The organism is Pigmentiphaga sp. GD03639 (assembly GCF_029845405.1).
Classification (GTDB): Bacteria; Pseudomonadota; Gammaproteobacteria; order Burkholderiales; family Burkholderiaceae_B; genus Pigmentiphaga; species Pigmentiphaga daeguensis.
In genome coordinates this window covers 220,647-334,620 of the sequence record NZ_JAOCLR010000002.1, presented here as the reverse complement: position 1 = coordinate 334,620, position 113,974 = coordinate 220,647, and the positions used below count along the sequence as shown (strand labels likewise).

Sequence of the window (113,974 nt, the reverse complement as noted above, 5' to 3'; positions counted from 1 at the left end):
GGTGCTGGATGCCGGAGATCACGAGTTCGTCCAGGCCGTAGCGGAAGCTGACGAACATGATGCGGATCAGGCGCAGGAAGGTGAACATGGCCTAGCCCTCCGCGCCCAGGCGGGCTTCCAGCCGGGCCAGCCGGGCCCGCAGGTGCTCGACCCGCTTGCCCGCGCGCTCGGCGTCGTCGCGCAGGCGCCGCACCTCGCCCCCCCAGGCTTGCAGGGCATGCGAGGACGCGACGGCGCCGCTTTCCTCGGTCAGGTACTCCGCCACGTTCTCGGCCAGCCGCCAGGCGCCGGCGCGCAGCCCGCCCGCCAGGCCGCGCGCCGTGCTGACCAGGCGGGCGGCGGGAATGTCGCCCACGATCCCGGCCAGGTCTTCCTCCACGTCCCACCGCAGGTCCCGCGCCAGGTCGCCCAGCACGTGGGCCAGCGCCGCGTCGCCCTCGATGCGCACCGCCCCCATCCTGCGGGCGGCATCGCCCGACAACAGTTCCGGCAGCCTGCCGCCATCGACGGTCAGGGTCACGTCGGGCATGGCATCCGCGACGGCGGCCTCGACCAGGCCTTGCGGGGTGATCGTCAGCGTCACGTTGAAGGCACCGGCGGCCAGGCGAGCCGTCTTGCCGGCATGCGGGCGCAGCCGCTCGCGGGCCCAGGGCTCGCGCAGCAGCAGCGTGTCGAGCGCCCGGATGGCGACGGCGGAAGGGTACGGCAGGGACACGGGCATAGGATGGAAGGCGGAAACCTGTAGGGAGAATCGACCGGCAATCCGGCCTGCCAATGAAAAACGCCCGTCCGAGGACGGGCGTTCCACGGGGTTCGACCCCGCAAGTTTACCGGGTGGCGCGCCGGCGCGTTACCGGTTGTGCTCCTGCACCGGGATCTGCTGCACGCCCGCGAGCAGCCAACCGCCGTCGTTGGGCTTGAACAGGTTCCAGACTTCCTCGAAGCGGAACGCCTCGGTGCCGGGGGCCTCGCGCAGCATGCCGGAGAAGCGGACGCTGGCGAGGTGGCCGTCGGAGACGGTCTCGATGCCGAGCAGTTCGGCGTTCAGCAGCACTACCTCGGTCACGTTCTGCCCCTGGCGCTGGCCGATCTGCTGGCTGAGTTCGGCCAGCAGGTCGTCGGTGACCAGGTCGCGCAGTTCGTTCACGTCGCCGCGGTCCCAGACACCTTGCAGCTTCACGAAGTAGCTCTTGGCGTGGCTGAGGAAATTCGCGGTGTCGAAATCGCTGGGAATGCCCCACTCGCCGGTAGGCGCGGCACCCGTGGCCGCCGCGGAGGCGGCAGGCGCGGCCGCCGGCGCGGCGTTCACCGGCGCCACCGATTCGCGCGCCATGGTGGCAGGCGGGTCGTTGCGCTGCTGGAAGCGGCTGTTGCCCGCGCCCTGGAGCGCCGGCTGCTGACCGACGCCGCGCAGCCGGCGAACGATGAACAGCACGGCAAAGACGGCCAGCGCGATGAGCAGCAGGCTGCCGATGAACTCGGCCGCGGCCGCGCCCAAGCCCAGGTGCGACAGCAGCGCCGCCAGGCCCAGGCCGGCGGCGATGCCGGCGATGGGGCCCAGCCAGCGCGACATGCCGCTGCGCGCGGCGGTGGCGCCGGCGGCGGCCCCCGCGGCGGCAGGCGCCGCCGACGGCGCGGCCTGCTGGTTCTGCTGGGGCGTACGCGCGGGCGGCGTGGCCTGCCGCTGCGTCACGTTGCTGGACTGGCGGCCCATGCTGCCGCCTCCGCCCAGGCGCTTGGCCAGGGCGTCATGCGAGACGCCCAGCATGGCCACGGTCGATACGGCGATGACCAGCGCCGGGATGAACCTGGAAAAAAATCGTCGGGACATTGTGTGGATTCTCCTGTAATCAATGTCGTGGCGCCGCCCTGCCGGCCCCGATGCCGGATTTGCCGGGCAGCGCGGACGCCATTGCTGCCAGGTCGGGATGCCCGGCGCCGCGACGTCCCCGCAGACGGGCGGTCGTAGCAGCCTTTCCTGACAATAAGCTGAAATTTAACGGACTATGGCGCAAATCGCCAGTCGGAACGCCCCGGATTCGTGAAGGAATTTGAAACAGCGGGCGCTACAGCCGCACGCCCTCGTGCAGGGCGACCACCCCGGCGGTCAGATTGAAATATTGGACACGCGCCAGGCCCGCCTGTTCCAGCATACCGGCCAGGGTGTCCTGGTCCGGGTGCATGCGTATGGATTCGGCCAGGTAGCGGTAGCTGGCCTCGTCCTGGGCCACCTTGCGCCCCAGCCAGGGCAGGATGTTGAACGAATACCAGTCGTAGGCCGCCCGCAGCGGCTTGGCGACCCGGGAGAACTCCAGCACCAGCAGCTTGCCGCCGGGGCGCAGCACCCGCGTCATCTCGGCCAGGGCCCGGTCCTTGTGGGTCATGTTGCGCAGCCCGAACGCCACCGAGACGCGGTCGAAATAACCGTCGGGGAAAGGGAGCTTCTCGGCGTCGCAGACGGCGGTCGGCAGCATCAGCCCCGCGTCCAGCATCCGGTCCCGGCCCACCCGCAGCATGGAATCGTTGATGTCGGTCAGCCAGACCTCGCCGGTGGGCCCGGCGCGCCGGGCGAAGGCCTTGGCCAGGTCGCCGGTGCCGCCCGCGATGTCCAGCACCTTCATGCCCGGGCGCACGCCGGCGCGGGCCACGGTGAAGACCTTCCAGGCCCGGTGCAGGCCGCCGGACATCAGGTCGTTCATGACGTCGTAGCGCGCGGCCACCGAATGGAAGACCTCGGCCACCTTGCGCGCCTTGTCCGCCTCGGCCACCTGCTGGAAGCCGAAATGGGTCGTGCCCGGCGGCGTGGTGCCGCCGGCCGGCGCGGGGGAGTGCTGCTTATCGCTCATTGCTTACCTTCACGGCGTACTTCGGTTGTTGCCATTCCGTCCCGGGGCTCGGGGTCCCGCGATGCGCCCGCCGCCTCCAGGGCGGCGAGGTACTCCGCCCACAGGCGGTCCTGGTCGCGGCCCAGCGCATAAAGGATGTCCCAAGAGTAGATCCCGGTCGAATGCCCGTCGGAGAACGTGGGCTGGACCGCGTAGTTGCCCACCGGCTCCAGGGACACGAGGTCCACGTCGCGCTTGCCCACCTGCAGCGTCTCCTGGCCCGGCCCGTGGCCCCGGACCTCGGCGGAGGGGCTGTAGACGCGCAGCAGTTCGAAGGGCAGGCGGAAGCTGCTGCCGTCGTCGAACGCGACCTCCAGCGTCCTGGACTGCCGATGCACGACGATGTTGGTGGGAAGAGGGGTATTCTTGTCCAGGCCGGCCATGTTGTTCTCGCGTAAGGACTCCATGGTAGCCGATGGGGGCCGCCGCCGCGCCGGGCCCCCGCCGGGAGCCGGATCATGTCACATACCTGAAACAATACCGCCATACTATGGACATGCTTCAGCAACCCAACCGGCATACCCATGTCCAGCACTATTTTAGTCGTCGAAGACGAACCGGCCATCCAGGAGCTGGTCTCGGTCAACCTGTCCTTCGCGGGCCACAAGGTCCTGCGCGCGGCCGATGCCGAACAGGCCCAGACCCTGATCCGGGCCGAACTCCCCGACCTGATCCTGCTCGATTGGATGCTGCCCGGCACCTCGGGCGTATCGCTGGCCCGCAAGCTGCGGACGGAAGAGCGTACCAAGGCCGTTCCGATCATCATGCTCACGGCCAAGGGCGCCGAGCAGGACAAGGTCGACGGCCTGGAGGCGGGCGCCGATGACTACATCACCAAGCCGTTCTCGCCCAAGGAGCTGATGGCCCGCATCAAGGCCGTCCTGCGGCGCCGCGCGCCCCAGCTCACCGACGACCTGATCGACGTCGCCGGGCTGCGCCTGGATCCGGTCACCCACCGGCTCAACGGCAACGGCGTGACCCTGAACATCGGTCCCACCGAGTTCCGCCTGCTGCACTTCTTCATGACCCACCCCGAGCGCGTGTTCTCGCGCTCGCAACTGCTGGACCAGGTGTGGGGCGACCACGTCTTCGTCGAAGAGCGCACGGTGGACGTGCACATCCGGCGCCTGCGCAAAGCACTGGAGCCCAGCAAGCACGACGGGCACGTGGAGACCGTGCGCGGCAGCGGCTACCGGTTCACGGCGCATCCTGTAGGCCAATAACCCTCTGCGCGTGACGCGCGCCCGGCATGGGGAGCCCCCCAGCCGCCATGCGGCGGCCCCCCGAGGGGGCCGGGGCCCGCGGGGCTCTACTTGCGGACCGGCAAGCCAGATCCGCCGTGCCCTGGCAAACTCATACGAAAAACATACAAGACGGCAGAGTCCGGGCTCCGGGCAATGCGACAATCCGCTCCATGGTCTGGATACGCAACCTCATCGTCGTCCTCTTGTGGGCCGGCCTGGCGGCCCTCACGCGGCCGATCACGGGCCGCTTCGGCTGGGCCGTCTTCAGTTTCGGCCTGGGCACGCTGCTGGTCTGGCACATCTGGCAGCTCTCGCGCGTCACGCGCTGGACCAATGACCTGCAGCGGCCACCGCCGCCCTCGGCCGGCTCGTGGGACGAGGCCCTGGCCCGCATCTACCGGCACCTGCGCAACCAGGAACGCCAGCTGGCGATGCTGGAAGGGAACGTGCAGGGCTTCTTCGCCGCTGCCCAGGCGCTGCCCGACGGACTGGTCACGCTGGACAAGGAATTCCACATCGACTGGTGCAACCGCATCGCGCGCCAGCACCTGGGCCTGCGCCTGCCGGCCGACCGCGGCCAGAACCTGCTCAACCTGGTGCGGGCCCCCGAGTTCGTGGACTACGCCCGTCAGGAGGACTGGCCCGCGCCGCGCCTGGTGCGCAGCCCCGGCGGCGGCGACCGCCTGCTGATGGTGCAGCTCATTTCCTACAACAAGCACCAGCGCATGCTGCTGACGCGCGACGTGACGCAGATCGAGCGGCTGGAGACCACCCGCCGCGACTTCGTCGCCAACGTCTCGCACGAGCTGCGCACGCCGCTGACGGTGCTGTCGGGCTTCCTGGAAACGCTGCGCGACATGCCCACCGAAGCGCTGAGCGACGAGCAGCGCGAACAGTACATGAAGCTGATGCTGGACCAGGCCCAGCGCATGCAGGCCATCGTGGCCGACCTGCTGACCCTGTCCACCCTGGAGTCGTCCCCCACCACCGATCCACAGCCGGTGAACATGCCCGCGCTGATCGAGACGGCCCTGAGCCAGGCCCGCGCCCTGTCGGGCGGCCGCCACGAGATCGTCGGCGAGATCGACGAAGGCCTGGACATCCTGGGCACCGGTACCGAAATCGCGTCGGCCATCTCCAACCTGCTGATCAATGCCGTGCGCTACACGCCCGAGGGCGGCCACATCACGGTGCGGTGGCGGCGCGACGCCGACGGCGATGCTCGCTATTCCGTGAAGGACACCGGCATAGGCATCGCCTCGCACCATCTGCCCCGCCTGACCGAGCGCTTCTACCGCGTGGATCGCAGCCGGTCGCGCGAATCGGGCGGCACGGGGCTGGGACTGGCGATCACCAAGCACATCGCCATGCGGCACGACGCCGAACTGGAGATCGCCAGCGAGCTTGGCCAGGGCAGCACCTTCGCGCTGCATTTCCCCGACAGCCGGGTGGCGTAGGGCCTGTTCCCGCTAAAAGGAGGCCCGCATGCCCACCCAGACGCGCGCCTGGCAAGGCGCGAAGCACAGTCGTGGCGGGACCACGACGAGCATTCGCAACGCAGTCAGGGGTGCGTTTGGGTGGGCACCCTACGGGCAGGCGGGGAATGCGAATCGGGAACGCGGCGGCTATTCGGCCAGCGTGGTCAGGCGCTTCTCCAGCGCGCGCATTTCTTCGTAGCCCATCAGCTTCATGATGTCCTCGATGCCCACCAGCAGGTCGGGACGATCGACGGGCTCGCCGCTTTCCATCACGCCGCGCATGGCCTGCAGCGCATGCTGCATGGCGTGGATGGCGGCGGCCGGCAGCATGCGCGGCAGGCTGATGCGCTTGACGCCCAGCGCCTTCAGGCGCGGCAGCGGGATCAGCGGCGTCGTGGGCCGGCTGCGTATGCCGAACCCCATGTTGACGGTGACCGGGATGCCGGCGGCATCGACGATGCGCTTGATGTCGTCCTCGGTGCGCACCGCGTCGGGAAACAGCATATCGGCACCGGCCGCCGCATACGCCTTGGCTCGGCGCACCGCGCCCTCGATGCCTTCGATGGCCAGCGCGTCGGTGCGGGCGATGATGACGAAATCATCGTCGCGGCGCGCCAGGCAGGCGGCCTCGATCTTCTTCAGCATCTCGGCCTGGCTGACCACGTCCTTGCCGGGCATGTGGCCACAGCGCTTGGGACTGACCTGGTCCTCGAGATTGACGCCGGCCACGCCGGCTTCCTCGAACATCCGCACCGTATGGAACACGTTCACCGGATTGCCGTAGCCGTTGTCGGCATCCGCCGTCAGCGGAATGGACACCGAGCGGGCCAGGTTGCGGCAATGGTTGACGTTCTCGGTCAATCCCATGACGCCGATGTCGGCGATGCCCAGCAGCGCGTTCGAGATGGCGGCCCCGCTGGTGCAGGCGGTCTTGAACCCGGCGGCCTCGACCAGCCGGATGCTGTACCCGTCGTACACCCCGGGCGAGACGATGAACGTCTCGTTCTTGAGCAACTCCCGGAACTTGCGGGGACTGTTCATGCGATGACTCCGAAATGGTCAGTGTTTCAGGTGCCCGTCCCGGCCGCCCGCCCTCCCCGCCTCCGGGCGGCGTCGGATTCGTCCCGGTCCGCGAGATGGGTGAACAGGTGCCGGGCCGCGCGTTCGATATGCGAGCGCATCAGCGACTCCGCCAGTTCCGCATCGCGCGACTTGATCGCGCGCAGGATCTGCCAGTGCTCGGCATAGGCGTCCTCCTTGCGTTCGAGCACGGTCCCGGAATGCCGGCGGTACACGCGCAGCAGGTGATAAAGGTCCTCGCACAGCGCGTGGATGATGCGGTTGTTGCCGCTGGCCCGCACGATGCGCTCGTGGAAATCGAATACCCGGGGGCCGGACGACTCGCCCCGCTCCTTGCGCAGCTGGCGCTGCCTGTCCTGCTCCAGTTCGGCCAGCAATTGCGCCACTTCCTCGTCGCTCATGCGCTGGGTGGCCAGGCTGCAGGCCACGCCTTCCAGCGCCATGCGCATCTGGAACAGCTCCAGCGCGGACTCGGCCGATAGCGAGACGACCCGCGCCTTCTGGTAGGGCTCGCGGGTGACCAGCTGGATGCCCTGCAGGCGGCGCACCGCTTCGCGCACCGGCCCGCGGCTCACGCCGAACTCCTGGGCCAGCGCCACTTCGTTGATGACGCTGCCGGGCGCCAGCCGGCCCTGGTAGATCGCGTCCAGCACCTGCTGGAACACCGCATCGGCCAGCGGCCCCTGGGCGTCCTCCCTGTTGATGAAGGTCTCGGCTGATTCGTCCATAGTGTCGACAGATTATCAAAACGGTTTTAAAAGTGTCAACTCTTTTGCATGGGCCGGGTTTGCATGGAGTATGCGTTCCACCCCGAACAGCGGCCCATCAATCAAGCCATATTTACAGAGAATATCAGCTGACTCCATGGTTTATCGCAAGGCGGCCACCGTACACCGCCAGCTTCCCATCGGCGCCAAAGTGTTGACATTTAACAAATGGTGCTCATAAGATTCATACCATAGCAAAGCCGCAAGCATTTTCGCCGCCCCGCCCATGATCCGTACGCTTTCCTTCCGATCCGCCACGCTGCACATCGCCGACCTCGCTGCCGTGGCGCAGGCGGCGGGCAAGCGGCTGGTCGACTATCCCTACGTCGTGCGCGTGCTGCTGGAGAATCTCGCGCGCAACCGCGCATGGGGCCGGCCCGTCGCCGAAGGCGACCTGCGCGCCCTGCTCGACTGGCAGGACCACATCGGCGCCGACCTGCCGCTGCACGTGGCGCGCGTGATCCTGCCCGACTCCAGCGGCCTGCCGGCGCTGCAGGACCTGGCGGCCCTGCGCGATGCCGTCGCGGCCCGGGGCGGCGACGTTTCCACCGTGGACGCGCGCGTGCCGGTGGACCTGATCGTCGACCACTCGCTGCAGGTCGACCACTGGGGCGGCAGCGACGCGGCCGAACGCAACCTCGCCCGCGAGTTCCAGCGCAACGCCGAACGCTACCGCTTCCTGAAGTGGGCCCAGCAGGCCTATGCCGGCCTGCGCGTATTCCCCCCGGGCACGGGCATCATTCACCAGGTCAACCTGGAACACATCGCCCCGGTGGTCTGCCGCGCCGAGCGTCCCGACGGCACCTGGGCGCATCCGGACTTCGTCATCGGCGGCGACTCCCACACACCCATGGTCAACGCGCTGGGCGTGCTGGGCTGGGGCGTGGGCGGCATCGACGTCGAAGCGGCGCTGCTCGGCCAGGCCTACACCTTCCCCGTGCCCCGCGTGGTGGGCGTGCGCCTGCACGGCCGCATCCCTCCCCCGGCGCTGACCACCGACGCCGCGCTGCTCATCACCGAAACGCTGCGTCGCGCCGGCGTCACCGCCTGCGCGGTCGAATTCTTCGGCCCCGCGGTGGCCGGGCTCACGGTGCCCGAACGCGCCACCATCGCCAACATGGCGCCGGAATACGGCGCGACCTGCGGCTACTTCCCCATCGACGACCAGACCCTGTCCTACCTGCGCGCCACCGGCCGCCCCGAGGAACAGGTCGCGCTGGTCGAGGCCTATGCGCGGGCCAACCACCTGTTCCGGGACGCCGATGCCGCCGTCCCGGCCTACAGCCAGGTCGTCGAGATCGACCTGGATAGCGTGCTGCCCGCCATGGCGGGACCGCGCCGGCCCCAGGACCGCCTGCCGCTGTCGCGCATCGCGGAAGACTTCCGGGCCCGCCTGCCGCGCGCGCTGGCCGATGGAGGCTTCGCCGCCGCACCGGCCTCCGGCGCCGGCACGATGGACCACGGCAGCCTCGCACTAGCCGCCATCACTTCGTGCACCAACACCTCCAATCCCGTCGTCATGCTGGCGGCCGGCATCGTCGCCCGCAAGGCGGTCGCGCGCGGACTCCAGCCTCCGGCATGGGTGAAGCGTTCGCTCGCGCCCGGTTCGCGCACCGTCACGCGCTACCTGGAAGAGGCGGGGCTGCTGGCGCCCCTGGCCGCACTCGGCTTCCACCTGATCGGCTACGGCTGCACCACCTGCGGCGGCAAATCCGGCCCGCTCGTTCCCGAAGCCGCGCGCGAAATCGAACAGCGCGGCCTGGTCGCGGCGGCGGTGCTGTCGGGCAATCGCAACTTCGAAGGCCGCATCCACAAGCTCATCCGCGCCAACTACATCGGCGCGCCGCCGCTGGTTGTCCTGTACGCGCTGGCCGGCCGCATCGACGTCGACCTGACGCGCGACCCCATCGCCACCGATCCGGCCGGCGTTCCCGTCTACCTGCGCGACCTGTGGCCGACCCCCGAGGAAATCGCGCAGGCCATGCCGGTCGCCACACGGCGCGAGATCTTCGTCGACACCTACGAGGCCCGCGCCGCCGGCGGCTCGCTGTGGGACACGCTGGAAGCGCCCACCGGCCCGCTCTTTCCCTGGGACCGCCAGTCGCACTACTTGGTCGAACCTCCTTTCTTCCGCCAGGCCGGCGCCGCGAAAGGCCTGGACCAGTTGGAACGCGAGCTGCAAGGCGCCCGCGTGCTGGCCGCCTTCGGCGATTCGCTCACCACCGACCACATTTCCCCCGGCGGCGAGATCCCCGCCGACACGCCCGCCGGCCGCTACCTGACCCAGGCCGGCGTGGCGCCGGCCGACTTCAACACCTACGTGGCGCGGCGCGGCAACCACGAGATCATGGCTCGCGCCACCTTCGCCAACATCCGCATCAAGAACCTGCTCGTGCCCGGCACCGAAGGCGGCGTCACCATCCACTTTCCCGGGCACACCCCCTGCACCATCTTCGACGCGGCCCGCGCCTACCGCCAGGACGGCATCGCCACCCTGATCCTGGCCGGCAAGGAATACGGCACCGGCAGCAGCCGCGACTGGGCCGCCAAGGGCTCCGCGCTGCTGGGCGTGAAGGCCGTGCTGGCCGAGTCCTTCGAACGCATTCACCGCGCCAATCTGGTGGGCATGGGCGTGCTGCCCCTGTCCTTCCTGCCCGGACAAGGATGGCGCCAGCTGGGCCTGACCGGCGCCGAAAGCTTCAGCTTCCAGGGGCTGGCCCGCGGCGTCATGGACGGCACCCCGATCACGGTGGAAGCCGTCGGCCCCGACGGCATCATCCGCTTCCAGGCGCAGGCCCAGGTCCTGACCCAGGCCGAACGCCAGCTGATGCAGGACGGCGGCATCCCGGCCAGCGTCCTCCGCGCCTGCCTGGCCCCCAAGGACACCACCCCGGACTTCAACGAGGAAACGCAACCATGAACCTGGACCTCGTCCTGGCCAACGCCAGGATCCTGCTGCCGCAGCGCGGCCTGACGCCCGGCCAGATCGGCATCAGCCAAGGGCGCATCGCCGTCATCGCCGAACCCGGCGCGCAGCTGGCGGCGGACGAGACCGTCGACTGCCAGGGCCTGTGCGTGCTGCCGGGCGTCATCGACCCGCACGTGCATTTCGGCTTCGGCTCGCCCGAGACCGACTTCGAGACCGAGTCGCGCACGGCGGCCCTGGGCGGCACCACCTCGGTCCTGTCGTTCCATCGCTCTCGCGACATCCGCGAGTCGTTCCAGGCGGCCCACGACCGGGCACTGGCGCAAAGCTGCATCGACTTCGGCTTCCACTTCGGGCTGACCAGCCACCTGCACGTCGAGACGCTGAAGGAAATCTCCGAGCGCTTCGGCGTCTCGTCCTACAAGCTCTACATGATGTACAAGGGCGCCGCCGGCCTGGCCCAGGGCTTCACCGACATCGACGACGGCCTGTTGTTCGCCGCGCTGCGCGAGACCGCGCGCATCCCGGGCGCGATCCTGGGCGTGCACTGCGAGAACGTGGAAGTGATTCCGCTGCTGCGCGATCCGCTGCGCGCCGCCGGGCGCGACGACCTGAGGGCGTGGAACGAGCAGAGCCCCGACTACCTGGAAGCCGAGAACGTGCACCGCGTGTGCTACTTCGCGTCCAAGACCGGCGCCGCCGTCAACATCGTCCACCTGAGCAGCGGCGAGGCCCTGGACGAAGTCCGGCGCCATCGGCGCAACCGCAATGCCCCGCCCATCCACGTCGAAACCTGCCCGCACTACCTGTTCCTGACGGACGAGAGTCCCGCCGGCACCTATGCCAAGGTCAACCCGCCCGTGCGTGGCCAGGCCGACGTCGACGCCATGTGGGAAGGCGTGCTGGACGGCTCGGTCACCACCATCGGCTCGGACCACGTGCCGCGCAAGCGCAGCACCAAGGACAAGGATATCTGGGCCGCCAGCAACGGCTTCCCGGGCACCGGCATGATCCTGCCCATCCTGCTGCACGAGGGCTACCACCGCCGCGGCGTGCCGCTGGAGCGGCTGATGGAAGTCGCCTCGGCCAACTCGGCCCGGCACTACAACATGCCGTCCAAGGGCGGCATCGAGGTCGGCAAGGACGCCGACCTGCTGGTGGTCGACCTGGACCTGGAGAAGACCGTGGACCCGGCCACGCTCGAATCCTATGCCGACTATTCGCCCTACGAGGGCATGACGCTCAAGGGCTGGCCGGTGCGCACGCTGGTGCGGGGCCGCACCGTGGCCCTGGACGGCAAGATCACCGATGAAGCGCGCACCCGGCCCGGCGGCCGCTACCTGCGGCGCCTTTGATACCCCAAGGAAACGACATGAGCCAAACCAAACGCATCTGGGACGACTTCCTGACCGAACGCGACCAGCAGGTCCTTGCCGTGGCCGGCTACGGCAAGCGCGGCGGCTTCGGCACGCGTCCCGCCCTGTTCATCATCGACGTCCAGTACAACTTCTGCGGCGATACCCCGCAGGACATCCTGGAAGGCCTCAAGCAGTACCGCACCCATTGCGGCAAGGAAGCCTGGGACGCCGTCGCGCACATGGTGCCGCTGCTGGAACTGGCGCGCGAGAAGAACATCCCCGTGTTCTACACGGAAAGCGCCCGCCGCCCCGACCTGCTCGACAGCGGCGTGCAGGTCGGCAAGAACCATCGCGGCGGGGAAAAGACCGTGCTGGCCGATACGCACGCCACCCGGACCGTCGAGGCGCTGGCCCCGCGCCCGCAGGACATCCGCATCACCAAGACCAAGCCGTCGTGCTTCTTCGGCACGACCTTCATGAGCCATCTGAACTTCCTGGACGTCGACACGCTGATCCTGGTCGGCTGCACCTCGTCGGGCTGCCTGCGCGCCACCGCCGTGGACGCCTACTCGTACAACTTCAAGGTGATCATTCCCGAAGAAACGGCGTTCGACCGCTTCCAGGCCAGCCACGCGATCAACCTGTTCGACCTGAACTGCAAGTACGCCGACGTGATTCCCTCGAGCGAGGTCCGCGACTACCTGGCCACGCTGCCGGTGCGCCAGGGCGGCGGCTCGGCCGGCTGAGCGGACCAGGCATGCCGTCCGCCACGTCCGCCGCCCCCATCCCGGTCTACCTGCTGACCGGGTTCCTGGGCAGCGGCAAGACCACCCTGCTCGCCCGGCTGGTGCACAGCCGCGAATTCGCCGACACCGCCGTGGTCATCAACGAGTTCGGCGAGGTCGGCCTGGACCACGTCCTGGTCGGCCAGTCCAGCGAGGACGACATCGTGCTGCTGGACTCGGGATGCCTGTGCTGCGCCAGCAACAACTCGCTGCAGGAAACGCTGGAGTCGCTGTACTACCGGCGGCTGCGCGGCGAGATTCCGGCGTTCTCGCGCATCGTGGTCGAGACCTCGGGGCTGGCCGAACCGGCCCCGCTCATCAACGCCCTGGCTTCCGACGCCTCCATCGCGCGCCACGTGCGGCTGGCCGGCGTGATCACCACCATCGATGCCGAGCACGGCGCGGCCACGCTGGACGAATACGAAACCGCCGCCACGCAGCTCGCGGTGGCCGACCTCGTGGTCCTGACCAAGACCGACAAGGTCGCGCCCGAGGCCGCCTCGGCCATGGCCGGGCAACTGCGCCGGCAGGCGCCCGGCGCCCCGGTCCTGCGCGCGGATCGCGACGGCCTGCAAGAGCGGACCGATCTCTTCCAGGCCGCGGACCGCCGGACCGTGGCGCCGGGCCAGTTCGGGCTGGAACGTCCGCGGGCCTGGACGCGGCTCGCCCACGTCCTGCGCTACGGCATCGCCTCTCACGTGATCCGGGCCGATGGCCCGGTCGACTGGGCACGCTACGCCGCCTGGGTCGACTACATGCAATCACGGCTGGGCGAACGGCTGCTGCGCGTCAAGGGCATCCTGCTCATGGAAGACGGCGCCCACTACGCCATCCACGGCGTGCGCTATGTCTTCAGCCCGCCGCGGCCGCTGGACGGCGAAGTACCCGGCGACCTGTCCGGCGTGCTGGTGCTCATCACCCGCGACGCCGACGAGGAGGAGCTCGCGCTTGCCGCCGCCGTGCTCGACGGCGGCGCCTGACCCCAACCCTCGCTTTCCACGACTTCGATTCCTTCCATGCAACGTCCCGACACCCAGGCCTACGCCCAGCAGTTCCCCAAGCTCCCGCCCACCGCCACCGACGCGCAGGGCCACCTGGTCTACACCCAATTCATCGACGGCGGTTTCACGGGCGCCGACGGCGCCCGCTTGGCCACCAGCGATCCGGTCACCGGACGCCAGTGGGCCAGCATCGCCCGCGGCACCGCGCAGGACGTGGACAAGGCCGTGCAGGCCGCGCACCGCGCCTTCACCCGGGGCGCGTGGCCGGCCATGAACGCCAGCCAGCGCGGCGCGCTGCTGCGCCGCATCGGCGACCTGGTCACCGAGCACGCGGAATGGCTGGCGCACGTGGAACAACGCGACAACGGCAAGCTCAGCGCGGAGCTGTCCATGCAGATGCGCTACATGGCCAACTACTACTATTACTACGGCGGCCTGGCCGACAAGATGGAAGGCACCGTCATCCCGACCGACAAGCCGGGCGTGTTCAACTACACCGTCTACGAGCCACTGGGCGTGGTCGCCTGCATCACGCCCTGGAACTCGCCGCTGCCGCTGGCCAGCATGAAGATCGCGCCCGCCCTGGCGGCCGGCAATACGGTCGTGCTCAAGCCCTCGGAATTCACGTCGGCCTCGCTGCTCGAACTCATGAAGCTGTTCCAGCTCGCCGGCGTGCCAGACGGCGTCGTCAACGTCGTGACCGGCCTGGGCGCCGAGGTCGGGGCCGCGCTGGTGGACCATCCGCTGGTCCAGCGCATCGCCTTCACCGGCGGCCCGGAGGCCGGCCAGCGCATCAACGAGCAGGCCGCCTCGCGCATGAAGCGCGTGACGCTGGAGCTGGGCGGCAAGTCGCCCAACATCGTGTTCGACGATGCCGACTTCGAACAGGCCTTGAAGGGTGCCGTGGCCGGCATCTTCGCCGCCTCGGGCCAGACCTGCGTGGCCGGCTCGCGCCTGCTGCTCCAGGACGGCATCCACGACCGCTTCCTGGAACGCCTGGTCGAGATCGCCGGCAACGCCCGCTTCGGCCACCCGGCCGATCCGCAGACCCAGGTGGCGCCCATCTCCACCGCTCCGCAGCTGGACAAGATCGAGTCCTACGTCCAGGTGGCGCTGGCCGATGGCGCGCGGCTGGTGGCGGGCGGCAAGCGCGCCCACGTGCCGGAGTGCCCGGACGGGCTGTTCTTCCAGCCCACCATCTTCGCGGACGTGGACAACCGCATGCGCATCGCGCAGGAAGAAGTCTTCGGCCCCATTCTGTCGGTCATCCGCTTCCAGGACGAAGACGAAGCCGTGGCCATCGCCAACGACGTCGACTTCGGCCTGGCGGCCGGCGTCTGGACCACCTCCATGCCGCGCGCGCTGCGCATGGCGGGCAAGGTGCGGGCCGGCACGGTCTGGGTCAACAACTACCGCTCGACCAGCGTCACCTCGCCGTTCGGCGGTTTCAAGATGAGCGGCGTCGGACGCGAATGCGGCATTGCCGGCATGCGCGAGTACATGGAGATCAAGAGCGTCTGGCTGTCCATGGAAACCGACATCCCCAACCCCTTCGTGCGGCGCTGAGCCGGCTCCCGGCGGCGGAAAGGCAAATTGGCTATGATGGCGCGAGTCCCCAGCGACCTACCCGGCATGACGGCGCGCGCCGCCGTGCCGCCCCACCGTGACCAGAACCGACCCCACCCGCTCCAGAAAGAGCGAGGACGCCGCCGCCTCGCATCGCATCGCCGACTACGTCCCGCTCTACTACCGGGTCTATACGCTGCTGCTCCAGCACATCCGGGACCACGGCTACGACGAGCACACGCCGCTGCCGACCGAGGCCGAGTTCGCCGAACGCTTCCAGGTCTCGCGCGTGACCCTGCGCAAGGCGATGAACATCCTGGAGGCCGACGGCCTGATCACGCGCCAGCGCGGCCGGGGGACCTTCGCCCGCAAGCCCGTCCGCCCGTCCGGCAAGACCGGCTTCAGCGGCCTGATCGAGAACATCGTCCACTTCCAGGAAACGACCAAGGTCAAGCTGCTGGCGTTCGAGCGCGTCGGGCTGCCGACCAACATCGCGCCGCTGCTCGACAGGCAGCAGGGCGAACCCGGCCTGCGCATCGTGCGCGTGCGCAGCGACGCCACGTCGCCCTTCTCGCACATTACCTGCTACCTGCCGGAACCCGAGGCCAGCCTGCTCAAGCGCAACGAACTGCGCAACACGCCGGTGTCCATCCTGCTCGAGCGCCAGGGCGTGAAGGCCACCCAGGCCGAGCAGTGGATCAGCGCCACGCTGGCCGACAAGGACACGGCCCAGGCCCTGCAGGTCGAGATGGGCAGCGCGCTGATCAGCCTGACGCGGATCTACCGGGATACCGCCGGGCGGCCCATCGAGATCCTGCACGAGCTCTATCGGCCCGATCGCTACGAATACCGCGTGAACCTGTCGCGCGTCGAGCAGGGCGACGCCCCGCGCTGGTCGGAAGTCCCGGACTGACCCGGGCGGCGCCGCCGCGCGCCCCGCCCCTCCCCTTGATCCCGCCGATACGCCCGTCGCCGGCCTGAGCCGTCGCGTCCTGATTCGCGTCCCCCATTCCACCCATAAAAGTATTATGTATGATACAAAATACTTTTAGACCGGCCCGATGCCAGCGCCGGCCGCCTCGTCGAGACAGAAGGATCCCATGCAGCAGCCTCACCACGTCATCGTTGCCGGCGCAGGGCCGGTGGGCCTGACCGCCGCGCTGATCATCGCGCGTGCCGGCGTGCGCGTCACGCTCCTGGAAAAGCGCGATCGGCTCAACGAAGCCTCGAAGGCCTCGACCTTCCATGCGCCCACCCTCGCGGTGCTGGACCACCTGGGCGTCCTGCCCGCCATGCTGGCACAGGGCCAGGACGTCACGCACATCCAGTACCGCAGCACCGAACAGGGCATCCTGGGCGAGATCGCCCTGGCCGAACTGAAGCACGACACCGACTACCCGTATCGCCTGCACCTGGAACAATCGCGCATCACGCCGCTGCTGCTGGCGCAACTGCGCGCGCATCCGCATGCCGACGTGCGGTTCGGCACCGCCTTCCTGGACGCCGCCCCGGATACCGGCGGCGTCACCGTGCGCGTGCAGGACCCCAAGGGCGTCCACACGCTGCGCGCCGACTACCTGCTCGGCACCGACGGCGCGCGCAGCCAGGTACGGGAATCCATGGGCCTGCCGTTCGATCCGACCCCCTATCCCGGCTGCGTGCTGCGGGTGCTGGCCGACGAAAGCCTCGAGCGCATCCTGCCCGGGCTGCGGCCCATCAGCTACCTCGTGAACGGCGACGCCTCGGCCAGCTTCCTGCGCATGCCCGACTGCTGGCGCATCATCCTGCGCGTGCCTCCCGACGTGGACCAGGCCCACGCCCAGTCGCGCGCCTGGATACTGGAACGGCTCCGGCAACTGGTGCCCGGCCTGGCGGAACTGCCCAACATCCTCGGCCAGGACGTGTACTCGGCCAGCAAGTTCGTGGCCGGCACGTACCGCGCGGGCCGCATCTACCTGGCCGGCGACGCCGCCCACCTCAGCAATACCCGCGGCGGCATGAACATGAACTGCGGGCTGCACGACGCCTACTTCATGGCCACCGCGCTGGTCGAGGGCCTGCGCCAAGGCGACCAGGCCATCGTCGACGCGGCCGCCGACCGGCGCCACCGGGTCGCCGCCGATTCCCTGCTGCCGCGCACCGATGCCATGGTGACCGGGCAGGCCACCTGGCTCGACAACGTCAAGAGACTGCTGGGCGACCCCGCCCAACGTCTCGCCTTCCTGCGCCGGACCGCCATGCTGGACATGGCGCCCGAACTGGCGCGCCGCATCGACCCCGTTTCCGCCGCCGCATGAGACCCGCCATGACCGACCTCCCTCTCGTCAGCCGCCCCCAATGGCGCGTCGGCGCCCTGGTGCCGCCCGCCAACCCCACCGTCGAAGTCGAATATCCGGCATTGCTGCCGGCCGCCGCCGCGCTGCACGCGATGCGCCTGCCCGTGGTGGCCGGCGATCTCGACACCCGCAACCTGGCCTACCTCGACAGCTACGTGTCCTGTCTGCAAGGCTTCGGCTCGCTCAAGCTCGACGGCGCCGTCATCGCCCTGACCGGCTCGCAATACCGCATCGGCCACCAGGAAGACCTGCGCCGCTGCGAGCAATTGTCCGAGCGGTTCGGCATGCCGGTGGAAACCGCCAGCTCCGCGCTGGCGCGGGCGCTGCGCCACCTGGGCATCACGCGCATCAGCATGGTGTCGCCCTACCCCGACTGGCTGACCGAACTGGCCATCGCCTACTGGCGCGGCGCGGGCGTGCAGGTCGACCACGTCGAACACTTCGCCGACGAACTGGTGGCCTACAAGGTCTCGCCGGCCGAGGTCGCCCAGCGGCTGGCCTCGGTACAGGCGCATCCCGACGGCGCCGTGCTGCTGTCGGGAACGGGCATGCCGACCATCGAATCGATCATGCAGGCGGGGACCGGCAAGCAGGTCCCCATCCTGTCCTCCAACCTGTGCAGCATCTGGAGCATCAGCCGGACGCTGGGGATCCCCCATCCGGAGTGGATGGCACGAGCCTTCCCCTGGCTGTGCACGGCCTGATCCGCACCGCCCGTCTTCGCCCCTTCATGTCACCGAGGATACCCGCCATGACCTCCGTTCGCCTCGTCGTCCTGCTGGCCGCCCTGGCCGGCGCCGCCAGCCTGCCGTCCGCCCCCGCCCTCGCACAGGGCGGTGCCTATCCCAACAAGCCGATCCGCGTCATCGTGCCGTTCCCGGCAGGCGGCACCACCGACGTCGTCGCCCGCCTGATCGGCGCGCAGGTCGGCGAGGCGTGGAGCCAGTCCGTGGTGGTCGACAACGTGGCCGGCGCCTCGGGCCTGATCGGCACGGCCGCGGGCGTGCGCGCCGCGCCCGACGGCTACGTCCTGACGCTGGGCAACAACCAGACTCATTCGACCAACGCGTCGCTGTTCCCCAAGATCCAGTTCGACCTGAACAAGGACGTCCAGCCCATCGCGCTGCTTACCCGCACCCGCCACGCCATCGTCGTGCCCGCCTCGTCGCCGTACAGGACGCTGTCCGAGCTCATCCAGGGCGGCCGCGGCAAGCCGGTGAACTACGCCTCCTCCAGCCCCGGCTCGTCCTCGCACCTGGTGTCCGAGACCCTGTGCTCCAGCATGAAGATGCGGTGCACGCACATTCCCTACAAGGGCGCCGCGCCGGCGGTGACCGACCTGATCGCCGGGCACGTGGACTTCATGACCGCGAGCTATGCCAGCGCCATCGCCTACATCAAGGCCGGCAAGCTGCGCGCGCTGGCCATCTCGGGCGACACCCGCGAGGCGCAGGCGCCCGACGTCCCCACGCTGCACGAACTCGGCTACGAGACGTTGTCGGCCGACAGCTGGATCGGACTGTACGCCCCCGCCGGCACGCCGCGCGCGATCTTGACCAAATGGAGTGACGAGCTGGCGCGTGTCATGGCCCAGCCCGACATCCAGCAGAAGCTGGCCGGCGCGGGTTTCGAACCCTGGTTCAAGCCCCTGGCGCAGTTCGAGGAGTTCCACCGCAACGAGATCGCCCGCTGGCGCAAGATGGTGCAGACGGCCGGCGTCACGCTGGAATAGCGCCATGGCCTCGCGCACCGGACCCACCCTGCCGCGGATGTCGCGCCTGTGCCTGGGCATGATGTCCTACGGCGACCCCGCCTGGGCGCCCTGGGTCGTCGGGCAGGACGCGGCGCGCGTCCTGTTCCACCAGGGCCTGGAGAACGGCATCACATGCTTCGATACCGCCAACTACTACTCGGACGGGGAAAGCGAGCGCATCCTGGGCCGGCTGGTGCGCGAGCACGGCGGCCGCCATGAGCTGACCCTCGCCACCAAGGTCGGACTGCCGGTGGCCGACGGCCGGGGCCTGTCGGCGGCGCAGATCGCCCGACAGGCCGAGGCCTCGCTCAGGCGCCTGGAGACGGACTACATCGATCTCTACCAGGTCCACAGCTGGGACGACGCCGTTCCCGTCGAGGAAACGCTGGGTGCCCTCGAAGCCCTGGTCGACGCGGGCAAGATCCGCGCGTACGGTTGCTCCAACCTGGACCATCTCCAGATCGGACAGGCCGCGCGGGCCGCCGCCGCCCTGGGCGCGCGCGGCTACGCCAGCGCGCAGTTGCAGTTGAACCTGCTCTATCAGGAAGAACTGCGCGCCACCGTGCCGGCCTGTGCCCGGCACGGCCTGCACATCATGGCCTACAGCCCGCTAGCGCGCGGCTACCTGGCCGGCCCGGCGGCCGGCGACGCCGAGGCCGCAGCGCGGCTGGCCTCCGACGCCAAGGGGCAGCGGCTGTACGGCGGGCCGCGCGGCGCCCGGGTCCGCGCCGAGCAGCTGCGCATCGCCGCGGAACTGGGCGCCGAGCCCGCTGCCGTCGCGCTGGCATGGGTGCTGGCCCAGCCCGGCGTGCGCTCGGTCATCGTCGGCGCCTCCCAGTCCTCGCACCTGGACGTCGCACTGCGCGGGCGCGACCTGCGCCTGCCCGCCCAGGCCCTGGACCGCCTGGCCGCGGCCTACGAACCGCGCGACTACCTGCGCGTGCGGCTGAACCCCTGACGACCGTAGGCTCAAGGCCGTCCGCCGGCGGACCTGGCGTTACCATAGGGACATCAGCGTTTCAGCCGGAGCTGCTTCCCATGGCACAAATCGTCTTGCTCGAGAACATCCATCCCAGCGCGGTCGAAGTCTTCGCCGCCGCGGGCTACAGCGACATCGCCACCCACGCCAGCGCCCTGCCGCCCGACGCGCTGCGCGATGCCCTGCGGGGCGCCAGCGTGGTCGGCATCCGTTCGCGCACCCACCTGGATGCGAGCATCATCGACAGCCTGCCCGACCTGCGCGTCATCGGCTGCTTCTGCATAGGCACCAACCAGGTCGACCTCGCCACCGCGATGGAACGGGGCGTGCCGGTCTTCAACGCGCCGTTCTCCAACACCCGCTCGGTGGCCGAACTGGTGCTGGCCGAGACCATCCTGCTGCTGCGCCGCATCCCCGAGAAGAACCTGCGCGTGCACCAGGGCCACTGGGACAAGAGCGCGACCGGCGCCTACGAGACCCGCGGCAAGACCCTGGGCATCATCGGCTACGGCAACATCGGCTCGCAGGTCGGCATCCTGGCCGAGGCCCTCGGCATGCGGGTCATCTTCCACGACGTCGAGGCCAAGCTGCCGCTGGGCAACGCCCGCGCCTACCCCGACCTGTCCGCGCTGCTGGCCGAGTCCGACGTGGTGACCCTGCACGTGCCCGGCGGCCGCTCCACGGAAAACATCATCAACGAGGCCACGCTGTCGCAAATGAAGCGCGGCGCCATCCTGATCAACGCCTCCCGCGGCACCGTGGTCGACATCGATGCGCTGCGGGCCGCGCTCGATGCCGGTCTGCTGCGCGGCGCGGCGCTGGACGTCTTCCCGGTCGAGCCCAAGAGCGTGGACGAACCGCTCAAGAGCCCGCTCATCGGGCTGCCCAACGTCATCCTGACGCCGCACATCGGCGGCAGCACGGTCGAATCGCAGGAAAACATCGGCAAGGAAGTGGCCGAGAAGCTGGTGCGCTTCATCCAGGGCGGCACGACCAAGGGCGCGGTGAACTTCCCCGAGCTGTCCCACCAGGACCTGGCGGGCACCTCGCGCATCCTGCACGTGCACCGCAACGAACCGGGCGCGCTGGCCCTGCTGAACGCCGTCTTCGCCGAACGCAAGATCAACATCTGCAGCCAGCAACTGCAGACCAAGGGTCCGATCGGCTACGTGCTGACCGACATCGGCAACCAGGCCGACGCGGCGCTGATGGACGCGCTGCGGGCGCTGCCGATGACGGTGCGCTGCGACCTGCTCTAGGCCGAAGGCAGGAAGCGCACCGCCAGGCGCTCTTGCAGGCGGCGGTGGAACTCGGGCACGCGCTGCGCCGCCGCCCGCGTCAATTCGCGGAACACCTCGGTCTCGGCGCCGGGCGCGACGCGCGGCGCGGCCCAGATCGCATCGGGAAAGTGGCGGTCGCCGCGCCAGCGCGGAATGACGTGCCAATGCAGGTGGGGCACCATGTTCCCCAGCGCGGCCAGGTTGACCTTGTCGGGCCGCATGTGGTCGCGCATAACGGCCTCCACCTCCAGCACCACCCGCATCACGTGCAGCCGGTCCTCGTCGGCCAGGTCGGTCATCTCCGCCGCGTGGGTGCGCCAGATCACGCGCACGTAGCCCGGATAGTCCGCGTCGTCGACGGCGATCACGCGCAGCCTGTCGTCGCGCCACAAGGCCGGCGAGCCATCGCTGGCGCACAGCGGGCAGGAATCGGCGGGGGAACTCATCTCGTGTGCACCTCGATGGCTATGACGCGCCCTGGCGCAACTGCACCTGGCTGATGAAGTGCTGCAGGACCTGCAGGCCGTCCTCGTCCAGGCCGTCCAGGGTACAGCCCATGTGATGCCCTTGCTCCGGCGCCCGGCGCGGCGTGACGTGCATCACCTTCAGGTCCACCGCCAGCCGGGTCGCCGGCCCCAGCGCCAGCGTGGCCCGCGGCAGCGGCGTGCCCACGGGGAAGGGCGGACTGCCGGGCGGCAGCAGCAGCCCGACCCCGGTCATGCTGATGTCGATCACTTCCAGCTCGACCGGCCCGCCGGCCTCGGGAGCGCGCGCCCGCACCACCGGAGCGGGGCGCATGACCGGCCGCACGCGGAAGTACGAACGCCGCTGGAAGCGGTACAGCTCCAGCGGCAACAGGCACGCCAGCCGGCTGCCCGCGTCGCCCGGCAGCCATTGCAGGTTCTGGACGCGGAACTGGATCTTGACGTGGTCCAGGTAGCCCACGGCCACCATCCACGGAGAAGCGAGCAGATGCTCCAGGCGCGCGTCGCCTGGGGTGCCGAACAGCCACAGCAGCCGCCGGCCGCGGTCCACACCGGCGATGGCCGACAGGCACGAGACGCCATCGGCGGCGACCAGGGCCACGATCTCGGCCTGCTCGACCATGCGCCCGAGCAGGGTCAGGATTTCCAGCGGCTGCGAGATCCGGAAATCCTCGAGCGAGGCGTCGTCGCCGGCAGGCTCGGGCGTCAGAGGCAGCAGCGGATGCTCCCTCATGGCTTGCCTCCCCGTGCGTGCGCGCCCGTTCCCAAGGCCGCGCCTACAGCAGGACCCGTTCGATACCGCCGTCGTTGGCCCGCCTGACGTAATCCTCCATCCATTGCTGCCCCAGCACGTGACGGGCGATCTCGACGACGATGTAGTCGGCGTCCAGGTTCGCGTCGTCGTTGTAGCGACTGAGCCCTTGCAGGCACGACGGACAGGAGGTCAGCACCTTGACGTCGCCCTGGAAGCCGTCGGCCCGCAGCTTGTCGGCCCCCTTGCGCAGCTCCTCCTCCTTGCGGAAACGGATCTGCGTGGAGATGTCGGGACGCGTCACCGCCAGCGTTCCGGACTCGCCGCAGCAGCGGTCGCTCTTGTCCACGCCCTCGCCCACCAGCGCCCGGACCGTCTTCATCGGATCCTGGAGCTTCATGGGCGTGTGGCAGGGATCATGGTACATGTACCGCGCGCCGGTCACGCCCTCGAGCTTGACGCCCTTCTCCAGCAGGTATTCGTGGATGTCGATCAGGCGGCAGCCCGGGAAGATCTTCTCGAACTCGTAGCCGGCCAGCTGGTCGTAGCACGTCCCGCAGCTGACCACCACGGTCTTGATGTCGAGGTAGTTGAGCGTGTTCGACATCCGGTGGAACAGCACCCGGTTGTCGGTGATGATCTTCTGCGCCTTGTCGTCCATGCCGTTGCCGCGCTGCGGGTAGCCGCAGCACAGGTAGCCCGGCGGCAGCACGGTCTGCACGCCGGCATGCCACAGCATGGCCTGGGTCGCCAGGCCCACCTGCGAGAACAGCCGCTCGGAACCGCAGCCCGGGAAATAGAACACCGCCTCGGTGTCGGCCGAGGTGGCGCGCGGGTTGCGGATGATGGGGATGTACTTGGCGTCCTCGATGTCCAGCAGCTTGCGCGCGCCCTGCTTGGGCAGGTTGCCGGGCATCTTCTTGTTGACGAAGTGCACCACCTGTTCCCGCATGGGCGGCTTGCCCACCGTGGCCGGCGGATGCTCGGTCTGCTTGCGCGCGAACTTGGCCAGCACGTCGTGGGCCAGCCGCTGGGCCTTGTAGCCGACGTCGACCATGGCCTTGCGCGTGGCATTGATGGTGCGCGGATCCTTGGCGTTCAGGAAGAACATCGCCGCGGCCGTGCCCGGGTTGAACGACTTGCGGCCCATGCGGCGCAGCAGGCTGCGCATGTTCATGGACACGTCGCCGAAGTCGATGTCCACCGGACAGGGCTTCTCGCACTTGTGGCACACCGTGCAGTGGTCGGCCACGTCCTCGAACTCTTCCCAGTGCTTGATGCTGATGCCGCGGCGCGTCTGCTCTTCGTACAGGAAGGCCTCGACCAGCAGCGAGGTCGCCAGGATCTTGTTGCGCGGGGAATAGAGCAGGTTGGCGCGCGGCACGTGGGTGGCGCACACCGGCTTGCACTTGCCGCAGCGCAGGCAGTCCTTGATGGCGTGCGAAATGGCGCCGATGTCGCTCTGCTGCATGATCAGCGACTCGTGGCCCAGCAGGTTGAAGCTGGGGGTATAGGCATGGCGCAGGTCGCCGCCGGGCATCAGCTTGCCGGCGTTGAAGCGGTTGTGCGGGTCGATGCGGCGCTTGTAGTCCTGGAACGGCGCCAGCTCGGCCTCGGACAGGAACTCATACTTGGTGATGCCGATGCCGTGCTCGCCCGAGATCACCCCGTCCAGGCTGCGCGCGACGTCCATGATGCGCGCGACGGCCTCGTTGGCCTCCTGCAGCATCTCGTAGTTGTCGGAGTTGACGGGGATGTTGGTGTGCACGTTGCCGTCGCCCGCGTGCATGTGCAGCGCGACGAACACCCGGCCCTTGAGCTCCTTGTCGTGGATCTCCTGGGCCCGGACCAGGATGGGCGCGCAGGCCTGGCCGGAGAAGATGCGCGACAGCGGCGCCTTCAGCTCCGCCTTCCAGGACACGCGCACCGTGCGGTCCTGCACCACGTCGAACACGCGGGCCGTGGGCTGCACCTGCAGCCGCTCCTGCAAGGCCGGCAGCAGCTGCCCCAGCCCGATGCGGGCGAACTCGCCCAGCGTGTCGGCCAGCGGCAGGTCCATGCTGCGCAGGATCCAGTTCCAGCGCTCGCGCACCGACTCCAGCAGTTCCAGCGCCTGCACGGCGCGGTCGCCCAGGATCTCCTCGCGCGACAGCTTCTCGCCCTCGCCGTCCTCGCTCTTGCCCACCGGCAGCTCGCCGTCGAAGAACTCGGCCAGCCGGTCGATCAGCCGCAGCTTGTTGCGGGTCGACAGCTCGATGTTGATGCGCTCGATCTCGTCCGTGTACTCGCCCATGCGCGGCAGCGGGATCACCACGTCTTCGTTGATCTTGAAGGCGTTGGTGTGGCGCGCGATGGCGGCCGTGCGCGAACGGTCGAGCCAGAATTTCTTGCGGGCCTCGGCGCTGACCGCCACGAAGCCTTCGCCATGGCGGGTGTTGGCCAGCCGCACGACCTCGCTGGCGGCAACGGCCACCGCATCCTCGTCGTCGCCGACGATGTCGCCGATCAGCACCATCTTGGGCAGCGTGCCGCGCTTGCTCTTGGTGGCATAGCCCACCGCGCGCAGATAGCGCTCGTCCAGGTGCTCCAGGCCAGCCAGGATCGCTCCGCGCGCGCGCCCCTCGCCATCCAGGTAGGCCTTGACTTCGACGATGGACGGAATCGCATCGCGCGCCTGCCCGAAGAACTCCATGCAGACCGTGCGCACGTGCTTGGGCATGCGGTGCAGCACCCAGCGCGCCGAGGTGATCAGGCCGTCGGTACCTTCCTTCTGCACGCCCGGCAGGCCGGCCAGGAACTTGTCGGTGACGTCCTTGCCCAGACCTTCCTTGCGAAAGACCCGGCCATTGATCTCGAGCGTCTCGGCGCGCAGCAGGCGCTCTCCCGGCTTGCCCATCCCGTCGAACCACTTGAGCTCGAACCGGGCCACCGGCACGTCGTGGATCTTGCCCAGGTTGTGCTCGAGACGCGTGACCTCCAGCCAGTTGCCCTCGGGGTCGACCATGCGCCACCAGGCCAGGTTGTCCAGCGCCGTGCCCCACAGCACCGCCTTCTTTCCGCCCGCGTTCATGGCGACGTTGCCGCCCACGCAGGAAGCCTCGGCCGAGGTGGGGTCCACCGCGAACACGTAGCCGGCCTTGTCGGCCGCGTCGGCCACCCGCTTGGTGACCACGCCGGCGCCGGTGAACACCGTCGCGACTTCGCGGTCCACGCCGGGCAGCGGCCCGACAGTGACGTCGCCCAGGGTCTCGAGCTTTTCAGTGTTGATGACGGCGGACTTCCACGTCAGCGGCACCGCGCCGCCGGTATAGCCCGTGCCGCCCCCGCGCGGGATGATGGTCAGGCCCAGCTCGATACAGCCGCGCACCAGCGCGGCGATCTCGTCCTCGCTGTCCGGCGTCAGCACCACGAACGGGAATTCCACGCGCCAGTCGGTGGCGTCGGTGACATGCGAGACACGGGACAGCCCGTCGAACTTGATGTTGTCGCGCGCCGTCGCGCGGCCCAGCACCTTCTGCACGCGGCGGCGCAGTTCGGCGGTCTCGTTGAACTCCTGCTCGAAGGCCCGCACGGCGCTGCGCGCCATGTCCAGCAGCCGCCCCACCTTGCCGTCGCGTTCCGCGTCGTCGGGCTCGCGCCGGCGCTCGACCTCGCGCAGCCGGTGGTTCAGCGCCTCGACCAGCAGGCCGCGGCGCTTGGGGTTGTCCAGCAGGTCGTCCTGCAGATAGGGATTGCGGCGCACCACCCAGATGTCGCCCAGCACTTCGTACAGCATGCGCGCCGACCGGCCGGTGCGGCGCTCGCCGCGCAGGTCGCACAGCATGTCCCAAGCCTGCGAGCCCAGCAGCCGCTGCACGATTTCCCGGTCGGAAAACGACGTGTAGTTGTACGGAATCTCCCGCAGGCGGGTCGGTGCGTGCGCAGGAGCGAGGGCGATGGGCAGAGGGGCGTTCATGGTGGGGGCTGTACTTCATCCCGAGGGTAGCCGACCATTCTAGCCGATTGCCCCACCCTCCCGCTGGAGCCGCCCGCCTTTTCCGACCCGCTAAAAGGGTCATATCTGGCGGGAAATGCATCCAACGCGGGGACATTCGCCCCGCCGGGGCGCCTAGGAAGCCACGCCCAGGCGCCGCGCCCAGCCCGTCTCCGAGAACCCCACGCTGGCCACGCCGTCCGCCGTCACCAGCACCGGCCGCTTCACCAGCGTCGGATGCTCGGCCACCAGCGCCAGCCACTGCGCCTCGCCGGCGGGCTGCTTGCGGTCCTCCGGCAGGTTGCGCCAGGTCGTGGACGACCGGTTCACCAGCTTCTCCCAGCCCCCTACCTGGGCCGCCCAGTCCTTCAGCGTGGCCGCGCCCACCGGATGCTCCCGGTAATCGACGAAATCGGCCTCCAGCCCCTGGGCGGCCAGCCATTTACGCGCCTTGCGGCAGGTATCGCAATTGTTCAGTCCGTAGACCCGCGTCGTCATGTTCCAGATCCTTTTCTTGCTACTTGTCGGGGAACACCCACAGCAGCGCGGCGGTCATCGTGGCGTAGCGCCCGAACTTGCCGATGGCCATGTAGACCACGCAGGCCCGGAAATCCAGCCGCAGCCACCCCGCCACCGCGCACAGCGGATCCCCCACCAGGGGCACCCACGACAGCAGCAGCGTCTTGGCGCCAAACCGCTCTATCCACGCGTGGGCATAGGCATGCCAGCGATCCTTCCGCGTGGGCGCGTGCGCCTCGCCGTCGTCCGGTTCCGCCTCGTGTTCGTGAGGATGCCGGGCCTCGCGCCGCGCCTTGATGCGCTCCACCGCCCGCTTGGCTCCCACCCCCATCCAGTAGCTGATCATCCCCCCCACGGTATTGCCCGCCGTCGCCACCAGCACCGCCACCCAGAACATCGGCGGCGCCAGCTTCACATAGCCGAACACCGCCGGCTCGGACCCCATGGGCAGCAGCGTGGCCGACACCAGGCTGACCAGGAAAACGGCCGACAGCCCCACCTCGGGCAAAGCCAGAGCGTGGAGCAGCCAGTGAACGGAGGATTCCAGCCATTGATGCATGGCGAGGAGTTTAGCCCACCCCCTGGCTCTTTCCAGGTGGCGAAGCGCCTCTTGAGCCATCTGTGTCAAACTTAAGGATTACGCTTTTTCCACCAACCCCTGACGCAGCATCATGGCCACCGACTATCTCAAGCGCATACTCACCGCCAAAGTCTATGACGTCGCTATCGAGTCCTCCCTCGACGCGGCTCCCCAGATTTCGGCGCGAATTGCGAACACGGTGCTGCTCAAGAGGGAAGACACCCAGCCCGTCTTCAGCTTCAAGCTGCGGGGTGCCTACAACAAGATGGCCAATCTGCCGCCCAAGGCGCTGGAACGCGGCGTCATCGCCGCCTCCGCGGGCAACCATGCCCAGGGCGTGGCGCTGGCCGCCCAGCGCATGGGCTGCCGGGCCGTCATCGTCATGCCGGTCACCACGCCCCAGCTCAAGATCGACGCGGTCAAGGCGCGCAACGCCGAAGTCGTCCTGCACGGCGAAAGCTTCACCGACGCCTACAACCACGCCAAGCAACTGGAGGCGAAGGAAAAACTCACCTTCGTCCACCCCTTCGACGACCCCGACGTCATCGCCGGCCAGGGCACCATAGGCATGGAGATCCTGCGCCAGCACCCCGGCCCCATCGACGCCATCTTCGTCGCCATCGGCGGCGGCGGCCTGATCTCCGGCGTGGCCGCCTACGTCAAGCAGTTGCGCCCCGAGATCCGCATCATCGGCGTGCAGACCGAAGACTCCGACGCCATGGTCCAGAGCGTGAAGAAAGGCCGCCGCGTCACCCTGCCCGACGTCGGCCTCTTCTCCGACGGCACCGCCGTCAAGCTCGTGGGCGAGGAAACCTACCGCCTTACCCGCAAATACGTGGACGACTTCGTCGTGGTCGACACCGACGCCATCTGCGCGGCGATCAAGGACGTGTTCGAGGAAACCCGCAACGTGCTGGAGCCCGCCGGCGCGCTGGCCCTGGCCGGCCTCAAGAAATACGCCGCCCAGCACCGCCTGAAGGGCAAGACCCTGGTGGCCATCGCCTGCGGCGCCAACATGAACTTCGACCGGCTGCGCTTCGTGGCCGACCGAGCCGACGTGGGCGAGTCCCGCGAAGCCGTGTTCGCGGTCACCATGCCCGAGGAACGCGGCAGCTTCCGCCGCTTCTGCGAACTGGTCGGCAACCGCAACGTGACCGAGTTCAACTACCGGATGGCCGATTCCGAACAAGCCCACGTCTTCGTGGGCCTGCAGACCGAGTCGGCCGGCGAATCCACCAAGATCGCCGCCAACTTCCGGCGCAACGGCTTCACCGCCATCGACCTCACTCACGACGAGCTGGCCAAGACCCACCTGCGCCACATGATCGGCGGCAGCGGCCCGCAGGCCAATCACGAACTGCTGTACCGCTTCGAATTCCCCGAGCGGCCCGGCGCGTTGATGCGCTTCCTGAACTCCATGTCGCCCAACTGGAACATCAGCCTGTTCCACTACCGCAACCAGGGCGGCGACTACGGGCAGATCGTGGTCGGCCTGCAGGTGCCGCCGTCCGACAAGAAGGAATTCGCGGCCTTCCTGGCGGAATTGGGCTACCGGCACTGGGACGAGTCCGAGAACCCGGCCTATAAGCTGTTCCTGCGATAGCCGCGGCTGCGGCCTCCGCGCGGCGTCCCCGCCGCCGGAGGCCCGCCCTTACGCCAGTTCGAAAACGATATCCTGCGCGCCTTCCCACAGCGTCTTCACGCCCAGCGCGCGCAGGTTTTCCTTGCCCTCGACCACCGTCAGGAAATGGTTGCCGGCCAGTTGGCCCATCTTGCTGGCGAACATGCAGCTGCCATAGGCCAGGATGATTTCGGTCTCGCTGTAGCCGCCCGGATAGAACAGGATGTCCCCCACCGAGGGATGGCTGGTGTGGTTCTCGAACCCCACGCCCAGCTTGAACTCGCCCAGCGGAATCCAGCAGCCCTCGCCGCTCCAGCGCACGTGGATGATCTTCTGCTTGTAGGGCAGCAACTTCAGGAAGGCGGCCACGGTCTCGGGAGCATCCGGATTGGTCTCGGCGATGAACTCGTATTCGGCGGCGCGTATGCGGATTCTTGTCATGGTGGTCTGCGAAGGATTGGGGCCCTGACGGGCCCCGGATGAAGGAAAAAAACCGGCCAGGCGCCTCAGTTTAATCAAATGGCTGTCCGGTTCAGGCGGCGGGAGCGGGGTCGGGATCGCCGATCCACTTCGTGACGGTCGGCGCCTTCCAGGCCGCCAGCCCATCGAGCAGCGCGCCCGGGTCGGCCTCGATCACGATCATGTCGCGGTGCTCGGCCTTCATGAAACCCTCCTGCACCGCGTGCGTCAGCATGGCCCGCATGGGCTCGTAGAAGCCGCGCACGTTCAGCACGCCGCACGCCTTGGTGTGGTCCCCCAGCTGCGTCAGCGTGGCCGCCTCGAACAGCTCCTCGTAGGTCCCCAGCCCGCCGGGCATCGCGATGAAGGCGTCCGCCAGGTCCGCCATGCGCGCCTTGCGCGCCCGCATGTCCGCCACGATCTCGTGCGAGGTCAACCCCGGATGCAGATGGCCGCGGTCGTGCAGCCGGCGATTGATGACGCCCACCGCCTGGCCGCCCGCCTCCAGCACCGTGTCGGCCATGATGCCCATCAGGCCCTTGTGGGTGCCGCCATAGACCAGCGTCAGGCCCCGGGCGGCGAACTGCGCGCCCAGTCGCCGCGCGGCCTGCGCGTACTCGTCCGAAAAACCGAAATTCGAGCCGCAGAAAACTGCGACCCGGCCAAGAGCAAGCGCTGTGCTGTCCATGAAAAAAATCCTCGGTACCGAAGCATGAAAGTGTAAACGCGCCGGGCCGCCCCGATGGCGTCAACACCCTGTAACGCGAGGCACGCAGGATGGCAGCGCTCCACGCCCGAGCATCTCCCCCCATCCGCACCCCGACAACGATGAGCGAACATACCTACCCCGTCATCCCCCTGGACCTCTCCCTGCGTCGCGCCTTCCTGCTCAAGACCTTCCGCACCGCCGGCGCGGTCAGCCTGACGGGCTTCCTGGCCGCCTGTGGCGGCGATGGCGACGACGCTTCCGCCAACCCCGCGCCGGTCGATCCCAAGCCCCCCGTCGACCCCGAACCACCGGTCGAGAAGTTCAACCCCTTCGCCAAATTCAGCGCCCTCCAGCCCGCCGACGCCAACGGCGTGATGTTGCCCAAGGGCTTCTCCTCGCGCATCGTCGCGCGCAGCGGCAAGGCCCCGGTCAGCGGCGGCAGCTTCCTGTGGCATGCCGCGCCCGACGGCGGAGCCTGCTATGCCACCGACGACGGCGGCTGGATCTACGTCAGCAACGCCGAAATGACCGCCCCGCTGGGCGGCGTCAGCGCGCTCAAGTTCGACAAGACCGGCAAAATCGTCGACGCCTACCCCATCCTGAAAGGCACCTCGGGCAACTGCGCCGGCGGCCCCACGCCCTGGAACACCTGGCTGTCGTGCGAGGAATTCGAACTCACCCAGCAGATCGCCGGCATGGTCTGGGAATGCGACCCCTACCGCCCCTGGTCCGACGCCAACCCGCCCCGCGCCTGGCCCGCCCTGGGCAAGTACGCGCATGAAGCGGTCTGTGTCGATCCGGCCAATCGCATGCTGTACCTGACCGAGGATGCCAGCGGCGGACGCATCTACCGCTACGTCTGCGACTCGACCGACTGGCCCACCGGCGCCGCACGCCCCGTCAAGTTCGAATCCGGCCAGCTGCAAGTGCTGCGCATCGACGCCCTGCCCCGCGACGCCGACGCCTCCGACGCCGCCTACGCCGACCTCATCGGCTTCGGCAAGACGCCGGCCTCCGTCACCTGGGAGCCCGTGGCCTTCCCCGACCAGGGCCAGAAGAACATCCGCGACACCCTGCGCAAGGGCGGCATCCTGCCCCCCGGCAACTACTTCCAGAAGGCCGAAGGCATCTGGTTCTTCAACGGCATCGTATTCTTCGTCACGTCCCGCAACAGCCGCATCTGGGCCTACGACACCGCCCACCGCACCCTCGAAGTCATCTTCGACGGCAAACTGGGCCCGGCCGACACCCACAGCATCGACGAACCGGACAACATCACCATCACCTCCTTCGGCGAAATGCTGGTGGCCGAGGACGCGGGCAACCTGGAGATCGGCGTGCTGCGCGACGACGGCACGTCGCAGGCCGTGATGCGGCTGGTCGGCCACGACGACAGCGAGATCACCGGCCCCGCCGTTTCGCCCGACGGCACCCGGCTCTACTTCAGCTCGCAGCGCGGTACGGCGGGCAAATCGGAGGAAGGGATCACGTTCGAGGTGCTGTTGCCGACGAAGCTGGTAGAGTAGCCAGGCAGTGGGGAGGCATGGACTCATGCCCAGCCTGAGCGGGAGCATTCGAACGAACCCATTCGACGGCTGATCTCGAATGGTTCAGCCCCCGCTCACGCGGGGAACAGGGGCGCCTGCGGCACCAACCGGCATCCGCAATGCGGTTCATCCCCGCTCACGCGGGGAACAGTGCGGCATCCCCACCAGCACTCTGAGCCGGGCCGGTTCATCCCCGCTCACGCGGGGAACAGATGCGAACTGGCTGGGGCGAGTGCTACGACGGCGGTTCATCCCCGCTCACGCGGGGAACAGGATGGCGCCCTCAACCGCCGGCAGGCACTCTCCGGTTCATCCCCGCTCACGCGGGGAACAGTGCGAATGCGGCGCATGTCAACCCGCCATGGTCGGTTCATCCCCGCTCACGCGGGGAACAGAGGTGCAATGTGATTCGTTCGATAACCATCCGCGGTTCATCCCCGCTCACGCGGGGAACAGTGCTCGAGTTCATCTTCTTTGTGACCGATGAACGGTTCATCCCCGCTCACGCGGGGAACAGGATCCCGCGCCCGTCCTCGCCCGCATCAGCAGCGGTTCATCCCCGCTCACGCGGGGAACAGAGAGCAGCCATGACCATCGACATCCCCCTGTACGGTTCATCCCCGCTCACGCGGGGAACAGCGCAAGGGCGAACGTGGAGTAATTCTTGTTTTCCGGTTCATCCCCGCTCACGCGGGGAACAGGCCAGGGTGACGAGTTTGTCGCTGAATCCCACCGGTTCATCCCCGCTCACGCGGGGAACAGAAGCGACGGAACAGCGCCGCTTGGTGGTGCGGCGGTTCATCCCCGCTCACGCGGGGAACAGTCGATGACATTCTCGGTCTCCTGCTGCGCCAGCGGTTCATCCCCGCTCACGCGGGGAACAGCGTAGGAACCTTCGCTGCCGGCCGTGGTGTAGCGGTTCATCCCCGCTCACGCGGGGAACAGCTGATCGAGTTGTTCCGCGACATGCAGGGTGCCGGTTCATCCCCGCTCACGCGGGGAACAGTCCTTGTGGGGTCCAAGCGCGGCCGCGGCGCTAGGTTCATCCCCGCTCACGCGGGGAACAGGTTGAATCTCATGGCAGGGAAGCGCCGGCGTGCGGTTCATCCCCGCTCACGCGGGGAACAGACTCTGAGATTCTTCATCTCATTGAGATCGGACGGTTCATCCCCGCTCACGCGGGGAACAGTCCACCCCAGATACCTCCGATGCCGCATAGCGCGGTTCATCCCCGCTCACGCGGGGAACAGCGCCGCCACGGCCGTGATGGCGGTCGAGAGAGCGGTTCATCCCCGCTCACGCGGGGAACAGCATCGTACTAGGTCTGATTTTGGTAGGGGGCGCGGTTCATCCCCGCTCACGCGGGGAACAGGCCGTGCGCGGGCTGCCGTCACCGACTACGGCCGGTTCATCCCCGCTCACGCGGGGAACAGTCCCGGATGAACCCTGGGCAGCGTTCGAGGAGCGGTTCATCCCCGCTCACGCGGGGAACAGGGCTGGAGACTGCCTTTCAGGCAGGACGTTGGCGGTTCATCCCCGCTCACGCGGGGAACAGCTGTCCAGGTGGCCGTCCGGCTGTTCCTTCACCGGTTCATCCCCGCTCACGCGGGGAACAGACATTGTAGGCCCACAACTCCTGCGTCAGTCCCGGTTCATCCCCGCTCACGCGGGGAACAGGTCTGCGCGGACTGGCCGGTTTCCTCGGACACCGGTTCATCCCCGCTCACGCGGGGAACAGGGTGCTTCCCCAAGCCCGCATCCTGCAAATTGCGGTTCATCCCCGCTCACGCGGGGAACAGTTGAGCACGTCGAGCACGATCGGCTGGCCGGCCGGTTCATCCCCGCTCACGCGGGGAACAGTTCTCCCGCAGTACGCGGTTCTGCTCGAGCCGCGGTTCATCCCCGCTCACGCGGGGAACAGGGCGAAGTGCGGAATGTCTCGTCGCCACAGGACGGTTCATCCCCGCTCACGCGGGGAACAGTTCTGCGAACCGTCGTCCAAGACGGACAGTACCGGTTCATCCCCGCTCACGCGGGGAACAGTAGTCCAGCGTCGCGGACACCGCGTTCACCGGCGGTTCATCCCCGCTCACGCGGGGAACAGTCCAAACATAACCGATTGTTTTCAAAGGGAAAAATCGGATGCCAAAAACCCACCAACTTTTCTGTTAAAGAGTTGACCCCTCTGGCAGAAGAAACGCAACCAGCCTCAACCCATCGTAGTCGTCCGGTTCCCGGCGATTCGCCCCAAGCGTTGGAAGTCATAGCCAGATTCGCTGTTGCTGGCCCAAGCCATCACGATGTTGCCGTCTTCATACCCTGAATCGAGCTGCTGCCAGATCATTTCCCGTGTACGGCGCGATACATCACCGGTATAGGCACCGGCTCGGACCTCGAGCAACCAGATGGCCGATCTCCCGCGCAATCTTGGCGGGACGTTCTCGGTGAGAACCACGAGCAAGCTCATCAGCGACTCCGATGCCCGACGTCGCCGTCGCTTTCTGGATTCGGAATGGCTGGAGGTACGGATTCAGGAGGGGCCTCGGGCGGCTGGATACCACCAGCGGCCAACACATCGTCGATCAGGGGAATGATCCGTCCAAGCAGCTTGCCAGATCGAAACAAATCCCGGCAGGCCAATCGCACTTCGCGCTCGGGCGCCTCCGGAGACTTTGCGGCTATGCGAAAAGCCAGGGGGACCGACGATGATGTGCGAAACGGCTGCTCAAGAAGAGATACGGAGCTATTCGGCCGCATGACCCGGATTTGACCTGGGTACCCAGACAACCAAATGAAGTTAAAGCGATTGAGCGCGTGCAGAGAGAAAAACTTAGAACAGCGAGCTAGCGTTCGGAGCAGGAGAGCTTTGTGCTGCCACTTGGAATACCGGTGCAAACGGACCTGGCTCCCGTATTCTGAATCATTGTCCGCCAGCTTCGTCGCGCAGGTTTCCTAGCTGCAGCAGTAGTGTGGGCAAGGCCAGCTTCACAGTGTCCCACACAATGCCGAGATCGATATCAAAGTAGCCATGAGCCATGCGATTACGCATCGCACGCATATTGCGCCAAGGCACCTCGGGATGGGCTGCGGCAAAGCTGGCATGGTGATCTATGATTTTCGTAACAGCCTCTCCGATGATGATGAGGCTCATTACAACCGCCTGCTGCGTCCGCCGGTCCGTCAGGAACTCGTCTTTGGACATGCCCTCGGTGAAGTGCACGCATTCACGGCGGCTTGGTGCATGTGATCGAGATAGTCAGGAAGGCGATTCATACGGGTTGGGCTTCCGCAAGAACCTTGGCCCGAAATTTCATGGGCAAATCGCCCGGGGTAAGCAAGTCGACATGCACCCCAAGCAGCGTTTCCAATTCGTCCTGGAGGCCGCCGAGGTCGAACAATGTAGCGCCGGGTAGAGCATCGACCAAGATGTCAAGATCGCTGCCGTCCTGATCGGTACCGTGTAGAACCGAACCAAAGACACGTGGATTCGCTGTCTTGAAACGAGCTGCCGCTTCGCGTACCGCGCTTCGTTTCAATGCAAGAATTTCGGATGGTCGCATGGTCGTCCTCCAGGATTCATTGCGAGGGCACTTATATTGTAGTTCCCGACAAGACGGAGGCCGGCTCGGCAGGTTACGCCGCTCACTTCGTTTGGCTCGCAGATGCTGGCGGCACTTCTGGTGTCGCGAAGCCGCTCAGTTGCGTGTTTGATTACACCACGCTTCCCATCTAGCCGACCGATTCATCCCCGCTCACGGGGGGAACACCCAGCGGTGGCAAGGCGACGAGGACATGACGCCCGGTTCATCCCCGCTCCCGCGGGGAACACGCGCAACCAGGTTGTCGCCGCGCTGGCGAAGTGGGTTCATCCCCGCTCCCGCGGGGAACACGGGGGCGGGGCGATTATTTCGGTTACCGCTTCCGGTTCATCCCCGCTCCCGCGGGGAACACGCGCGCCAAGCTGGGCGACGCGCGCCTGACCGACGGTTCATCCCCGCTCCCGCGGGGAACACGCCCTCCACATGCGGGCGCGCACGTTGTAGTTCGGTTCATCCCCGCTCCCGCGGGGAACACGACACCTCGAATACATCGGTAATTGGTCGCGCCGGTTCATCCCCGCTCCCGCGGGGAACACCGAGGCGGTGCGTCTGTTCACGCAGACCAACGCGGTTCATCCCCGCTCCCGCGGGGAACACTACTCGTAGCCGATGTTCAGGTGGTGCCGGGGCGGTTCATCCCCGCTCCCGCGGGGAACACTACTGGGCCACCGCGAACCGCGAGAATCATGCCGGTTCATCCCCGCTCCCGCGGGGAACACTCGTTGTCGTCCACGGGCCTGAAGCCGCGGCGCGGTTCATCCCCGCTCCCGCGGGGAACACATGTCCGGCCGCGGCCTCGCCAGCACGGCCGCCGGTTCATCCCCGCTCCCGCGGGGAACACGTGGGTCCGGGCCAGCCGGGGGTGAAGGACGGCGGTTCATCCCCGCTCCCGCGGGGAACACCCGGGCTGTAGGCCAGGCGGGCAAAGCGCGGACGGTTCATCCCCGCTCCCGCGGGGAACACGGCGCGGCGCTGGGGGTCCAGGTCGGCAAAGGCGGTTCATCCCCGCTCCCGCGGGGAACACTGCCATTTGTCCGGGTTCGCATTGCAAACCTCCGGTTCATCCCCGCTCCCGCGGGGAACACCTGTTGCCATCATGGCCCTCGTGGTCATTCCGCGGTTCATCCCCGCTCCCGCGGGGAACACGACATGGTTGCTGGCCGCGCATTCGTGGAAAGCGGTTCATCCCCGCTCCCGCGGGGAACACTTGGGCCTGGATCAGGCGGCGGAGGCTCTTTTCGGTTCATCCCCGCTCCCGCGGGGAACACGCCTCTTCGATGATGCGCATCGAGGCCTCCGCCGGTTCATCCCCGCTCCCGCGGGGAACACACCAAATATAAGCACTTGTTTTAAAAAGAGAAAATCGGCCTCTTTAAATCCACCAATTTTTTAAAGAACCAGACCCAGCTGAAAAATAAAAAAATCGTCCCCAAGCCATCATAGCCAATCAGCTCCCAGCCGCAACAAATGCGAGCTCTGGACGTCCCATATGGAATGAGAACCCAGGCTCCATCCGCAAGCACAGCCCGCTCACATCCTTAACTCAAGGTGGCTTTTTCCTCGATCATGCAACCGGCGGTTGATGACGCCCAACTCCAGCCGTGGTGCTCATGAGACGTCTAATCTCCGGCCGCATCACGCCATGGCCATGTCGTTCTTGCGCTGCGCCCACCCTGTCAGCCTGACTTCGATCAGGGCCGAGACCGCATACAACGCGACGCCCAGCACCGCCAGGATGAACAGGCCGGCGAACACCAGCGGCACGTCGAAGTTGCCGCTTGCGATCATCATCACGTTGCCGATGCCCTTGTTGGCGGCGACGGTCTCGGACAGCACGGTGCCAACGAACGAAAGCGTGATGGCGATCTTCAGGGATGCGAACAGATAGGGCAGCGCGCGCGGCAGGCCTACGTTCCAGAGCACGTCGCGCTTGCTGGCACCCAGCACTTTCAGGACGTCCTCCAGTTCGGGCTCGGTATTGGCGAGGCCCGTGGCCACGTTGACCACGACCGGGAAGATGCTGATGACGAGCGAGGTCAGGATCGCGGGCATCGTGCCGGCGCCGAACCAGACGACGAAGATCGGTACCACGGCCACCTTGGGAATGCTGGAGAAGCCGACCAGCAGCGGATAGGCCACGTCGTAGGCCAGGCGCGAGGAGCCGATGATCATGCCCAGCACGATGCCCACCAGCACGCCGAGCACGAACCCGGTCACGGTCGTGTACAGCGTCTGCACGGTATGCGGCCAGAGCAGCGGCATCTTCTCCACCAGCACGGCGGCGATCTGGCTGGGGCGCGGCAGGACCAGGTCGGACACGCCCGTTGCCAGGCAGATTACCTCCCATAGCAGGAAGAAACCGGCCAGTGCCAGGACGGACAGGATGTAGCGCTTCGTCTTGGGCGAAAGCAGCGGCTTTTTCTCATCGCTCATGCGACTCTCCTTGCGAGCGGTTCGATCTCGGCGGGAGCGGTATCGCTCTCCGTGCGCGCATGGGCGATGCGCATGCGCAGTTCCTGGACCAGGGTGGCGAATTCCGGCGCGTAGCTGTCCTCCAGCGTGCGCGGGCGCGGGAAACCGACCTCCCGGTCCTCGAGGATGCGGCCGGGGCGCGAGCTCATCACGCAGATGCGATTGGCCAGGTAGGCGGATTCGCGTAGGTCGTGCGTCACCAGCAGCACCGTCGGCCGCTTGGCGATCCACAGCTCCTGCATGATGGCCCACAGTTCTTCCCGGGTGAACTGGTCCAGCGCGCCGAACGGCTCGTCCAGCAGCAGCAGTTGCGGGTCATGCACCAGCGCGCGGCACAGCGACGCCCGCTGCAGCATGCCGCCGGACAATTGCCATGGGCGCTTGTCGCCGAAGCCTTTCAGGCCCACCTGTTCCAGCAGCGCCTCGGCCCGCTCGGCGAACTCGCCCCGCTTCTTGCGGGCGTAGTCGGCGCGGAACGGCTGGACGATCTTGAGCGGGACCATGACGTTCTCGCGGATGGTCAGCCAGGGCAGCATGGTGGGGTTCTGGAACGCCAGGCCGATGCGTACGCGCGGCGTATGCGGATCGACCGGTCCGCCGCCCTTGGCGCCGGCCTCGCGCCCGCCGACGATGACGCCGCCGGAACTGGGATTGAGCAGCCCCGCCACCAGTTTCAGGATGGTGGATTTGCCGCAGCCGCTGGGGCCGACCAGCGCGACGAAGTCGCCCTGGTCGATGTCCAGGTCGGTGTGGTCCAGCGCCAGCGTGCCGCCGCCGTAGCGCAGCGTCACGTCCGCCAGTTCGATGAAGGATCGGGTCATGGAGTCATTCCCTGAGGAGAGACGGCGCATCGATGCGCAGGATGGCGGCCACCGGCCCGCCGCCGGGTGGACCTTGATGCTCGGCGCCGCCGGACACGTACAGCGCGGTATGGCCGGCTACCGATGCCAGCACGCCGCCGACCGCCGCGCGCGCATGGCGGGTGGCGTTGATGTCGGAGTCGTTGAGCATGGTGTGGCGCTGCCCCCGCACGCCGCCGTCGGGACTGGCCTCGGCCTTGGCGAGCAGGTTCACCAGCCGCTGGCCGAGCGCCTCGGCATCGCGGTCGGGATCCAGGCCGAAGGACTCGCGCAGCATGGCGCGCACACTCGCGGCGTCCACGGCGTCCCGCATCAGCGTGTGCGCAATGCGATAGGGCGACAGGCTGCCCTGGGCCTCGCCCAGGACGATCACCACGTTGCCTTCGAGTTCGATGCCGGCCGACACCGATGCGCGGGCCGACCACAGCGACCAGTCGTCCAGCACCGAGTCATCGCCGACGCGTTCGCGCGCGATCTCGCCGGTCGCCACCGCCACGCCAAGCGCCGAGGCGCCACGCGAGTAGCCCATGGACTCGTAGGTGTCGCGCGTGACCGGATCTGCCGAGCGCGACAACGCATCGTTCACCTTGGCCGAGGTCAATAGCGGACACTTGACCTGCACGAAATGCACGTCGGCCGCCGACACGATGCCGGCGTCGGCCATGGCGGCCTTCACGGCCTCGGCCGTGGCGTCGATCTGCGCCACGCGGCCGATTTCCTCGGGCGCGAAATCGCGCGCGTGCGCAACGCCCACCACCAGCCGCTTGCCCACCGGCGGCGCGTCCGCGGCCGTGGCGAAACGGCGCGTGAATACGGTGAAATGCGGCGACAACACGCCTTCGGTCCCGCCCGACATCACAAGCGCCACGCGCGATTCGACCTCGGCCGGCGTGCAGCCCAGGTAGGGAGCGAGGAAATGGCACCAGCTCACCGCCGCATACTCGCGCGTGTGGTCGTTGACACAGCCATTGCCTTCGGTCTTGCCCATGACCGCCACGACGTGGCGCGGATCCAGTTCGCCCGTGTCCACCAGCGTCCCGACTCCGGACAGGTCGCCCGGCCCGCGGCAGGATACGCGATGCACGCCCACGACCTGCGCCCGGCGGCCCGCGGCTTCTGCTGTCCCGGTCATGTGGCCTCCCGGCTGGGTGCCGCCGTGGGCGGGACACCCGCCGGCGTCTCCAGGATGTTCGACGTGTAGCTCTCGACGTTGCGGGGCCTGGAAGCCGGCATGCGCTGCACGCCCTTGACCGACTGTCCCCACCCGGCGGCCTCCTCGACCAGCCGGCCGTCGCGCATGACGAAGCGGCCGCGCACCAGAGTATGCAGCGGATACCCCTTCACGACGCGGCCGTTCCATGGCGAGATCTTGCTGACGCTGTGCAGCTTGCCTTCCGACAGGACGCCTTCGCGCGCCAGGTCCACGATGGCGATGTCCGCATGCGCGCCGGCGGCGATCACGCCTTTCGTGCCATACAGGCCCCAGGCCTTGGCCGGGTTGACCGAGCTCCAGCGCACATAGTCCATCAGGCTTGCCCGCCCGCGGTTGATCTCGGTCAGCATCAGCGGCATCTGCGTTTCCACCCCGGGAAAGCCGCAGTCGCATTGCCAGATATTCGGCCGGTTTTTTTCTTCCGGCGTGTGCGGGGCGTGGTCGGTGGCGATCATGTCGATCACGCCTTCCACCAAGGCATCCCACAGCGGCTGGTTGTGATGGGCTTCCCGTATGGGCGGGTTCAGGCGCAGGATGCCGCCCAGGCGCGTCATGTCGCCGATGTTCAGCAGCAGGTACTGCGGGCAGGTCTCGACCGTGACGTCCACGCCGCGCCGCTTGGCGTCGCGCAGCAGGAACAGCGAATCGCGTGAACTGTGGTGGGCGATGTGCACGCGGGCCCCGGTCCATTCGGCCAGGGTCAATACCCGGCCGATGGCCTCGATCTCGCATACGGCGGGACGCGAGGCAAGATGGGCCATGGCGTCGATGCGTCCCGCCTCTTCCATGCGCTGCTGGCGGCGCGCCATGATGGACGAGTTCTCGGCATGCACGACCGTGCGTATGCCCAGGGGCGCCAGTTTCTCGAACCCCTCCAGCAGCGCGCCGTCGGTGGGCGCGGGCAAGTTGCCGAAGGTGTTGCCGACGAAGGCCTTGAAGCTGGTCACGCCCGCATCCAGCAATTCTTCCAGCCTGTCTATGGTGTCATCGCCCAGGAGGCCATGGATGCCGTAGTCCACATAGGACGATTCCGCCGCCTTCTGCTTGATGCGCAGCGCCTCGACCGTGCCGGTGGCGGGGTTGGTGTTGGGCATCTCGAACACGGTGGTGACACCGCCGCAGGCTGCTGCGGCCGACCCGCTCTTCCACGTTTCCTTGTTGGGATACCCTGGATCGCGGAAATGCACGTGGCTGTCGATCGCGCCCGGCAACAGGTACAGGCCGTCGGCCTGCAGCGTCTCTCGCGCGGAAGGCATCATGTCGTCATGGCCGACGGCGACGATCCGGCCGCCGTCGATGGCGACCGACGCCTCGATGATCTGGTCGGGCGACACGATCCTGCCGCCCCGGATGAGGAGATCTACCTGGCTCATGTGTCTTCTCCTTACAGTGCGGCCCAGCCGCCGTCGACCGGCAGATCGACGCCGGTGATCTGGCGCGACGCGTCGCTGGCAAGGAAGAGGCAGGCCATGGCCACGTCCTCGTCGGTGGAAACGCGGCGCAGCGCATAGTCGGCAGCATGGCGCGCCATGGCCTCTTCCAGCGGGATGCCGTGCTTGCGCGCCATGTCCGCGCAGACCTTCTCGCGAAAGCGGGGGCCGTCGACCATGCCCGGGGCAACGCAATTGACGTTGACGTTGTGCGGGCCGGCCTCCAGGGCAAAGCTCTTGGTAATGCCGCGCAGGCCCCATTTCGAGGCGGAGTACGCCATGCGACCGGCGCGCCCGCGCATGCCGAACGTGCCGCCGACGTTGACGATCTTGCCGTAGCGCCGGGCGATCATGCCGGGCAGCACGGCATGCATGGTGTTGAAGCAGCCTTTCATGTTGAGGCCGACGATCTCGTCGAACTCCTCGGCGGTGGTCTCCCAGCCCGTCTTGCCGATCGGGCCCGAGCCGCCGGCCACGTTGACCAGGATGTCGACCCGGCCGAAGGCCGCTTCGGCTTCCCGCCCCAGGGCCTCGGTCTGGCCGGCGTCGATCAGGTCGCACCGGATCACCTTGGCGCGCACGCCCAGCGCGCGCGCCTCGGCGGCGACCGGCTCGATGGCGACGACATCCCGCCCGGCCAGCACCAGCGCACACCCTTCACGGGCGAAGGCAAGGGTGATCGCCCGGCCCATGCCCTTGGCGGGGCCGGTGATGACGGCCACTTTGTCTTTCAGCTGCAATTCCATGTCTTATCTCTCGTTCAATGCGGTAGTACTCGATCCCGCCGCGCCTGCCGTCGCCGGCGGTGCGGGGGTTCAGAAATGCGTGGGCCGCTCGGCGCGCGCCGGCAGAAAGCCGCGGTCGAACACCGCTGATACGGCGGGCGTGCTGCCCAGCTGGTTGGCCTGCACCACGAGATCGATGGCCCGCTTCAGGCGGGCATCGTCCACGTCGCCGAGCCCGATCCTGGCAATCTCGGGGTGGCTCATGTCGCGCTTCATGGTCGACAGGAGCTTCTCTTTCTCCAGCTCGGCCTTGAGCAGCGGTTCGCGCTTGAGCACCGCGGCGATGCCGGCGTCGGGATCGGCCACGACGTCCTTGATCGCCTTGTTGAGCGCGCGCAGGAAACCCTTGACCGCCTCGGGGTTCTCCCTGGCGAACTTGCGCGAGAACATGATGGTGTTGGAGTACAGGTCCAGGCCGTAGTCGGCGTACTTGATGAAGCGCAGGTCCTTCTCGGGATCCATGCCGCTCAGCTTGGCGGCGAACCACACGGTGTTCACGTAGCCGAACACGCCGTCGACCTGGTCGCGCAACAGCATCTGCTCGCGCAGGTTGGGCGCCATGTTGTTGATCTTGACCTTGGCCAGGTCGAATCCCGCCGTCTTCGCCAGCGTGGGGAACAGCTTGAGGGCGCCGTCGCTGGCGGGCCCGCCCAGGGTGCGGCCCTCGAAATCCTTGGGCGTCTTGATGGGGCTGTCTTTTTTCACGACCACGGTGAACGGCGCGACGTTGTACAGCATGTAGACGGCCACCGGCGCATCGTCGGGCCGGCGCGCGGCAAAGTCGATCAGCGCATTCATGTCGCCGAACGCCGCGGTGTACGTACCGGCGGCGACCTTGGGCACGCCGGCTGCCGACCCCTCGCCCTGGTCGATCTGGACATCCAGTCCTTCGGCCTTGAAATAGCCGCGCTCCTGGGCCAGGAAGAACCAGGCCTGTGCTCCCTCGTACTTCCAGTTCAAGGTCAGCTTGATCCGGGGCTGGGCATCGGCCAGGGCCGGAAGCGCCGACAGGCACAGTCCGAGCGCGGCGGCGCCGGCCGAGGCGCGAACCAGCCGTTTCAGATGATCGATCATGGAGCGATTCCTATAGAACGAGGAGTGGAGGGAAGCTCCGGCGATTGCGGAGCGTTGGCTGCCAGCGCGCCAGCCAGGTCTTGCGCGCTGGCGACGAAGCCGTGCAGTTGTCTGACCAGGAAATGAATGGCCTGGGTGACGTAATCAGGCGATGGCGACCCGCAGGCATCGGCCAGGAGAATGTTGTCGTAGCCCAGAAACCCCGCATCCTGCAGCGTGGAGAACACGCAGCGGTCGGTATTCACGCCCGCGTAGAACAGTGTCGTGATGCCCTGCTGGCGCAGCAGGCTGTCCAGCTCGTTGTCCCAGAAGCCGCTAAGGCGATGCTTGTAGACGGTCACGTCGTCCGCCGCCACCGGCAGTTCCTCGACGACGCGCGCGCCCCACTCGCCGGCCACCACGCTGGGGCCGCGATCATCGGGCGAGCACTCGGCATAGCCCACGCCGTCGGCGCTGCGCTTGCCTTTGAAAAGGATGGTGGGGCTGAGATTGAGGCGATCGGCACGCACGCCCCAGTTGAGCCAGACCACCCGTCCGCCCGCGGCGCGCCATGCCGGCAACAGCGCGGCGATGGCCGGGATGGGTGCGCGCATGGGCGAGACGTCCACGCCTTTCTGGCCGAACCAGCCGTCGGCATGGCAGAAGTCATTCTGCATGTCGATCACGATCAGCGCGGAGCGAGCAAGATCGAACTCCAGCGCCTGTCCATCGGACGGCAGGCGCAGCGGCCGGGACGGGCGGGCCGGGCGGACGAGGCTCAGGCAGTCGTCTCGCTGGGTCCATGCGTTGTCCGGCGAGGGGCCGAAGGAATGGGTGGGAACAGTCGGTGCGGTCATGGTCTGGACGATGCGTGGATGCCGGCGAATCCCGGAACATGATTTGCTCTATGCAATGACCGTACCCGTCCACCTGATTCTGCGATCCAATTCAATGCCATTTGACGGACTACCCGTTGCCGTATCGGCAACGATGCGGAACACGCCCGCGCCGCCCCTGGCTGGTGGCCTTTCCGCACGGCTGCCGCGCTCGACGGGGCGGCGGGCCGGCCGCCGCCGATGCGCCTCGCACACGTACCGGCCCATGCACCAAACCGAAGCGGCATGCCCGCTATCGGGCGGCGCAGGCCACGAAGCAGTGCGTCCATCCCTTCCCCACTTCCAGGTCCTCCCCTCATGAATCACCTGCGCTTTCTCCGCTACGTCGACGAAGTCGCTCGCGTCGGCTCCATCCGCCAGGCTGCCGAGCGGCTCCACGTCGCGCCGTCGGCCGTCAACCGCCGCATCCAGGATCTGGAGGAAGAATTGGGCACGCCCATCTTCGAGCGCCTTCCCCGAGGCATGCGGCTGACCACCGCCGGCGAGCTTTTCGTGCGCTACATACGCAGCCGGAGCGCCGAACTCGACGGCGTCCGGTCACAAATCGAAGAATTGAAGGGAAAGCGCCGCGGCACCGTCCGGATCGTCGCCAGCCAGGCGCTCGCGCCGGTCTGCCTGCCCGGCGCGGTGTCCTCATTCCGCGCCGCCCATCCGCTGGTCTCGTTCGAGGTCACCTTCGGCGACCACCTGCAGGCGCTCGAGGCGCTGCGCGCTTTCGACGTTGACCTGGCCCTGGTCTTCAACCTCGCGCCGGAGGCCGACATCGAGTCCATCAGGCAGTTCGACCAGCCCCTGGTCGCGCTGATGCACCGCAGCCATCCCCTGGCCGGGCAGCCTCGCGTCTACTTGCGCGACTGTGCCGACTATCCCGTCGTACTGCCCGATCGCGACATAGGCGGCCGCCAGTTGCTGGAGCGCTTCATGACGCGCAGCTCGATCAAATTGCACCCGATGGTGGAAAGCAACTCGTTCGAATTCCTGCGCGGCTGCCTCTACTACCAGCAAGCCATTTCCTTCCAGATTGCCATCGGGGCGGTCACCGAAGGCGGGGAACTGGTCGCGCGGCAGTTGGAGGACCGGCATTTCCCCAGGGGCAAGCTGGTGCTGGCGAGTTTGCGGCACCGCCAGTTGCCGGTGATCGCGCATGCCTTCGTCGAACACATCCAGCAGACGCTGGCGGCGGCCGAAGCCTGATGCCCCGCCACCCGGCGCGGATCAGACCACGCGGAGCTGTCCCGCCACCTGCATGCCGCGCTTGAACACGGCAAGCCGGGCGGCCTGCCGCAATATCGCGTCGGACACGCAATGCGCGTCCAGCAACACCAGATCCGCATGACAGCCAGGCGCCATGCCATAGTCGCGCAATCGCAGCATGCGCGCCGCATTGCCGGTCATGGTCGTCCAGATCCGCTCCAGTCCGGCGTTGTGCAGCTGGCGCGTGATCTGCGCGAGCAGCAGCATGGCCTTGAGCGGATCGGCATCGCCATAGCGCACGAACGGATCGCGCATGTTGTCGGTGCCACAGGCCACGTTGACCCCGGCCTCCATCAGTTCGAGCACGCGCGTGAGCCGCATGCGGGTGGGCAGTACGCAAACGCTCACCTCGGCGCGCCTGACCGCATCGATCGCGTCGGCCGCCTCGGCATCGCCGACCGCGGCCAGCGAGGCAATGTGCGACACCGCCACGCGGCCTTGCCATCCCTGCGCCAGGGTCTTGTGCGCCACGTAGGGCAGGGTGAACGACTCGGGCGTATCCCAGTTGTCGAGGTGATAGTCGATGTCGCAGTCGTAGCGCGCGGCCAGCGCGAAGCTCTCGTCCACCTGGCGCTCGGGATCCGATGGCCACAACGCCCGGTTGACGTTGCCGCCGACGATGCGCACGCCGGCCTCCAGGGCCTGCTCGATGTACGGCGCCGCGCCGTCCTCGGCCGAGCCGGCGGTCTCGAACCAGCCTTCCTGGGGAAATGCGATGACCTGCACGTCCACCGCGCCCGCCAACGCCCGGGCTGCCGCACGCACGCCGGCCACGGCGCGCAAGCCGACATGGCGGTCAGCCTCGCAGTTGGTGCGTGCCACGGTCGTGCCGTGCGCCAGCCCCATACGCAGAGACGCCGCCGCCCGGGCGGCGACGTCCTCCTCGGTAAAGCCGGACTTGAGGCGGCGCACGGCCCGGATTGCCGCGTCCAGGTCGGACGCGGCCACGGCATCATCCACGCGGTCGCTGGTCAGCGCCTTGTCCACATGGACGTGAGGGTCGACGAAGGCCGTCGAGAGCAGCCGTCCGTCCGCGTCCCAGGCGTCGGCATACCGGCCGCCGTCGCCCTCGGGCGCGATCTCGGCAATGCGCCCCCCGGCCACGATCACGCGCCACCGCCCTTCGCGCCCGGGGAGAGCCGCATTGCGGATGCCCCAGGCATCCGTTGCCGCCTGCGCGGCCGTCATAGCGGCAGCCTGGCCGTGCGGTCGGCCTTGGGCGGCAGGAAACTCCGGTTGAACACCTCGCCCGGCGACGGCTTGCGCGGCAGGCCGTAACTGTCGGCGATCTGGTCGATGGCGCGCGCCATGCGCTCGTCGCGCACGTCCCCCAATCCGATCTCGGCCACCTCGGATGTCAGGATGGAATGCTTGAGGACGTACAACATGCGGCGCTTCTCGATACTCTTGTCGATCAGCGGCTCGTTGCGCGCCAGGTTGTCGATGCAGGCGTCCGCTGCGGCGATGCATTCCTTCATCGCCCGGTTGACCGCCTTCACCAGGCCGCCCACCGCGCGCGGTTGCTCGGCCAGCAGCTTGGGAGATACCAGCACGCCATTGCTGTACAGATCGAGGCCGTTGTCGTTGTAGAAAATCCAACGGATGTCCTTGTCCGGATCCACGTGCTGCGCGACCAGATTCATGTAGCTGGTGGCGGCGAATACCGCCGAGGCATCCACCTGCCCGCGCAGCAGCATCTGCTCCTGCAGGTTCGGGGCCATGTTGGTCCAGCTCACCTTCTTCTCGTCGATGCCGTTGCGCTTGGCGAGCGCGGTGAAGACCTTCAGCGCCGCCGCCCCGGCGGGCGACCCCAGCGTCTTGCCCTCGATGTCCTTGAGCGTCTTGATCGGTCCGTCGGCCTTGGTAATCAGCGCAAACGGCGCCTGGTTGTAGATCATGTAAACCATGACAGGCGCCTCGCCGGGCTTGGTCGCGGCATTCTGGATGATGGCGTTCACGTCGCCCACGCCCGCCTGGTAGCCTCCGGACATGACCCGTGTCACCGCCGCCGCCGACCCGTCGCCCTGGTCGATGGTCACGTCCAGGTTCTCATCCTTGAAATAGCCCTTGTCCTTGGCCCAATAGAACCAGGCGTGGACGCCCTGGATCTTCCAGTCCAGCATGAATCTGATCTTGGCGGGCGATTGCGCGGCGGCGGGCAAGGCGCACGCCAGGGCGGCCAGGCCGGCGGCCCGGATAATCCAGCGGAAAATAGACATGTCGGATCGTTCCTTCGATAAGGTTGCGACCCGGAAGGCAATCCGCCTCGCTGCTCCGAGCGGCGGGATGCCCACTGATGGTGCATGCGGGCGCCCCGTTCCAGGCCACGCCCGACTCATGCATACCTTGTGCCAGTTGGCGTACTCGAACCTTGCCTTTTCACGGCCTGTCCGTTGCCGTATTGGCAACGGATGGGCGGGCTGGAGCGCTCAGTGTCCGGATTTGCGCTTGCGGCCCGGTTCCAGCAGCCGCGGATCGAGCGCGTTCAGGTGTTCGTAGATGTCGAGCATGGCCGACTTCAGCCGCGCCACTTCGCTCCGGCCGAAACTGTGGATGGCCACCTCCTCGAATTCGACAGCCAGCGGAATCAGTTCTTCCGCCAGCCGTCTTCCTTCCGCGGTGAGATTGATCGCCACGGCGCGCGCATTGTCCTCCAGCCGGTTCCGGACCACCAGGCCGCGCTCCTCCATGGTGCCGATCAGCCGCGACAGCGACGACACCTCCAGCGTGGTCGCCTTGCCCAATTCGTTCAGTCTCTGGTCGCCCCTTTCCCATAGCGACACCAGCACGCGATACATCGGCAGCGTGAGGTCATAAGGCTTGAGCCGCTTGCTGAACAACTCGCCTATGCGCACGCCCACGCGGTTGAGCAAGTAGGGAAAGGAATCGGTCAATCGATACATGGTCAAGGCTGCGCTCAGGAACCGGGGCAGAGAAAACCCCTATCTGATTTGGACTTTACAATAGTTGTATTTTCAATTGTTGTATGTGAAACTGTTCAAACAGTACGAAGAACATGGAGGAAGACACATGGCCGCCACGCCTTCCGGCGACGTGCAAGTCGCGTTTCGCCAGGCCATGCGCAGCATCGCCGCCACCGTCTCCATCATCACCGCTGGCGACCGCGAGCGCGGCCACGGCATGACCGCCACCGCGGTCACCTCTGTATCGCTCGATCCCGCGGCGCTGCTGGTCTGCATCAATAACCGCACGCTGCTGCATCACATCATGTCCTCGACCGAGCGGTTCTGCGTCAACGTATTGGCGCAGGAACACCAGGACCTCTCCGCCGCCTTCAGCGGCGCGGTCGCGCCCGGCGAACGGTTTGCCCTGGGCGACTGGGCCGAAACCGAAGAAGGCATCAAGCACCTGGCCTCGGCGCAGGCCCGCATCTTCTGCGTCAAGAAGCTCGCCGTTCCGTTCGGCACGCATACCGTCTTCATCGGCGAGGTCGACGACGTACAGCTGTCAGACCGCAGTGCCCCGCTGCTTTACCAGAACGCGACCTATTGCCGCTCGATCCCCATGGCGTCGGGCTAGCGCATTTCCACTCCCTTGCACCGCGCGCCGGCAGGCCGGCCATTCATGCACATAACTCGGAGACCATCATGAGCAGTTTCGCGGAACACGCCATTCTGTCGCCGCCCGGCGGCACGGACGCGCCCTCCCCGCCCCTCGTCGCCGCATTGCGCGAGCTGGCTCCCGGCTTGCGCGCCGCTGCGCGAGAAGTGGAGGCCGCGCGCCGCATACCCGCTGCCCACATGGAACGGGTGCGCGCCACCGGCTTCTTCGACCTGGTCAAGCCGGCTGCATACGGCGGCGCGGAGCAGAGCTTCGCAGCACTGGTCGAGGCCAATCTGCTCCTTGCGCAGCACTGCGCATCGACCGCCTGGGTGTGCGGCCTGCTGGCCGCGCATCAATGGCTGCTGGCGGGTTTTCCGGCCGAAGCGCAGCACGACGTCTGGGGCGCCGACCCCGATGCGCTGCTATGCGGGTCGTATGCGCCGGCAAGCCGGGCGCAGCCGGCGCCAGGCGGCCTGCGGCTGAGCGGAAGCTGGAGTTTTGCCAGTGGCTGCGAGAACGCCCGGTGGGCGCTCTGCGCCGCCATGGTGCCGTGCGCCGACGATCCGTCTCGCCTGGAGCCCGCCTTCCTGCTGGTACCCGCGACGGACTATCGCATCGTCGACACATGGGACGTGGTCGGGCTGGCGGGCACAGGCAGCAAGACACTGGTGCTCGACGATGTGTACGTACCCGCCCATCGTCTGCTGACCTTCGCCCAGACCACGTCGGGCGACACTCCAGGGGCCGCGCATTACCGGCAAGTCCCCGGCTACCGCATTCCCATGCTGACCGTCATTCCCTCGTGCCTGGCCTCGGTCGCGGTAGGCGCCGCGCAGGGGGCACTCGACGAGTACGTAGCGGTCACCAGCGGCCGCGTCACCCGCGGCGCGGTGGCCGGCGCGCATCAGAAGATGGCCGAGTTCGCCACGGTCCAGTTGCGCGTGGCGGAAGCGGCCGCCAGCGCGGACGCGGCACGGGAGATCCTTCTGCGCGACCTGCGCTGGGTCACCGCCAGGGTCGGCGGCGGCCATGCCGTGACCGAGGAAGACCGCATCGTTTGCCGGCGCGGCCAGTCGTTCGCGGTATCGCTGGCGCTGCGGGCGGTCGAGGCCCTCAACGCGTCCACCGGCGGCGCGGGCCTGCAGATGGACAACCCGGTGCAGCGGGCCTGGCGCGACATCAACGCGGTCGGCCGCCACATCAGCATGAACTGGGATGCGGTGGGCACGATGTACGGGCAGATGGCGCTGGGGTTGGCGCCGCGCGGGCAATATTGACCCCCCCTACGCCCTTCGGGCGCCCCCCAGGGGGCGATGCGGGTGGACCGGCGGAGCCGGATCCACCGCATCCTGGGTCTAAGGCCGCTTTTTTGGGTTGGGGCACCGGTGCTTCGCTGGCTGCCAGCGGTAGCAGTGGCGTGACACCTCAAGAAGCTCGTACTAGATCCCGGGCACCGCGTGCTGCGTGAATTGGGATCTTGCATTTTCTGACTGCATGTACAGGAGAAAGAGATGAAAGGAAAAATCGCGCTGGAAGAGCATTTCGCCACGGAAGAGACCCTGATGGATTCGGCGGGCTTCGTGCCGGAGAAGGACTGGCCGGAGCTGAAGTCGCGGCTGCTCGATATCCAGGACAGGCGGCTGCGCCTGATGGACGAGCATGGCATCGAGGTCATGATCCTGTCGCTGAACGCGCCGGCGGTGCAGGCCATCGGGGACCACCGCAAGGCGCATGAGACGGCCCGCAGGGCCAACGACTTCCTGGCGGAGGAAGTGGCCAAGCGGCCGGACCGGTTCCGCGGCTTTGCCGCGCTGGCCATGCAGGAGCCGGAACTCGCGGCGGCCGAACTGGAGCGCTGCGTGAAGGACCTGGGTTTCGTCGGCGCGCTGGTCAACGGATTCTCCGAAGACGTGCGGCATTCCAAGCCGCTGTACTACGACATGCCGCAGTACCTGCCGTTCTGGGCAACCGTCCAGACGCTCGACGTCCCGTTCTACCTGCATCCGCGCAATCCGTTGCCACCCGACGCCGGCATCTACGACGGACACGGCTGGCTGCTCGGACCGACGTGGGCATTCGGGCAGGAAACGGCGGTGCATGCCCTGCGGCTGATGGGCTCGGGCCTATTCGACCAGTTTCCGGCGCTGCGCATCATCCTGGGCCACATGGGAGAAGGCCTGCCCTACAGCATGTGGCGCATCGACCACCGCAACGCCTGGCTCAAGGCCAAGCCGAAGTATCCGGCCAAGAGGAAGATCGTCGACTACTTCAACGAGAACTTCTACCTGACCACCTCGGGCAACTTCCGCACGCAGACGCTGATCGATGCCATCCTCGAGATCGGCGCCGACCGCATCCTGTTCTCCACCGACTGGCCGTTCGAGAACATCGACCATGCGGCCGAATGGTTCGACTCAACCAGCATCAGCGAAGCCGACCGGCTCAAGATAGGCAGCGCCAATGCGGCGCGGCTGTTCAAGCTGGACCGGTAATCGCCCCCCCCGGCCGGACATCGCATCCGGCCGGCGATCCCATCCCATAGATGGCCCGAGCCATCAGGAGGAAGACAATGAAGACGATCAATCGATGGTGGATCGTGGTCGGATCCGTGTTCGGCCTGTTGGTCGGCAACGGTCCTATCATGCAATTCACCTTCGGCGTGTTTCTGCTGCCGGTCACCAGCGAGTTCGGCTGGTCGCGTTCCACCACATCGCTGGCCCTGGTGATCGGGCTATGCGTGACCGCGCTATGCGTGCCACTGGCCGGAAGGCTCGCCGACCGCCACGGCGTGCGCGCCGTCACCCTGCCGGCCATCACGCTGTTCGCGCTCGCGATGGTCGCGCTGGCCTTCCTGGCCGATACGCCGGCGAAGTTCATGATCATCTATGCGCTGATGGGCATCGCCGCGGCGGGCCAGACGCCCCTGCCCTACGCCAAGGCCATTGCCGCCTGGTTCGACGACAAGCGCGGGCTGGCGCTGGGCGTGGCCATGTCCGGCGTCGGCCTGGGAGCGGCGCTGGTTCCCCAGTTCGCCCAGGCGCTGGTCGCGCACGTGGGCTGGCGCGGCGCATACGTCGGGCTGGCGGCGCTCACCTTCGTGGTCGGGTTTACCGCAGTCGGCCTGGCGGTGCGCGAACCGCCCCATCGCGCCGCGGCCGACGGCCTGCCGGCGTTGCCCGGACTGACCGGTCGACAGGCGCTGCGCAGCCCCCTGTTCTGGAAACTGGCCATCGCCTTTGCGGGCGTCGCCCTGGCCACGAACGGCGTCATCGCCCACGTGGTTCCGCTGCTGGTCGACCGCGGCATTGCCGCCACGCTCGCCACCTCGGCGCTGGGCTTCGCCGGCCTCGCGCTCATCGGAGGCAGGCTGCTGGCTGGCTTCCTGCTCGACCGCATCTTCGCGCCCTACGTGGCGGCCTTCTTCTTCCTGGTCCCGGTAGCCGGCATCGCCCTGCTGCTCGCCAACCCGTCGCCCGCCTATGCGGCCGTCGCGGTCGTGCTGATAGGGCTGGGCCTGGGCGCGGAAGTAGACCTGATCGCCTTCCTGCTGTCGCGCTACCTGGGCTTGAAGAGCTTCGGCGAGATCTATGGCTATCTGTTCGCAGCCTTTATGGCGGGGTCCGGCGGAGGCCCCTATGTCATGGGGCTCGTGTTCGACGCGACGGGAAGCTATTCGTCGGCATTGGCCGGATTGAGCCTGGTCCTGCTGGCTTCGGCGATGCTGGTGTTGCGGCTCGGCGCCTATACCTACCCTCGCCAGAATGGCGGCGGCAATCGGTCGGAGGTGTTGCAGGCGGCGCATTGACCAGCACGGCGCCACCGCAATGCATCGGGAAGCGGGGCGGATGGCCGCCCCCCCCCGCCGCTACTCGTCGCTCACCAGGAACAACCGCCGGTGCTCCTTGATCGCATACCGGTCGGTCATCCCCGCGATGTAGTCGGCAATGGCCCGCGGCTGATCCACGTTGGCCCGTGCCTGGTACTGCGGCGGCAACAGGCGCGGGTCGTCCAGGAAGGCGATGAAGAGGTCGCGCAGCACGCGCTTGGCCTTGGTGGTCATGCGCAGCACCCGATAGTGGCGATACAGGTTGTCGCGCAGGAAGATCTTGAGTTCCTCGGCCTCGGCCTTCACTTCGGGGCTGAAGCCCGCCAGCGGCGGCGCGCGGCGCACGTCGTCGATGGAGGCCGGCTGGTGCCGGGCGATGCGGGCCGCCGTGGTCTCGGTCAGGTCGATGATCAGGGTGTTGATCATGCGCCGCACCGTTTCGGTGATGGCACGCCGCTCGGGCAGGTCCGGGTAGCGCTGCACGACCTCGGCATGATGGCGGTTGAAGATGCCGACCTGCCGCATCTGCTCCAGCGAGACGAGGCCGGAGCGCAGGCCGTCGTCGATGTCGTGGTTGTTGTAGGCGATCTCGTCCGACAGGTTGGTCAGTTGCGCTTCCAGCGAAGGCTGGGTGCGGTTCAGGAAGCGCTCGCCCACGTCGCCCAGGCGCGCCGCCCGGGTCAGCGAGCAGTGCTTGAGGATGCCCTCGCGGGTCTCGAAGCACAGGTTCAGGCCATTGAAGTCGCCGTAGCGTTCCTCGAGTTCGTCCACCACGCGCAGGCTTTGCAGGTTGTGCTCGAAGCCGCCGGCCTCGGGTGCGAACTCCTGCATGCAGGCGTGCAGCACATCCTGTCCGGCATGCCCGAACGGGGTGTGGCCCAGGTCATGGGCCAGGGAAATGGCTTCGACGAGGTCTTCGTTCAGGCCCAGGTTGCGCGCGATGGACCGCGCGATCTGCGCCACTTCCAGGCTGTGCGTGAGCCGGGTGCGGAACAGGTCGCCCTCGTGGTTCACGAAGACCTGGGTCTTGTACTCCAGCCGCCGGAAGGCGTTGGAATGGATGATGCGATCGCGGTCGCGCTGGAATTCGGAACGCCCCTGGGGCGGGGCTTCGGGGTGGCGCCGGCCGCGGGTGGCGGCCGGGTCGGCGGCGTAGGGAGCGAGGACTTGGGGCATGACGTCGGGGCTCCTCCGGAGTGGGCGGGGTCAGGCGAGCGTGGCTGGCTGCTCGCCCGCTGTCTTGGCGACGGTCCGGTCCAGGACCTGCCGGACCAGTCCGGCCTCGGCCGGGGTCCGTACCGCTTCCCCCAGCCTGGGCAAGAGGATGAAGCGGATCTGGCCGCCTTCGGTTTTCTTGTCGCCCTGCATCAGGTCGAACCAGCGGTCGGGCCCCAGGTCGGGCGCGTACACCGGGCAGCCGATGGCCAGCACCAGGCCGCGGATGCGTTCGGCGTCGGCCGGCGGCAGCCCGGCGGCCAGCGCCGAGAGCTCCGCCGCCTGCACCATGCCGCAGCCGACGGCCTCGCCGTGCAGCCAGGCGCCGAAGCCCAGCCCGGCCTCGATGGCGTGGGCGAAGGTATGGCCGAAGTTCAGGATGGCGCGCAAGCCGGTTTCCCGTTCGTCCTGCGAGACGACGTAGGCCTTGAGTTCGCACGAACGGGCGATGGCCACGGCCAGCGCGCCCGGTTCGAGCGCGCGCAGGTCCCGGGCGTGGGCCTCGCACCAGGCGAAGAAGTCGGCATCCAGGATGGCACCGTACTTGATGACCTCGGCCAGCCCGGCGGAGACCTCGCGCGCGGGCAGCGTGGACAGCACGTCGGTGTCGATTTCCACGGCGATCGGCTGGTAGAACGCGCCTATCATGTTCTTGCCGATGGGGTGGTTGACGGCGGTCTTGCCGCCCACCGACGAATCGACCTGCGACAGCAGCGTGGTGGGCACCTGGATGAAGCGGATGCCGCGCATGTAGACCGCGGCGGCGAAGCCGGCGATGTCGCCGATCACGCCGCCGCCCAGCGCGACGATCACGGCCTTGCGGTCGCAGTGCCGGGCCAGCATGGCGTCGAAGATCAGGTTCAGGGTCTGCCAATCCTTGTATTGCTCGCCGTCGGGCAGCTCGATGCGCAGGATGGGCCGGCCGGTGGCCGCCAGGGCCTGCTCGGCGCGCTCGGCGTACAGCGCCGCCACGGTGGGATTGGTGACCACGACCAGGGTGGTGGCGTCGGCCGGCACGGCCTCGGCCAGGCGATCGAGGCGGCCGGGGGCGATCCGTATGGGATAGCTCCCGCCCGGGGTCTCGACACGGACTTCTTTCATAGACACTCCAGCGGGGGCAGGTCGGCGGCGGGCGGCCGGACCTGCTTGTTGCAGGTTGCGAGCATGGGCAGGATGCGGCCGACCAGCCGCGCCACCGACACCTTGCCGGTATCGACGACGAGGTCGGCGATTTCCTCGTACAGGGGTTCGCGCTGGCGCAGCAGCTCGGTGATGCGGCCCAGCGGATCGGCCGTCTGCAGCAGCGGCCGGTTGCGGTCGTAGCGGGTACGCTGGTAGAGCTCCTCGGCCTTGGCCCTGAGGTAGACGACCGTGCCGCGCTGCTGCAGCATGCGGCGGTTTTCCTCGGCCAGCACGGCGCCGCCGCCGGTGGCCAGGACTACCCCGGAAATCCGGCTGCATTCGTCCAGCGCATGGGTTTCGCGGCGCCGGAAGCCGGCCTCGCCTTCCAGTTCGAAAATGGTGGGCACCCGGACCCCGCAGCGCGCTTCCAGCACCAGGTCCACGTCCAGGAACTGGCGCGACAACGCCCGGGCCAGGCCGCGGCCGATCGTGGTTTTGCCCGCCCCCATCATGCCGACGAGAAAAACGGGCGGCACGAACACCGTGCCTGCCGGCCCCGTGGCGGCGGCCGCGCATGAATCGTAAGAGACCTGATCCACTAGCTCGTGAGGCCGAAGCCACAGAAAGATATCGATATAAGATGCATTATCCCGCAAGAGGGCCGGAAGCGGAAAATCGGCCCCCGGGACCCGGCACACCAACTGTTACAGGAACGCCCGGGCCGCCGGGCGGTCTATAAGCCGATCCGTTTCGATGTTCCTATAATGGGTCTCGTCCTCGCACGAGAAGCTGCTTCCTCATGTCCCGTATTCTCCTGAAGGTCGCCGGCGTTCTGGCCGGGCTGGCCGTTTGTGGCGCCCTCCTGGTGGGGCTGGCGCTGGCCCTCGCCTACCCGAACCTGCCCGACCTCGACGCCCTGACCGACTACCATCCGAAGATGCCGCTGCGGATCTACACCGCGGACAATGCCCTGATCGGCGAATTCGGCGAGGAAAGGCGCAACGTCGTGCGCATCCGCGACGTACCCGATGTACTCAAATCGGCGATCTTGTCGGCAGAAGACGACCGTTTCTACCAACATGGCGGCATAGACTGGTCCGGCGTCATGCGCGCGGCCCTCACCAACATGGTGAACCTGTCCAAGAGCCAGGGCGCCAGCACGATCACCATGCAGGTGGCCCGGAATTTCTACCTGTCGTCGGAAAAGACCTGGACCCGCAAGCTCTACGAAATCCTGCTGACCTTCAAGATCGAGGCCAACCTGACCAAGGACCAGATCCTGGAGCTCTACATCAACCAGATCTACCTGGGCCAGCGCGCCTACGGCTTCGCCTCGGCGGCCCGCATCTATTACGGCAAGCCGCTGTCGGAGATCACCGCCGCCGAGGCCGCGATGCTGGCCGGCATTCCCAAGGCCCCGTCGCGCTACAACCCGGTGGTCAACCCGACCCGCGCCAAGCTGCGCCAGCAATACGTGCTGCAGCGCATGCTGAGCCTGGGCTATCTGACCGAGCCCGAATACCGCGCCGCCCTGGACGAAAAGCAGCAGGTCCGGCAACTGGGCGGAGAATTCGGCGTGCGCGCCGAATACGTGGCCGAGCTGGCTCGCCAGCTGGTCTACGACATCTATAAGGAAGAGACCTACACCCGCGGCCTGAACGTCTATACGACCGTGAACCGGGACATGCAGGATGCCGCCTACGATTCGCTGCGCGACGGCGTGCTGGACTACGAGCGCCGCCACGGCTACCGCGGCCCCGAGGCCTTCGTCGACCTGCCCAATGGCATCGACAACAACCCCGAGAAGCTGAACGAGGCGGTCGACGACGCCCTGAACGACTATCCCGACAGCGATACCCTGCTGTCCGCCGTGGTCCTGGCCGCCGATGCCAACAAGGTCCGCGTGGCCCGCAGCTCGGGCGAGATCATCGACATCACCGGCAAGGGGCTCAAGTTCGTGCAGCCGGCGCTGTCGGCCAAGGCCCAGCCTTCGGTGCGCATCCGCCGCGGCGCCATCGTCCGCATCCTGAAGACCGGAAACGAGTGGGAAATCCTGCAAACGCCCCAGGTCCAGGCGGCCTTCGTCTCCACCGACCCGCAAAACGGCGCCATCCGCGCCATGGTCGGCGGCTTCGATTTCCACAGCGGCAAGTTCAACCGCGTCACCCAGGCCTGGCGCCAGCCCGGCTCCAGCTTCAAGCCCTTCATCTACGCGGCTTCGCTGGAACGGGGCCTGACTCCCGCCACCATCATTTCCGACGATCCGTTCGTGCTCGAAGCCTCGGCCACCGGCTCGCAGCGCTGGGAACCGAAGAACTACGACGGCAAGAACGAGCCCCCCATGACCATGCGCCAGGGGCTGGCCAAGTCCAAGAACATGGTGTCGATCCGCGTGCTGCAAAGCATCGGTCCGCAGTACGCCCAGGACTACATCACCCGTTTCGGCTTCGACGCCGCCCGCCACCCCGCCTACCTGACCATGGCGCTGGGAGCGGGTTCGGTCACGCCGCTGCAGATGGCCGGCGCCTATTCCGTCTTCGCCAACGGCGGCTACCGCGTCACCCCCTACCTGATCGACAAGGTCACCGACAGCACCGGCCGCGTCCTGATGCAGGCTCGCCCGACCAAGGCGGGCGACGAATCGCTGCGCGCCATCGACGCCCGCACGGCCTACATCGCCGACTCCATGCTGCGCGACGTCGTCCGCACCGGCACCGCCCGCGCCGCCCTGTCGCTCAAGCGCCAGGACGTGGCGGGCAAGACCGGCACCACCAACAACTCGGTGGACGCCTGGTTCGCCGGCTACACCCCCGGCCTCGTGGGCGTCGCCTGGCTGGGCTACGACCAGCCCCGCTCGCTGGGCGTGCGCGAAACCGGCGGCGGCGCCGCCATGCCGATCTGGCTGAAATACATGCAGCGCGCGCTCAAGGACATCCCCCAGCGCGAACAGCCCATGCCCCCCGGCATCATCGTGCAGAACGGCGACTACTATTTCGCCGAATTCCCGCCCGGCCAGGCCGTCGCCACCGTAGGACTGCCGCCCCCCTCGACCGATCCCATGTCGCGGCTGATCGACAGCCTGGGCAACCTGATCAATGGCAATGGCGGCAGCTCGGGCAGCACCAGCGGCGGCGGCAACACCCGCCCGGAATACCTGCCCTGACCGCCCCTACGCCCGCCCGCCATACCCCCACGGGCGGCCACCACCACAAGACGCCGCAGGCTGGGTCCGGGGCGCCGAGAGGCCGGACGGCGCATTCGGTGCCCCGGACCAGCCGTGTTTAGAACTCACCGAACCGGCAGTTCCTCTACCACAATCTCCTCCCCCGACTGCTCGGAACAAATCCGCGACAACGCCCGCGCCAGTTCCTCGCCAGACCGCGTATCCAGCCACTTCCCGTCCTTCAGGCGATAATGGAACCCGCCGCTGCGCGCCGCCACCCACATTTCCTGCATGGGCGCCTGGCTGTTGATGACCGCCTGGCTGCGATCGGCGAAGGTCAGCGTCAGCACGTTGCCGCTGCGCGTCGCCTCGATATCGATGTCGCGCTGCTCGAACCACACGTCGGCCTGCCGCTCGATGGAATCCAGGATGGCGTCGGCCAAGGCAAGAAACTCGCTTTCGTTCATAATTTCGACTATGTCCGACATGAAACCCACGCGCCCTGCGCGCGCCGCATGCCCAGACCCCTCGTTGGTTGCTGATACCGGCATTGTAGCCATCGGCGCCCGGCCGGCCGGGCGCCGCCTGGCTCCCCTGCTGGCGGTCCTGCCGCTCGCGCTGCTGGCCGCCTGCGGCATCAAGGGCCCGCTCTACCTGCCTGCCCAGCCGGCCCCCACGGCGCCCGCGCCGGCCGTGCAGCCCGCCCCCGCGCCGGTGTCCAAGACCACGGGCGACGTCGACGACATCTCCCGGCGCAACGAATCCATCTCGCATACCCCCCTGACACAATGACCACCCCCGCTTCCCTGCCCACTCCGGTCGGCAGCCCCCACTTTGCCTATCGCGACGGCGTGCTCCACGCCGAAGGCGTATCCGTGGCCCGGCTGGCCGACCAGCTGGGCACGCCGCTGTACGTCTATTCGCGCGCCGCGCTGCACGCCGCCTACGACGCCTACCGGCGCGGCATCGGCTCGCGCGACGTGCTGGTCTGCTACGGCATGAAGGCCAACTCCAACCTGGCGGTGCTGCGGGAATTCGCGCGCATGGGAGCCGGATTCGACATCGTGTCCGCGGGCGAGCTGCAGCGCGTGCTGGCGGTGGGCGGCGATCCGGCCAAGGTGGTCTTCTCGGGCGTAGGCAAGCAGGCCGCCGAAATGCGCCTGGCGCTGGAAGCGGGCGTCAAGTGCTTCAACGTCGAATCCGTGCCCGAACTGCACCGCCTGTCCGAGGTCGCGCAGGCGATGGGCAAGCGCGCGCCGGTATCGCTGCGCGTGAACCCCGACGTCGACCCCAAGACCCATCCCTACATCTCGACCGGCCTGAAGGAAAACAAGTTCGGCATCGCCATCGACGACGCCCCCGCGGCCTACCGGACCGCGGCCTCGCTGCCGGGGATCGAGATCGTGGGCGTCGACTGCCACATCGGCTCGCAGATCACCGAGACCGCCCCCTTCCTGGACGCGCTGGACAAGCTGCTCGACCTGCTCGACAAGCTGGCGGCCGACGGCATCCGGGTCGAGCACCTGGACCTGGGCGGCGGCCTGGGCATCCGCTACGCCGACGAGACCGCGCTGGCCCCCGCCGACCTGCTGTCCCGCGTGTTCGAACGCATCGACGCACGCGGCTACGGCTCGCGCCAGATCGTGCTGGAACCCGGCCGTTCCCTGGTCGGCAACGCCGGCCTGCTGGTGACGCGCGTGGAGTACCTCAAGCCCACGGAAGCGAAGAATTTCCTGATCGTCGACGCGGCCATGAACGACCTGATCCGCCCGACGCTGTACGAGGCCTACCACGGCGTGCTGGCCGTGGCGCCGCGCGCGGACGAGGCCACCGGACGCTACGATGTGGTCGGGCCGGTGTGCGAGAGCGGCGACTGGCTGGCCAAGGACCGCGACCTGGCCGTGCGCGAAGGCGACTACCTGGCCGTGGAATCGGCGGGCGCCTACGGCATGGTCATGGCCAGCAACTACAACACCCGCCCGCGCGCCGCCGAAGTCATGGTGGACGGCGACCACTACCATGTCGTGCGGGCGCGCGAAACCGTCGAGCAGTTGCTGGCGCTGGAATCTACCCTGGGCTGACCGGGTCCGCGCGGCCCAGTCCTCGCCAACCCGCGCAGGCCGCGCGCAGCGCATCGGCGACCTGGCGGGCCTGCGGCGTGGGCGAACGGTGGACGTGCAGCAGCACCTGGGTGCGGGCATCGCACTCGGCCAACGCCACCAGGCGCACCTCGGCGCGCGCGTCGGCCGCCATGTCCGCCGGCACCAGCGCGACGCCGAACCCCAGCTCCACCAGCCGCAGCAGGGTCGCCTTGCGGGACACCGCCTGCGCGGCCAGGGGAAAGAACCCGGCCTGCCGGCACAGTTCCACCACCCGATAGCTCAACCCGCCCCGATGGGCATGCGGCAGCGACACGAAGCGTTCGCCGCGCAGGGCATGCAGCGGCACCGCGTCCCGCCCCGCCAGCGGATGTTCCGCCGGCACGGCCAGCACCAGCGCTTCCTCGTACAGGACCTCCGTCAGCACGTCGGGCAGCTGCCGTAGCACCGGCGCGCGGGCCAGGCCCAGGTCCGCGCGTCCGTCCTGGATGTCCTGCGCCTGCTGCTCGGACGATGCGGACGAGATCGACAGGCTGACACCGGGCTGGCGCGACAGGTGGCGCCGCAGCGGCGCCAGCAGCGACCGGCCCAGCGGCACGGAACTGGAATGCAGCAGCGCCACGCTGCCCTGCACGCCGCGCTCGGCCTGGCGCGCGCGGCCCGCCATCTCGCCCAGCCCCGCCAGCATGCGCACCGCGTCCTCGTGGAAGGCCCTTCCCGCCGCCGTCATTTCCACCTGTCGCGTGGTGCGCGCCAGCAGCGCCACGCCCACCTCTTCCTCCAGCAGCTTGATCTGCCGGCTCAGCGCCGACTGTGCCACGTGCAGCCGCTCGGCCGCCTCGCTGAAGCTGCCGGCCTCGACGATCGCCACGTAGTATCCAAGCTGCCTGACCGAGAACATTTATCGCGCGATGAGATGGATGAGGCCTGATTTTAGAATTGGACCGCCACGCGCGCAGGGCTCAGACTGCTGCCGTTGCCCCGATCGAGCCCAGCCGTGGATGCCCTTCTCTTCCTGCTTCCCGTTCCGCTTTCCCAGTTCGCGCTGATGTTCGCCGGCGTGGCAGCGGCCTACGTCATCTTCGGCATGGCGGGCTTCGGCACCGCGCTGGTCGCCGGCCCGCTGCTGGCCAACTTCGTGCCGGTGGCCACCATCGTACCGCTCCTGGCCTTGCTGGACTTCGCCGCGGCCACCACCAGCGTGGCGCGCGACGTGCGCCACGCGTCGATGGGCGAGCTGCGTCGGCTGGTACCGGCGATGGTGCTCGGCAGCCTGGTGGGCGCCGTCGTCCTGCTGCGCAGCCGGCCGGACGCCCTGCTCCTGTTGCTGGGCGTGTTCGCCATCGCCTACTCGCTGTATTCCCTGAGCGGCTTTCGTCCGCACCGGACGCTGCCGCCAGGGTCGGCCTATGCCTTCGGTACGGTGGGTGGCGTGTTCTCCGCGCTGTTCGGCAGCGGCGGTTTCATCTATGCCATCTACCTGGCCGGCCGCCTGCGGGACAAGAACGACATTCGCGTCACGCAAAGCACCCTGATCGGCCTGGCCACCTTCACGCGCGCCGTGTTCTTCCTGGCGGCCGGCGTCTATGCCGACACCGGACTGCTGGCCACCGCGCTGATGCTGGCGCCGGCCATGCTGCTGGGCACCTGGGCAGGGCGGCGGATCACGCTGGCGCTGAGCCGCGAGGCCTTCCTGCGCCTGGTGGCGCTGGTCGTGCTGGCCTCGGGCGCGGTCCTGGTCTTGCGCTACTTCGCATCATGACCGCCGGCGGCATCAGCCCAGCGCACCGGCGATCTTGCGCTCCTGCTCCTCGCGCACGGCCGAGCCGAAAGTCTGCTCGAACCATCCGTCCTTGACCAGCTTGAGCACCAGGCTGTTGTCCACGACCTTGCCCAGGTCCAGCTTGCGCACCGCCGGCGTCTGCTCCGCCAGCCGGTCGATGGTGGCCTGGATGGCGGCCTTGGAAATCAGAGGTACGCGGTCGAGCACGTTGCGCTTGACGTAGATGTCGTAGACCCGGCTTATGTCGGCCTCGCTCTCGGGCTGGTCAAACGCCTTGAAGGTCGCCACGGCGAAGGCCTTGTCATCGTAGAAACGCTTGATCGCCTCGGCGTGGGCGCGGATCAGGCCCTCGGCCCGGCCTCGCTGCTCGGCCAGGTAGCTGCGTTTGTGGAGGAAGGCCGTGCTGACGTAGATGTCCTCGTGGTCGGGCAGCTCGGTCAGCACCTTCAGGCCCTGGGTTTCCAGCTTGAAGTACGACGGCGCCGTCAGCAGCCCGGCATCCACCTGACCGCCCAGCAGCATGCTGGCGCGCGACGCGGCATCGGTGCCGGTCGACACCCATTGCACGTCGTTGGGCGCGAGGCCGTACTTGCGCAGCAGCTCGACGGTATAGAAATACGGCGGGCTCGGTGCGCTTCGTCGATGCCACCGACATGGTCGACCACATCAAGGCCATCAAGAGCGCCGACGAGATCGAGGCCATCGGCCGCATGGCGGCCATGCAGGACGAGGTACTGCAGGCCCTGGCCCGCCACATCCGCCCCGGCATGATGGATTTCGAGGTCGCCGCCTACGCCCAGTACGCGGGCCAGCTGCGCGGCAGCGAACAGGGGCTGTTCATCGGCTCGTCCTCGCCCGCCGGCCGAGCCGCGATGTACAAGCCCCGCCACCAGCAAGGCAGGGAGATGCGCGAAGGCGACGCCTTCACGCTGCTGATCGAGAACAACGGCCCGGGCGGCTACTACGGCGAACTGGCCCGTACCTTCGTGCTGGGCAAGGCCTCGCAGGAACTGCTGGACACCATGGCCCTGCTGGTCGAGGCCCAGCGCCACACGCTGGACCACCTCAAGCCCGGCGCGATGCCCGCCGACATCCTGGCCGCCCACAACGCCTTCATGCGTGCCCGCGGCATGCGCGAGGAAACGCGCCTGTATGCCCACGGCCAGGGCTACGACATGGTCGAGCGTCCGCTGATACGCGAGGACGAGACCATGCCCATCGCCGCCGGCATGAACATCGTGGTCCACCCCGGCCATGCCACCGCCAGCGTCTTCACCACCGTCTGCGACAACTACATCATCGGCCCCGACGGGCCGGGGGAATGCCTGCACAAGACCCCCAAGACCGTCATCGAGCTCTGAGCCCGCCCGCCGCGCCCCGGCGCGGCGCTTCGCCGCATCACCCCTGCCCTTCCCCTTCTGGAGGCACGCCATGCAACGCAACGGATCGACCCCCTACCGCCTTCCCGCGCGATACGCCCTCGCGTCCACCCTGGCCGCCGCGACCGCGCTTGCCGCCCCCGCGGCCCACGCGCAACGCTACCCGGACCGCCCGGTACAGGTCATCGTGCCCTACGCGCCCGGCGGCAGCGTCGACGTGATCGCGCGCTCGCTGGCGCAGAAGCTGACCGAACGCATGGGCCAGACAGTGTTCATCGAGAACCGTGCCGGCGCCGGCGGCACGATAGGCGTGGGCGCGGTCACGCGCGCCAAGCCCGACGGCTACACGCTGCTGCTGACCTCGCTGGGCGCGGTGACGGTGACCGTGCACCTGACCAAGGCCGGCTACGACCCGCTCAAGGACCTCGCCCCCATCTCGCTGCTGGCGACCAGCGGCCTGGTGGTGTCGGTCAAGGAAGACTCGCCCATCCGGTCGGTGCGCGACCTGATCGCCGCCGCCAAGGCCAAGCCGGGCGCCCTGAGCTATGCCGTGACCGGCGTCGGCAGCCAGACCTTCCTGGCGGGCGAATTGCTGAAGCGTTCGCTGGACCTGGACATGGTTCCGGTGCAGTACAAGGGAGGCGGCCCCGCCGCGGCCGCCGTGGCGGCGGGCGAGGTGCAGGCCGGCATCACCGATTCCGGTCCGATCCAGCCGCTGCTCCAGTCCAAGCGGGTGCGCGTGCTGGCCGTGACCGGCAGCCAGCGGGCCTCGGCCATGCCCGACGTGCCGACGATGGAAGAAGCCGGCGTGCCGGGCTTCAAGATCGACTCGGCCATCGCGCTGTTCGCGCCGGCGGGCACCCCGCCCGAGATCGTCGACAAGCTCAATGCCGAAGTCGCCGCCGCGCTGAAATCGCCGGACCTGATCGACCGCATCCATGCCGCCTCGCACGATCCCAAGCCCAACAGCCCGGCCGAGATGAAGACCATGCTCAAGTCGGAATTCGACCGCTGGGGCGCGATGGTGCGCGAAGCCGGCGTCAAGCTGGAATAGCGCCATGAGCGGACTCGAGCTCAGCTTCGCGGCGGGTCCGTACGACCGCCTGCAAGGGCTGTACGACGGCAGCGTGGCGATCGACGGCGTGCGCATCGTCCCGCACGTGCGCCAGCGGCCGGTGGACATCTTCAGTCCCATGATCGAACACGGCGCCTTCGACGTCGCCGAGATGTCGCTCACGCACTGCTACGCGCTGACCGCGCAGCGCCGCGCCAACTTCGTCACGCTGCCGGTGTTCCCGTCGCGCATGTTCCGCCACGGCTTCATCTTCGTGAACGAGGACGCGGGCATCCGGTCGCCCGCCGATCTCGCCGGCAAGCGCATCGGCGTGCAAGGCCACCAGATGACGGCCGCGGTCTGGATCCGCGGCCTGCTGCGCGACGGCTACGGCGTCGACCTGGCGAACGCCGAATGGTACGAAGGCGGCGTGAACGAATATGGCGTCGCCGGCGGCGACATCATGGAGCTGCGCCCCAGCCGCCCGTTGCAATGGCAACGCATCCCGGCCACCACATGTCTGTCGGACATGCTGGCCCAGGGCGGCATCGACGCGCTCATCGGCGCCTTCATCCCCCGCTCGTACGGCAGGCACCCCGCCGTGCGGCGGCTGTTTCCGGACTACAGGCGCGTGGAAGCCGCCTACTACGAGGCGACCGGCGTGTTCCCCATCATGCACGCCCTGGTTCTGCGCCGCGATCGCCACGAGGCGCATCCGTGGCTGGCGCCCGCGCTGGTGCGGGCGTGCGAACAGGCCAAGGACCAGGCCTGGCAGCGGCTGCGATTCAGCGGCGCGCTGGCCGCCACGCTGCCCTGGCTGATGGACCACGTGGAAGAAACGCAGGCCGCCTTCGGCGCGGATCCCTGGCCCTATGGCGTAGCGCGCAACCGCGCGACCCTGGAGGCCTTCTCCGCCATGCTGCATGCCGATGGCTACCTGGATCGCGCATGGTCCGCGGACGAGGTGTTCGCGCTACGCTGACGCGCGACAGGCGCGCCGGGGCGTGGCCCACGTGCGCGAAAAGCCTTAGCATGGAGGCTTCGCAGCCAATATTTAATTAATCGCTTATGAAATTGGTCAGCGGCCGCCGGGGCGCCCCCGCAGCCCAAACCAGGCGCAAGGCCGGCCAGAAGGGCCCCGGCCGCCCCGAGGGCACCAGCGTCGTCCGGGACGACATACTCGATGCGGCGGAAGAACTCTTTTCCAACCTGGGCTACGCGGGTACCACCTTGCGGGAGATCGCCGACCAGGCCAAGGTCACGCAGGCACTGATCAACTACTACTTCGGTTCGAAGTACGGCCTGTACGAAGCCGTGTTCATGCGCCGCAGCCAGATCATTTCGCAGCAGCGCCTGGAGAACCTGGCGCAGTTGCAGGCCAAGCCTGGCCGGCCCAAGGTACGCGATGTCGTACAGGCCTTCCTGATGCCCACGCTGGCCTTTCGCGCGACGCCCGAGGGGCGGTCGTTCCTGCGCCTGCAGGCCCGCCTGCACACCGAACCGCCGCAGATTTCCTACAAGCTGCGAACCGACGCCTACGGCAGCTCCACGCGGCTCTACGTGGACGCGGTGCGCAAGGCACTACCCAACCTGCCGGAGCTGGACGCGTACTGGCGCGTCACCTTGATGGTGGGTACCTATCTGTATGCGTTCTCGGATACCCACCGCATGGAAGAAATGGCGCCCCCGGGTCTTTACGATCCGGACGACACCGACAGCCTGATCGACCAGGTCACCCGCTTCGTGACCGGCGGCATGCAGGCCCCCTAGCGCGGGCCGGGGCGCCCCCCGGCCTTTCAGTCGTCCAGCCGGCGGAGCAGGTCGGCGTAGTCCATGACCTCGGCGTACTTCTGCGCCATGTCGAACAGGCTGGCCTCATGAGGTCCGACGGCGCGGTCGCCCACGCAATCGGCCAGCACCACCGGCCGGAAGCCCCAGCACATGGCATCGACCACGCTCGCGCGCACGCAGCCGCTGGTCACGCAACCGGCCACCACGAGCGTGCGCACGCCCCGCTGCGTCAGCCACGGGGCAAGGCCGGTGGCGAAGAATGCCGACGGCACGTTCTTGCGCACCACCAGCTCTCCCGGCAGGGGCGCAAGTTCCGGCACGATGGCGCTGGCCGGCGCGGCTTCGGTCAGGCCCAGCATTCCCGGCACCTTGGCGGAAAAGACATTGGCATCGGCGCCATCGTCCGCGTAGACGATGCGCGTGTGAGCGACGGGCCAGCCGCGTCCGCGCGCCAGCGCGAGCAACGGACGCGTGGCCTCGATGGCCGCGGGGATGTTGCCGCCGCCGAAGATGGCCGGATCGGCGAAGCCGTTGACGAAGTCGACAACGAGCAGGCCGAACGGAGGCTCGGGCACCAGCCCCGCGCCGAAACCCTGGCGGGCGTAGACCGCGCGGTCGTTGCCGTCCTTGCTCATGATGCGGCCTCCGCCTCGGCCAGCCGCTCCTCGATCAGGCGGCCCTCGGCCACCACCTCGCGGCCGTCCAGCGACACCGTGCAGCGGCGCAGCGGAATGTCCATGTGGCACGCGGTGCTGCGGGACCCGCCCACCTCGTTGTTGGGCCCGAGCGAGAACAGGAAGTTGCCGGCGTAGGCGCGCGCATCCATGCCTATCGTGGCCTCGCGATCGTACAGCCCCAGCGTGGACCAGCGCGCGCGGTTCTGCGCCCCCCAGCCGATGTGCGACATGGCATAGGCTTCCGGGTCGTTGAAGGATTCCATGTAGTCGCTGAGCAGTTCGGCGTCCATGCCGCCCGTGATGGACGTGACGTAGCCGTCCTCCACCTCCATCACGATGGGATCGCTGACGTACGACTTCATCGGCAGCAGGATGTCGCCCTTGTCCACCACGATGCGGCCGCGCGTGGCCCGCTCGTTCGGCCAGGTCAGGGCGAAGCCGCTGGGCCAGTGGTCCCAGCGGCCCGGCTCGTCCACGAAGCCGTACTCCTTGACCACCGGGAACTCGCCCAACGGACAGACCAGGTCGGTACCCGCCGCCGACGTCACCCGCATCTCGCGCGAACGTTCCAGCAGCGCCCCGCAGGCCAGCACGCGTGCGCGGTCCGCTTCGTTGGGGACCATGCGCAGCAGGATCTCGGGCGGCTCGACGGCCAGCAGGATCTTGCCTCCCCCTTGCAGGATGTCGTGCTGCTCGGGCGAGAAAAGCAGGGTCATCAGATCGACCACCAGATCGCTGGCCTTGAGCGCGGCGATGGCCGCGCGGTTGCCGCTCAAGGGCGTGGTGCCCAGGTAGGCCAGGGAATCGCGGCTGAGCGATTTCTCGCCGTTGACGGGCGCCAGATCCAGCCGGTTGACGCGCGCGCCCAGCAGCCCGGCGGCGGTCATCGCGCAGCGCAGGGTCTGGGGATGGGTCACGCCCTCGGTGGTCAATACCGTGACGGTGTCGCCGCGCTTCAGGCGCGACAGCGTCAGGACCTGGGTCCATGCCTGGATCAAATCGGAATCGCTGACAGCCATAGCGTGCTCCTTGCTAAACGGGGGTTCCCAGAAAGGTGCCAAAGCCCTGGAAGAAGCCTTCCTCGTCATCCCAGGGGATCATGTGCCCGGCCGTCGGCACGGTCCGCACTTCCAGCCCGGGCATCAGGCTGCGGATCTCGTCGACGTCGGCCGCCTCGATGACGCCTCCCTTGCCCGCGACCATCAGCAGCGCGGGCACCGCGATCGCCGGCAGGTCGGCATGCATGTCGTGCGTGCCGAAGGCGTGGTAGGCGCACACCACGGCGTCCTCGTCGCAGGTATGCAGCCATTCGGCACGCAGGCGCAGTTGTGCCTCGGTCCAGGTAGGCGAGAACGGCTTGAGCTTTTCCCAGTCGGCGCCTTCCCGCATGAGCCGGATGGAATCCACGTACCAGTCGATCCTGGCCGGATAGGGCCGGCGGCCCGGTCCCGACACCGGCGGGTCCACCATGACGAGGCGCGCCAGCCCTTGCGCGTGGTGCGCGGCCACGATGGCACCGATACGCGCGCCCATCGAATGCCCGACCAGGAAATAGTCCGCCAGCCCCAGCGCCTGCGCGAAGGCGCCCACGTCGGCCGCGCAGGCCTCCAGGCTGTAGTCCATGCCCGGCGCCGTCTCGGACAAGCCGCGTCCCCTGACGTCGAGCACGTAGGTGTCGAACTGGCGCCCCAGCCGCTCGGCCACGAACGCCCAGGTCACCGCGGGGCTGGTGATGCCTGGCACCAGCACCAGGGGCCGGCCCTTGCCGCCGAAACGCAGATAGTGTTGGCGTATGCCGTTGGCGCGCACGTTGGCGCCGTAAAGAAAAGTGCTGCTCACGAATGGCTCCCTAGTAACGGCCCGACAGCAAGGCCCCGGCCCCGGGCACGATGGGCTCGAGGTCCAGCGCCTTGAGCATGGCGTAGGTGGTGGCGACGGCCGCGGTCACGGCCGGCTTGCCGGTCAGCGCCTCGACCCGGGCGATGACCGGCAGCGACGGCATCTGCACGCAGGCGGACAGCACGACGGCATCCACGTCCGAGGTATCCATCGAGGCGACGATGTCCGGCAGCCGGCCTGGATCGTGCCGCCCCACTTCCAGGTTGTCGGGAATCTCCAGCGCGCGCCATTGGGTCACCTGGACGCCCTCGCTTTCGATGTAGCCGATCACCAGCCGGGTCAGCGGCACCATGTAGGGTGCGACCAGGGCGATGCGCCGGGCGCCGAGGATCTTCAATGCGTCCACCAGCGCGCCCGCGCTGGTCACGACCGGGGCGGCGCCGCCGTTCTCGCGGGTACGCTGGCCGAGCCGCGCCTCGGACTCGCGGTGATAGCCCGTGCCCATCGCCATGATGGCCACCAGGCAGGCGTAGCCCAGCACATCGACCCGGGCGTCGCTCAGCTCCAGGGCGCAGCGGTCGGACTCGGCGTCCATCGCGGCCAGTTCTTCCTTCGTGACGTGCTTCATGCGCATGCGCGCCGAATGGAAGGTGAACCGTTCCGGCCGGATCTGCTCGCGCAGCCGCAGCATGGCCGGAATCTCGGTCTCCATGGTCGTGTTGGAACTCGGCACGATCTGGCCGATGCGGTAGCGGGATGTCATGGAGGTCCTCCCCTTCACGCCGCCAGCGCCGGCCGGCCGAAGCGCTGCGCGCACGTGGTCGCGTCGTAGATGTAGACCCAGTTTGCCTGGATGCCCACGGCATTGGGATTGATCAGCTCGCGCCACCGGTACAGCAGGTCGCGCTTGAACTGCGCCCACGGCGACGGCAGGTGATAGGTCTTGCCGCGCTCGCGGGCTTCCAGCTGCACGCGGCTGGTGCGCGGCTTGCGCTCGGCCTCGTAGGCCTGCAGCGCGGCGCCGACGTCGCGGCCATAGTGCTCCAGCGCCGCGCCAAGGACGTAGCCGTCCTCGATGGCCATGGCCGCCCCCTGGGACAGGAAGGGCAGCATCGGGTGCGCCGCATCCCCCAGCAGCGTGACCCGGCCCTTGGACCAGGCCTGCATCGGATCCCGGTCAAACAGCCCCCACTTGTAGACATCCTGGGTCCGGCTGAAAAGCTCGATCACGTCGGGATGCCAGCCTTCATAGGCCTTCGTGAGTTCTTCCCGGCTGCTGCGCACGTTCCAGGACTCCTCCACCCAGTTGCGCGACTCGTTCACGGCCACGATGTTCACCGCCGCCCCGCCGTTGACGTAGTAGGTGACCAGGTGTCCGTGCGGCCCCATCCAGAACGCCGCGTCCGGACTGACGAACTTCAGCGGATGGCGGTCCACCGGCACCAGGGCCCGCCAGCACATGTGGCCGGTGAACTGCGCCGACTCCGTGCCGAACAGCGCATCGCGCACCACCGAGCGCACGCCGTCGGCGCCCACGATCAGGTCGGCCTCGTATTCGCCGCCGTCGCTCAGGGACGCGACGGCGGTCCCGCCCTCGGTGCGCACGCCGGTGCAATGGATGCCCAGCGTCGCGCCCTTGCCGTCGGCCAGGTGTTGCGACAGGATGGCATGCAGGTCCGCGCGATGGACGTGATAGAACTCCGCGCCGTAGATCTGCGGGCAGCTTTCCTTCAGCGGCGTGCGGAACAGCTCGCGTCCCGAGCGCCAGTTGCGTCCCACCATGGCTTGCGGCAGGAACCCCACCCGCTTCAGGTCGTCCGTCAGGCCCAGCGCCTTCAAGACCTTGACGGCGTTGGGCGTGACCTGCACGCCGGCGCCGACTTCGCCGAACGCCGACGCCCGCTCGAACACATGATTCTCGATACCGCGCAGCGTCAGGGCACGCGACAGCGCCACGCCCCCGATCCCGCCACCCACGATGCCTACGCGCAAGGGACGACTCATACGGCTTCTCCTTTCCTTCCTGCGGGGGCCGGCGGCAGGCCGGCCCCCATAAATAATTAAACAGAAAATTAATAAATGCTTCGATGACGCCCGGGCTCCATCGTCGCCTGGGGCCTGCTCACGCTAGAAGGCGGCTGGCACAGGCCCTAGCCTCCCAGATAGGCGGCCAGCAGTTCCGGATCCTCCAGCAATCCCGCGGACTCCCTCTGCGCCACGACCCGGCCGGTCTCGAACACATAGGCACGCGACGCGGCGGTCAGCGCGTTGTGCACGTTCTGCTCCACCAACAGGACGGTCACGCCCTGCCTGCTGATCTCGCGCACCACGTCGAACACCTCGTCGGCCATCTTGGGGCTGAGCCCCAGGCTGGGCTCGTCCAGAAGGAGCAGCACGGGCTCGGACATCAGGGCGCGGCCGATCGCCAGCATCTGCTGCTCGCCGCCGCTGAGCGTGCCGGCCAGTTGCTGATGGCGTTCCTTCAGCCGCGGGAAACGTTCGTACACCCTGGCCACGCGCTGCTGTACGGTGGCCTGCGACCGGCACAGGTAGGCGCCGAGCACCAGGTTTTCGTAGACCGTCATGGCGGGCCATACATGGCGTTCCTCCGGGCTCTGGGCAATGCCCAGCCCGACGATGCGGTCCGGCGCCATGCCGCCTATGTCGCGCCCGTTGAAGCGGATGCTGCCGCGCGTGGGCTTGAGCAAGCCCGAGATGGCGCGCAGCGTCGTGCTCTTGCCCGCCCCGTTGGCGCCGATCAGCGCCACGGTCTCGCCCGGCTGCACGCGCAGGCTCACGCCGTGCAGCGCGGCGGTCTTGCCATAGCCCACGTGAAGATTGTCCAGCTCCAGCAGCGGAGCGGATGATGCCTGGACGGTGCTCATGCCGCGCGCCCTCCTCCCAGATAGGCCTCGATCACGCGCGGGTCGCGCTGCACGTCCGCCGGCACGCCCTCGGCCAGTTTTTCGCCGAAGTGCATGACGACCACGCGGTCCGATACGCTCATGACCAGGCCCATGTTGTGCTCGACGATCAGGATGGACTGCACCTGCGTGCCCCGCAGTTTTTTCAGGATGCGCCCCAGCTCCATGGCTTCCTGACTGTTCAGGCCCGCGGCGGGCTCGTCCAGCATCAGGATGTCCGGCTTGGCCGCCAGCGCCAGGCCGACCTCCAGCAGGCGCAGCTCGCCGCAGGACAGCAGGTAGGCCGGCGCGTTCATGCGTTCGCCCAGCCCCATGATGTGGACGATGCGTTCGGCCTCCTCGCGCGCGGCGCGTTCGGCCGCGCGGACCTTGCGGCCCGGGAAGAAGGTCTGCAGCAGGCCCTGCCGGGCGCTCAGGTAGTGGCCGGCCAGGATGTTCTCGAACACCGACAGCGACTTCAGGATGTTCGTCTTCTGGAAGCTGCGGACGATGCCCTTCCTGGCCATTTGGTAGGGTTTAGCGCCGGTCAGGTTCTCGCCCCTGACGTGGACTTCGCCCGAGGTGGGCGCGTAGAACCCGGTGATCAGGTTGAAGCAGGTCGTCTTGCCCGCGCCATTGGGCCCGATCAGGCCGACGATCTCGCCCGCCCTGACCTGGAAGCTGATGTCCTTGACCGCCTTGATGCCGCCGAAGGTCTTGCACAGCCCGCGCACGTCCAGCATGGGGGCGTGGCCAATTGCATGCACAGTTGTCATTTCGGTTTCCCAAGGCGCCACGCGCCGCTTACACCGGATAGAATGGCGCCCCCCCGACCCAGGGCACAGCGGATCTGGCTCCGCCAGTCCGCCGGTGCCGCCCCCCGGGGGGCGCGCGACAGCGCGTAGGGGGGAGTCCTCATCTCTCGGCGGGTCGTCAGGAATCCCATCAGGCCGCGCGGCAGGAACAGCACGATGGCCATCACCGCCAGGCCGAACAGCGACAGCCGCAGTTCCTTGGCCTCGCGCAGGTATTCCTCCAGGAAGGTCACCAGCAGCGCCCCGATCAGCGGCCCGACCAGGGTCCCCTTGCCGCCGATCAGCACCATGATGATCATGCTGACCATGAAGGCGAAGCGGAAGACTTCCGGCCCGACGAACGAGATGTAGTGCGCGTAGAACCCGCCCGCCATGCCCGCCAGGAAGGCGCCCAGCACGAATGCCAGCATGGCGTAGCGAAACGGCCGGATGCCGATGGACTGGGCGACGTAGCGGTTCTCGCGCACGGCTACCGCGGCCCGGCCGGCATTGGAATAGACGAAGCGGTACGCCAGGTAGAGCGAGACCGCCAGCACGCCCCAGGCCAGGTAGAAGAAGAACTGCTTGGTCGCCAGGTTGCCTGCCTGGGCCAGCCATGCCGGCTGCGGCACCCCGGCGATACCCATCGGGCCGTTGGTGAAGGCGACCCAGTTGTCCGCCACCAGCCGCAGCACCTCGGCGAACGACAGCGTCACGATGACGAAGAACGGCCCTTGCAGGCGCAGCGTGATGCTGCCGATCAACAGGCCCATGGCCGCCGCCAGCACGCCGGCGGCGGGAATCGTGGCCCACATCGGCCAGCCCAGCTGGGTGGACAGCAGCGCCGCGGCATAGGCCCCCGTGCCCAGGAAGGCCGTATGGCCGAGCGAGAACTCGCCCACATAGCCCACGATCAGATTCAGGCTGGTGGCCAGCACGGCATAGAACAGCACCATGATGGCCACGTGCAGCAGGTACTGGTCGTGGACCACCAGCGGCAGCAGCCCCGCGACCAGCAGCGCAACCAAGATCGCGTTACGTTCGAACTGCATCTCAACTCCCCATGACGTATGCAAATGCCCTGCCCGATCCAGGGCGCCGCGGATCCGGCTTTGCCGGTCCGCCAGCGCCGCCCCCTGGGGGGCGCCCGAAGGGCGTAGGGGGGGGGCGTCATCTAGGCTCTCTCGGCTCGTTTGGAGAACAGGCCGTAGGGCCGGAACACCAGGGTAAGGATCACGATGACGAAACCGATGATGTCGACCCAGCCGGTGGCGACGTAGCCGCCCCAGAGCGCCTCCGCCACCCCCAGCACCAGCCCGCCGACGATGGCGCCCGCGAAGCTGCCCATGCCGCCCAGGATCACCACGACGAAGGCCTTCATGCTGACCAGCCCGCCCACCGACACCTGCGCCGAATAGATCGATCCGAGCAGCATCCCGGCCAGCGACGCGATGACGGTTCCCAGCGCGAAGGTGCAGGCGTATACGTTCGCGGTCTTGATGCCCGCCAGTTGCGCGGCCATCGGATCCTGGAAGGTCGCCCGCATCGCGCGGCCCAGGCGCGTCTTCTGGATCAGCAGGTAGGCGGCCACGATCAGCGCCGCGCACACCGCGACGGCGAACAGCCGGATCTTGGTGACCACGATGGGGCCCAGGAACACCGGCCCGCTGGAAACCGGCCCTTCCACCTTCAGCGGCGCGGTGCCCACCACCAGCAGCGCCGTGTTGGCCAGGAAGATGGACAGGCCGATGGTCAGCAGGATGCCCGGCTCTTCGCCCTGGCCACGGATGCGCTCTATCAGCACGCGGTCGACCAGCCAGCCGAACACCCCCATGACCAGGGCGACCAGCGCCAGGCCCGTCAGGAAATCCAGGCCCAGGGCGGTGGTCACCCACCAGCCCAGCACGCCCCCCAGCATGTACAGCTCTCCATGGGCGAAGTTGACGACGCGCATCAGGCCGAGGATGAGCGTGAGCCCCAGCGCCGACAGCGCATAGAAGGACCCGATCACCAGTCCGTTGGCCAGGAACTGCGGCAGCAAGTCCATCGTTTCTCCCGACTCGGCGCGCGGATCAGGGCCGCTCGGTGGGGGCCTGCGCCACCACCTTGGGCTCGCGGTTCTGGATCTGCACCAGCACCACGTCGAAGCCGTAGCCCTCGCCCTTCTCGGTGAACTTGAAATGGCCGTTGGGCGCGGCGTAGTCCGTCTTGCGCAGGGCATCGCGGATCGCATCGGGCTGCGTGTTGCCCGCCCGGGCGATCGCCTCCATCACGATGTTCAGCGCGTTGTAGCCGGCGGCGCCGTACTTGCCCGGCTTTTCCTTGTAGGCGGCGCTGTAGTACTGGACGAAGGCCTGGTTGCGCTCGCCCGGCATGCTGGAGGCGTAGGGCACCGCCGCGTAAATGCCTTCCGAGGCGTCGCCCGTCAGCCCGATGAAGTCGGAGGTCGCCCACGATCCCACGCCGAAGATCTTGGTCTGGATGCCGAACTCCTTGAACTGCTTGACCAGGATGGAGCCGTCCTGGGTCTCGGCGGCGACGAAGACCCCGTCGGGCTTGGCCGCGCGCAGCTTGGTCAGCAAGGTGTAGAAGTCGGTGGCGCCGTGATCGAAGTACTCCTTCATCACCGTCTTGACCCCGAGCGCGGAGAGGTCCTTGGAGAAGTCCTCCACGCCGCCGCGGCCCCAGTCGTCGTTGACGCCGATGTAGGCCACCGTTTTCAGTTGCAGCTTCTGCGCCAGGATCTTGCTGAAAGTCCTGGACATCAACCGGTCGGTCTCGGCCGAGCGGAAGAAGTACTGGAGTCCCTTCTCGGTCAGGTCCGCCTTCGAGGACACCCCGGTCAGCATGGGCAGCTTGTATTTCTCGGCCACGGGCATCACCGCCGCCGTGGCCGAGCTGCAGAAGGCCCCGGTCAGCGCCACGACCTTGTCGCGCACGATCAGTTTCTCGGCCGCGTTCACCGAGTTGGCGGGACGGCACTGGCCGTCCTCGATGACCAGCTCGATCTTCTTGCCCAGCACGCCGCCGGCCGCGTTGCGGCGCTCGACCGCAAGCTTGGCGCCGTTGACGTAGGTGAGTCCGTTGTAGGCGACCGAACCCGTGAGGGGCTGGATGACACCGATCTTGATGGTTTCCTGCGCCCACGCCGCGGGAGCTGCCCCGCCCATGGTCCCCGCCAGCAACAATGCCCAAGACAGCTTACGCATAGCGACCTCTCGCAAAGGTTTCGATTAAGAATTGCCCACCGCCTCGATTAATTAAACAAGTAATTAATTTATCGATGAATTAGGGTTTACGGCAATCGGCACGATCCGGGAAAAATAATTGATCGACTCAATAATTTCCCGGCACCGTCGCTTCTTAAGCAGGAAGAGTGCCAGCCGTGCGCCCTGGGCGGAACACCGGTGCGGCGCCCGCTCGGGGCGCGCCGCCGCACCGGCGGGGGTCCATGCGCACCGGAATGGCGCGGCGGGCCGGCCTCAGGTCTTCATCTTGTAGCCGGTGCGGAAGATCCAGGTCACGATGCCCAGGCATACGACCAGGAACGCCAGCGTCATGCCCAGGCTGACCACGACGTTGACGTCGGACTGGCCGTAGAAGCTCCAGCGGAACCCGCTGATGAGGTAGACCACGGGGTTGGCCAGGGTGATCTTCTGCCAGATCGGCGGCAGCATGCCGATCGAGTAGAACGCGCCGCCCAGGAAGGTCAGCGGCGTGACTACCATGAGCGGAATGATCTGCAGCTTCTGGAAATCGTCGGCCCACAGGCCGATGATGAAACCGAACAGGCTGAAGGTGACAGCGGTCAGGACCAGGAAGCCGACCATCCAGACGGGATGCTCGATGTGGTACGGCACGAAGATGCGCGCCGTGACCAGGATCAGGAGGCCCAGCATCATCGACTTGGTGGCCGCCGCCCCGACGTAGCCGACCACCGCCTCGACGGGTGACACCGGCGCCGACAGCAGCTCGTAGATGGTGCCCGTCCACTTGGGCAGGTAGATGCCGAACGAGGCGTTGGAAATGCTTTCGTTCAGCAGCGACATCATGATCAGGCCGGGAATGATGAAGGCTCCGTAGCTGACGCCGCCGATCTCGCCCATGCGCGAACCGATGGCGGTGCCGAACACGATGAAGTAGAGCGACGTGGACAGCACCGGCGAGGCGATGCTCTGGGTCAGCGTGCGGAAGGTGCGCGCCATCTCGAACCGGTAGATCGCCCGGATTGCGTAGAAGTTGATCATGCTTGCTCCCGCACCAGGCTCACGAAAATATCCTCCAGCGAACTTTCGCTGGAATGCAGGTCCTTGAAGTCGATGCCCTGCTCGTTCAGGGCCCGCATCAGCGAGGCGATGCCGGTGGCCTCGCCCTGGGTGTCGAAGGTGTAGACCAGCGCATTGCCGCCGTCGGCCAGCTCCAGCGCGTAGCCGGCCAGCGCCGGCGGCAGCGCCTGGAGCGGGGCCTGCAATTGCAGCGTCAGTTGCTTCTTGCCCAGCTTGCGCATCAGCGCCCGCTTTTCCTCGACCAGCACCAGCTCGCCCTTGTTGATGACGCCGATGCGATCGGCCATGTCCTCGGCTTCCTCGATGTAGTGGGTGGTCAGGATGATGGTCATGCCCTCGTCGCGCAGGCGGCGCACCATCTTCCACATGTCCCGCCGCAGCTCGACGTCCACGCCGGCGGTCGGTTCGTCCAGGAACAGCACCTTGGGTTCGTGGGCCAGGGCCTTGGCGATCAGCACGCGCCGCTTCATGCCGCCGGACAGCGTCATGATCTTGGCATTGCGTTTGTCCCACAGCGACAGGTCGCGCAGGATGCTCTCGATACGCGCCGGATTGGCCGGGTGGCCGAACAGGCCGCGGCTGAAGCTGACGGTGGCCCACACCGATTCGAAGGCATCGGTGGCCAGCTCCTGCGGCACCAGGCCGATGCGCGTACGCGCCGCGCGGTAGTCGCCGATGATGTCGTGGCCGTCCACCAGCACGGTGCCGGCGGTCGGGCGCGACAGTCCACAGACGATGCTGATCAAGGTGGTCTTGCCGGCACCGTTGGGGCCCAGCAGGGCGAAGATCTCGCCCTTGCGTATCTGCAGGTCCACGCCCTTGAGCGCGTGGAAGCCATTGGCGTAGGTCTTGGCGAGGCCCGAGATGGAAACGATCGCGGGCGCCTCGCCGGGAAGCGGGGGGCGGGTCGAGACTGGCTGCATGGCGTGATGAGCACACCGCGGGGGAATGGGAGGGGAAATGGCACGGTCCCGGCGGCGGAAGTCGAGTGTATAGGATAGGTCCGGAGGCGTCCTCAAGCCTGTTCCGCCAGCAGGGACATTTCCCGCGTGGCCGACCCGGTATCATCCTGTTTTCGCGGCCGGCACCCCGCCCGCCGCCGCACGACCGGAGCATTCCCCCATGAACCATCCCCCGGAAAACGTCAGCATGGCGCTGTTCTGCGACTTCGAGAACGTGGCCCTGGGCGTGCGCGACGCCAAGTACGAGCGCTTCGACATCAAGCTGGTGCTCGAACGCCTGCTGCTCAAGGGCAGCATCGTGGTCAAGAAGGCCTATTGCGACTGGGACCGCTACAAGGGCTTCAAGGCCACCATGCACGAGGCCAACTTCGAGCTGATCGACATCCCGCACGTGCGCCAGTCGGGCAAGAACTCGGCCGACATCCGGATGGTGGTCGACGCGCTGGACCTCTGTTACACCAAGTCGCACGTCAACACCTTCGTGATCATCAGCGGCGACTCCGACTTCTCGCCGCTGGTCTCCAAGCTGCGCGAGAACGCCAAGCAGGTCATCGGCCTGGGCGTCAAGCAGTCCACCTCGGACCTGCTGATCGCCAATTGCGACGAATTCATCTTCTACGACGACCTGGTCCGCGAGACGCACCAGGCGGCCCGGCGCGAGCCGCGCGGCGCGCAGCCCGCCAACCGCCGTCCGCACGACGAGGACAAGTCGCGCAAGGACGAACTGGAATCCCGGCGCGAGAAAGGCATCGCGCTGGCGGTCGAGACCTTCGACGCGCTGCTGGCCGAGCGCGGCGACACCGGCAAGATCTGGGCCTCGGTGCTGAAGGAAGCCATCAAACGGCGCCGGCCCGACTTCAACGAGTCCTATTACGGCTTCCGCGCCTTCGGCAATCTGCTGGAGGCGGCCCAGTCGCGCGGGCTGCTGGAATTCGGCCGCGACGAAAAATCGGGCGCCTACGTATACCGCGCCAGCGGCGAAACCGCGCCGGTCGAGCCGGCGGCGCCCAGGTCCGTGCCGGTGCCGGCCCCTGCCCCGGCCATCGAGCCCGCCGAGGTCCCCGCCGGCGAAACGCCCGCCCCCCGGGCGGATAAGCGGCGCAACACCCGCAGCGCCGGCAAGAGCGCCTCTCGCCGGGCACGGCCCGAGGCCGAGGCGGCCGGGGACACGGCGCGGCAAGAACCCGCCACCACCCTGCCCCTGGTTGCCGCCGAGCCGGCCGCGCGGCCCGCGCCGGTCGCACCAACGCCCGAACCGGTCCAGCCCCCCGCCGCTGAGACCACCGGCACCGGCGGCGCCGATGCCGCCGACACCCCGGCCGGCGCGCCCGCCAAGAAGGCGGCACGCAAGACCGCCCGCAAGACGCCCGCGCGCCCCCGCGCCCGCAAGACCGCGGCGAAGGCCCAGGAAGGTTAGGCGCCAGCCGGACGGCCGCCGAAGGCGCGCGCCAGCGTCAGCACTTCGCCGGTCGCCACCGGCTCATAGCCCGGCAGCGCCTCCAGGCGCCGTATGAAGCCGGGCGCCTTCAGGATCGCCAGTACGTCGTCCAGCCGCCGGGCCTCCAGCGCCGACTGCTCCACCGCGAAGAAGTAGCGCTCGGTGACCAGCGGCACGAAATCCAGCCCGAAGCGCCGGGCGGCGGTCTCGATGCCGAACCCCACGTCGGCCATGCCGCTGGCGATGTAGGCAGCCACGGCCGCGTGCGTGAACTCGGTGCTGTCGAAACCGTTGATGGCCTGCTGCGCCACCTGGTCGCGCGCCAGCATCAGCTCCAGCAGCATGCGCGTGCCCGAGCCCGCCTGCCGGTTGACGAAGCGCACACCCGGCCGCGCAAGATCCCCCAGCGCCCGGATGCGCTTGGGATTGCCCGGCGCCACGCACAGCCCCTGCACCCGCAGCGCCAACTGGACCAGCACGTGCTTGCGCGGATCCAGCCATTGCTGGTACTGGCGCACCGCGTCCCGCTCGAAGGGACCGATGGGCACGTGGAAGCCGGCCAGGTCGCATTCGCCGCGGGCCAGCGCGGCCACCGCCTCGGTGCTGTTGCGGTAGCGCAGTTCGACCGGCATCTGCGCGGTGTTGATCCAGTCCACCAGGGCCGCCACGGCGAAACCATGGCTGGCATACAGCCGCAGCGGCGAGCGTTCGGGCGCCACGGCCTTGCGGATCTCGGCCTCGAGCTCCGAAGCCAGGCTGTCCAGCGTGGGCGACAGGCGGGCGCGGATGCGGTCTTCGGCCAGCAGCAGGACCGTACCCAGGTGGCTGAGCCGCGTGCCCTTGCCCGGCCGCTTCTCCAGCAGCGGCGTGCCGAACAACTGCTCGGCGCTGCGCAGCAGGCCCCATACGTGGCGATAGGACAGCCCTTCCAGGCGTCCGGCCGCCGCGATCGAGCCCGATTCGCGGATGCTGGCCAGCAGGCGCAACAGCAGGGACGTATCCACCGCGGACGAGGCTTCGGCCCCCGTCCCCTGGATGTGCCAGCCGGGTTGGATCGCGATCTTGAACATTTATGTAATCCTGAACATATTTTTCGCGGGAAGTTTCTTTGTTAGAGTGGGTTGCGTAGCGAGACATATGTTCTGAATTTCATATATTAGCCGTTTCCGCCCACCGCGACGCACGGCATGGAACCCCATGGACCAGAAAGTCATCCCCATCGTCGCGGCGGCGCCCACGCGCGAACGCAAGCGCCAGCAGCCCAAGGGCCGCCGCGTCGACCCCGCCGCGCTGGCCGAGGTGCGCGCATTGCTGGGGGACGCGCCGCGCCGGCGCGACCTGCTGATCGAACACCTGCATCGCATCAACGACCGCTACGGCCAACTGGGCACCCGCCACCTGGCGGCGCTGGCCCAGGAACTGCGCATGGCGCAGGCCGAGGTCTATGAAGTGGCGTCCTTCTACCACCACTTCGACGTGGTACGCGACGACGGGCAGGCCGAATCCGGCACCGCGCCGCTGACCGTGCGGGTCTGCGGCAGCCTGTCCTGTGAACTGGCGGGCTCGGGGCCGCTGCTGGAGCGCCTGCCGCAACTGCTGGGCACCGGCGTGCGCGTCGTGCCGGCGCCGTGCCTGGGGCGCTGCGAACAGGCTCCCGTGGCGATGGTGGGCCAGCGCCCCATTGCCTGTGCGACGGCCGATACGGTGCAGGCAGCCGTCGCGAGCGGCGACACCCGCGACCTGCCCGGCGCCTACATCGACTACGCCGGCTATGTCGCGCAGGGCGGCTACCGCGTGCTGCGCGAATGCGCGTCCGGACAGCGCGACGTGGAGTCCGTGCTCAAGGCCATGGAAGACTCGGGCCTGCGCGGCCTGGGCGGCGCGGGCTTTCCCGCCGGCCGCAAGTGGCGCGCGGTGCGCGCCGAACCCGCCCCGCGCCTGATGGCGGTCAACGTGGACGAAGGCGAACCCGGCACGTTCAAGGACCGCCACTATCTCGAGCGCGATCCGCATCGCCACCTGGAGGGCCTGTTGATCGCGGCCTGGGCCGTCGAGGCGCAGGCCGTCTACATCTACCTGCGCGACGAATACCACGGCTGCCGCGCCATCCTGCAGGCGGAGCTGGACCGCCTGCGCGCCGATCCGCCCGTTTCCGGCCTGCCCCGCATCGAATTGCGGCGAGGCGCCGGTGCCTACATCTGCGGCGAGGAATCGGCCATGATCGAATCGATCGAAGGCAAGCGCGGCATGCCCAGGCTGCGCCCGCCCTATGTCGCGCAGGTCGGACTGTTCGGCCGTCCCACGCTCGAGCACAACTTCGAGACGCTGCACTGGGTCCGGGACATCCTGGAACGCGGCGGCGCCTGGTTCGCCTCGCAGGGCCGGCGCGGGCGCAAGGGCCTGCGCTCGTTCTCGGTATCGGGACGCGTGCGCCAACCCGGCGTCCATCTGGCACCGGCCGGCATCACCATCCAGGAACTGATCGACGAATACTGCGGCGGCATGCAGGACGGCCACGAGTTCTACGCCTACCTGCCCGGCGGCGCGTCGGGCGGCATCCTGCCGGCATCGATGAACGACATCCCGCTGGATTTCGACACGCTGCAACCCTACGGCTGCTTCATCGGCTCGGCGGCGGTCATGGTCCTGTCCCATCGAGACACCGCCGTGGGCGCGGCGCGCAACATGATGGCCTTCTTCAAGGACGAATCCTGTGGCCAGTGCACGCCCTGCCGCGTGGGCACGGCCAAGGCGCTGGAGCTGATCCGCCAGCCCGAGTGGGACATCCCGCTGCTGGAGGAGTTGTCCGCCGTCATGCGCGATGCCTCGATATGCGGACTGGGCCAGGCCGCCCCCAATCCGGTCGATTGCGTCATCAAGTATTTTCCTGGAGAACTCGGCTCCGGGTCGTCCGGCCGTGCCACGGGTAACTGACATGAATGCCATCAATCGCCGCGAGCTCGGCCTCTCTGCCGTCACCGTGAACTTCCGCCTGAACGGGCAGGAAGTCAGCGCCGCCGACAACGAAACCCTGATCCAGGTGGCCGACCGCCTGGGCATCGAGATTCCCCGCCTGTGCCATGCCGACGGACTGGAGCCGGCCGGCAACTGCCGCTCGTGCGTGGTCGAGATCGGCGGCGAGCGCGTGCTGGCGCCGTCGTGCTGCCGCACGCCGCGCGAGGGCATGGAGGTCACGACCGACAGCGAACGCGCCGTGCGCGCGCAGAAGATGGTGCTCGAGCTGTTGCAGGCCGACATGCCCGAGACCTCGTACACGCGGAACAACGAAGTCGATCTCTGGGCCCGCAAGCTGGGCGTGGGAAAGCCGCGCTTCGCGCCGCGCGCGCCGGTGGCCGCCGACACCTCGCACCCGGCCATCGCCGTCAACCTGGACGCCTGCATCCAGTGCACGCGCTGCCTGCGGGCCTGCCGCGACGAGCAGGTCAACGACGTGATCGGGCTGGCCCATCGCGGCGACCATGCCAGGATCGTGTTCGACATGGACGACGCCATGGGCGCTTCCACATGCGTGGCCTGCGGCGAATGCGTGCAGGCCTGTCCCACCGGCGCGCTGATGCCCGCGCGCGAGGTGGCGCTGCAAGTGCCGGACAAGGCGGTCGAATCGGTCTGCCCCTATTGCGGCGTGGGCTGCCAGCTGACCTACCACGTCAAGGACAACCGCATCCTGTACGTCGAGGGCCGCGACGGTCCGGCCAACCACGAGCGCCTGTGCGTGAAAGGCCGCTACGGCTTCGACTACGCCCACCACCCCCACCGCCTGACCCGTCCGCTGATCCGCCGCGCGGACGCGCCCAAGCGCGGCGACGCCGTGATGGATCCGGACCGCGTCATGGAGGTGTTCCGCGAAGCGACGTGGGACGAGGCGCTGGACCTGGTGGGCGAGCGGCTGCGCACGATCCGCGACACGCACGGCAAGCGCGCGCTGGCCGGCTTCGGCTCGGCCAAGGGCAGCAACGAGGAAGCCTATCTGTTCCAGAAGCTGGTGCGCACGGGCTTCGGCAGCAACAACGTCGATCACTGCACGCGGTTGTGCCATGCCTCGTCGGTGGCGGCACTGCTGGAAGGCATAGGCTCGGGCGCGGTGTCCAATCCGGTGATGGACGTGGGCAAGGCCGAGGTGGTGATCGTGATCGGCGCCAACCCCACGGTCAACCATCCGGTGGCGGCGAGCTGGATCAAGAACGCGGTGAAGAACGGCACCAAGCTCATCGTGGCCGACCCGCGCCGCTCGGACCTGGCCCGGCTGGCGCACCGCTTCCTGCAGTTCAAGCCGGACACCGACGTGGCGATGCTGAACGCGATGATGCACGTGATCGTCCATGAAGGCCTGGTCGACGAGGACTTCATCGCCGGCCGCACCATCGGCTACGACGAACTGCGCAGGAACGTGGAAGGCTACAGCCCCGAGAGCATGGCGCCCATCTGCGGCATCGACGCGGACACGCTGCGCGAGGTCGCGCGGCTGTACGCCACCTCCAAGGGCTCGATGATCCTGTGGGGCATGGGCGTATCGCAGCACGTGCACGGCACGGACAACGCGCGCTGCCTGATCGCGCTGGCGCTGATGACCGGGCAGATCGGCCGCCCCGGCACCGGCCTGCATCCGCTGCGCGGCCAGAACAACGTGCAGGGCGCGTCGGACGCGGGGCTGATTCCGATGATGTATCCGGACTACCAGCGCGTGGACAACGCCGCCGCGCGCCAGAAGTTCGAACAGTTGTGGGGCATGCCGCTGGATCCGCAGCCGGGGCTGACGGTGGTGGAGGTGATGCACGCGATCAGGGCCGGCAGGGTGCGGGGCATGTACATCATGGGAGAAAACCCGGCGATGTCGGACCCCGACGCCAACCACGCGCGCGAGGCGCTGGCGGCACTGGACCATCTTGTCGTGCAGGATATCTTCCTGACCGAGACGGCCTACCTGGCCGACGTCATCCTGCCCGCCTCGGCTTTTCCGGAAAAGACCGGCACGTTCACCAATACCGACCGGCTGGTGCAGATGGGCCGGCAGGCCCTGGATCCGCCGGGCGACGCGCGCCAGGACCTGTGGATCATCCAGCAGATCGCGGCGCGCATGGGGCTGGACTGGCACTACCGCGACGTGTCCGAGGTGTTCGACGAGATGCGCCATTCGATGCCGAGCATAGGCGGCATCACCTGGGAGCGCCTGCAGGCGGAGCATGCGGTGACGTATCCCTGCCTGGCGGAGGGCGATGCCGGAGACCCTGTCGTGTTCACGACCACGTTCCCGACCGAGACGGGCCGCGCGCGTTTCGTGCCTGCCGACATCATTCCGGCGAACGAGCGGCCGGACGGGGAGTATCCGCGGGTATTGATCACGGGGCGGCAGCTGGAGCACTGGCACACGGGCAGCATGACGCGGCGGGCATCGGTGCTGGATGCGATCGAGCCGGATCCGGTGGCGTTGGTGCATCCGCTGGATCTGGAAGAGATCGGGGTGCGGCCGGGAGACGTGATCACGCTGGAGTCGCGGCGCGGAGAGGTGTCGCTGTATGCGCGGGCGGAGGAAGGCACGCCGCGGGGAGCGGTGTTCGTGCCGTTCTGTTATTACGAGGCGGCGATCAACAAGCTGACGAACGCCGCGCTGGATCCGTTCGGGAAGATTCCGGAGTTCAAGTACTGCGCGGTACGGATCCGGGCAGGAGGGACGGAGCCGGTGCAGAGCAGTTATGGGGGTGGGCAGATATTGGGGTTGGGCGCTTGAGCCGTCACAGCGGATTGCTGTCCTGGTAGATGATCTTCGACTCCGTGAAGTCGTTCAACGCCTCATGTCCATGCAGGCGCCCCAGCCCGCTGCGGCGATAGCCGCCGGTTTCCGCTTCGGCCATCAGCTTGTTGTGATCGTTGATCCAGACCGTGCCCCGGCGCAGCTTGCGGGCGACGCGTTGGGCGCGGGCGCCGTCGCGGGTCCAGACGCTGGAGGACAGGCCGTAGACGGTGTGGTTGGCGCGGGCGATGGCTTCGGCCTCGTCGTGGAATTTTTCCAGGACGACGAAGGGGCCGAAGATTTCCTGTTGGACGAAGAAGGCGCTGGTGTCGCCGTGAGCCACCAGCGACGGGGTCAGGAAGGCGCCGTGGGGATGCTGGCTGTCCAGCGTGGAGCCTTCCAGCAGCACTTCGTCGGCTTCGCTCATGGCGCGGTGGACCTGGGACAGGACGCGGTCGCGCGAGGCGCGGTCGATCAGGGGGCCGAGGTGGTGGCCCGGCAGCCAGCCGGGGCCGGTTTTCAGGGCAGCCAGGGCGTCGCGCAGGTGGGTGCGGGCGGCGTCGTAGGCGTTGGCATGGACCAGCACGCGGCGCGCGGCGGTGCATTGCTGGCCGGAGATGATGGTGGCGGCGTCGGCGATCTTGCGCATGACGTCGGGGATGGGGGCGTCGTCGAAGACAATGCAGCTGGCCTTGTCGCCCAGCTCCAGCGACAGCTTCTTCATCGTGGGCGCGGCCGAGGCGTAGATGCGCTGGCCGGTTTCGTTCGAGCCGGTGAAGCTGATGACGTCGACGTCGTCGGACTGGCAGATCAGTTGCGAGAGTTCGGCACCGTCCTCGACCACCATGTTGACGACGCCCGGCGGCAGGCCCGGGATCCTGATCAGTTCCTTGAGCATCTCGCAAGTGACGAGCGCGGTCTGCCAGGCGGGCTTGATCACCGTGGTGCATCCCGCCGCCAGCGCGGGGGCCAGGCTGCGCACCAGCAGCAGCGCCGGGGCGTTCCAGGGCACGATGATGCCGGCCACGCCGGCGGGTTCGCGCAGCATGGTCGAGAACACGCCGGGGCTGACTTCCTGCGCGTTGCCGGCGATATAGCGAGCCAGGCCGGCGTAGTAGTTGATCTCGGAAATGGCGCCATGCATTTCGCCGGTGGATTGGGCGATGACCTTGCCGTTCTCCATCGTCAGCAGCATCGCCAGTTCCTGGGCGCGCGGAGCGAGGTTGCGCGCCCATTGCAGCAGCACGTCCTGCCGCAGGCGGGGGGAGTTGGCCCAGGCCGATTCCTCGAAGGCCTGGCGGGCCGCGCCGATGGCGGCGCGCGCGGCCGCGGCGTCGGCCGTGGCGACGGTGCCGACGGTCTCGCCGTTGGCCGGGTTGATGTTGTCCAGGATCGGCGCCGCGCCGGACTCCTGCAGGGCGCCGGCGATGATCAGGCCGGAATGGTGTCGGGTCGTCATGATTGCTCCATAGGGGACACGGCCGCGGTCGGCGGCTCGAAAGAGGAAATCGGCCGCGATCCGTGCGCGAGACACGAGGCGTCGAGATCGCGGATGTCGGCGCGGCCGATCAGCGCCAGGTCGCGGTCCAGTTCGGCATGCAGCAGGCCGATCGCCCGCCGCACCGCTGCGGTGGCGCCCACGGATGCCGCGTACAGGAATGGCCGGCCGATCAGCACGAAGTCCGCGCCCAGGGCCAGCGCCTTGATGATGTCGGTGCCGCGCCGGAAACCGCCGTCCACGATCAGCTTGGCGCCGCCGCGCAGCGCGGCGATCCGGGGCAGCATGCGCAAGGGGGACACCGCGCCGTCCAGTTGCCTGCCGCCGTGGTTGGACAGGATCATGCCGTCCACGCCGGCGTCCAGCGCGATGCGGGCGTCGTCCTCGTGAAGAATGCCCTTGACCAGCAGCCTGCCCCGCCACCGGCGCCGGATGTAACGCAAGTGGTCCCAGGTCAGGCGGTCGCGGCCAACGCGGAACCCTGGGCTGGGCGGTGCCACGATCGGTCCTCCACGGTCGGCGCCGAAGTTCTCGAAGCGCGGGATGCCGCCGTTCAGGAGCGTACGCAGCACCACGCTCGCCATCCAGCGGGGATGCGCCAGCACGTCGCCCAGCAACCGCGGGCCAGGCGTGACCGGGATGCCGAATCCTCGCCGCAGGTCGTTCTCGCGGTTCGCCGCGACGGGCACGTCTGCGGTCACGACCAGCACTTCGATACCGGCACGTTCCACGCGCTGGAGCAGGCTGTCTATCCGCCCCGGGTCCGCTGGCAGATAAGCCTGGTACCACGCCCCGGGCGACCGCGCTGCGATGGTTTCCAGCGGCACGGACGAGGCCGCGCTCAGCACGAACGGGACCTGTTGCGCGGCGGCCGCCTCGGCCAGGGCCAGGTCCGCCTGGAACGCGAACAGGGCCGCGCCGCCCATGGGCGCGATGCCGAAGGGCGCACTGTACTCGCGGCCCCACAGCTGGCAGCGCGTGGACCGGGTTCCGACATCGACCAGGACGCGGGGCACCAGTTCCAGCCGGGACAAGGCCTCGGCATTGGCGCGCAGCGAACGCTCGTCCTCGGCGCCGTGTGCGGCGAAGCCGTAGATGCTGCGTGGCAGCCTTTTCCTGGCCTCGCGTTCGAAGTCGGCAAGCGCAAGCATCGGGCCGCCCTACTCCACCTTGATGCCGGCCTGCCGCACCGCTTCCGTCCAGCGTCCGGCCTCGCCGCTCACGAAGCGGGCGAACTCGGAGCGCGACTGCGGCGCGGGCTTCTCGCTTCCCCAACCTTCCCACATGCGCTGGATGTCCGGGTCGGCCAGCGCCCGGTTGAGCAGGTCGGACATCGCATCGGCGATGCGCGGCGGCGTCGCGGACGGCGCGAATACGCCGTACCAGGTCCCGAGCACCATCCGGTCCAGCCTCAGTTCCTTGACGGAGGGAACGTCGGGAAACAGCGGGGAGCGGCGAGCTGATGTGACCGCGAGGGCCTTCAACCGGCCCTCGCGCACGAACGTGGAGGCGGCCGGCATGGTGTCGAACAGCACGTCTATCTGTCCGCCCACCAGGTCCTTGAGCGCCGGCGCGCTTCCCTTGTAGGGTATGGCAACCATGTGGATGCCGGCGCTCTGCGCGAACGTGATGCCGGCCAGGTGCTGGAGGTTGCCGACGCTGCCCACGCCATAGCTGATTCCTTTGTCGGTGCCCCGCGCCTTGGCCACGAGCGCGTCCAGGATGTCCACGCCGGTCCCGGCCTTGACCACCACCAGGTTGGGCATGGTGGCGAACCGCCCGATGGGCAGGAAGTCCGGTCCCGTCAGCGGATAGGACAGCGAGGGCGTCAGCGCCATCCGGGTCAGTTCATGGACGCTCCCGAGCAGGAAGGCGGTGCCGTCCGCGGGCGCGTGGGCCACGAATTCCCGCGCCAGCACGCCGGCACCGCCGCTGCGGTTGTCGACGATGAAGGTCTGTCCCGACAGGCGGCTCATCACGGCCGCCAGCGGCCGCACCATCTGGTCCATCGACCCGCCCGGCGAGGCCGGCACGACCAGCCGCACCGGCTGCGTCGTCCAGGCCCCTGCCGCCGGCGCGGCCGTTGCGGCCGCCAGTCCCAGGACGATGCTTCCCCCCGCTCTTCTCCACACCATGTCGTCTCCCTGGTCGAAATGATGAACGATGCCGCGCCGCCGGGACGCCGTCGTTCACGCGCGAAACAGATCGAGCATCTCGGCGCTCGGCTCGAAGCCCAGCCCGGGCGTATCCGGCAAGTCGAGCCATCCGGCAGCAGGCTCGGGAAAGCCGACGAAAAGTCGACGCATCAACGCCACCGTGGGCAGGTGCCACTCGACCTTGCCGCCGTTGGCCAGCCCCGCATGCAGATGCATGTTGTGCAGCGGAAAGGCGCCGCCATTGGTGACAGAGACATTGAACGCGCTGGCAAGGCCCGCGATACGGACGCATTGCGTGTATCCGCCGCCGATCACCACATTGGGCTGGATGAAGTCCACCGCGCCGTGGACCAGCATGTCGCGAAAGCGGAAGGCCAGCCCTTCGTTCTGCCCGGCCGCCACGGCAACGCCGCAACGGCGGCGCAGGTCCGCCATGGCGGGAATGTCGTTCTGCGTGACCGGTTCCTCGAAGAAGGCAATGCGGCAATCGGACAGATTCATTGCCAGGCGCTGCGCATGGAAGGCGTCGAGGCTGCAATTGGCATCGATGTAGACCTGCGCGTCGCTGCCCGCGGCCTCGCGCACGGTTCGCACCCGGCGCTCGTCCTCGGCGATGACCTCGTCCAGCGAAGGGCCGCCACGGTCGCGCCTTTGAAGCGCCTGATGGCCGACGACCATTTTCAGATGCTGGTAGCCCTGGGCCCTGAGCGTCGCGGCCGCCTGGCCGAGCGCATCGCGGTCCAGGAAATCGAAGCCGAAGGTCGCGTAGACGGGCACGCGGGAACGGGCGCCCCCCAGCAACCGCCACACTGGCTGTGCCAGCGCCTTGCCCTTGATGTCCCACAGGGCGATGTCGAGCGCCGCCATGGCATGCGCGGCGTGGCCGGTCTGTCCCCGGGGCGACAGCAGCCAGTAGAGACGGTCCCACAACGCCTCGTGGTTCATGGGGTCCTCGCCGACCAGCGCCGGCGCGGCCACGTCGTTCACGGCCGCGGCCACGACCCGTTCATTGGTGATCGATGTCAGTCCATGGCCGCACAACCCGGTGGAGGTTTCCACGCGCACCAGGCACGCCCGGATTTCCTGCTCGACGGGCGTGGTCCCGCCTATGCCGACCTGCACGGGCCATTTGATCGGCACCGCCGCGACTCGCGTGATCTTCATGTCCGCTCCCGTGCGCCCTACTCGACCTTGATGTCGTTCTCGCGCGCCACCTTGGTCCAGAGCGGCACTTCCTTCTCGATCAGGCGACGGAACTCGTCGGAGGTGCTGGCGTGGGCCAAGCAGCCGAGGGAGGCCATCTTCTTGCTTACCTCGGGCAGGGCGACCACGCGCGCGATCTCCCGCTGCAATACCTGGACCACGTCCGCCGGCGTGCCGGCCGGCGCCAGCAGGCCCGCCCACAACTCGACATCCAGGTCCACCCCCGCCTCCCGCATGGTCGGGACCTCGGGCAGGAAGCCTGCCCGTTGCGGCGAGGTCACGGCCAGGGCCCGCACGCGCTTGCCCTGCAGGCCGGTCATGGCCGGCGCCGGATCGGTGATGGCCATGGTGACGTTGCCCGCCATGACGGCCTGAATCGACTCGTTGCTGCCTTTGTAGGGGATGTGCGCGAAGCGCGCGCCGGTCTTGCCGTTGAACAGCTCGGTCACGAGCTGGAACGAGGCGGCGCTGGAGCCGTAGTTCGCCTTGTCCGGGTGCTGCTTCGAATAGGCCACGAGGTCGCTCACCGACTTGATCGGCAGCGAGGCATCCGAGACCAGCACTAGCGGGAACTTCGCCGTCAGCGACACGGGGGTGAAGTCCTCGACCTTGTAGGGCAGCTTGGCGTACAGGGCAGGATTGAACGAGATGGGACCGCTGGCTCCCCAGAACAGCGTGTAGCCGTCCGGCCTGGCCTTGGCCACGTAGGCCGCGCCCACGATGGAGGCCACGCCGGGGCGGTTCTCGACGATCACGGGCTGCTTGAGTCCCTTGGTGATTTCCTCGGCCACGATACGGGCCAGGACGTCGTTGCCCCCGCCCGCCGCGTAGCCGACGATGATGGTGATCGGGCGCGCCGGATAGTTCGGCTGCGCATGCGCGGCCGGCAGGCCGAGCGGCGAGATGGCCAGCGCCAGCGCGGCCAGGTTCAGGATGCGACGTACTTGCATGGTGTCTCCTTCCACGGGACTCGTGCGTTCCCTTGATTCCGGCCACGGGCGGCGCCGGCCGCCCGCGCCCCTAGATTCCGCCGATGCGCACGTGCAGCACCGCGGCCCGTCCTTCGTCGACGGCGCGCAGGCAGCGGGCGATCGCGTCCGGCACGTCGTCGGGGTCCTCCACCGTCTCGCCATGGCCGCCGAAAGCCTGGGCGACCAGTTCGAAGCGGCGCGTCTCGCCATGCAGCCGCGCGTGGAACTCGTCCGTGTCGGCCGCCGAGCCATCCGGGTGCACGCGCAGCACGGCCTCTTTCACCGCCTGCCATCCGCCGTTGTCCAGCACGACGGTCAGGATGGGCAGCCGGTAGCGCTGCGCCACGTCATAGACCGAGGTGGGCGTGCCGAAATGGAAGCCGCCGTCGCCGACCACTTGCACCACGCGCGCATCCGGCCGCGCCAGCTTGACGCCCAGCGCCATGCCGCCGCTGTAGCCCAGGCCGCCTCCGGCCGTGCCCAGCAGCGTCAGCGGCCGGGTCCGGCGAATGTGGCCCAGCACCGCGGGCGCGTTGCGGATGGCCTCGTTGATGACCACGTCGTCCTGGGACAGGGCCGCGCTCAACTGCGCGCACAGGAAGGCCGGCGAGATCGCGCCGCGGGCGCCGCGCTTGCCCGCCGCCTGGGACAGCGCGTCGGCGCGGGCCTTGGCCTGCGCCCGATAGCCGTCCAGGCGCACGCGCACCCGCTCGTGGAAGTCCTTGCCGGCACGGGCCCGGACGATGTCGATGACCTGGCGCAGCACCGTGGCGCAATCGGCCTGCACGCGCATGTCGGTCGCGAATCCCCACATGGGGAAGTCCTTCTTGATCGGATCGACGTCGACATGCAGCCAGCGCATGTCGGGCCGCTCGGCCACGTACTTGGGCAGCCAGGGCACGTCCACGTCCAGCAGCAGGCCCAGGTCGGCGTCGGCCTGCGCCGCGCCGGGGTCGAAGCCGCCGAAGCAGGGCGAATCGCGCGAGATGCCCAGGTAGCTGGGCGCGAACTCGAAGACGCGGATGCCGCACAGCAGCGCCAGTTCCTCCAGCGCCTGGACGGCCTCGGCCTTGCGGCCGAGATAGGCGGTAACGGCCATGGGGCGCTCGGCCCGCATCAGGGCCTCGGCGATCTGCGCGGCCCGCGCCTCGTCGATGCCGCCGGCGGCGACGGGACCGTAGCGGTCCTGGCCAAAGGCCTTCACCTGGTCTTCGGCCCATTCCTGGGTCAGGGCCTCGCGCGGCAGGGTCAGGTAGACCGGCCCCGGTGGATCGCTCTGCATGACCGAGTGGCCGCGCCGCACCACTTCACGCGCATTGATGCCGGTCGAGAGCGAGTATTCCCATTTGACGTAGGGACGCACCAGGCTCGCCATGTCGAAAGGGTCCTGCACGAAATGCACGTAGTTGTCGCGCGAGCCGGGCAGCTCGCCGCGCACGGTGCCCGGCGCCCGCCCCGCCATCAGCATGACGGGCAGGCGCGAGCGGAACATGTTGTGCATGCCCATGGCCGCGTTCGCCGTGCCGGCGTCCACGTGGACCATCACCGCCTGCCCCTTCCCGGTCATGGCCGCGTAGCCGGCGGCCATGTGGATCGCGACATTCTCGTGCGGACAGAGCATGAAGCGGGGGTGCTTGCGTCCCTGCTCGCGCCAGCGCGCGAGTTCCTCGATGACGGAAGCGTGGTCGGTGCCCAGGTTGGAAAACACGTACTCGATGCCGAGATCGGTGAGTCCCTGGAGCAAATAGTGGGCGCTGCTGTACATGGGGTCTCCTGTGCGGTTGGCCCATGTTAGGAATCGGAGTGAAATCCGTAAAATGAAATGAACTGATGTCTGACATGCACCATAGGTATATCCAAGCCATGGCCAAGCGTCTTTCCCACCAGGTGGACCTGAACCTGCTCGAGCTCTTCCTGGCGGTATACGGCAGCCGCAACCTGACCACCGCCGGCAGGGAGCTCGGGCTGAGCCAGCCCGCGATGAGCCGCGCCCTCGCCCGCCTGCGCGATGCCTATGGCGATCCGCTGTTCGTGCGGCAGCCGCACGGCCTGCTGCCCACGCCCCTGGCCGACGACCTGAACACATCCCTGCACCAGGCCCTGGACATCGTGAGGGGGACGCTGCAGACGCCGGCCTTCGTGCCCGCCACCGAACGGCGCGTATTCACGCTGGCGATGTCGGACGTCAGCGAGCAGGTCTTTCTGCCCGGACTGGCCCGGCGGGTGGCGGAGCTGGCGCCCGGCGTGCACCTGCGCACGAGCCAGTTGCAGGGCAAGGCACTGCGCGAGGCCATGGCGGACGGCAACGTGGACCTGGCCGTCGGCCACCTGCGCCTGGATCCGGAGGGACTGCAGATCGGCCGGCTCTTCTCGGCGCGCTACGCCTGCATCGCCCGCAACGACCACCCCGCCATATTCGGCCGGATGACCATGGAGAACTTCCGTCAGCTCGGCCACGTGATATCGGAAGGTTCAATGACGGGTCATGCGCACGTGCTGGAGGGCATTCTCGCCTCGCCCGGCGTGGGCGCTTCCGTCGCGCTGCGCGTGGGCCACTTTCTCTCGATCGGCCGCATCGTCGCCCAGACCGACTACATCGCCACCATTCCCCGCACCCTGGCCGCGACGTTCGAGGCCGCATGGGGCGTCAGGATGTATGACCCGCCGCTGCGCCTGCCCGCCTACGACGTATCCCAGTTCTGGCACGAGCGCTACGCGCGCGAACCCGGGCGGGTCTGGATGCGGACGGTGATCCACGAACTGTTCGGCCGGGCCCCCTGACCGCGCGGGCGGGAGCCGGAGGCGCCGCGCCGCGGGTCGGCTCGACAGCACCCCGGCCAATTGCTATGTTCGCGAAAAGGGGCGCCGTCCCGGCTCCCCGCCGCTACCCGGCTTTCCCTCGTCCATGAACACACACGAAACGGATGCCCCGACGGCAGCCCCCGGCAGGCCCGACGGTGGCTACGGCTGGGTCGTCGTCGCCGCGGGCGCGCTGATCACCTGCGTGGCCGCGGGTGCCATGTTCTCGCTGGCGGTCTACCTGCAGCCCATCTCCACCGATACCGGCTGGTCGCGCGCAGGCATCTCGGCGGCCATGACGCTGGACTTCCTGGTGATGGGCGCCGCGGCGTTCGGCTGGGGCGCGCTGAGCGACCGTTACGGCACGCGCCCCGTGATCCTGGCCGCCTCGCTGTTGCTGGGCCTGGGGCTGCTGCTGGCCAGCCGCGCCACTTCGCTGCTGGCCTTCCAGCTCGGCTATGGCGTGCTGGTGGGTGTGGCGGGCGGCGCGTTCTTCGCCCCGCTGATGGCGGTGACGACCCTCTGGTTCGAGCGCCATCGCGCCCTGGCCGTCTCCCTGGTCTCCGCGGGCATGGGCGTTGCGCCCATGACCGTGTCGCCGCTGGCCAGCTGGCTCATCCTGGAGCATGGCTGGCGCACGGCGATGACGACGACAGGCATCGCCGCCCTGCTGCTCCTGATCCCGGCGGCCCTGTTCGTCCGGCAGCCACCTGCCGGAATGGCCGGCCAAGCCCGGCCCGAGGCGGAGGATCCCGGCCTGTCGGTCCGCCAGGCCCTGAGATCGGCGCCCTTCGCCGCGCTGGCGCTGACCTTCTTCCTGTGCTGCGCCGCCCATTCCGGCCCGATCTTCCACGTGGTCAGCTTCGCCACGTTCTGCGGCATCGCGCCCATGGCCGCCGTCACCATCTACAGCGTCGAAGGACTGGCCGGGCTGGGAGGACGGTTGCTGCTGGGGACCCTGGCCGACCGGCTCGGCACCAAGCGGGTACTGATCGCGGGCCTGCTACTGCAGGCGCTGGTGATAGCCGTCTATTCGCAGGCCCGCGCGATCGGCGAATTCTATGGCCTGTCCATAATGCTGGGAGCCGCCTATGGCGGCGTGATGCCGCTGTACGCGGCGCTGGCGCGGGACTACTTCGGGCCGCGCATCATGGGCAGCGTGCTGGGCGCCGCGGTCATGGCCTCCAGCCTGGGCATGGCCTTCGGACCGCTGGCCGGAGGCTGGATCTTCGACCACTTCAACGGCTATGCCTGGCTGTACCTGGGCTCGGCCGCGGTCGGCATGGGCGCGGTCGCGATGGCCTTCGCCTTCCCGCCGTCGCCGACGCGGGCGGCGCCGCATCCGGCCTGAGGATCAGGCGGGGTACATCGGCTTGTTGTCGTTCAGGTTCAGCCAGCCCTTCACGATGCGGTAGATGTACCAGATGAAGGCCACGAACCACACGACCCAGCCGATGAAGGCCCACACCGTCAGCGCCCCCACGATGGCCCACAGCACGGAGAACCAGAACGTGCGGATCTGCCAGCGGAAGTGGCTGTCCAGCCAGGTGCCGGCCATGTCGCCTTTCTTGACGTAGTTGATGATGATCGCGACGATGCTGCTCAGCCCGATCAGGATGGCCAGCGCATACAGCGCATAGACGACGGTGGTGAGGTTCTTGGCGGATTGAAGCTTGGCGGAGTCGACGGTGACGTCGTTCATGATGCACCTCTTGTTGTTGTCGGTAGCGGGCATCGGGAAGCGCATGGTCGGGCGGCCGCGCCGCCTGCTGCGGTCACGGCCTGGCGGCACGCCGGCGCACCAGGCGCCATCCCATCAACCCCGCGAAGACCACAGTGTAGAGAAACACCGCCGAAAAATCATTCTTGCCGGCCTTCTGCCACCAATAGTGCAACAGCACGAGCACGCCGATCAGGTAGACCAGCCGGTGCAGCGACTGCCAGCGCGAGCCCAGGCGCCGCATCCAGCCGCGCGTGGACGTGGCCGCGAGCAGGCACAGCCCCACGAAACCGGCGAAGCCCATCGTGATGAACGGACGCCTGGCCACGTCGCGTGCGATGGACATGAGATCGAACCACTGGTCCCACCAGATGTAGGTGGTGAAATGCAGGCAGGCGTAGAAGAAAGCGAACAGCCCGCACATGCGGCGCACCCGCAGCAAGGCCGGCTGGCGGAGCAGGACGCGCAGGGGACTGACCGCCAGCGTGACCAGCAGCGCCACCAGGGTCCAGGTGCCCGAGGAACGGGTCAGGAACTCCACGGGATTGGCCGTCAGCGCATCCGTCGCCCCCAGCCAGATCCAACGCGCCAGCGGCAGCAGCGCGACGATGAACAGCAGGACCTTGAAGCGCCCCACCGCCAGTCCGAACACGCGCGGCTCGGGCGGCGCGGCCCGGGCGGCGGTCCGATGCGATGCGACGGGCGCATCCGCCATCTCAGTAATCGCGCGCCAGATCCATGCCGGCGTAAAGGCTGGCGACCTGGTCGCCGTAGCCGTTGAACATCAGCGTCTTGCGCTTGGGCGAAAACAGGCCGTCCTCGCCGATGCGCCGCTCGGCCGCCTGGCTCCAGCGCGGATGGGGCACATTGGGGTTGACGTTCGCGTAGAAGCCGTATTCCTGCGGCGCGGCCTTGACCCAGCTGGTGGCGGGCTGCTTTTCCACGAAACGTATCTTCACCAGCGACTTGCCCGACTTGAAACCGTATTTCCACGGCACCACCACGCGCACGGGCGCGCCGTTCTGGTTGGGCAGGGTTTCACCGTAGACGCCGAAGGTGAGCAGGGTCAGCGGCTGCATGGCCTCGTCCATGCGCAGCCCTTCGACATAGGGCCAGTCGAGCACGCGCGTCCGCAGGCCGGGCATGGTATCGGGCTGCACGGCGGTGACGAATTCGACGAAACGGGCGTTGCCGGTGGGCTCGACCCGGCGGATGAGCGCGGCAAGGGAATACCCGGTCCAGGGGATCACCATGGACCAGCCCTCGACGCAGCGCAGCCGGTAGATCCGCTCTTCCAGCGGCGCCAGCTTGCGCAGGTCGTCCAGGGACAATACCTGCGGTTTCTTGACCTCGCCCTCGATCGCGACCGTCCAGGGCGACGTGCGGAAACGCCCCGCGTGGTCCGAGGGATCTCCCTTGTCGGTGCCGAATTCGTAGAAATTGTTGTAGGTGGTGACGTCCTTCTGCGAGGTCGGCTTGTCCATCACCACGAAGGCGCCATTACGCTGCGCCGCCAGCTTCACGCCCGTCGTCTGCGCGAACGCCTGGCGGCCGCTCCACCCCGCCAGCCCCATCGCCGACGCGGCCAGCCCCGCCTGCAGCATCAACCGCCGCCGGTCCCGATAGACCGCCTCGGGCGTGATCTCGGAAGGCAAAATATCGGAAGGCCTGCGTATCAGCATGACGGTCTCCAGTCCGTATAAAGCCCACCCCGTACCCGCTTACGCGGGCCCCCTCAAGGGGGCGACGCGGGTGGACCGGCAAAGCCGGATCCACCGCATCCTGGGTCTAGGACCGCTATCTTGGGGTGTGGTTCCGTTGCTATCGCTGGCTGCCAGCGGTAGCAACCGTGAGCCAATGTCAGAGCTCTCCATAGGAGTGCAGGCCGGACAGGAACATGTTCACGCCCAGGAACGCGAAACCCGTCACCAGCAGGCCCACCAGGGCCCAGTAGGCGGCGGCGTTGCCGCGCAGGCCCTTGATCAGCCGCATGTGCAGCCAGGCCGCGTAGTTGAGCCAGACGATCAGCGCCCAGGTTTCCTTCGGGTCCCACTGCCAGTAGGCGCCCCAGGCGTCGGCCGCCCACAGCGCGCCCAGCACCGTGGCCACGGTGAAGAACGCGAAGCCCACGGCGATGGCCTTGTACATGATGTCGTCCAGCACCTCGAGCGCGGGCAGGCGCTCGGCAAGCTGGCGGCGGCCCAGCAGGATGCCGCCGACGATCAGCGCGGCCACGCCGGCGTAGGTCATCCAGTAGGCCGGCATGCCGCTCTGGCGGAAGATCATGGGTTCGACCGCCAGCAGCACGCCCAGGACGAACAGCGGCGCCAGCTTCACCCACGAGGAGGTCTTGCCGTGCGCCTTGACGAGGTAGGCGAAGGCGACCATGGCCGCCAGCGAGAACGTGCCGTAGCCGATGAAGTTGGCGGGCACGTGCAATTTCATCCACCAGCTTTGCAGGGCCGGCACCAGCGGCTGGATCTGCTGCGCGCCGCGGTCGAAGGTGTACCAGATCAGGAAGGCGACCGCAGAGGCGATGACCAGCAGCACGAAGCCACCCAGGCTGCGCGTGTCGTACTTGCGCTCGTAGTACAGGTAGAACAGCGCGGTGATGAGCGAAAAGAGGATGAAGACTTCGTACAGGTTGCTGACGGGGATGTAGCCGATGTCCGGGCTGAGCAGGTAGCTTTCATGCCAGCGCACCAGGAGGCCGGTCAGGCCGGCGAACACCGCGCTCCAGGTCAGCGCCGTCCCCAGCCAGGCCGCGGTGCCGCTGCGGGCGACCAGGCCTATCCAGTAACACGCGGTGGCGATGATGAACAGCGCGCACATCCACAGGATGGCGGACTGCGAGGACAGCAGGTACTTGAGGAGGAAGGCCTGGTCGGCCCGCGCGAGGTCGCCTTGGTAGAGCGTGACGGCCAGGCCGCCGCTGATGGCCACCGCGATCATCAGCGCACGCAACGGCCGCCACAGCCACGCCAGCCAGGCCAGCACCACGACCGCGCCACCCAGGATGGCCTTGTCGTAGTAGTTCATGATCCCGCCGACCCGCTGGAACGCGAAGGCGGCGCCAGCCGCCAGCAGCACGGCGAAGGCGATGTCGGTCCAGTCTACCCGGCGCGGGCCGTCCATGCCCCGCCGGGGAGCCCGGCCGGCGCCCGGGCGGGCGGATGAGGTCAGTTCCATTTAGCTACCCTTTCTGCTGCGGCGACAAGGCGGCGATATCCGCCTTGAGCCGTTCGAATTCCTGGTTGAAATCCAGCGTGCGCCGCTGGGAAGTCATGGCCATCAAGGTCTGCGCGCCCTGCCCGTCCTGTCCGGGCTTGACCCACAGCCACACGCGGCGCTCGCGGATGTAGAACATCGAGAACACGCCCAGGATCAACAGCACGCAACCCAGGTATACCGCATTTTTACCGGGGGTCCGGCTCAATTGGAACACGCTGGCCTGGACGTGATGGAAATCCTTCAGGCCGAGGATGACCGGCGCCGGATACAGGAACAGGTCCGACATCGCGCCCACCGCCGCCTGCGTCCACGCCACCGCCGCGGCCGCCTCGGGGCCGCTGGTGGGCAGCACGGGCAGCCCGGCGCGCTCACGCTCGACCGCGCGCAGCTCGGCCATCGCCCCGCCCAGCAGCTTGACCACGACGTCGGCCGCGCGCTGCTGCTCGCCCGACGACACATTGGTTTCCAGGAAACGGGCGATGGATTGCAGGCCACCGTCGGCGAAAGTATCCAGGGCCCGCTCGGCCGATGCCTGCAACTGCGCGGTCAGTTCGCCGTCGGCGGCGCCGCCCGAGGCGAGCCGGTTGGCGTGGGCGAACCTGCGCGCGGCCAGCGCGCGGGCCTGCGGATCCTGCAGGATGGCGCGCAGCCCCATGAATTCCTTCAGGGAATTGTCGGCGTCGGCCGGCATGCGCACGTAGCGGAAATCCTCGTCGGGATTGGTGCGCACCCCCGACAGGAAGACCTTCACGCCGTCGACCTCGACGGGCAGCATGTAGTTGTGGAATTCGTGCGCCTGGCCGCTGGCGTCGCGCAGCTTGTACTGCACGCTGGGACCGACGTTGCGGAAGTCCTCGTTCTGGCCCACGCGGGCGGCGCTGCCGGACACCGCGGCCACGTGCTCGCGCAGCGCCTTGGGTTCGGCCGCGCCCACGCGGCCATTGGCGAAGTTCTCGACGTTGATGGGACGAAAGCCGCTGAACTCGACGGTCAGGTCCTTCAGCGCGTCGCTGGCCGGAGCGCCGTCGGCCACCAGCTGCGCCGTGCCGCCGACCTTGCCCGACACCGGGAAGGTATAGGGCTGGTCGCCGCGCAAGGCGTAGCCCGTCAGTTCCAGGGAACTGCCGCCGTCGTCGAAGCTGGACTGGTAGACCGTCACGCCCTTGTAGCGCAGCGGTTCATTGACCTTGATGGTGGCGGGGAAGTGTTCGCCGGTCTCGTTGTCGGTGACTTCGACCTCGCTCGCGAACAGGCGCGGCATGCCGGTGGAATAGTATTCGACGATGAACTTCTTCAGCTCCAGCGTGAACGGCAGGGGCTGCACCAGCGCACCGTCGTCCACCATGACGATGCCGTTGCGCGCCTTGCCGCCCTCGGGCACCAGCACGCTGCTGCGGAAGCTGGGATTGCCCAGGCCCAGGCGCCCGGAGGCGGGCACGTCGGCGATGGCCATGTTCTCGAACAGGGGCTTCTTGCCGGCCAGCCAGATCTGCAGCCGTATCGGCAGTTCGCTGTCGAGCAGGCCGCCTATGCAGACGATGACGATGGCCGTGTGCGCGAAGATGTAACCCAGCCGATTGCCGCTGCCCCGCTTGGCCGCCAGTAGCGTGGCCGGGCCTTCGGCCCGGGTGCGCACGGCATAGCCTTGGCGCTTGAGCAATTCGGCCAGCGAGCCGGCCAGCCGCGACGGCGCCTCGGGCGACGCGAACTCGGCGCGATGGTGGAAGGACCGCAGGCTGTTCTCGCGCACGTGCTCGCGGAACGAGCGCATGTCGCGGACCATCTTGGGCGCGGTGCGGATGATGCACAGGCTGGTGGAGACCACCAGGAATCCCATGATGAGCAGGAACCACCACGCGTTGTAGACGTGATAGAGCGAGAAGGTGTCGAACACCTCGAACCAGAACTGGCCGAACTGGTTGACATAGTTGTTCGACGGCTGGTTCTGCACCAGCACCGTCCCGACGATGCTGGCCAGGCAGATGAAGACCAGCAGGCTGACGGCGAACCGCATCGAGGCCAGCAGTTCGAGCAGGTCGGCGCCAAGGCCGCGCGAGGCTGGGCGGGAAGCGGAGGAAGTAGCGATGGTCATGATGGGTGCTGCGGACCTCGGTTCGGACAGGTCGGTTGCCGCTGGAATCCTGCCAGGTATGCATCCTGCCAAGAATGCAAAAGGGGCGGAAGATCCGCCCCTTCAATGACCGCGATCGACAGCAGTGGTTCCTGGCGCGGATCAGCGCAGGCCGGCGATGTAGTCGGCCACGGCCTTGATTTCGGCGTCGGTCATCTTGTTGGCGATCTGCGCCATGGGCACGTTATTGTGCCGCGCGCCGCTGCGGAAGGCCACCAGCTGGGCCTCGGTATATTCGCCGAACTGGCCACCCACGCGCGGATATTGCGAGGGGATGCCGGCGCCGTTGGGGCTGTGGCAGGAGGCGCAGGCCGGGACGCCCTTGCTGGCGATGCCGGCGCGGAAGATGCGCTGGCCCAGCTCGACGGTGTCCTTGCTCTTGGCCACGGCGGGCTTGAGGGTCTGAGCACCCAGGTAGGCCGAGATGTTGCGCATGTCCTCGTCGGTCAGGCCGGCGACGTTGGCGTTCATGACGGCATTGACGCGCTCGGGCGTCTTGGCGCCTTCCTTGACCTTGAAGTTGACGAGCTGCTTGTAGATGTAGTCGGGATGCTGGCCGGCCAGCTTGGGGTTGGCGGCGCCGGCGCTGTTGCCGCCGGGACCATGGCAGCTGGCACAGGAAATGATGTTGCGGGCCGCGTCGCCGTTGGTGAACAACTGCTCGCCCTTGGCCGCATCGACCTTGGGACGGGGCTGGGCATCGGCGGCCACGGAAGGCAGGGCCACCGCCGCACCCAGGATTGCACCGCTCGCGACAAGCATCAGGGACAGCACACGCTTCATGAAAACCTCGACCTAAATTCCACAATCAGGCTACGGATACGCGACTCACGGATGCCCTGCTCCTGCTGCTCCCGCCGGCTTGCGGCAAGGATTCTCCTGCAGGTGTCTCCGCGGGGCCCACCTACCCCGTTATCGATTCGACCCGGCTCGCGCCGGAGGTGATCGTTCTTCTACTGCGAGTTTTGTTCTACTGCAAACCCGGTCCGCCCCCGCTTGCGCGGGGAGCGCATAGGCAAGCCCGACCGCGCTTTCCTATGTTAAGTAACCGCTTATTATAGCAACTACAACGTAGCCCATAGAAAACTATTCGGGAAGGACCACCATGGCTGTCTACCAGCTCGGCGCCGACGCGCCCCACATTCCGGACTCGGCGTACGTGGCCGAGCAGGCCACCGTCATCGGCAAGGCCAGGCTGGGCGAGCACGCCAGCGTCTGGCCGGGCGCGGTGATCCGGGCGGACAACGACGACATCATCCTGGGCGACTCCAGCAACGTCCAGGAAGGCGCGGTGCTGCACACCGACCCCGGGCTCAAGCTCACCATCGGCGACTACGTGACCGTCGGGCACCAGGCCATGCTGCACGGCTGTACCATCGGCGACGGTTCGCTGATCGGCATCCAGGCCGTGGTGCTGAACCGCGCGGTCATCGGCAAGAACTGCCTGGTGGGCGCGGGCGCCATCGTGACCGAGGGCAAGGAGTTCCCCGACCGATCGCTGATCCTGGGGGCACCCGCCAAGGTCGTGCGCCAGCTGACCGACGAGGACATCGCCCGCATCCGGGCCGGCGTGGAAAGCTACGTGAAGCGGCAGCGGTTGTTCAAGAAGGAATTGAAGCGGGTCGGCTGACGGGCGGCCGCGCCGCGGGGCCGGTCGTACAATAGCGGGTTATTGCTTAACTTCGCCGGCCGGCGACGCCCAGTGTCCATTCTCCATCGCGCCCATTTCACGACGTCCGCCGCCCGGCTCGACCAGTTGCCCCCGCCCGGGGCGCCGGAGGTCTGCTTCGTCGGCCGCTCCAACGCCGGCAAGTCGTCGGCGATCAACGTGCTGACCCAGCAAAGGCGCCTGGCCTTCTCCAGCAAGACGCCGGGCCGCACCCGGCTGATCAACATGTTCGGCCTGCCCGATCCGCTCGAACCCGAGCGCGACCTGGGGTTCCTTGTCGACCTGCCCGGCTACGGCTATGCCTCGGTGGCCCGGGAAGACCGCTCGCAGTGGGCCCAGGTGCTGGGCGGCTACCTGCGCAACCGGACCTCGCTGGCCGGCGTCGTGCTGCTGGTGGACATCCGCCGCGGCGTGACCGACCTGGACCGCAACCTGATCGACTGGATCGCCCCGTCCGGCAAGCCGGTACTGGCCTTGCTGACCAAGGCCGACAAGTTTCCCTACGGCCAGCGCATCAAGGCCCAGTTCGCGGTGAAGAAGGAACTGGCCGCCATCGGCGCGCTGCACACCGTGCCGTTTTCCTCGACCCATCGCATCGGCCTGGACGAAGCGACGGCCCATATCGAGGGCTGGCTGATGCCGCAGGTCGCGGCATGACGCCCGCGACGGAGCGATGGTATCTTGCGATGGCATGGGGCCCGTCCCCCGCCGCGCAGCATTGACAGGACGACAACCGCAATGAGCCAACACGAAGTATTCGCCGACTTTCCCGCCGGTCGCCCCCGCCGCCTGAGGCGCGACGACTTCACCCGCCGCCTGGTGCGCGAGAGCCGGCTGTCGGCCGACGACCTGATCTATCCCGTGTTCGTGGCCGAGGGCAAGGGGCTGCGCCAGCCGGTGCCGTCGCTGCCCGGCGTCGAGCGCTACAGCCTGGACACCCTGCTGCCGGTGGCCGAGGAATGCGTCGAGCTCGGCATCCCGGTCCTTGCGCTGTTCCCCGTGATCGCGCCGGAGCTGAAGACGCCTGACGGCATCGCCGCGACGCGCCCCGACGGCCTGATCCCGCGCGTGGTGGCGGAGCTCAAGAAGCGCCTGCCCGAGCTGGGCATCCTGACCGACGTCGCGCTCGACCCCTACACCAGCCACGGGCAGGACGGCCTGATCGACGAATCCGGCTACGTGCTGAACGAACCCACGGTCGAGATACTGGTCAGGCAGGCCCTGGCGCAGGCCGAGGCCGGCGTGGACATCGTCGCGCCCAGCGACATGATGGACGGGCGCATCGGCGCCATCCGCCAGGCCCTGGAAGGCAACGGCCAGATCCATACCCGCATCATGGCCTACTCGGCCAAGTACGCCAGCGCGTTCTACGGCCCCTTCCGCGATGCCGTCGGCTCGGCCTCGAACCTGGGCAAGTCGAACAAGGCGGCCTACCAGATGGATCCGGGCAACATCGACGAGGCCCTGCGCGAAGTCGCGCTGGACCTGCGCGAGGGCGCGGACATGGTCATGGTCAAGCCCGGCATGCCCTACCTGGACGTGCTGAGGCGGGTCAAGGACACCTTCCGCGTCCCCACTTTCGCCTATCAGGTCAGCGGCGAGTACGCGATGCTCAAGGCGGCCAGCGCCAATGGCTGGCTGGACGAGGACAAGGTCGTCATGGAAGCGCTGCTGGCGTTCAAGCGCGCCGGGGCCGACGGCATCCTGACCTATTTCGCCCTCGACGCGGCCCGCAAGCTGAAAGGCTGAAGCCATGGACGTCCTCTGGATCTCGGAACACGGAGGGCCCCGTCCACACAACGCGGCGCAATTGGCCGCCAGCAAGGGCTACCTGTGGATAGACGCGGGCGCCGAAGACCTGGCGGCCGACCCCGATGCCTGGCGCGACGAAATCGCGCGACTGACCGGCGTGCAATTGCACGACCTGCACCTGCAGGACGCCGCCAACCCGGTCCACCCTTCGTACTTCGACAACACCACCACCTACGAGATGGTGGTGTTCCGCCGCATCGTGACCGACGCGCCGGAGGCCGAGCCGCGCCCCGCGGCCAACGGCAAGATGGGGATCCCGCTGCTGGCGAGCCTGCGCACGCAGCCGGTGTCGTTCTTCGTGCTCGGGCAGGCGCTGATCACCGTGCGCCACGGCTACAGCGCCACCTGCCAGGAAATGAAGCGCCGCCTGGCCGAGCAGCGCGGCGAGGCCCCGCCCGAGGGGCGGCGCGACCGCACGCCCAGCAGCATCGGCCCGCTGGGCCGCGTTCCGTCCGGCCCCGCCGAACTGATGCTGCGGCTGCTGAACGGCATGGTCGACAAGTATCTCGCGCTGCGCCAGCCCCTGACCCTGCAGCTCGATCGCTGGCAGCGCGAACTGCTCAACCCCAACGGCCGTTTCCGCAACTGGCTGGCGCTGCTCGATGCCCGCATCGTGCTGCGGCGGCTGGAGAACATCTGCGAGGAACAGTACGACGCGCTGTCCGAGCTGCGCGACGCGGCCATGGACCGCAGCGAGGATGCCTGGGGCTCCGGCGCCTTCGACCAGCGGCGCGATGCGCTGCTGGTACGCATCAATGACGTCATGGAACACGTGAACCGCGTGCTCGGCCACGCGCGGCGCATGGAGTCGTCGGTGGAAACCGCGGTGCAACTGCACTTCTCCGCCACGGCCCACCGCACCAACGAGATCATGCGCATCCTGACCGTCGTCACGGTCATCTTCATGCCGCTCACACTCATCACCGGCATCTTCGGGATGAACGTGGACCACCTGCCCTTCGTGCACGAGCGGGGCTCGTTCTGGTGGATCATGGCCGGCATGGTGCTGCTGGCGCTGCTGCTGTGGAGCTGGTTCTCGGCCCGCCGCTTCCTGGAAATGCGGCCCTACCGGGTGGCGGAGGCCCTGGCGCGCAAGGCCGGGCTGAGGGCCGGCAGGGAAGACGCGGACACGGCGGACAGGCTTTGACCCATGGCGACACGCGCCTCGCTCCCGGACCGTTCGCGCTTGATCGCCGCGCGCCTTTACGAAGGCATCGCGGCGCCGGAGCAATGGCAGGCGGGACTGGGCCTGCTGGCCGCTGAAGTGGGCGGCCAGGCCTTCCAACAGGTGACCGTGAACCTGCGTGACGGCAGCGTGCCGGACAGCGTGATCTGCGACGCCGCGCCGCTGCACAAGTTCGCCGAATACGCCGAGCACTACGTGCGGGACGACGAACGGCTGACACTCTTCGCGCACCTGCGGGAAGGCAGCTTCATTCTCGACCACGAACACCTGGATCGCCGGCAGATGTCGCGTTCCGCGGTCTACGCCGATTTCCTGCGCAGCGTGGACCTGCGCCATACCCTGTGCGTCCTGCAACGCGACGACGGCCAGACGCGCGACTACCTGGGCATCATGCGTCCGGTGGACCACCGCCCCTATGGCGAACGCGAGCGCGCCCTGCTGGAACTGGTCATGCCCGACATGGTTCGCGCGGCGGGACTGCGGGCGCGCATGAGGCAATTGCAGCGCGAAGCCCTGCTGGGCCGGGCCGCGCTGGACGGATTGCCGCGTGGCGTGGCAATCGTCGACATCCGTGGCCGGGTCGAATACGCCAATGCGCGCGCCGAAAGGTACCTGCGCGTTTCGCCCTGGGCGAGCGCGAAAGGCGGCATGCTGGCCATGCGGGACGCCCCCACTCAGCGGCGACTGCAGGCGGCGCTGAAGCAGGCCTGCTCGGCCGGCAGGAAAGCCGACCTCTTTCCGGCCGGCGGGTCCCCGGCACCGGCCTGGATCACGGTCCTGCCGCTGGATGCCACGCACCTGCTGGCCGGGCTGCGCGATACGCCGCTGGCCATGCTGATTTTCTCCGTGCCTGCCGACAGCCTGCCGCTGGACGCCCGGCTCATCATCCAGGCCCTGGACATCACGCCCGCGGAGGCACGCCTGGCCCACGCCCTGGCCACCGGCCAGACTCTCAAGGAATTCGCCGCCGCGCACGCCGTCTCGCCGGAAACCGTGCGCAGCCACCTGAAAAATCTTTTCAGGAAGACCGGCTGTCGGCGGCAGGTCGAGCTGGTGCAGTTGATCCGGACGCTGGCCTGAGCGTCAGCGCGCGGCCGTCGCCAGCACGTCGTCCAGCACGCGCGAGAAACGCTCGGCCCCCTGGAAACCGATCACCCGCTGGGGCAGCGGCGCGCCGCCCGGCGCGAAGAACACGATGCCCGGGGGCCCGAACAGCCGGAAGCGCTTGAGCAGTTCGCGATCGTCGGCATTGTTGGCGGTCACGTCCGCCTGCACGAGGCGCATGCCGGCCAGCCGCTGCGCGACGTCGGGGCGGGGAAAGGTCAGCGCCTCCATTTCCTTGCACGAGACGCACCAGTCGGCATAGAAATCCAGCATCACGGGACGGTCGGACGCGGCCAGCAGCGCGTCCAGCTCGGCCACCGAGCGTACGCGCTCGAATGACGCCGCAGCCCCGGGCCGCGACGAGGCTCCTCCTGGCGGGCTCCAGAGTCCCTCCCCGCCCCGGGCCGGAGCGGGCCCCTGCACGGGCGGCGCCAGGACCGGACCCTCGCCGCCCGAGGCGGCGAGATGCCCCAGCGGCTGCAAGGGATCGCGGCCGCCGCTGGCCACGCCCACCGCCTGCAGGACGCCGACCAGCGCGAACAGGATGCCCAGGCCCTTGAGCACGCGGCGGCCCGTTCCGGCATCGGCGGGCAGGGCGTCGAACGCATGCAGCAGCGCAGCCGCCAGGATGGCCAGTACCGCCCAGCCCGCCATCTGGATCCAACCCGGCAGCACGGGCCAGAGCATCCACCACGCCACGGCCAGCAGCAGCATGCCGAAGAAACGTTTCACGCCCTCCATCCATCTTCCCGCCTTGGGCAGGAGCGCGCCCGCCGACGCGCCGGCGGCCAGCAGCGGCACGCCCATGCCCCAGGCCAGGGCGAACAACGCGACCCCGCCCAGCAGCACGTCGCCCGTCTGCGAGACGTACAGCAGCGCGCCCGCCAGCGGCGCGGCCACGCACGGCCCGACGATCAGCGCGGACACGGCGCCCATGGCCAGCGCCCCGGTGGCGCGGCCGCCGGGCAGGCGTGAGACCCGGTCCGACAGGGAAGACTGCCAGCTGGACGGCAATTGCAGCGTGAACACGTCGAACATGGCCAGGGCCAGCACGGCCAGCAGCGCGGCGAACACCCCCAGCACCCAGGGCGTCTGCAAGGTGGCCGCCAGGCTGACGCCGCTCAGTGCCGCCAGCAGCCCGACCCCGGTGTAGACCACCGACATGCCCAGCACGTAGGCCGCGGCCAGTCCCAGCCCGCGCAGGCGGGGCCGGGACTGGCCGGCGGCGTCGCCGACCACGATGGCCGACAGGATGGGCACCATGGGCAGCACGCAGGGCGTAAACGACAACAGGATGCCCAGGCCCAGGAAGATCAGCGCCGTGCGGACCAGGCCGCTGCCGGCCAGCATGTCGGCCAGGCCCACGTCGTCCGTGCCGGCGAAGGCCGACCACCGCAGGCCGGCCCCCGCCCCGCCCTCGACTTGCGGCAGGCCGCCCGGCGCCGAGGCGGCGGCGATGCGCAGCTTGTGTTCGGCCGGCGGATAGCACAGGCCGGCGTCGGCGCAGCCCTGGCTGGTCACGGCCAGCGCGAACGCCGTGCCGGTGGGAATCGTCAGGCGGGCCGACACCTTGTCGCGGTAGGTCTCGACTTCCTTGTCGAAGGTCTGGTCGAACTTGACCTGTCCCGGCGGCAACTGGGGATCGCCCAGCGCCACATCCGGCGGATCGGCGACGAAGCGGAACTGCTCGCGGTACATGTAGTAGCCCGGCGCGATCGCCCAGGACAGTTCGATGGCGTCGGGCGCCACGGCGCGCGCGGAAAAGCGGAAGGCCTGCTCCGGCGGCAGGAAGTCCTCCGCCGCCGCGGATCGCGGCATGAACGCGGCGCAGGCCCACACGAGGCACGCCAGGAACCAATGGACGCGCGGGCCGGCGGCCCGCAAACGGAACATGGACATCAGTTTTTCGTTTCCTGCCGGACCCAATCCAGATAGGCCGGCAAACCGTCGGTCACGGGCACGGCGATGATCTCGGGCACCTCGTAGGGATGCAGCCGGGCGATCGTCTCCTGCACGGCCCTCTGGCGGGCCGCCGTGGTCTTGATGAACAGTGGAATCTCGTCGGCGGACTCCACCTCCCCCTTCCATCGATAGATGGACAACACCGGCGCACCGACGTTCACGCAGGCGGCCACCCCGTCTTCGACGAGGCGACGGGCGATGGCCCCGGCGGTATCGGCATCGGGAGCATTGCAGAATACCAGCACCACTTGGCGGGCGGCCTCGGTTGGCGACGACATGGCGATCTCCAGGATATCAGCGCAACAGGCGGCGGCGCATCAGCGCGGTGGCCAGCCAGATGGCGACCGCCGCCGTCAGCGCCAGCTGCAGCACGGGCAACCACGGCTGGTCCGGCATCCGCCCCAGCACCAGCGGCCTCACCAGTTCGATGGCCGGGGCCAGGGGCAACAGCCGTGCCGCCTGCACCAGCGCCTCGGGCAACTGCGACACGGGAAAGAACACGCCGGACAGGAACACCATCGGCGTCACGCCCAGCGTGAAGTAGTACATGAAGAAATCGAAGCCCTTGGCCAGGGCCGACATGACCAGCGCCAGCGCGGCGAAGGTCACGCCCAGCAGGACCAGCGCCGGCGGGATCCACAGCAGCGTGGCGGCGCGCGAGATGTCCAGCGCCACCACCACCAGCAGGATCGCCAGCCCGCTCTTCATGCTCTTGGCCGCGGCCCACAGGATCTCGGCGAACACCACGTCGTCCAGCGACAGCGGCGTGTTCAACATCGCATCCCACGTACGCTGGATGTGCAGCCGCGAAAAGGCGCTGTAGGTGGCCTCGAAGGTGGCCGCGTACAGCGCCCCCATGCAGATCGAGCCGGCAGCCAGGAAAGTCACGTAGGGCACGCCGTCTATGCCCGGCAGCAGGCTGCCCAGGCCGTAGCCCAGCGCCAGCAACGCCACCATCGGATCCATGACATCGCCCAGCACGGTCGTCAACGCCGTCTTGCGCCAGACCAGGAAATTGCGCCGCAGCACCGGCACGCATCCCCGCCCCGGCCGAGGCAAGCCCCAAACTCCCGATCGCGAAGTATCCACCGCCCATTCACTCATCTCAGCCCCCAATCATCCCGACCCTCGATCCAGGGCACAGCGGATCCGGCCGCCGGGCCGCCCCGAGGCGGGTCCCCGCCCCCTCGGAGGACTGCCGCGTAGCGGCTGGGGGCTCACCATGCCGGGCGCGCGAAGCGCGTAGGGGGGTCATTCTCTCAAATCACGGCCGGCCATCCGCAGGAACAGGTCTTCCAGGTTGGCCGACCGGTGCAGATAGCGTATCCGGCCTCCCTCGCGCAGCAGGCCCAGCACCGGTTCCGGCTCGGCCGTATAGCAATAGACCGTTTCGCCGCTGACCTCGACCCGGCCCGGCAAGGCGGCGCGGTGGCGCTCCAGCCAGTCCAGGGCGCCCTCTCCGAACACTTCCACCACCTCCGGTTCGACGTGGCGCGCGATCAGGTCCTGGGGCGCGCCCTCGGCGATCATCCGCCCCCGCTCGAGCAGGCCCAGCCGGTCGCACAGGCGCTCGGCCTCGTCCATGAAATGCGTGGTCAGCAGGATGGTCTTGCCCTGCGCCAGCAGCGTCTTCAGGCGCTCCCAGATCAGATGGCGCGCCTGCGGGTCCAGCCCGGTGGTGGGCTCGTCCATCACGATCAGGTCGGGATCGTTCACCAGCGCCCGCGCCAGCGTCAGGCGCCGCTTCATGCCGCCCGACAGTTCGTTGATGCGCGCCCTGCGCTTGGCCGCCAGCGACGCGAACTCCAGCAGGCCGGGAATGCGGCGGCGGATCTCGGCGTCGGCCAGGCCGAAATAGCGGCCGAATACGAGCAGGTTTTCCTCGACGGTGAAATCAGGATCGAGATTGTCGATCTGCGGCACCACGCCTATGCGCGCCCGGGCCTGGCGCGCCTGCGCCGGCACCGGGTAGTCCAGCAGCCGGATGGTGCCGCCATCCACCGGCGTCAGGCCCAGGATGGATCGCAGCGTGGTGGTCTTGCCCGCGCCGTTGGGGCCCAGCAGTCCATAGCATTCGCCGCGCGCGATCTGGAAGGACAGCGCGTCCACGATGACGCGGCCGCCATAGCGCTTGTCCAGCCGCTCGACCCGCAGCGCGGGTCCGGAGGTAGCCAGGGGCCTGGCCCCCGCGTGCAGCGAATTGGTGGTCATGCGATGAATAGTACCCCGGGGCCGGCGCGCACCCGCTGCGACACCCCCGCGCAGGGTTTTCCTTATGTGGTCGGATGGTTGGAAGTGATTGCCAACTTCGCAGTTTACGTAACATGATGTAACGATTAACCGAGTACATGACCATCATGGGTATGCCCCCGTCCCAGGAAACCTACGACGCCCTCGTCGGACTCTGCTATGAAAGCGTGCTGGACAACGCGCGCTGGCCGGCGCTGCTGGACGCGCTGGCCGCCGCCAGCGGCAGGCAGTTCGGCGCCGTCGCGATCAGCCTGCCCGGCGAAAGCGCCGCCACCGTCACGCTGGCCGCCCGGTGCGATCCCGCCGCCATCCAGGCCTACAACGCCCACTACGGCGCCATCGACCCCATGCGCGAACTGATCGCCGCGACCGATGACGGCCGGTGGAATCACGACCGGCGCGAACTGTCGGCCGAAACCTTCGAGCACCATCCGTACTACCAGGACTTCCAGCAGGCCCAAGGGATGGACAATCGCGCGTCGATTCGGCTGAACGGCCAGGGCACCTGTGTCTACGTCGCCCTCCTGACCGCCATCGGCGTGCGGCCCGACGCCTGCCACGACGATCTGCTGGCGCGCATCGCGCCGCACCTGCAGCGAGCCGGCACGCTTTACGACACGCTCGCCGGATTGCGCGACGGCCTGGCGTTGCGCGACCAGGTGCTGGACAGCCTGCCCACCCCGCTGTGGCTGCTCGATGAAGGCCGGCACGTGGCCTACCGCAATGCAGCGGCCGAACGGCATGCGGCGCTGCCCGATGGCGCCCTGTGCGAATACAACGGCCAGATCCGCCCCCGTCACGCCACCGCCAGCCGGCTCGAAACGGCCATCCTGCAGGCCACGGGGCACGCGGGATCGCGTCGTGCCGCGCGTATCGCGCCGCCCACCGCCGGCGGCCCCGACATCCTGGTTACGCCGCTGTCCGAGGACCACCCCGACAACCCGCTGCAACGCCCGCTCGTCGCGGTCAGCGTGGTCGATCCGGAACAGCAGAACCTGCGGATAAACGACCTGTTCCAGTTCAGCCGGGCCGAGGCGCGCCTGGCCAGCAAACTGCAGGAAGGCCTCAGCCTGGCCGAGTATGCCGAGCGCCAGGGCATCGCGCTCAGCACCGCTCGCACGCAGTTGCGCGCGCTCTTCACGAAAACGGGCACGCACCGGCAGGGCGAGCTCGTCAGCCTGCTGCTGAGGATGGCGCGGCACTGACCGCTTCCCGGCAAGCTCCGGGCAGCGGCCGGATGCCTGTCAGGCCGGGACGGGCTCGTTCTCCGCCCACCGGCGCGCCGCCGGCGCACCCCGCCTGTCGCGCGCCAGCGGCGGCCGGCCCAGGATATGGTCCGCCGCCTTCTCGGCCATCATGATGATGGGCGCGTTCGTCGGCCCCCGCACCACGCGCGGCATCGCCGACCCGTCCACCACCCGCAGGCCTTGCACGCCGCGCACCCGCATCTGCGCATCGAGCACGGCATCGGGATCGGCATCGCCGCCCATCCTGCAGGTGCCCACCGGGTGGTGCAAGGTGATGGCGGTACGCCGGATGAAGGCATCGATGTCCGCGTCGCTCGTGGCCTGTGGACCGGGCGCCAGCTCCTCGGCGCGGAACGGCGCGAGCGGCGGCTGTTCGCCGATGGCCCGCATGATGCGCACCATCTGGCGCACGGCGCGCCTGTCGTAGTCGGTCGACAGGAAGTTCTGGCGGATCACGGCGGGAGCCGTCGGATCGCCACTGGCCAGCGAGACGCTGCCCCGGCTCTCGGGCGTGATGAAGACGCCCTTGATGGCAAACGCGTCGACGTAGGGCTTGAGCAACGGACCGAGGTGCGGGCCGGCGTCCATGGGCGCCGCGGCCAGCAGCAATTGCAGATCGGGCAGCGGCAAGTCGGAATGGCTGCGAACCAGGCCCACGGCAGCGGCGGGCACCTTGCTGGACAGGCCCGAGCCGAACATCCAGGTGCGCAGCAGATCGAAGCCGATGCGGTCCAGGCGTAGCGCCCGGTGCAGCGGCCCCGTTTCCTTGCGGCGCCAGCGCACGTCGCAAACCACGTGATCCTGCAGGTTGCGTCCCACGCCGGGCAGGTCGACGCGGGTCGCGATGCCGTGCCGGCCAAGCTCCGAGGCATCGCCGATGCCCGAGAGCATCAGCAACTGCGGCGAGTTGATCACGCCGCCCGCCAGCAGGACTTCACGCTCGCAGCGCACCTGCTCGCGGCGTCCGCCGCGCAGGACTTCGACGCCCACGGCGCGGCCCTGCTCCATCAGCACTTTCGTGGTCAGCGCGCCGGTCCACACCGTCACGTTGCCGCGCGCCACCGCGGGCCGCAGGTAGGCCGACGCCGCGCTCCAGCGGCGGCCGCGGCGGATGGTGGCCTGCATGGGGCCGAAGCCTTCGATGCTGGCGCCGTTGTAGTCGTCGTTTCGGGCATAGCCGGCCAGGTCGGTGGCGCGCAGGAAGGCGTCCACCAGCGGGTCCTCGTAATGCAACCGGGTCACGGTAAGCGGACCGTCGCCGCCCCGCAGGTCGCTCGCGCCCTCTTCCCACGATTCGCTGCGGCGGAAATACGGCAGCACGTCGTCGTAGGACCATCCCTCCAGTCCCAGGCCACGCGCCCAGTGGTCGTAGTCCTCGCGGGCGCCGCGCGCATAGGCCATGCCATTGATCGAGGTCGAGCCGCCCAGGACCTTGCCGCGCGCGCATTCGATGCGCCGGCCGTCCATGCCGGGCTCGGGCTCGGTGAAGTAACCCCAGTCGTACATCCGGTGCTTGAGGATCAGGCCCCAGGTCAGCGGAATGCGGATCACGGGCGATCGGTCCGGTCCGCCGGCCTCCAGCACCAGTATCTTCAGCGCCGGGTCGGCACCCAGCCGGTAGGCCAGCGTGCACCCCGCGGAGCCCGCACCCACGATGATGTAGTCGTAATGATTCATGTCATTTCCAAGCCGCTAGCGCATGTCGATCCAGGGCGCCGCGGATCCGGCTCCGCCGGTCCGCCAGCGC

At 68.2% G+C, this 113,974-nt stretch carries 101 protein-coding genes, 1 pseudogene and 2 CRISPR repeat arrays (1 of these 104 running past the window's edge); of the genes and pseudogenes, 39 read left to right on the top strand and 63 right to left on the bottom strand.

Going from position 1 to position 113,974, the window contains the following annotated elements; translation table 11 throughout:
- The 5 genes from ubiB to N5K27_RS03540 all read right to left on the bottom strand — a co-directional run.
- On the bottom strand, positions 1-88 hold the start of the coding sequence (gene ubiB, locus N5K27_RS03560; protein ID WP_087836771.1) for a ubiquinone biosynthesis regulatory protein kinase UbiB. It extends 1,466 nt beyond the left edge of the window; 88 of the gene's 1,554 nt are visible here — the first part of the coding sequence; the start codon lies at positions 86-88; its stop codon lies off the left edge, out of view.
- 3 nt (positions 89-91) lie between these two features.
- Complete coding sequence (locus N5K27_RS03555) at positions 92-721, bottom strand: SCP2 sterol-binding domain-containing protein (RefSeq protein WP_087836770.1); 630 nt, start codon at positions 719-721, stop codon at positions 92-94.
- Positions 722-850: 129 nt separating this feature from the next.
- Positions 851-1,831: a TIM44-like domain-containing protein gene (locus N5K27_RS03550; RefSeq protein WP_279814702.1), complete on the bottom strand. Its 981-nt coding sequence runs from the start codon at positions 1,829-1,831 to the stop codon at positions 851-853.
- Positions 1,832-2,066: 235 nt separating this feature from the next.
- Positions 2,067-2,846, bottom strand: coding sequence for a bifunctional demethylmenaquinone methyltransferase/2-methoxy-6-polyprenyl-1,4-benzoquinol methylase UbiE (gene ubiE, locus N5K27_RS03545; RefSeq protein ID WP_087841594.1), 780 nt, complete (start codon positions 2,844-2,846; stop codon positions 2,067-2,069).
- Positions 2,843-3,268, bottom strand: a complete 426-nt coding sequence (locus N5K27_RS03540) for a DUF971 domain-containing protein (RefSeq protein WP_087841593.1) — start codon at positions 3,266-3,268, stop codon at positions 2,843-2,845. The genes ubiE and N5K27_RS03540 overlap by 4 nt, the downstream gene beginning before the upstream one ends.
- A gap of 141 nt (positions 3,269-3,409) precedes the next feature.
- On the opposite strand from N5K27_RS03540, the gene phoB reads away from it, so the two are divergent.
- Positions 3,410-4,108, top strand: a complete 699-nt coding sequence (phoB, locus tag N5K27_RS03535; RefSeq protein ID WP_087841592.1) for a phosphate regulon transcriptional regulator PhoB — start codon at positions 3,410-3,412, stop codon at positions 4,106-4,108.
- Between the two features lie 191 nt (positions 4,109-4,299).
- Positions 4,300-5,586, top strand: a complete 1,287-nt coding sequence (gene phoR / locus N5K27_RS03530) for a phosphate regulon sensor histidine kinase PhoR (RefSeq protein ID WP_132979103.1) — start codon at positions 4,300-4,302, stop codon at positions 5,584-5,586.
- A gap of 168 nt (positions 5,587-5,754) precedes the next feature.
- On the opposite strand, the gene N5K27_RS03525 is transcribed toward phoR, so the two are convergent.
- Both N5K27_RS03525 and N5K27_RS03520 read right to left on the bottom strand, forming a co-directional pair.
- Positions 5,755-6,648, bottom strand: a complete 894-nt coding sequence (locus tag N5K27_RS03525) for an isocitrate lyase/PEP mutase family protein (protein WP_087841590.1) — start codon at positions 6,646-6,648, stop codon at positions 5,755-5,757.
- Between the two features lie 26 nt (positions 6,649-6,674).
- Positions 6,675-7,415, bottom strand: coding sequence for a GntR family transcriptional regulator (locus tag N5K27_RS03520; RefSeq protein WP_087841589.1), 741 nt, complete (start codon positions 7,413-7,415; stop codon positions 6,675-6,677).
- Positions 7,416-7,680: 265 nt separating this feature from the next.
- Between N5K27_RS03520 and acnA the strand changes: the two genes are divergently transcribed.
- The 11 genes from acnA to serA all read left to right on the top strand — a co-directional run bounded on the left by acnA (position 7,681) and on the right by serA (position 21,417).
- Complete coding sequence (gene acnA, locus N5K27_RS03515) at positions 7,681-10,374, top strand: aconitate hydratase AcnA (protein WP_279814694.1); 2,694 nt, start codon at positions 7,681-7,683, stop codon at positions 10,372-10,374.
- Positions 10,371-11,735 carry an amidohydrolase family protein gene (locus tag N5K27_RS03510; protein ID WP_279814693.1) on the top strand — a complete coding sequence of 455 codons (1,365 nt, stop codon included), beginning with the start codon at positions 10,371-10,373 and terminating at the stop codon, positions 11,733-11,735. Before acnA ends, N5K27_RS03510 begins: the two co-directional genes overlap by 4 nt.
- Positions 11,736-11,752: 17 nt before the next feature.
- Positions 11,753-12,484, top strand: a complete 732-nt coding sequence (locus N5K27_RS03505; protein ID WP_087841586.1) for an isochorismatase family protein — start codon at positions 11,753-11,755, stop codon at positions 12,482-12,484.
- A gap of 11 nt (positions 12,485-12,495) precedes the next feature.
- Entirely contained in the window at positions 12,496-13,503 is a 1,008-nt protein-coding gene (locus tag N5K27_RS03500) for a GTP-binding protein (RefSeq protein ID WP_279814690.1), read from the top strand.
- A gap of 36 nt (positions 13,504-13,539) precedes the next feature.
- Positions 13,540-15,090, top strand: coding sequence for an aldehyde dehydrogenase (locus N5K27_RS03495; protein WP_132979106.1), 1,551 nt, complete (start codon positions 13,540-13,542; stop codon positions 15,088-15,090).
- Positions 15,091-15,187: 97 nt separating this feature from the next.
- Positions 15,188-16,003 (top strand): GntR family transcriptional regulator, encoded by an 816-nt coding sequence (locus tag N5K27_RS03490; RefSeq protein WP_279814688.1) that lies wholly within the window; start codon positions 15,188-15,190, stop codon positions 16,001-16,003.
- Between the two features lie 187 nt (positions 16,004-16,190).
- A complete protein-coding gene (locus N5K27_RS03485; RefSeq protein WP_279814686.1) occupies positions 16,191-17,387 on the top strand; it encodes an FAD-dependent oxidoreductase in 1,197 nt (398 codons plus the stop codon).
- A gap of 8 nt (positions 17,388-17,395) precedes the next feature.
- The gene (locus tag N5K27_RS03480; protein ID WP_140416920.1) at positions 17,396-18,130 is read left to right on the top strand and encodes a hypothetical protein; all 735 of its coding nucleotides are present in this window, start codon (positions 17,396-17,398) and stop codon (positions 18,128-18,130) included.
- 47 nt (positions 18,131-18,177) lie between these two features.
- Positions 18,178-19,158, top strand: a complete 981-nt coding sequence (locus tag N5K27_RS03475) for a tripartite tricarboxylate transporter substrate binding protein (RefSeq protein ID WP_165963029.1) — start codon at positions 18,178-18,180, stop codon at positions 19,156-19,158.
- Between the two features lie 4 nt (positions 19,159-19,162).
- Entirely contained in the window at positions 19,163-20,137 is a 975-nt protein-coding gene (locus tag N5K27_RS03470) for an aldo/keto reductase (RefSeq protein WP_279814683.1), read from the top strand.
- Between the two features lie 80 nt (positions 20,138-20,217).
- Positions 20,218-21,417: a phosphoglycerate dehydrogenase gene (gene serA / locus N5K27_RS03465; protein WP_279814681.1), complete on the top strand. Its 1,200-nt coding sequence runs from the start codon at positions 20,218-20,220 to the stop codon at positions 21,415-21,417.
- Here the strand turns inward: serA and N5K27_RS03460 are convergent.
- The 5 genes from N5K27_RS03460 to N5K27_RS03440 all read right to left on the bottom strand — a co-directional run bounded on the left by N5K27_RS03460 (position 21,414) and on the right by N5K27_RS03440 (position 27,725).
- Positions 21,414-21,884, bottom strand: coding sequence for an HIT family protein (locus N5K27_RS03460; RefSeq protein WP_279814680.1), 471 nt, complete (start codon positions 21,882-21,884; stop codon positions 21,414-21,416). The genes serA and N5K27_RS03460 overlap by 4 nt on opposite strands.
- A 19-nt stretch (positions 21,885-21,903) precedes the next feature.
- Positions 21,904-22,656: a flagellar brake protein gene (locus N5K27_RS03455; RefSeq protein WP_132979111.1), complete on the bottom strand. Its 753-nt coding sequence runs from the start codon at positions 22,654-22,656 to the stop codon at positions 21,904-21,906.
- A gap of 43 nt (positions 22,657-22,699) precedes the next feature.
- Positions 22,700-26,629, bottom strand: coding sequence for an FAD/FMN-binding oxidoreductase (locus N5K27_RS03450; protein ID WP_132979112.1), 3,930 nt, complete (start codon positions 26,627-26,629; stop codon positions 22,700-22,702).
- Positions 26,630-26,782: 153 nt separating this feature from the next.
- Positions 26,783-27,145: an arsenate reductase gene (locus N5K27_RS03445; RefSeq protein ID WP_087841576.1), complete on the bottom strand. Its 363-nt coding sequence runs from the start codon at positions 27,143-27,145 to the stop codon at positions 26,783-26,785.
- Positions 27,146-27,164: 19 nt separating this feature from the next.
- Entirely contained in the window at positions 27,165-27,725 is a 561-nt protein-coding gene (locus tag N5K27_RS03440) for a YqaA family protein (protein ID WP_087841575.1), read from the bottom strand.
- A 112-nt stretch (positions 27,726-27,837) separates the two neighbouring features.
- Here N5K27_RS03440 and ilvA point away from each other — a divergent pair, with 112 nt between their 5' ends.
- Entirely contained in the window at positions 27,838-29,349 is a 1,512-nt protein-coding gene (ilvA, locus tag N5K27_RS03435) for a threonine ammonia-lyase, biosynthetic (protein ID WP_087841574.1), read from the top strand.
- A gap of 48 nt (positions 29,350-29,397) precedes the next feature.
- Here ilvA and N5K27_RS03430 read toward each other — a convergent pair whose 3' ends face one another.
- Positions 29,398-29,808, bottom strand: coding sequence for a DUF3830 family protein (locus N5K27_RS03430; protein ID WP_087841573.1), 411 nt, complete (start codon positions 29,806-29,808; stop codon positions 29,398-29,400).
- Positions 29,809-29,899: 91 nt separating this feature from the next.
- On the bottom strand, positions 29,900-30,514 hold the full coding sequence (locus N5K27_RS03425; RefSeq protein ID WP_279814672.1) for a TIGR00730 family Rossman fold protein: 615 nt from the start codon (positions 30,512-30,514) through the stop codon (positions 29,900-29,902).
- A 140-nt stretch (positions 30,515-30,654) separates the two neighbouring features.
- Between N5K27_RS03425 and N5K27_RS03420 the strand changes: the two genes are divergently transcribed.
- On the top strand, positions 30,655-32,061 hold the full coding sequence (locus N5K27_RS03420) for an alkaline phosphatase PhoX (protein ID WP_279814670.1): 1,407 nt from the start codon (positions 30,655-30,657) through the stop codon (positions 32,059-32,061).
- An 81-nt stretch (positions 32,062-32,142) separates the two neighbouring features.
- Positions 32,143-34,186: a CRISPR direct-repeat array (repeat unit 29 nt; unit sequence CGGTTCATCCCCGCTCACGCGGGGAACAG).
- Between the two features lie 105 nt (positions 34,187-34,291).
- Here N5K27_RS03420 and cas2e read toward each other — a convergent pair.
- From cas2e to N5K27_RS03370, 10 genes and pseudogenes are all read right to left on the bottom strand, one after another.
- The gene (cas2e, locus tag N5K27_RS03415) at positions 34,292-34,549 is read right to left on the bottom strand and encodes a type I-E CRISPR-associated endoribonuclease Cas2e (protein ID WP_347944186.1); all 258 of its coding nucleotides are present in this window, start codon (positions 34,547-34,549) and stop codon (positions 34,292-34,294) included.
- 453 nt (positions 34,550-35,002) lie between these two features.
- Positions 35,003-35,355: pseudogene (locus N5K27_RS03410) on the bottom strand (DUF86 domain-containing protein).
- The gene (locus N5K27_RS03405; protein ID WP_087780757.1) at positions 35,352-35,642 is read right to left on the bottom strand and encodes a nucleotidyltransferase family protein; all 291 of its coding nucleotides are present in this window, start codon (positions 35,640-35,642) and stop codon (positions 35,352-35,354) included. The pseudogene N5K27_RS03410 and the gene N5K27_RS03405 overlap by 4 nt, the downstream one beginning before the upstream one ends.
- Positions 35,643-35,820: 178 nt before the next feature.
- Positions 35,821-37,010: a CRISPR direct-repeat array (repeat unit 29 nt; unit sequence CGGTTCATCCCCGCTCCCGCGGGGAACAC).
- A gap of 306 nt (positions 37,011-37,316) precedes the next feature.
- Positions 37,317-38,114, bottom strand: coding sequence for an ABC transporter permease (locus N5K27_RS03400; protein ID WP_087841568.1), 798 nt, complete (start codon positions 38,112-38,114; stop codon positions 37,317-37,319).
- Entirely contained in the window at positions 38,111-38,974 is an 864-nt protein-coding gene (locus N5K27_RS03395; protein WP_279814665.1) for an ABC transporter ATP-binding protein, read from the bottom strand. The genes N5K27_RS03400 and N5K27_RS03395 overlap by 4 nt, the downstream gene beginning before the upstream one ends.
- Before the next feature lie 4 nt (positions 38,975-38,978).
- Positions 38,979-40,145 (bottom strand): ring-opening amidohydrolase, encoded by a 1,167-nt coding sequence (locus tag N5K27_RS03390; RefSeq protein WP_279814663.1) that lies wholly within the window; start codon positions 40,143-40,145, stop codon positions 38,979-38,981.
- Positions 40,142-41,599, bottom strand: a complete 1,458-nt coding sequence (gene allB, locus N5K27_RS03385; RefSeq protein ID WP_279814661.1) for an allantoinase AllB — start codon at positions 41,597-41,599, stop codon at positions 40,142-40,144. The genes N5K27_RS03390 and allB overlap by 4 nt, the downstream gene beginning before the upstream one ends.
- Positions 41,600-41,610: 11 nt before the next feature.
- Positions 41,611-42,402 carry an SDR family NAD(P)-dependent oxidoreductase gene (locus N5K27_RS03380; RefSeq protein ID WP_087841564.1) on the bottom strand — a complete coding sequence of 264 codons (792 nt, stop codon included), beginning with the start codon at positions 42,400-42,402 and terminating at the stop codon, positions 41,611-41,613.
- Between the two features lie 69 nt (positions 42,403-42,471).
- The gene (locus N5K27_RS03375) at positions 42,472-43,515 is read right to left on the bottom strand and encodes an ABC transporter substrate-binding protein (RefSeq protein WP_132979113.1); all 1,044 of its coding nucleotides are present in this window, start codon (positions 43,513-43,515) and stop codon (positions 42,472-42,474) included.
- On the bottom strand, positions 43,512-44,351 hold the full coding sequence (locus N5K27_RS03370) for an isochorismatase family cysteine hydrolase (protein WP_279814658.1): 840 nt from the start codon (positions 44,349-44,351) through the stop codon (positions 43,512-43,514). Before N5K27_RS03370 ends, N5K27_RS03375 begins: the two co-directional genes overlap by 4 nt.
- A gap of 336 nt (positions 44,352-44,687) precedes the next feature.
- On the opposite strand from N5K27_RS03370, the gene N5K27_RS03365 reads away from it, so the two are divergent.
- The gene (locus N5K27_RS03365; protein ID WP_087841561.1) at positions 44,688-45,584 is read left to right on the top strand and encodes a LysR family transcriptional regulator; all 897 of its coding nucleotides are present in this window, start codon (positions 44,688-44,690) and stop codon (positions 45,582-45,584) included.
- A gap of 21 nt (positions 45,585-45,605) precedes the next feature.
- On the opposite strand, the gene N5K27_RS03360 is transcribed toward N5K27_RS03365, so the two are convergent.
- The 3 genes from N5K27_RS03360 to N5K27_RS03350 form a co-directional block, all read right to left on the bottom strand.
- Positions 45,606-46,832 (bottom strand): amidohydrolase family protein, encoded by a 1,227-nt coding sequence (locus N5K27_RS03360; protein ID WP_279814656.1) that lies wholly within the window; start codon positions 46,830-46,832, stop codon positions 45,606-45,608.
- Entirely contained in the window at positions 46,829-47,863 is a 1,035-nt protein-coding gene (locus N5K27_RS03355; protein WP_132979116.1) for an ABC transporter substrate-binding protein, read from the bottom strand. The genes N5K27_RS03360 and N5K27_RS03355 overlap by 4 nt, the downstream gene beginning before the upstream one ends.
- Before the next feature lie 210 nt (positions 47,864-48,073).
- Positions 48,074-48,547, bottom strand: coding sequence for a MarR family transcriptional regulator (locus N5K27_RS03350; RefSeq protein ID WP_087841601.1), 474 nt, complete (start codon positions 48,545-48,547; stop codon positions 48,074-48,076).
- 127 nt (positions 48,548-48,674) lie between these two features.
- Here N5K27_RS03350 and N5K27_RS03345 point away from each other — a divergent pair, with 127 nt between their 5' ends.
- From N5K27_RS03345 to N5K27_RS03330, 4 genes are all read left to right on the top strand, one after another.
- Positions 48,675-49,184 carry a flavin reductase family protein gene (locus N5K27_RS03345; RefSeq protein ID WP_243724384.1) on the top strand — a complete coding sequence of 170 codons (510 nt, stop codon included), beginning with the start codon at positions 48,675-48,677 and terminating at the stop codon, positions 49,182-49,184.
- 68 nt (positions 49,185-49,252) lie between these two features.
- Entirely contained in the window at positions 49,253-50,485 is a 1,233-nt protein-coding gene (locus N5K27_RS03340) for an acyl-CoA dehydrogenase family protein (protein ID WP_279814653.1), read from the top strand.
- Positions 50,486-50,719: 234 nt separating this feature from the next.
- Entirely contained in the window at positions 50,720-51,700 is a 981-nt protein-coding gene (tsdA, locus tag N5K27_RS03335) for a gamma-resorcylate decarboxylase (protein ID WP_087841557.1), read from the top strand.
- 77 nt (positions 51,701-51,777) lie between these two features.
- Positions 51,778-53,013 (top strand): MFS transporter, encoded by a 1,236-nt coding sequence (locus tag N5K27_RS03330; RefSeq protein ID WP_087841556.1) that lies wholly within the window; start codon positions 51,778-51,780, stop codon positions 53,011-53,013.
- Between the two features lie 60 nt (positions 53,014-53,073).
- On the opposite strand, the gene N5K27_RS03325 is transcribed toward N5K27_RS03330, so the two are convergent.
- The 3 genes from N5K27_RS03325 to N5K27_RS03315 are packed head-to-tail and all read right to left on the bottom strand — an operon-like array spanning position 53,074 to position 55,883.
- Positions 53,074-54,210, bottom strand: a complete 1,137-nt coding sequence (locus N5K27_RS03325; protein ID WP_087841555.1) for a deoxyguanosinetriphosphate triphosphohydrolase — start codon at positions 54,208-54,210, stop codon at positions 53,074-53,076.
- Between the two features lie 30 nt (positions 54,211-54,240).
- Positions 54,241-55,350, bottom strand: coding sequence for a 3-dehydroquinate synthase (gene aroB, locus N5K27_RS03320; protein WP_279814649.1), 1,110 nt, complete (start codon positions 55,348-55,350; stop codon positions 54,241-54,243).
- Positions 55,347-55,883, bottom strand: coding sequence for a shikimate kinase (locus tag N5K27_RS03315; RefSeq protein ID WP_087841599.1), 537 nt, complete (start codon positions 55,881-55,883; stop codon positions 55,347-55,349). Before N5K27_RS03315 ends, aroB begins: the two co-directional genes overlap by 4 nt.
- Before the next feature lie 287 nt (positions 55,884-56,170).
- On the opposite strand from N5K27_RS03315, the gene N5K27_RS03310 reads away from it, so the two are divergent.
- Positions 56,171-58,534, top strand: coding sequence for a penicillin-binding protein 1A (locus N5K27_RS03310; RefSeq protein ID WP_087841553.1), 2,364 nt, complete (start codon positions 56,171-56,173; stop codon positions 58,532-58,534).
- A 125-nt stretch (positions 58,535-58,659) separates the two neighbouring features.
- Here N5K27_RS03310 and cyaY read toward each other — a convergent pair whose 3' ends face one another.
- Positions 58,660-59,001 carry an iron donor protein CyaY gene (gene cyaY / locus N5K27_RS03305; RefSeq protein WP_087841552.1) on the bottom strand — a complete coding sequence of 114 codons (342 nt, stop codon included), beginning with the start codon at positions 58,999-59,001 and terminating at the stop codon, positions 58,660-58,662.
- Between the two features lie 64 nt (positions 59,002-59,065).
- Between cyaY and N5K27_RS03300 the strand changes: the two genes are divergently transcribed.
- Both N5K27_RS03300 and lysA read left to right on the top strand, forming a co-directional pair.
- Complete coding sequence (locus N5K27_RS03300) at positions 59,066-59,326, top strand: lipoprotein (protein WP_243724385.1); 261 nt, start codon at positions 59,066-59,068, stop codon at positions 59,324-59,326.
- Positions 59,323-60,615 carry a diaminopimelate decarboxylase gene (lysA, locus tag N5K27_RS03295; protein WP_279814645.1) on the top strand — a complete coding sequence of 431 codons (1,293 nt, stop codon included), beginning with the start codon at positions 59,323-59,325 and terminating at the stop codon, positions 60,613-60,615. Before N5K27_RS03300 ends, lysA begins: the two co-directional genes overlap by 4 nt.
- On the opposite strand, the gene N5K27_RS03290 is transcribed toward lysA, so the two are convergent.
- Positions 60,602-61,534, bottom strand: coding sequence for a LysR substrate-binding domain-containing protein (locus N5K27_RS03290; RefSeq protein ID WP_087841549.1), 933 nt, complete (start codon positions 61,532-61,534; stop codon positions 60,602-60,604). The genes lysA and N5K27_RS03290 overlap by 14 nt on opposite strands.
- A 96-nt stretch (positions 61,535-61,630) precedes the next feature.
- Here N5K27_RS03290 and N5K27_RS03285 point away from each other — a divergent pair, with 96 nt between their 5' ends.
- Entirely contained in the window at positions 61,631-62,395 is a 765-nt protein-coding gene (locus N5K27_RS03285) for a sulfite exporter TauE/SafE family protein (protein ID WP_243724386.1), read from the top strand.
- 12 nt (positions 62,396-62,407) lie between these two features.
- Here N5K27_RS03285 and N5K27_RS03280 read toward each other — a convergent pair whose 3' ends face one another.
- Positions 62,408-63,013 (bottom strand): hypothetical protein, encoded by a 606-nt coding sequence (locus N5K27_RS03280; RefSeq protein ID WP_254914703.1) that lies wholly within the window; start codon positions 63,011-63,013, stop codon positions 62,408-62,410.
- Between the two features lie 32 nt (positions 63,014-63,045).
- Here N5K27_RS03280 and N5K27_RS03275 point away from each other — a divergent pair, with 32 nt between their 5' ends.
- The 4 genes from N5K27_RS03275 (at position 63,046) to N5K27_RS03260 (ending at position 66,619) form a co-directional block, all read left to right on the top strand.
- The gene (locus tag N5K27_RS03275; RefSeq protein ID WP_279814643.1) at positions 63,046-63,777 is read left to right on the top strand and encodes a M24 family metallopeptidase; all 732 of its coding nucleotides are present in this window, start codon (positions 63,046-63,048) and stop codon (positions 63,775-63,777) included.
- 70 nt (positions 63,778-63,847) lie between these two features.
- Positions 63,848-64,849, top strand: a complete 1,002-nt coding sequence (locus N5K27_RS03270; protein ID WP_165963030.1) for a tripartite tricarboxylate transporter substrate binding protein — start codon at positions 63,848-63,850, stop codon at positions 64,847-64,849.
- A gap of 4 nt (positions 64,850-64,853) precedes the next feature.
- Entirely contained in the window at positions 64,854-65,831 is a 978-nt protein-coding gene (locus N5K27_RS03265; protein ID WP_087841545.1) for a 4,5-dihydroxyphthalate decarboxylase, read from the top strand.
- Between the two features lie 86 nt (positions 65,832-65,917).
- Complete coding sequence (locus N5K27_RS03260; RefSeq protein WP_087841544.1) at positions 65,918-66,619, top strand: TetR/AcrR family transcriptional regulator; 702 nt, start codon at positions 65,918-65,920, stop codon at positions 66,617-66,619.
- 26 nt (positions 66,620-66,645) lie between these two features.
- On the opposite strand, the gene N5K27_RS03255 is transcribed toward N5K27_RS03260, so the two are convergent.
- The 12 genes from N5K27_RS03255 to N5K27_RS03200 all read right to left on the bottom strand — a co-directional run bounded on the left by N5K27_RS03255 (position 66,646) and on the right by N5K27_RS03200 (position 78,062).
- Positions 66,646-67,275: an isochorismatase family protein gene (locus N5K27_RS03255; RefSeq protein ID WP_132979125.1), complete on the bottom strand. Its 630-nt coding sequence runs from the start codon at positions 67,273-67,275 to the stop codon at positions 66,646-66,648.
- Positions 67,272-68,336 carry a 2,5-dihydroxypyridine 5,6-dioxygenase gene (locus N5K27_RS03250; protein ID WP_279814638.1) on the bottom strand — a complete coding sequence of 355 codons (1,065 nt, stop codon included), beginning with the start codon at positions 68,334-68,336 and terminating at the stop codon, positions 67,272-67,274. Before N5K27_RS03250 ends, N5K27_RS03255 begins: the two co-directional genes overlap by 4 nt.
- A gap of 13 nt (positions 68,337-68,349) precedes the next feature.
- Positions 68,350-69,156: an alpha/beta hydrolase gene (locus tag N5K27_RS03245; RefSeq protein WP_087841541.1), complete on the bottom strand. Its 807-nt coding sequence runs from the start codon at positions 69,154-69,156 to the stop codon at positions 68,350-68,352.
- Between the two features lie 10 nt (positions 69,157-69,166).
- The gene (locus N5K27_RS03240; RefSeq protein ID WP_279814776.1) at positions 69,167-69,868 is read right to left on the bottom strand and encodes an Asp/Glu racemase; all 702 of its coding nucleotides are present in this window, start codon (positions 69,866-69,868) and stop codon (positions 69,167-69,169) included.
- A 65-nt stretch (positions 69,869-69,933) separates the two neighbouring features.
- Positions 69,934-71,160, bottom strand: coding sequence for an FAD-dependent monooxygenase (locus tag N5K27_RS03235; protein ID WP_087841540.1), 1,227 nt, complete (start codon positions 71,158-71,160; stop codon positions 69,934-69,936).
- 146 nt (positions 71,161-71,306) lie between these two features.
- Positions 71,307-72,041, bottom strand: coding sequence for an ABC transporter ATP-binding protein (locus tag N5K27_RS03230; RefSeq protein WP_087841539.1), 735 nt, complete (start codon positions 72,039-72,041; stop codon positions 71,307-71,309).
- Positions 72,038-72,835 (bottom strand): ABC transporter ATP-binding protein, encoded by a 798-nt coding sequence (locus N5K27_RS03225; protein ID WP_243724388.1) that lies wholly within the window; start codon positions 72,833-72,835, stop codon positions 72,038-72,040. Before N5K27_RS03225 ends, N5K27_RS03230 begins: the two co-directional genes overlap by 4 nt.
- Complete coding sequence (locus N5K27_RS03220) at positions 72,832-73,905, bottom strand: branched-chain amino acid ABC transporter permease (protein WP_279814633.1); 1,074 nt, start codon at positions 73,903-73,905, stop codon at positions 72,832-72,834. The genes N5K27_RS03225 and N5K27_RS03220 overlap by 4 nt, the downstream gene beginning before the upstream one ends.
- Before the next feature lie 122 nt (positions 73,906-74,027).
- Positions 74,028-74,900, bottom strand: coding sequence for a branched-chain amino acid ABC transporter permease (locus N5K27_RS03215; RefSeq protein WP_087841536.1), 873 nt, complete (start codon positions 74,898-74,900; stop codon positions 74,028-74,030).
- A 25-nt stretch (positions 74,901-74,925) separates the two neighbouring features.
- Positions 74,926-76,062 (bottom strand): ABC transporter substrate-binding protein, encoded by a 1,137-nt coding sequence (locus N5K27_RS03210; RefSeq protein WP_243724389.1) that lies wholly within the window; start codon positions 76,060-76,062, stop codon positions 74,926-74,928.
- Positions 76,063-76,335: 273 nt separating this feature from the next.
- Positions 76,336-77,097 carry an ABC transporter permease gene (locus N5K27_RS03205; RefSeq protein ID WP_279814775.1) on the bottom strand — a complete coding sequence of 254 codons (762 nt, stop codon included), beginning with the start codon at positions 77,095-77,097 and terminating at the stop codon, positions 76,336-76,338.
- Complete coding sequence (locus tag N5K27_RS03200; RefSeq protein ID WP_130356838.1) at positions 77,097-78,062, bottom strand: ABC transporter ATP-binding protein; 966 nt, start codon at positions 78,060-78,062, stop codon at positions 77,097-77,099. Before N5K27_RS03200 ends, N5K27_RS03205 begins: the two co-directional genes overlap by 1 nt.
- A 199-nt stretch (positions 78,063-78,261) precedes the next feature.
- Here N5K27_RS03200 and N5K27_RS03195 point away from each other — a divergent pair, with 199 nt between their 5' ends.
- Positions 78,262-79,518 carry an NYN domain-containing protein gene (locus N5K27_RS03195; protein ID WP_279814628.1) on the top strand — a complete coding sequence of 419 codons (1,257 nt, stop codon included), beginning with the start codon at positions 78,262-78,264 and terminating at the stop codon, positions 79,516-79,518.
- Here the strand turns inward: N5K27_RS03195 and N5K27_RS03190 are convergent.
- Positions 79,515-80,609, bottom strand: a complete 1,095-nt coding sequence (locus N5K27_RS03190) for a substrate-binding domain-containing protein (RefSeq protein ID WP_279814627.1) — start codon at positions 80,607-80,609, stop codon at positions 79,515-79,517. The genes N5K27_RS03195 and N5K27_RS03190 overlap by 4 nt on opposite strands.
- Before the next feature lie 127 nt (positions 80,610-80,736).
- Between N5K27_RS03190 and N5K27_RS03185 the strand changes: the two genes are divergently transcribed.
- Positions 80,737-82,473, top strand: a complete 1,737-nt coding sequence (locus N5K27_RS03185; protein WP_279814624.1) for an NADH-ubiquinone oxidoreductase-F iron-sulfur binding region domain-containing protein — start codon at positions 80,737-80,739, stop codon at positions 82,471-82,473.
- A gap of 1 nt (position 82,474) precedes the next feature.
- Positions 82,475-85,285, top strand: coding sequence for a formate dehydrogenase subunit alpha (fdhF, locus tag N5K27_RS03180; protein WP_279814622.1), 2,811 nt, complete (start codon positions 82,475-82,477; stop codon positions 85,283-85,285).
- Positions 85,286-85,289: 4 nt separating this feature from the next.
- Here the strand turns inward: fdhF and N5K27_RS03175 are convergent, their stop codons facing one another.
- From N5K27_RS03175 to N5K27_RS03150, 6 genes are all read right to left on the bottom strand, one after another.
- A complete protein-coding gene (locus tag N5K27_RS03175) occupies positions 85,290-86,747 on the bottom strand; it encodes an aldehyde dehydrogenase family protein (protein ID WP_279814620.1) in 1,458 nt (485 codons plus the stop codon).
- Positions 86,744-87,937, bottom strand: coding sequence for an alpha-hydroxy acid oxidase (locus N5K27_RS03170; RefSeq protein WP_279814618.1), 1,194 nt, complete (start codon positions 87,935-87,937; stop codon positions 86,744-86,746). The genes N5K27_RS03175 and N5K27_RS03170 overlap by 4 nt, the downstream gene beginning before the upstream one ends.
- A 9-nt stretch (positions 87,938-87,946) precedes the next feature.
- Entirely contained in the window at positions 87,947-88,921 is a 975-nt protein-coding gene (locus tag N5K27_RS03165) for a tripartite tricarboxylate transporter substrate binding protein (protein WP_087838261.1), read from the bottom strand.
- A gap of 54 nt (positions 88,922-88,975) precedes the next feature.
- Entirely contained in the window at positions 88,976-90,106 is a 1,131-nt protein-coding gene (locus tag N5K27_RS03160) for a mandelate racemase/muconate lactonizing enzyme family protein (RefSeq protein ID WP_087838262.1), read from the bottom strand.
- A 17-nt stretch (positions 90,107-90,123) separates the two neighbouring features.
- Positions 90,124-91,095, bottom strand: coding sequence for a tripartite tricarboxylate transporter substrate binding protein (locus tag N5K27_RS03155; RefSeq protein WP_279814615.1), 972 nt, complete (start codon positions 91,093-91,095; stop codon positions 90,124-90,126).
- A gap of 70 nt (positions 91,096-91,165) precedes the next feature.
- A complete protein-coding gene (locus tag N5K27_RS03150; protein WP_279814613.1) occupies positions 91,166-92,881 on the bottom strand; it encodes a thiamine pyrophosphate-requiring protein in 1,716 nt (571 codons plus the stop codon).
- Positions 92,882-92,979: 98 nt separating this feature from the next.
- On the opposite strand from N5K27_RS03150, the gene N5K27_RS03145 reads away from it, so the two are divergent.
- Both N5K27_RS03145 and N5K27_RS03140 read left to right on the top strand, forming a co-directional pair.
- Positions 92,980-93,897 (top strand): LysR family transcriptional regulator, encoded by a 918-nt coding sequence (locus tag N5K27_RS03145; RefSeq protein ID WP_165963031.1) that lies wholly within the window; start codon positions 92,980-92,982, stop codon positions 93,895-93,897.
- Positions 93,898-94,021: 124 nt separating this feature from the next.
- Positions 94,022-95,266 (top strand): MFS transporter, encoded by a 1,245-nt coding sequence (locus N5K27_RS03140; protein WP_279814611.1) that lies wholly within the window; start codon positions 94,022-94,024, stop codon positions 95,264-95,266.
- Between the two features lie 3 nt (positions 95,267-95,269).
- Here N5K27_RS03140 and N5K27_RS03135 read toward each other — a convergent pair whose 3' ends face one another.
- From N5K27_RS03135 to N5K27_RS03110, 6 genes are all read right to left on the bottom strand, one after another.
- Positions 95,270-95,617, bottom strand: coding sequence for a hypothetical protein (locus tag N5K27_RS03135; protein ID WP_087838485.1), 348 nt, complete (start codon positions 95,615-95,617; stop codon positions 95,270-95,272).
- 73 nt (positions 95,618-95,690) lie between these two features.
- Positions 95,691-96,350, bottom strand: a complete 660-nt coding sequence (locus N5K27_RS03130; protein WP_279814609.1) for a protein-methionine-sulfoxide reductase heme-binding subunit MsrQ — start codon at positions 96,348-96,350, stop codon at positions 95,691-95,693.
- 1 nt (position 96,351) lies between these two features.
- Entirely contained in the window at positions 96,352-97,317 is a 966-nt protein-coding gene (msrP, locus tag N5K27_RS03125) for a protein-methionine-sulfoxide reductase catalytic subunit MsrP (RefSeq protein ID WP_279814607.1), read from the bottom strand.
- Between the two features lie 178 nt (positions 97,318-97,495).
- Complete coding sequence (gene ccsB / locus N5K27_RS03120; RefSeq protein ID WP_243724395.1) at positions 97,496-98,770, bottom strand: c-type cytochrome biogenesis protein CcsB; 1,275 nt, start codon at positions 98,768-98,770, stop codon at positions 97,496-97,498.
- A 58-nt stretch (positions 98,771-98,828) separates the two neighbouring features.
- Positions 98,829-100,961: a cytochrome c biogenesis protein ResB gene (locus tag N5K27_RS03115; protein WP_279814773.1), complete on the bottom strand. Its 2,133-nt coding sequence runs from the start codon at positions 100,959-100,961 to the stop codon at positions 98,829-98,831.
- A 138-nt stretch (positions 100,962-101,099) separates the two neighbouring features.
- On the bottom strand, positions 101,100-101,780 hold the full coding sequence (locus N5K27_RS03110) for a c-type cytochrome (protein WP_087838270.1): 681 nt from the start codon (positions 101,778-101,780) through the stop codon (positions 101,100-101,102).
- 322 nt (positions 101,781-102,102) lie between these two features.
- Here N5K27_RS03110 and N5K27_RS03105 point away from each other — a divergent pair, with 322 nt between their 5' ends.
- From N5K27_RS03105 to N5K27_RS03085, 5 genes are all read left to right on the top strand, one after another.
- Positions 102,103-102,627: a gamma carbonic anhydrase family protein gene (locus N5K27_RS03105; protein ID WP_279814606.1), complete on the top strand. Its 525-nt coding sequence runs from the start codon at positions 102,103-102,105 to the stop codon at positions 102,625-102,627.
- Between the two features lie 72 nt (positions 102,628-102,699).
- Positions 102,700-103,323, top strand: a complete 624-nt coding sequence (gene yihA / locus N5K27_RS03100) for a ribosome biogenesis GTP-binding protein YihA/YsxC (RefSeq protein WP_087838272.1) — start codon at positions 102,700-102,702, stop codon at positions 103,321-103,323.
- An 81-nt stretch (positions 103,324-103,404) separates the two neighbouring features.
- A complete protein-coding gene (gene hemB, locus N5K27_RS03095; RefSeq protein ID WP_279814604.1) occupies positions 103,405-104,415 on the top strand; it encodes a porphobilinogen synthase in 1,011 nt (336 codons plus the stop codon).
- A gap of 4 nt (positions 104,416-104,419) precedes the next feature.
- Positions 104,420-105,625, top strand: coding sequence for a magnesium transporter CorA family protein (locus N5K27_RS03090; protein WP_132979127.1), 1,206 nt, complete (start codon positions 104,420-104,422; stop codon positions 105,623-105,625).
- Between the two features lie 3 nt (positions 105,626-105,628).
- On the top strand, positions 105,629-106,744 hold the full coding sequence (locus N5K27_RS03085) for a LuxR C-terminal-related transcriptional regulator (protein WP_279814602.1): 1,116 nt from the start codon (positions 105,629-105,631) through the stop codon (positions 106,742-106,744).
- A gap of 3 nt (positions 106,745-106,747) precedes the next feature.
- Here the strand turns inward: N5K27_RS03085 and dsbD are convergent, their stop codons facing one another.
- The 4 genes from dsbD to N5K27_RS03065 form a co-directional block, all read right to left on the bottom strand.
- Complete coding sequence (gene dsbD, locus N5K27_RS03080; protein ID WP_087838276.1) at positions 106,748-108,667, bottom strand: protein-disulfide reductase DsbD; 1,920 nt, start codon at positions 108,665-108,667, stop codon at positions 106,748-106,750.
- Positions 108,667-109,008: a divalent-cation tolerance protein CutA gene (gene cutA / locus N5K27_RS03075; protein WP_087838277.1), complete on the bottom strand. Its 342-nt coding sequence runs from the start codon at positions 109,006-109,008 to the stop codon at positions 108,667-108,669. Before cutA ends, dsbD begins: the two co-directional genes overlap by 1 nt.
- A 16-nt stretch (positions 109,009-109,024) precedes the next feature.
- Positions 109,025-109,789, bottom strand: a complete 765-nt coding sequence (locus N5K27_RS03070) for an ABC transporter permease (RefSeq protein ID WP_243724390.1) — start codon at positions 109,787-109,789, stop codon at positions 109,025-109,027.
- A gap of 192 nt (positions 109,790-109,981) precedes the next feature.
- Positions 109,982-110,941, bottom strand: a complete 960-nt coding sequence (locus N5K27_RS03065; protein WP_087838279.1) for an ATP-binding cassette domain-containing protein — start codon at positions 110,939-110,941, stop codon at positions 109,982-109,984.
- A gap of 137 nt (positions 110,942-111,078) precedes the next feature.
- On the opposite strand from N5K27_RS03065, the gene N5K27_RS03060 reads away from it, so the two are divergent.
- The gene (locus N5K27_RS03060; protein ID WP_087838280.1) at positions 111,079-112,185 is read left to right on the top strand and encodes a helix-turn-helix transcriptional regulator; all 1,107 of its coding nucleotides are present in this window, start codon (positions 111,079-111,081) and stop codon (positions 112,183-112,185) included.
- A 39-nt stretch (positions 112,186-112,224) separates the two neighbouring features.
- On the opposite strand, the gene N5K27_RS03055 is transcribed toward N5K27_RS03060, so the two are convergent.
- Positions 112,225-113,904, bottom strand: coding sequence for a choline dehydrogenase (locus N5K27_RS03055; protein WP_087838281.1), 1,680 nt, complete (start codon positions 113,902-113,904; stop codon positions 112,225-112,227).
- Positions 113,905-113,974 lie beyond the last annotated feature (70 nt).

Excerpts from the sequence above, each read along its gene's own strand:
- N5K27_RS03310 (WP_087841553.1), top strand. The coding sequence starts at position 56,171 with ATGTCCCGTATTCTCCTGAAGGTCGCCGGCGTTCTGGCCGGGCTGGCC.
- N5K27_RS03235 (WP_087841540.1), bottom strand. The coding sequence starts at position 71,160 with ATGAGTCGTCCCTTGCGCGTAGGCATCGTGGGTGGCGGGATCGGGGGC.
- N5K27_RS03425 (WP_279814672.1), bottom strand. The coding sequence starts at position 30,514 with ATGGACAGCACAGCGCTTGCTCTTGGCCGGGTCGCAGTTTTCTGCGGC.
- N5K27_RS03165 (WP_087838261.1), bottom strand. The coding sequence starts at position 88,921 with ATGGTGTGGAGAAGAGCGGGGGGAAGCATCGTCCTGGGACTGGCGGCC.
- N5K27_RS03555 (WP_087836770.1), bottom strand. The coding sequence starts at position 721 with ATGCCCGTGTCCCTGCCGTACCCTTCCGCCGTCGCCATCCGGGCGCTC.
- N5K27_RS03085 (WP_279814602.1), top strand. The coding sequence starts at position 105,629 with ATGGCGACACGCGCCTCGCTCCCGGACCGTTCGCGCTTGATCGCCGCG.
- N5K27_RS03315 (WP_087841599.1), bottom strand. The coding sequence starts at position 55,883 with ATGATGGGGGCGGGCAAAACCACGATCGGCCGCGGCCTGGCCCGGGCG.
- N5K27_RS03340 (WP_279814653.1), top strand. The coding sequence starts at position 49,253 with ATGAGCAGTTTCGCGGAACACGCCATTCTGTCGCCGCCCGGCGGCACG.
- N5K27_RS03140 (WP_279814611.1), top strand. The coding sequence starts at position 94,022 with ATGAACACACACGAAACGGATGCCCCGACGGCAGCCCCCGGCAGGCCC.
- N5K27_RS03520 (WP_087841589.1), bottom strand. The coding sequence starts at position 7,415 with ATGGACGAATCAGCCGAGACCTTCATCAACAGGGAGGACGCCCAGGGG.
- N5K27_RS03090 (WP_132979127.1), top strand. The coding sequence starts at position 104,420 with ATGGACGTCCTCTGGATCTCGGAACACGGAGGGCCCCGTCCACACAAC.
- N5K27_RS03185 (WP_279814624.1), top strand. The coding sequence starts at position 80,737 with ATGGACCAGAAAGTCATCCCCATCGTCGCGGCGGCGCCCACGCGCGAA.
- phoR (WP_132979103.1), top strand. The coding sequence starts at position 4,300 with ATGGTCTGGATACGCAACCTCATCGTCGTCCTCTTGTGGGCCGGCCTG.
- dsbD (WP_087838276.1), bottom strand. The coding sequence starts at position 108,667 with ATGTCCATGTTCCGTTTGCGGGCCGCCGGCCCGCGCGTCCATTGGTTC.
- N5K27_RS03430 (WP_087841573.1), bottom strand. The coding sequence starts at position 29,808 with ATGACAAGAATCCGCATACGCGCCGCCGAATACGAGTTCATCGCCGAG.
- N5K27_RS03460 (WP_279814680.1), bottom strand. The coding sequence starts at position 21,884 with ATGAGTTCCCCCGCCGATTCCTGCCCGCTGTGCGCCAGCGATGGCTCG.
- N5K27_RS03405 (WP_087780757.1), bottom strand. The coding sequence starts at position 35,642 with ATGCGACCATCCGAAATTCTTGCATTGAAACGAAGCGCGGTACGCGAA.
- N5K27_RS03495 (WP_132979106.1), top strand. The coding sequence starts at position 13,540 with ATGCAACGTCCCGACACCCAGGCCTACGCCCAGCAGTTCCCCAAGCTC.
- N5K27_RS03135 (WP_087838485.1), bottom strand. The coding sequence starts at position 95,617 with ATGAACGACGTCACCGTCGACTCCGCCAAGCTTCAATCCGCCAAGAAC.
- N5K27_RS03375 (WP_132979113.1), bottom strand. The coding sequence starts at position 43,515 with ATGATCGATCATCTGAAACGGCTGGTTCGCGCCTCGGCCGGCGCCGCC.
- N5K27_RS03380 (WP_087841564.1), bottom strand. The coding sequence starts at position 42,402 with ATGGAATTGCAGCTGAAAGACAAAGTGGCCGTCATCACCGGCCCCGCC.
- hemB (WP_279814604.1), top strand. The coding sequence starts at position 103,405 with ATGAGCCAACACGAAGTATTCGCCGACTTTCCCGCCGGTCGCCCCCGC.
- N5K27_RS03270 (WP_165963030.1), top strand. The coding sequence starts at position 63,848 with ATGCAACGCAACGGATCGACCCCCTACCGCCTTCCCGCGCGATACGCC.
- N5K27_RS03470 (WP_279814683.1), top strand. The coding sequence starts at position 19,163 with ATGGCCTCGCGCACCGGACCCACCCTGCCGCGGATGTCGCGCCTGTGC.
- N5K27_RS03325 (WP_087841555.1), bottom strand. The coding sequence starts at position 54,210 with ATGCCCCAAGTCCTCGCTCCCTACGCCGCCGACCCGGCCGCCACCCGC.
- N5K27_RS03175 (WP_279814620.1), bottom strand. The coding sequence starts at position 86,747 with ATGACGACCCGACACCATTCCGGCCTGATCATCGCCGGCGCCCTGCAG.
- N5K27_RS03230 (WP_087841539.1), bottom strand. The coding sequence starts at position 72,041 with ATGAGCACCGTCCAGGCATCATCCGCTCCGCTGCTGGAGCTGGACAAT.
- N5K27_RS03265 (WP_087841545.1), top strand. The coding sequence starts at position 64,854 with ATGAGCGGACTCGAGCTCAGCTTCGCGGCGGGTCCGTACGACCGCCTG.
- serA (WP_279814681.1), top strand. The coding sequence starts at position 20,218 with ATGGCACAAATCGTCTTGCTCGAGAACATCCATCCCAGCGCGGTCGAA.
- fdhF (WP_279814622.1), top strand. The coding sequence starts at position 82,475 with ATGAATGCCATCAATCGCCGCGAGCTCGGCCTCTCTGCCGTCACCGTG.
- N5K27_RS03475 (WP_165963029.1), top strand. The coding sequence starts at position 18,178 with ATGACCTCCGTTCGCCTCGTCGTCCTGCTGGCCGCCCTGGCCGGCGCC.
- N5K27_RS03130 (WP_279814609.1), bottom strand. The coding sequence starts at position 96,350 with ATGGCGGATGCGCCCGTCGCATCGCATCGGACCGCCGCCCGGGCCGCG.
- tsdA (WP_087841557.1), top strand. The coding sequence starts at position 50,720 with ATGAAAGGAAAAATCGCGCTGGAAGAGCATTTCGCCACGGAAGAGACC.
- ubiE (WP_087841594.1), bottom strand. The coding sequence starts at position 2,846 with ATGAGCGATAAGCAGCACTCCCCCGCGCCGGCCGGCGGCACCACGCCG.
- N5K27_RS03480 (WP_140416920.1), top strand. The coding sequence starts at position 17,396 with ATGACCGACCTCCCTCTCGTCAGCCGCCCCCAATGGCGCGTCGGCGCC.
- N5K27_RS03345 (WP_243724384.1), top strand. The coding sequence starts at position 48,675 with ATGGCCGCCACGCCTTCCGGCGACGTGCAAGTCGCGTTTCGCCAGGCC.
- N5K27_RS03105 (WP_279814606.1), top strand. The coding sequence starts at position 102,103 with ATGGCTGTCTACCAGCTCGGCGCCGACGCGCCCCACATTCCGGACTCG.
- N5K27_RS03155 (WP_279814615.1), bottom strand. The coding sequence starts at position 91,095 with ATGCAAGTACGTCGCATCCTGAACCTGGCCGCGCTGGCGCTGGCCATC.
- N5K27_RS03210 (WP_243724389.1), bottom strand. The coding sequence starts at position 76,062 with ATGCGTAAGCTGTCTTGGGCATTGTTGCTGGCGGGGACCATGGGCGGG.
- ilvA (WP_087841574.1), top strand. The coding sequence starts at position 27,838 with ATGGCCACCGACTATCTCAAGCGCATACTCACCGCCAAAGTCTATGAC.
- N5K27_RS03170 (WP_279814618.1), bottom strand. The coding sequence starts at position 87,937 with ATGCTTGCGCTTGCCGACTTCGAACGCGAGGCCAGGAAAAGGCTGCCA.
- msrP (WP_279814607.1), bottom strand. The coding sequence starts at position 97,317 with ATGCTGATACGCAGGCCTTCCGATATTTTGCCTTCCGAGATCACGCCC.
- N5K27_RS03370 (WP_279814658.1), bottom strand. The coding sequence starts at position 44,351 with ATGACCGCACCGACTGTTCCCACCCATTCCTTCGGCCCCTCGCCGGAC.
- N5K27_RS03355 (WP_132979116.1), bottom strand. The coding sequence starts at position 47,863 with ATGTCTATTTTCCGCTGGATTATCCGGGCCGCCGGCCTGGCCGCCCTG.
- N5K27_RS03500 (WP_279814690.1), top strand. The coding sequence starts at position 12,496 with ATGCCGTCCGCCACGTCCGCCGCCCCCATCCCGGTCTACCTGCTGACC.
- allB (WP_279814661.1), bottom strand. The coding sequence starts at position 41,599 with ATGAGCCAGGTAGATCTCCTCATCCGGGGCGGCAGGATCGTGTCGCCC.
- N5K27_RS03250 (WP_279814638.1), bottom strand. The coding sequence starts at position 68,336 with ATGGCTGTCAGCGATTCCGATTTGATCCAGGCATGGACCCAGGTCCTG.
- N5K27_RS03290 (WP_087841549.1), bottom strand. The coding sequence starts at position 61,534 with ATGTTCTCGGTCAGGCAGCTTGGATACTACGTGGCGATCGTCGAGGCC.
- N5K27_RS03145 (WP_165963031.1), top strand. The coding sequence starts at position 92,980 with ATGGCCAAGCGTCTTTCCCACCAGGTGGACCTGAACCTGCTCGAGCTC.
- N5K27_RS03505 (WP_087841586.1), top strand. The coding sequence starts at position 11,753 with ATGAGCCAAACCAAACGCATCTGGGACGACTTCCTGACCGAACGCGAC.
- cas2e (WP_347944186.1), bottom strand. The coding sequence starts at position 34,549 with ATGAGCTTGCTCGTGGTTCTCACCGAGAACGTCCCGCCAAGATTGCGC.
- N5K27_RS03150 (WP_279814613.1), bottom strand. The coding sequence starts at position 92,881 with ATGTACAGCAGCGCCCACTATTTGCTCCAGGGACTCACCGATCTCGGC.
- N5K27_RS03450 (WP_132979112.1), bottom strand. The coding sequence starts at position 26,629 with ATGAACGCCCCTCTGCCCATCGCCCTCGCTCCTGCGCACGCACCGACC.
- N5K27_RS03525 (WP_087841590.1), bottom strand. The coding sequence starts at position 6,648 with ATGAACAGTCCCCGCAAGTTCCGGGAGTTGCTCAAGAACGAGACGTTC.
- N5K27_RS03350 (WP_087841601.1), bottom strand. The coding sequence starts at position 48,547 with ATGTATCGATTGACCGATTCCTTTCCCTACTTGCTCAACCGCGTGGGC.
- aroB (WP_279814649.1), bottom strand. The coding sequence starts at position 55,350 with ATGAAAGAAGTCCGTGTCGAGACCCCGGGCGGGAGCTATCCCATACGG.
- N5K27_RS03225 (WP_243724388.1), bottom strand. The coding sequence starts at position 72,835 with ATGACAACTGTGCATGCAATTGGCCACGCCCCCATGCTGGACGTGCGC.
- N5K27_RS03060 (WP_087838280.1), top strand. The coding sequence starts at position 111,079 with ATGACCATCATGGGTATGCCCCCGTCCCAGGAAACCTACGACGCCCTC.
- acnA (WP_279814694.1), top strand. The coding sequence starts at position 7,681 with ATGATCCGTACGCTTTCCTTCCGATCCGCCACGCTGCACATCGCCGAC.
- N5K27_RS03360 (WP_279814656.1), bottom strand. The coding sequence starts at position 46,832 with ATGACGGCCGCGCAGGCGGCAACGGATGCCTGGGGCATCCGCAATGCG.
- N5K27_RS03055 (WP_087838281.1), bottom strand. The coding sequence starts at position 113,904 with ATGAATCATTACGACTACATCATCGTGGGTGCGGGCTCCGCGGGGTGC.
- N5K27_RS03395 (WP_279814665.1), bottom strand. The coding sequence starts at position 38,974 with ATGACCCGATCCTTCATCGAACTGGCGGACGTGACGCTGCGCTACGGC.
- N5K27_RS03440 (WP_087841575.1), bottom strand. The coding sequence starts at position 27,725 with ATGCATCAATGGCTGGAATCCTCCGTTCACTGGCTGCTCCACGCTCTG.
- N5K27_RS03160 (WP_087838262.1), bottom strand. The coding sequence starts at position 90,106 with ATGAAGATCACGCGAGTCGCGGCGGTGCCGATCAAATGGCCCGTGCAG.
- N5K27_RS03400 (WP_087841568.1), bottom strand. The coding sequence starts at position 38,114 with ATGAGCGATGAGAAAAAGCCGCTGCTTTCGCCCAAGACGAAGCGCTAC.
- N5K27_RS03215 (WP_087841536.1), bottom strand. The coding sequence starts at position 74,900 with ATGGACTTGCTGCCGCAGTTCCTGGCCAACGGACTGGTGATCGGGTCC.
- N5K27_RS03240 (WP_279814776.1), bottom strand. The coding sequence starts at position 69,868 with ATGGAGACCGAGATTCCGGCCATGCTGCGGCTGCGCGAGCAGATCCGG.
- N5K27_RS03540 (WP_087841593.1), bottom strand. The coding sequence starts at position 3,268 with ATGGCCGGCCTGGACAAGAATACCCCTCTTCCCACCAACATCGTCGTG.
- N5K27_RS03065 (WP_087838279.1), bottom strand. The coding sequence starts at position 110,941 with ATGACCACCAATTCGCTGCACGCGGGGGCCAGGCCCCTGGCTACCTCC.
- ccsB (WP_243724395.1), bottom strand. The coding sequence starts at position 98,770 with ATGGACGGCCCGCGCCGGGTAGACTGGACCGACATCGCCTTCGCCGTG.
- N5K27_RS03330 (WP_087841556.1), top strand. The coding sequence starts at position 51,778 with ATGAAGACGATCAATCGATGGTGGATCGTGGTCGGATCCGTGTTCGGC.
- N5K27_RS03190 (WP_279814627.1), bottom strand. The coding sequence starts at position 80,609 with ATGTTCAAGATCGCGATCCAACCCGGCTGGCACATCCAGGGGACGGGG.
- N5K27_RS03255 (WP_132979125.1), bottom strand. The coding sequence starts at position 67,275 with ATGAGCAAGGACGGCAACGACCGCGCGGTCTACGCCCGCCAGGGTTTC.
- N5K27_RS03195 (WP_279814628.1), top strand. The coding sequence starts at position 78,262 with ATGAACCATCCCCCGGAAAACGTCAGCATGGCGCTGTTCTGCGACTTC.
- N5K27_RS03365 (WP_087841561.1), top strand. The coding sequence starts at position 44,688 with ATGAATCACCTGCGCTTTCTCCGCTACGTCGACGAAGTCGCTCGCGTC.
- N5K27_RS03455 (WP_132979111.1), bottom strand. The coding sequence starts at position 22,656 with ATGAGGGAGCATCCGCTGCTGCCTCTGACGCCCGAGCCTGCCGGCGAC.
- N5K27_RS03260 (WP_087841544.1), top strand. The coding sequence starts at position 65,918 with ATGAAATTGGTCAGCGGCCGCCGGGGCGCCCCCGCAGCCCAAACCAGG.
- N5K27_RS03510 (WP_279814693.1), top strand. The coding sequence starts at position 10,371 with ATGAACCTGGACCTCGTCCTGGCCAACGCCAGGATCCTGCTGCCGCAG.
- N5K27_RS03420 (WP_279814670.1), top strand. The coding sequence starts at position 30,655 with ATGAGCGAACATACCTACCCCGTCATCCCCCTGGACCTCTCCCTGCGT.
- N5K27_RS03200 (WP_130356838.1), bottom strand. The coding sequence starts at position 78,062 with ATGCAGCCAGTCTCGACCCGCCCCCCGCTTCCCGGCGAGGCGCCCGCG.
- lysA (WP_279814645.1), top strand. The coding sequence starts at position 59,323 with ATGACCACCCCCGCTTCCCTGCCCACTCCGGTCGGCAGCCCCCACTTT.
- N5K27_RS03445 (WP_087841576.1), bottom strand. The coding sequence starts at position 27,145 with ATGACGACGCGGGTCTACGGACTGAACAATTGCGATACCTGCCGCAAG.
- N5K27_RS03220 (WP_279814633.1), bottom strand. The coding sequence starts at position 73,905 with ATGCAGTTCGAACGTAACGCGATCTTGGTTGCGCTGCTGGTCGCGGGG.
- phoB (WP_087841592.1), top strand. The coding sequence starts at position 3,410 with ATGTCCAGCACTATTTTAGTCGTCGAAGACGAACCGGCCATCCAGGAG.
- cyaY (WP_087841552.1), bottom strand. The coding sequence starts at position 59,001 with ATGAACGAAAGCGAGTTTCTTGCCTTGGCCGACGCCATCCTGGATTCC.
- N5K27_RS03390 (WP_279814663.1), bottom strand. The coding sequence starts at position 40,145 with ATGACCGGGACAGCAGAAGCCGCGGGCCGCCGGGCGCAGGTCGTGGGC.
- cutA (WP_087838277.1), bottom strand. The coding sequence starts at position 109,008 with ATGTCGTCGCCAACCGAGGCCGCCCGCCAAGTGGTGCTGGTATTCTGC.
- N5K27_RS03550 (WP_279814702.1), bottom strand. The coding sequence starts at position 1,831 with ATGTCCCGACGATTTTTTTCCAGGTTCATCCCGGCGCTGGTCATCGCC.
- N5K27_RS03485 (WP_279814686.1), top strand. The coding sequence starts at position 16,191 with ATGCAGCAGCCTCACCACGTCATCGTTGCCGGCGCAGGGCCGGTGGGC.
- N5K27_RS03110 (WP_087838270.1), bottom strand. The coding sequence starts at position 101,780 with ATGAAGCGTGTGCTGTCCCTGATGCTTGTCGCGAGCGGTGCAATCCTG.